General features: G+C 64.5%; 97 protein-coding genes, 2 tRNA genes and 1 pseudogene (1 of these 100 cut by a window edge). 50 read left to right on the top strand and 50 right to left on the bottom strand.

Annotated features, from left to right (window positions below; all coding sequences use genetic code 11):
- Positions 1–121 precede the first annotated feature (121 nt).
- Positions 122–505: pseudogene (locus tag Q0D44_RS11705) on the top strand (TetR/AcrR family transcriptional regulator); the annotation flags it as partial.
- Positions 506–515: 10 nt separating this feature from the next.
- Here Q0D44_RS11705 and Q0D44_RS11700 read toward each other — a convergent pair.
- Genes Q0D44_RS11700 through Q0D44_RS11690 form a run of 3 tightly spaced genes read right to left on the bottom strand, consistent with a single transcriptional unit; the run spans position 516 to position 2,944 of the window.
- On the bottom strand, positions 516–1,202 hold the full coding sequence (locus Q0D44_RS11700) for a pentapeptide repeat-containing protein (RefSeq protein WP_294136783.1): 687 nt from the start codon (positions 1,200–1,202) through the stop codon (positions 516–518).
- A 15-nt stretch (positions 1,203–1,217) separates the two neighbouring features.
- Positions 1,218–1,811: a methionine biosynthesis protein MetW gene (gene metW, locus Q0D44_RS11695; RefSeq protein ID WP_294136772.1), complete on the bottom strand. Its 594-nt coding sequence runs from the start codon at positions 1,809–1,811 to the stop codon at positions 1,218–1,220.
- Positions 1,808–2,944 carry a homoserine O-acetyltransferase gene (locus tag Q0D44_RS11690; protein WP_294136771.1) on the bottom strand — a complete coding sequence of 379 codons (1,137 nt, stop codon included), beginning with the start codon at positions 2,942–2,944 and terminating at the stop codon, positions 1,808–1,810. Before Q0D44_RS11690 ends, metW begins: the two co-directional genes overlap by 4 nt.
- 88 nt (positions 2,945–3,032) lie before the next feature.
- On the opposite strand from Q0D44_RS11690, the gene hisC reads away from it, so the two are divergent.
- Together hisC and Q0D44_RS11680 are read left to right on the top strand one after the other, a co-directional pair.
- Complete coding sequence (gene hisC, locus Q0D44_RS11685) at positions 3,033–4,142, top strand: histidinol-phosphate transaminase (RefSeq protein ID WP_294136770.1); 1,110 nt, start codon at positions 3,033–3,035, stop codon at positions 4,140–4,142.
- 4 nt (positions 4,143–4,146) lie between these two features.
- Positions 4,147–5,052 (top strand): prephenate/arogenate dehydrogenase family protein, encoded by a 906-nt coding sequence (locus tag Q0D44_RS11680; RefSeq protein ID WP_294136769.1) that lies wholly within the window; start codon positions 4,147–4,149, stop codon positions 5,050–5,052.
- 46 nt (positions 5,053–5,098) lie between these two features.
- Here the strand turns inward: Q0D44_RS11680 and Q0D44_RS11675 are convergent, their stop codons facing one another.
- The 4 genes from Q0D44_RS11675 to ftsE are packed head-to-tail and all read right to left on the bottom strand — an operon-like array spanning position 5,099 to position 7,952.
- Complete coding sequence (locus tag Q0D44_RS11675; protein WP_294136768.1) at positions 5,099–5,794, bottom strand: lysophospholipid acyltransferase family protein; 696 nt, start codon at positions 5,792–5,794, stop codon at positions 5,099–5,101.
- 15 nt (positions 5,795–5,809) lie between these two features.
- The gene (locus Q0D44_RS11670; RefSeq protein ID WP_294136767.1) at positions 5,810–6,340 is read right to left on the bottom strand and encodes a YdcF family protein; all 531 of its coding nucleotides are present in this window, start codon (positions 6,338–6,340) and stop codon (positions 5,810–5,812) included.
- Positions 6,337–7,242: a cell division protein gene (locus Q0D44_RS11665; RefSeq protein ID WP_294136782.1), complete on the bottom strand. Its 906-nt coding sequence runs from the start codon at positions 7,240–7,242 to the stop codon at positions 6,337–6,339. Before Q0D44_RS11665 ends, Q0D44_RS11670 begins: the two co-directional genes overlap by 4 nt.
- Complete coding sequence (gene ftsE / locus Q0D44_RS11660) at positions 7,242–7,952, bottom strand: cell division ATP-binding protein FtsE (protein ID WP_217674179.1); 711 nt, start codon at positions 7,950–7,952, stop codon at positions 7,242–7,244. The genes Q0D44_RS11665 and ftsE overlap by 1 nt, the downstream gene beginning before the upstream one ends.
- 169 nt (positions 7,953–8,121) lie before the next feature.
- On the opposite strand from ftsE, the gene Q0D44_RS11655 reads away from it, so the two are divergent.
- Positions 8,122–8,931, top strand: coding sequence for a zinc-ribbon domain-containing protein (locus tag Q0D44_RS11655; protein ID WP_294136766.1), 810 nt, complete (start codon positions 8,122–8,124; stop codon positions 8,929–8,931).
- Positions 8,932–9,065: 134 nt separating this feature from the next.
- Here Q0D44_RS11655 and Q0D44_RS11650 read toward each other — a convergent pair whose 3' ends face one another.
- Complete coding sequence (locus Q0D44_RS11650) at positions 9,066–9,971, bottom strand: pirin family protein (protein ID WP_294136765.1); 906 nt, start codon at positions 9,969–9,971, stop codon at positions 9,066–9,068.
- On the bottom strand, positions 9,971–10,258 hold the full coding sequence (locus tag Q0D44_RS11645) for a BolA family protein (protein WP_294136764.1): 288 nt from the start codon (positions 10,256–10,258) through the stop codon (positions 9,971–9,973). The genes Q0D44_RS11650 and Q0D44_RS11645 overlap by 1 nt, the downstream gene beginning before the upstream one ends.
- Positions 10,259–10,302: 44 nt before the next feature.
- On the opposite strand from Q0D44_RS11645, the gene Q0D44_RS11640 reads away from it, so the two are divergent.
- The 5 genes from Q0D44_RS11640 (at position 10,303) to Q0D44_RS11620 (ending at position 16,057) form a co-directional block, all read left to right on the top strand.
- Positions 10,303–10,923 carry a J domain-containing protein gene (locus tag Q0D44_RS11640; RefSeq protein ID WP_294136763.1) on the top strand — a complete coding sequence of 207 codons (621 nt, stop codon included), beginning with the start codon at positions 10,303–10,305 and terminating at the stop codon, positions 10,921–10,923.
- A 188-nt stretch (positions 10,924–11,111) separates the two neighbouring features.
- Positions 11,112–12,404 carry an Hsp70 family protein gene (locus Q0D44_RS11635; protein ID WP_294136762.1) on the top strand — a complete coding sequence of 431 codons (1,293 nt, stop codon included), beginning with the start codon at positions 11,112–11,114 and terminating at the stop codon, positions 12,402–12,404.
- Positions 12,405–12,581: 177 nt separating this feature from the next.
- Entirely contained in the window at positions 12,582–13,589 is a 1,008-nt protein-coding gene (gene cobS / locus Q0D44_RS11630) for a cobaltochelatase subunit CobS (RefSeq protein ID WP_217674173.1), read from the top strand.
- Between the two features lie 41 nt (positions 13,590–13,630).
- Entirely contained in the window at positions 13,631–15,457 is a 1,827-nt protein-coding gene (gene cobT / locus Q0D44_RS11625; protein ID WP_294136761.1) for a cobaltochelatase subunit CobT, read from the top strand.
- A gap of 129 nt (positions 15,458–15,586) precedes the next feature.
- On the top strand, positions 15,587–16,057 hold the full coding sequence (locus Q0D44_RS11620; RefSeq protein ID WP_294136760.1) for a GreA/GreB family elongation factor: 471 nt from the start codon (positions 15,587–15,589) through the stop codon (positions 16,055–16,057).
- Positions 16,058–16,143: 86 nt separating this feature from the next.
- Here Q0D44_RS11620 and Q0D44_RS11615 read toward each other — a convergent pair whose 3' ends face one another.
- From Q0D44_RS11615 to Q0D44_RS11605, 3 genes are all read right to left on the bottom strand, one after another.
- A complete protein-coding gene (locus Q0D44_RS11615) occupies positions 16,144–16,635 on the bottom strand; it encodes a DNA starvation/stationary phase protection protein (RefSeq protein ID WP_217674170.1) in 492 nt (163 codons plus the stop codon).
- Positions 16,636–16,737: 102 nt separating this feature from the next.
- Positions 16,738–17,304, bottom strand: coding sequence for a TMEM165/GDT1 family protein (locus Q0D44_RS11610; RefSeq protein WP_294136759.1), 567 nt, complete (start codon positions 17,302–17,304; stop codon positions 16,738–16,740).
- 13 nt (positions 17,305–17,317) lie between these two features.
- Entirely contained in the window at positions 17,318–17,647 is a 330-nt protein-coding gene (locus Q0D44_RS11605; RefSeq protein WP_294136758.1) for a hypothetical protein, read from the bottom strand.
- Positions 17,648–17,845: 198 nt separating this feature from the next.
- On the opposite strand from Q0D44_RS11605, the gene rpmG reads away from it, so the two are divergent.
- Positions 17,846–18,013 (top strand): 50S ribosomal protein L33, encoded by a 168-nt coding sequence (gene rpmG / locus Q0D44_RS11600; RefSeq protein WP_006959016.1) that lies wholly within the window; start codon positions 17,846–17,848, stop codon positions 18,011–18,013.
- A 193-nt stretch (positions 18,014–18,206) separates the two neighbouring features.
- On the opposite strand, the gene maiA is transcribed toward rpmG, so the two are convergent.
- Genes maiA through phhA form a run of 5 tightly spaced genes read right to left on the bottom strand, consistent with a single transcriptional unit; the run spans position 18,207 to position 23,349 of the window.
- Positions 18,207–18,833 carry a maleylacetoacetate isomerase gene (gene maiA, locus Q0D44_RS11595; RefSeq protein WP_294136757.1) on the bottom strand — a complete coding sequence of 209 codons (627 nt, stop codon included), beginning with the start codon at positions 18,831–18,833 and terminating at the stop codon, positions 18,207–18,209.
- Between the two features lie 9 nt (positions 18,834–18,842).
- On the bottom strand, positions 18,843–20,144 hold the full coding sequence (gene fahA / locus Q0D44_RS11590) for a fumarylacetoacetase (RefSeq protein ID WP_294136752.1): 1,302 nt from the start codon (positions 20,142–20,144) through the stop codon (positions 18,843–18,845).
- Complete coding sequence (gene hmgA, locus Q0D44_RS11585) at positions 20,141–21,412, bottom strand: homogentisate 1,2-dioxygenase (RefSeq protein WP_294136750.1); 1,272 nt, start codon at positions 21,410–21,412, stop codon at positions 20,141–20,143. The genes fahA and hmgA overlap by 4 nt, the downstream gene beginning before the upstream one ends.
- A 27-nt stretch (positions 21,413–21,439) precedes the next feature.
- A complete protein-coding gene (gene hppD / locus Q0D44_RS11580; protein WP_294136748.1) occupies positions 21,440–22,480 on the bottom strand; it encodes a 4-hydroxyphenylpyruvate dioxygenase in 1,041 nt (346 codons plus the stop codon).
- Positions 22,477–23,349, bottom strand: coding sequence for a phenylalanine 4-monooxygenase (gene phhA, locus Q0D44_RS11575; protein ID WP_294136746.1), 873 nt, complete (start codon positions 23,347–23,349; stop codon positions 22,477–22,479). Before phhA ends, hppD begins: the two co-directional genes overlap by 4 nt.
- 94 nt (positions 23,350–23,443) lie before the next feature.
- Between phhA and Q0D44_RS11570 the strand changes: the two genes are divergently transcribed.
- The 12 genes from Q0D44_RS11570 (at position 23,444) to Q0D44_RS11515 (ending at position 33,541) form a co-directional block, all read left to right on the top strand.
- Entirely contained in the window at positions 23,444–23,920 is a 477-nt protein-coding gene (locus Q0D44_RS11570; RefSeq protein ID WP_294136743.1) for an Lrp/AsnC family transcriptional regulator, read from the top strand.
- A 134-nt stretch (positions 23,921–24,054) separates the two neighbouring features.
- Positions 24,055–24,843 (top strand): LPS export ABC transporter ATP-binding protein, encoded by a 789-nt coding sequence (lptB, locus tag Q0D44_RS11565; protein WP_119746411.1) that lies wholly within the window; start codon positions 24,055–24,057, stop codon positions 24,841–24,843.
- Between the two features lie 45 nt (positions 24,844–24,888).
- The gene (rpoN, locus tag Q0D44_RS11560) at positions 24,889–26,415 is read left to right on the top strand and encodes an RNA polymerase factor sigma-54 (protein ID WP_294136736.1); all 1,527 of its coding nucleotides are present in this window, start codon (positions 24,889–24,891) and stop codon (positions 26,413–26,415) included.
- A gap of 279 nt (positions 26,416–26,694) precedes the next feature.
- Entirely contained in the window at positions 26,695–27,546 is an 852-nt protein-coding gene (locus Q0D44_RS11555; RefSeq protein ID WP_294136734.1) for a D-amino-acid transaminase, read from the top strand.
- Positions 27,547–27,778: 232 nt separating this feature from the next.
- On the top strand, positions 27,779–28,780 hold the full coding sequence (locus tag Q0D44_RS11550) for a MarR family transcriptional regulator (protein WP_294136732.1): 1,002 nt from the start codon (positions 27,779–27,781) through the stop codon (positions 28,778–28,780).
- 55 nt (positions 28,781–28,835) lie between these two features.
- Positions 28,836–28,911 (top strand) — tRNA-Val (locus tag Q0D44_RS11545).
- Between the two features lie 139 nt (positions 28,912–29,050).
- Complete coding sequence (locus Q0D44_RS11540) at positions 29,051–29,218, top strand: hypothetical protein (RefSeq protein ID WP_294136730.1); 168 nt, start codon at positions 29,051–29,053, stop codon at positions 29,216–29,218.
- A 50-nt stretch (positions 29,219–29,268) separates the two neighbouring features.
- A complete protein-coding gene (locus tag Q0D44_RS11535) occupies positions 29,269–29,496 on the top strand; it encodes a zinc-finger domain-containing protein (RefSeq protein ID WP_217674156.1) in 228 nt (75 codons plus the stop codon).
- Positions 29,497–29,539: 43 nt separating this feature from the next.
- Positions 29,540–30,982, top strand: coding sequence for a metalloprotease TldD (gene tldD / locus Q0D44_RS11530; protein ID WP_294136728.1), 1,443 nt, complete (start codon positions 29,540–29,542; stop codon positions 30,980–30,982).
- Between the two features lie 55 nt (positions 30,983–31,037).
- The gene (locus Q0D44_RS11525) at positions 31,038–31,613 is read left to right on the top strand and encodes a DUF924 family protein (protein ID WP_294136726.1); all 576 of its coding nucleotides are present in this window, start codon (positions 31,038–31,040) and stop codon (positions 31,611–31,613) included.
- A gap of 157 nt (positions 31,614–31,770) precedes the next feature.
- Entirely contained in the window at positions 31,771–32,109 is a 339-nt protein-coding gene (locus Q0D44_RS11520) for a P-II family nitrogen regulator (RefSeq protein ID WP_004209785.1), read from the top strand.
- Positions 32,110–32,122: 13 nt separating this feature from the next.
- Complete coding sequence (locus tag Q0D44_RS11515; protein WP_119749502.1) at positions 32,123–33,541, top strand: ammonium transporter; 1,419 nt, start codon at positions 32,123–32,125, stop codon at positions 33,539–33,541.
- A 120-nt stretch (positions 33,542–33,661) separates the two neighbouring features.
- On the opposite strand, the gene Q0D44_RS11510 is transcribed toward Q0D44_RS11515, so the two are convergent.
- From Q0D44_RS11510 to crtY, 4 genes are read right to left on the bottom strand one after another with little or no spacing between them, the layout of a single operon-like run.
- Complete coding sequence (locus Q0D44_RS11510) at positions 33,662–34,651, bottom strand: phytoene/squalene synthase family protein (RefSeq protein ID WP_294136781.1); 990 nt, start codon at positions 34,649–34,651, stop codon at positions 33,662–33,664.
- A gap of 55 nt (positions 34,652–34,706) precedes the next feature.
- Positions 34,707–35,288, bottom strand: coding sequence for a TIGR00730 family Rossman fold protein (locus Q0D44_RS11505; RefSeq protein ID WP_294136722.1), 582 nt, complete (start codon positions 35,286–35,288; stop codon positions 34,707–34,709).
- A gap of 55 nt (positions 35,289–35,343) precedes the next feature.
- Positions 35,344–36,834 carry a phytoene desaturase gene (locus Q0D44_RS11500; RefSeq protein WP_294136721.1) on the bottom strand — a complete coding sequence of 497 codons (1,491 nt, stop codon included), beginning with the start codon at positions 36,832–36,834 and terminating at the stop codon, positions 35,344–35,346.
- Positions 36,834–37,982, bottom strand: coding sequence for a lycopene beta-cyclase CrtY (gene crtY, locus Q0D44_RS11495; RefSeq protein ID WP_294136718.1), 1,149 nt, complete (start codon positions 37,980–37,982; stop codon positions 36,834–36,836). Before crtY ends, Q0D44_RS11500 begins: the two co-directional genes overlap by 1 nt.
- A 282-nt stretch (positions 37,983–38,264) precedes the next feature.
- Between crtY and Q0D44_RS11490 the strand changes: the two genes are divergently transcribed.
- Genes Q0D44_RS11490 through Q0D44_RS11475 form a run of 4 tightly spaced genes read left to right on the top strand, consistent with a single transcriptional unit; the run spans position 38,265 to position 40,994 of the window.
- Positions 38,265–38,537, top strand: coding sequence for a metal/formaldehyde-sensitive transcriptional repressor (locus tag Q0D44_RS11490; RefSeq protein WP_294136716.1), 273 nt, complete (start codon positions 38,265–38,267; stop codon positions 38,535–38,537).
- The gene (dmeF, locus tag Q0D44_RS11485; protein WP_294136714.1) at positions 38,534–39,529 is read left to right on the top strand and encodes a CDF family Co(II)/Ni(II) efflux transporter DmeF; all 996 of its coding nucleotides are present in this window, start codon (positions 38,534–38,536) and stop codon (positions 39,527–39,529) included. The genes Q0D44_RS11490 and dmeF overlap by 4 nt, the downstream gene beginning before the upstream one ends.
- Positions 39,530–39,585: 56 nt before the next feature.
- Positions 39,586–40,257, top strand: coding sequence for a hypothetical protein (locus Q0D44_RS11480; RefSeq protein WP_294136711.1), 672 nt, complete (start codon positions 39,586–39,588; stop codon positions 40,255–40,257).
- A 35-nt stretch (positions 40,258–40,292) separates the two neighbouring features.
- Positions 40,293–40,994 (top strand): hypothetical protein, encoded by a 702-nt coding sequence (locus tag Q0D44_RS11475; RefSeq protein WP_294136709.1) that lies wholly within the window; start codon positions 40,293–40,295, stop codon positions 40,992–40,994.
- On the opposite strand, the gene Q0D44_RS11470 is transcribed toward Q0D44_RS11475, so the two are convergent.
- The 3 genes from Q0D44_RS11470 to Q0D44_RS11460 all read right to left on the bottom strand — a co-directional run bounded on the left by Q0D44_RS11470 (position 40,995) and on the right by Q0D44_RS11460 (position 43,859).
- Entirely contained in the window at positions 40,995–41,423 is a 429-nt protein-coding gene (locus Q0D44_RS11470) for a TIGR01244 family sulfur transferase (RefSeq protein WP_294136707.1), read from the bottom strand.
- A 60-nt stretch (positions 41,424–41,483) separates the two neighbouring features.
- Positions 41,484–43,256 carry a DNA helicase RecQ gene (gene recQ / locus Q0D44_RS11465; RefSeq protein ID WP_294136705.1) on the bottom strand — a complete coding sequence of 591 codons (1,773 nt, stop codon included), beginning with the start codon at positions 43,254–43,256 and terminating at the stop codon, positions 41,484–41,486.
- Positions 43,257–43,538: 282 nt separating this feature from the next.
- On the bottom strand, positions 43,539–43,859 hold the full coding sequence (locus Q0D44_RS11460) for a hypothetical protein (protein ID WP_294136703.1): 321 nt from the start codon (positions 43,857–43,859) through the stop codon (positions 43,539–43,541).
- A 38-nt stretch (positions 43,860–43,897) separates the two neighbouring features.
- Between Q0D44_RS11460 and Q0D44_RS11455 the strand changes: the two genes are divergently transcribed.
- The gene (locus Q0D44_RS11455; RefSeq protein ID WP_294136701.1) at positions 43,898–45,022 is read left to right on the top strand and encodes a serine hydrolase; all 1,125 of its coding nucleotides are present in this window, start codon (positions 43,898–43,900) and stop codon (positions 45,020–45,022) included.
- On the opposite strand, the gene Q0D44_RS11450 is transcribed toward Q0D44_RS11455, so the two are convergent.
- The 7 genes from Q0D44_RS11450 to Q0D44_RS11420 all read right to left on the bottom strand — a co-directional run bounded on the left by Q0D44_RS11450 (position 45,019) and on the right by Q0D44_RS11420 (position 52,181).
- Positions 45,019–45,807: a PhzF family phenazine biosynthesis protein gene (locus Q0D44_RS11450; protein ID WP_294136699.1), complete on the bottom strand. Its 789-nt coding sequence runs from the start codon at positions 45,805–45,807 to the stop codon at positions 45,019–45,021. The genes Q0D44_RS11455 and Q0D44_RS11450 overlap by 4 nt on opposite strands.
- Positions 45,808–45,888: 81 nt before the next feature.
- Positions 45,889–47,670: an SLC13 family permease gene (locus Q0D44_RS11445; protein WP_294136697.1), complete on the bottom strand. Its 1,782-nt coding sequence runs from the start codon at positions 47,668–47,670 to the stop codon at positions 45,889–45,891.
- Positions 47,671–47,923: 253 nt separating this feature from the next.
- The gene (gene aroC / locus Q0D44_RS11440) at positions 47,924–49,009 is read right to left on the bottom strand and encodes a chorismate synthase (protein ID WP_294136695.1); all 1,086 of its coding nucleotides are present in this window, start codon (positions 49,007–49,009) and stop codon (positions 47,924–47,926) included.
- A complete protein-coding gene (locus tag Q0D44_RS11435; protein WP_294136780.1) occupies positions 49,006–49,380 on the bottom strand; it encodes an endonuclease domain-containing protein in 375 nt (124 codons plus the stop codon). The genes aroC and Q0D44_RS11435 overlap by 4 nt, the downstream gene beginning before the upstream one ends.
- 117 nt (positions 49,381–49,497) lie before the next feature.
- Positions 49,498–50,304 carry an enoyl-ACP reductase FabI gene (gene fabI / locus Q0D44_RS11430; protein ID WP_294136693.1) on the bottom strand — a complete coding sequence of 269 codons (807 nt, stop codon included), beginning with the start codon at positions 50,302–50,304 and terminating at the stop codon, positions 49,498–49,500.
- The gene (locus tag Q0D44_RS11425; protein WP_294136691.1) at positions 50,301–51,257 is read right to left on the bottom strand and encodes a YihY/virulence factor BrkB family protein; all 957 of its coding nucleotides are present in this window, start codon (positions 51,255–51,257) and stop codon (positions 50,301–50,303) included. The genes fabI and Q0D44_RS11425 overlap by 4 nt, the downstream gene beginning before the upstream one ends.
- Positions 51,258–51,272: 15 nt before the next feature.
- Positions 51,273–52,181 carry a J domain-containing protein gene (locus Q0D44_RS11420; protein ID WP_294136779.1) on the bottom strand — a complete coding sequence of 303 codons (909 nt, stop codon included), beginning with the start codon at positions 52,179–52,181 and terminating at the stop codon, positions 51,273–51,275.
- 180 nt (positions 52,182–52,361) lie between these two features.
- Between Q0D44_RS11420 and Q0D44_RS11415 the strand changes: the two genes are divergently transcribed.
- The 3 genes from Q0D44_RS11415 to Q0D44_RS11405 all read left to right on the top strand — a co-directional run bounded on the left by Q0D44_RS11415 (position 52,362) and on the right by Q0D44_RS11405 (position 55,877).
- Positions 52,362–53,705 (top strand): hypothetical protein, encoded by a 1,344-nt coding sequence (locus Q0D44_RS11415; protein ID WP_294136688.1) that lies wholly within the window; start codon positions 52,362–52,364, stop codon positions 53,703–53,705.
- An 86-nt stretch (positions 53,706–53,791) separates the two neighbouring features.
- On the top strand, positions 53,792–54,367 hold the full coding sequence (gene pdxH, locus Q0D44_RS11410; RefSeq protein WP_294136686.1) for a pyridoxamine 5'-phosphate oxidase: 576 nt from the start codon (positions 53,792–53,794) through the stop codon (positions 54,365–54,367).
- A 178-nt stretch (positions 54,368–54,545) separates the two neighbouring features.
- A complete protein-coding gene (locus tag Q0D44_RS11405) occupies positions 54,546–55,877 on the top strand; it encodes a dicarboxylate/amino acid:cation symporter (protein WP_217674133.1) in 1,332 nt (443 codons plus the stop codon).
- Between the two features lie 194 nt (positions 55,878–56,071).
- On the opposite strand, the gene Q0D44_RS11400 is transcribed toward Q0D44_RS11405, so the two are convergent.
- Positions 56,072–56,956, bottom strand: a complete 885-nt coding sequence (locus Q0D44_RS11400) for a bestrophin family ion channel (protein ID WP_294136682.1) — start codon at positions 56,954–56,956, stop codon at positions 56,072–56,074.
- A 214-nt stretch (positions 56,957–57,170) separates the two neighbouring features.
- On the opposite strand from Q0D44_RS11400, the gene Q0D44_RS11395 reads away from it, so the two are divergent.
- Positions 57,171–58,409 (top strand): dicarboxylate/amino acid:cation symporter, encoded by a 1,239-nt coding sequence (locus tag Q0D44_RS11395; protein WP_294136778.1) that lies wholly within the window; start codon positions 57,171–57,173, stop codon positions 58,407–58,409.
- Positions 58,406–59,002, top strand: coding sequence for a Pr6Pr family membrane protein (locus tag Q0D44_RS11390; RefSeq protein ID WP_294136677.1), 597 nt, complete (start codon positions 58,406–58,408; stop codon positions 59,000–59,002). The genes Q0D44_RS11395 and Q0D44_RS11390 overlap by 4 nt, the downstream gene beginning before the upstream one ends.
- Here Q0D44_RS11390 and Q0D44_RS11385 read toward each other — a convergent pair.
- Together Q0D44_RS11385 and Q0D44_RS11380 are read right to left on the bottom strand one after the other, a co-directional pair.
- Positions 58,999–59,178, bottom strand: a complete 180-nt coding sequence (locus Q0D44_RS11385) for a hypothetical protein (RefSeq protein WP_017181657.1) — start codon at positions 59,176–59,178, stop codon at positions 58,999–59,001. The two genes, Q0D44_RS11390 and Q0D44_RS11385, sit on opposite strands and share 4 nt — an antisense overlap.
- A gap of 5 nt (positions 59,179–59,183) precedes the next feature.
- Positions 59,184–60,473, bottom strand: coding sequence for an adenylosuccinate synthase (locus Q0D44_RS11380; protein ID WP_294136671.1), 1,290 nt, complete (start codon positions 60,471–60,473; stop codon positions 59,184–59,186).
- A gap of 236 nt (positions 60,474–60,709) precedes the next feature.
- Between Q0D44_RS11380 and Q0D44_RS11375 the strand changes: the two genes are divergently transcribed.
- Complete coding sequence (locus tag Q0D44_RS11375) at positions 60,710–61,576, top strand: alpha/beta hydrolase (protein ID WP_294136668.1); 867 nt, start codon at positions 60,710–60,712, stop codon at positions 61,574–61,576.
- Here the strand turns inward: Q0D44_RS11375 and Q0D44_RS11370 are convergent.
- From Q0D44_RS11370 to Q0D44_RS11355, 4 genes are all read right to left on the bottom strand, one after another.
- A complete protein-coding gene (locus tag Q0D44_RS11370) occupies positions 61,573–62,703 on the bottom strand; it encodes an ATP phosphoribosyltransferase regulatory subunit (RefSeq protein WP_294136666.1) in 1,131 nt (376 codons plus the stop codon). The two genes, Q0D44_RS11375 and Q0D44_RS11370, sit on opposite strands and share 4 nt — an antisense overlap.
- A gap of 3 nt (positions 62,704–62,706) precedes the next feature.
- A complete protein-coding gene (locus Q0D44_RS11365) occupies positions 62,707–63,051 on the bottom strand; it encodes an endonuclease domain-containing protein (RefSeq protein WP_294136665.1) in 345 nt (114 codons plus the stop codon).
- A 93-nt stretch (positions 63,052–63,144) separates the two neighbouring features.
- Positions 63,145–64,725: a phosphoglycerate dehydrogenase gene (gene serA / locus Q0D44_RS11360; protein ID WP_119750308.1), complete on the bottom strand. Its 1,581-nt coding sequence runs from the start codon at positions 64,723–64,725 to the stop codon at positions 63,145–63,147.
- A gap of 127 nt (positions 64,726–64,852) precedes the next feature.
- The gene (locus Q0D44_RS11355) at positions 64,853–66,013 is read right to left on the bottom strand and encodes a phosphoserine transaminase (protein ID WP_294136663.1); all 1,161 of its coding nucleotides are present in this window, start codon (positions 66,011–66,013) and stop codon (positions 64,853–64,855) included.
- A gap of 174 nt (positions 66,014–66,187) precedes the next feature.
- Between Q0D44_RS11355 and Q0D44_RS11350 the strand changes: the two genes are divergently transcribed.
- The 4 genes from Q0D44_RS11350 (at position 66,188) to dapD (ending at position 69,486) form a co-directional block, all read left to right on the top strand.
- Positions 66,188–66,853, top strand: coding sequence for an extensin family protein (locus Q0D44_RS11350; RefSeq protein ID WP_294136661.1), 666 nt, complete (start codon positions 66,188–66,190; stop codon positions 66,851–66,853).
- A 41-nt stretch (positions 66,854–66,894) separates the two neighbouring features.
- Entirely contained in the window at positions 66,895–67,773 is an 879-nt protein-coding gene (locus tag Q0D44_RS11345; protein WP_294136777.1) for a TIGR00730 family Rossman fold protein, read from the top strand.
- A 208-nt stretch (positions 67,774–67,981) separates the two neighbouring features.
- Positions 67,982–68,653 carry a pyrimidine 5'-nucleotidase gene (locus Q0D44_RS11340; RefSeq protein ID WP_294136659.1) on the top strand — a complete coding sequence of 224 codons (672 nt, stop codon included), beginning with the start codon at positions 67,982–67,984 and terminating at the stop codon, positions 68,651–68,653.
- A complete protein-coding gene (dapD, locus tag Q0D44_RS11335) occupies positions 68,650–69,486 on the top strand; it encodes a 2,3,4,5-tetrahydropyridine-2,6-dicarboxylate N-succinyltransferase (protein WP_294136657.1) in 837 nt (278 codons plus the stop codon). The genes Q0D44_RS11340 and dapD overlap by 4 nt, the downstream gene beginning before the upstream one ends.
- A gap of 75 nt (positions 69,487–69,561) precedes the next feature.
- Here the strand turns inward: dapD and Q0D44_RS11330 are convergent, their stop codons facing one another.
- Genes Q0D44_RS11330 through Q0D44_RS11315 form a run of 4 tightly spaced genes read right to left on the bottom strand, consistent with a single transcriptional unit; the run spans position 69,562 to position 72,748 of the window.
- A complete protein-coding gene (locus Q0D44_RS11330; protein ID WP_294136656.1) occupies positions 69,562–70,551 on the bottom strand; it encodes a DUF2891 domain-containing protein in 990 nt (329 codons plus the stop codon).
- Entirely contained in the window at positions 70,548–71,483 is a 936-nt protein-coding gene (locus tag Q0D44_RS11325; protein WP_294136655.1) for a DUF979 domain-containing protein, read from the bottom strand. Before Q0D44_RS11325 ends, Q0D44_RS11330 begins: the two co-directional genes overlap by 4 nt.
- Positions 71,480–72,148, bottom strand: coding sequence for a DUF969 domain-containing protein (locus Q0D44_RS11320; RefSeq protein ID WP_294136653.1), 669 nt, complete (start codon positions 72,146–72,148; stop codon positions 71,480–71,482). The genes Q0D44_RS11325 and Q0D44_RS11320 overlap by 4 nt, the downstream gene beginning before the upstream one ends.
- A gap of 12 nt (positions 72,149–72,160) precedes the next feature.
- Positions 72,161–72,748 (bottom strand): PAS domain-containing protein, encoded by a 588-nt coding sequence (locus Q0D44_RS11315; RefSeq protein WP_294136649.1) that lies wholly within the window; start codon positions 72,746–72,748, stop codon positions 72,161–72,163.
- Between the two features lie 121 nt (positions 72,749–72,869).
- Between Q0D44_RS11315 and folE the strand changes: the two genes are divergently transcribed.
- Both folE and Q0D44_RS11305 read left to right on the top strand, forming a co-directional pair.
- Positions 72,870–73,487: a GTP cyclohydrolase I FolE gene (folE, locus tag Q0D44_RS11310; RefSeq protein ID WP_119750327.1), complete on the top strand. Its 618-nt coding sequence runs from the start codon at positions 72,870–72,872 to the stop codon at positions 73,485–73,487.
- 16 nt (positions 73,488–73,503) lie between these two features.
- The gene (locus Q0D44_RS11305; RefSeq protein ID WP_294136645.1) at positions 73,504–74,469 is read left to right on the top strand and encodes an NAD(P)-binding protein; all 966 of its coding nucleotides are present in this window, start codon (positions 73,504–73,506) and stop codon (positions 74,467–74,469) included.
- A gap of 4 nt (positions 74,470–74,473) precedes the next feature.
- Here the strand turns inward: Q0D44_RS11305 and Q0D44_RS11300 are convergent, their stop codons facing one another.
- Both Q0D44_RS11300 and Q0D44_RS11295 read right to left on the bottom strand, forming a co-directional pair.
- The gene (locus tag Q0D44_RS11300; protein WP_294136643.1) at positions 74,474–75,067 is read right to left on the bottom strand and encodes a nitroreductase family protein; all 594 of its coding nucleotides are present in this window, start codon (positions 75,065–75,067) and stop codon (positions 74,474–74,476) included.
- A 66-nt stretch (positions 75,068–75,133) separates the two neighbouring features.
- Positions 75,134–75,304 (bottom strand): hypothetical protein, encoded by a 171-nt coding sequence (locus Q0D44_RS11295; RefSeq protein ID WP_294136641.1) that lies wholly within the window; start codon positions 75,302–75,304, stop codon positions 75,134–75,136.
- 270 nt (positions 75,305–75,574) lie between these two features.
- Between Q0D44_RS11295 and Q0D44_RS11290 the strand changes: the two genes are divergently transcribed.
- Positions 75,575–76,276 (top strand): response regulator transcription factor, encoded by a 702-nt coding sequence (locus Q0D44_RS11290; protein WP_294136639.1) that lies wholly within the window; start codon positions 75,575–75,577, stop codon positions 76,274–76,276.
- 114 nt (positions 76,277–76,390) lie between these two features.
- Here the strand turns inward: Q0D44_RS11290 and Q0D44_RS11285 are convergent, their stop codons facing one another.
- The 3 genes from Q0D44_RS11285 to Q0D44_RS11275 all read right to left on the bottom strand — a co-directional run bounded on the left by Q0D44_RS11285 (position 76,391) and on the right by Q0D44_RS11275 (position 77,644).
- The gene (locus Q0D44_RS11285; protein WP_294136638.1) at positions 76,391–76,651 is read right to left on the bottom strand and encodes a hypothetical protein; all 261 of its coding nucleotides are present in this window, start codon (positions 76,649–76,651) and stop codon (positions 76,391–76,393) included.
- Between the two features lie 191 nt (positions 76,652–76,842).
- On the bottom strand, positions 76,843–77,496 hold the full coding sequence (locus Q0D44_RS11280; RefSeq protein WP_294136636.1) for a glutathione S-transferase: 654 nt from the start codon (positions 77,494–77,496) through the stop codon (positions 76,843–76,845).
- A gap of 58 nt (positions 77,497–77,554) precedes the next feature.
- Positions 77,555–77,644 (bottom strand) — tRNA-Ser (locus Q0D44_RS11275).
- A 148-nt stretch (positions 77,645–77,792) separates the two neighbouring features.
- On the opposite strand from Q0D44_RS11275, the gene hspQ reads away from it, so the two are divergent.
- From hspQ to Q0D44_RS11255, 4 genes are all read left to right on the top strand, one after another.
- A complete protein-coding gene (gene hspQ, locus Q0D44_RS11270) occupies positions 77,793–78,164 on the top strand; it encodes a heat shock protein HspQ (RefSeq protein WP_217674111.1) in 372 nt (123 codons plus the stop codon).
- A gap of 96 nt (positions 78,165–78,260) precedes the next feature.
- Positions 78,261–79,031: a GDSL-type esterase/lipase family protein gene (locus Q0D44_RS11265; protein ID WP_294136631.1), complete on the top strand. Its 771-nt coding sequence runs from the start codon at positions 78,261–78,263 to the stop codon at positions 79,029–79,031.
- 88 nt (positions 79,032–79,119) lie between these two features.
- A complete protein-coding gene (locus Q0D44_RS11260; RefSeq protein ID WP_294136629.1) occupies positions 79,120–81,087 on the top strand; it encodes an oligopeptide transporter, OPT family in 1,968 nt (655 codons plus the stop codon).
- 90 nt (positions 81,088–81,177) lie between these two features.
- Positions 81,178–81,360, top strand: coding sequence for a DUF3606 domain-containing protein (locus Q0D44_RS11255; RefSeq protein ID WP_294136627.1), 183 nt, complete (start codon positions 81,178–81,180; stop codon positions 81,358–81,360).
- A gap of 63 nt (positions 81,361–81,423) precedes the next feature.
- Here the strand turns inward: Q0D44_RS11255 and Q0D44_RS11250 are convergent, their stop codons facing one another.
- Entirely contained in the window at positions 81,424–83,754 is a 2,331-nt protein-coding gene (locus Q0D44_RS11250; protein WP_294136626.1) for a TonB-dependent receptor, read from the bottom strand.
- A 119-nt stretch (positions 83,755–83,873) separates the two neighbouring features.
- On the opposite strand from Q0D44_RS11250, the gene Q0D44_RS11245 reads away from it, so the two are divergent.
- Together Q0D44_RS11245 and Q0D44_RS11240 are read left to right on the top strand one after the other, a co-directional pair.
- Entirely contained in the window at positions 83,874–84,932 is a 1,059-nt protein-coding gene (locus Q0D44_RS11245) for a phytase (RefSeq protein WP_294136776.1), read from the top strand.
- 83 nt (positions 84,933–85,015) lie between these two features.
- A complete protein-coding gene (locus tag Q0D44_RS11240; protein WP_294136624.1) occupies positions 85,016–86,332 on the top strand; it encodes an acetyl-CoA hydrolase/transferase C-terminal domain-containing protein in 1,317 nt (438 codons plus the stop codon).
- Between the two features lie 39 nt (positions 86,333–86,371).
- Here the strand turns inward: Q0D44_RS11240 and Q0D44_RS11235 are convergent, their stop codons facing one another.
- Both Q0D44_RS11235 and queF read right to left on the bottom strand, forming a co-directional pair.
- The gene (locus Q0D44_RS11235; RefSeq protein ID WP_294136622.1) at positions 86,372–89,023 is read right to left on the bottom strand and encodes a M1 family metallopeptidase; all 2,652 of its coding nucleotides are present in this window, start codon (positions 89,021–89,023) and stop codon (positions 86,372–86,374) included.
- Between the two features lie 188 nt (positions 89,024–89,211).
- Entirely contained in the window at positions 89,212–89,673 is a 462-nt protein-coding gene (gene queF, locus Q0D44_RS11230; RefSeq protein WP_294136620.1) for a preQ(1) synthase, read from the bottom strand.
- Between the two features lie 89 nt (positions 89,674–89,762).
- Here queF and Q0D44_RS11225 point away from each other — a divergent pair, with 89 nt between their 5' ends.
- From Q0D44_RS11225 to Q0D44_RS11210, 4 genes are all read left to right on the top strand, one after another.
- Entirely contained in the window at positions 89,763–90,971 is a 1,209-nt protein-coding gene (locus tag Q0D44_RS11225; protein ID WP_294136619.1) for a hypothetical protein, read from the top strand.
- A gap of 62 nt (positions 90,972–91,033) precedes the next feature.
- Positions 91,034–91,879, top strand: coding sequence for a sulfurtransferase (locus Q0D44_RS11220; protein ID WP_294136617.1), 846 nt, complete (start codon positions 91,034–91,036; stop codon positions 91,877–91,879).
- Positions 91,876–93,108, top strand: coding sequence for a cystathionine beta-lyase (gene metC, locus Q0D44_RS11215; RefSeq protein ID WP_294136615.1), 1,233 nt, complete (start codon positions 91,876–91,878; stop codon positions 93,106–93,108). Before Q0D44_RS11220 ends, metC begins: the two co-directional genes overlap by 4 nt.
- A gap of 2 nt (positions 93,109–93,110) precedes the next feature.
- A protein-coding gene (locus tag Q0D44_RS11210) for a mechanosensitive ion channel domain-containing protein (protein WP_294136613.1) crosses the window boundary here: on the top strand, positions 93,111–93,305 show its 5' portion. The gene runs 1,080 nt beyond the window's last position; the window shows 195 of its 1,275 coding nt (coding positions 1–195); the start codon lies at positions 93,111–93,113; the stop codon falls past the right edge of the window.

Here is a 93,305-nt window from a genome sequence, read left to right as displayed (position 1 = left end):
GGCTCCGCTGCGCGGCCCCCAGTCGCGCAAGGAATAGTCCGTGAGGGTGATCTCCTGTAGGGAGCATTTACGTGAGGCAATGGCTATGCCGCTCGGGAACATCGCTTAATGAGGCAACACGCAGGTGCGCGACTATGTGTCACCCCGCATCGCAACGGCGCGCGACGGCATCGACGCCGAAAGAATCGGCCTGCTGAGCTTTCTGGAGTTCGCCCGGTCACACAAGGAAATCTACCGCATCATCGACGAATCGGAATTTGTCGATGCCGCCGCCTACCGTGCCCATTATGAAAATACCGCCGCCCGCATGACGACCCGCCTGGCCAAAGCCGCAGAGCGCGGCGACGTGCGCGCCGATGTGGAGGAGGTCCACGCCTGGGCGATTATGGGCATGAACGTGTTTCTGGGGCTGCGCTATGGCGTCTGGGACGACAGCCGCCCGGCCGACGAAATCGCCGCCATCGCCAACGCCCTGATCGAAAAGGGGATCGGAGCGCGGGGATGAGGCGCCCGTCCTAGCGGACGTTCAGCCCCAGTTCGCCCAGCAGTTGCCCTGCCTGGCTGCGCGAAATGGTCGCGCCCCGGAACAGCCCTGCATCGACCAGCCGCAGCCCGCCAAGATCGGCCGACCGCAAGTCCGCGCCGTCAAAGCGCGATCCGGCCATATTGGCGTCGCGCAGGCTGCAATCCTCGAAAACCGTGTGGCGAAAATCGCATTTGCGTAGATCCGCCTGCGAGAAATCGACCCTCGTCATCACCTGCTTGCGAAACGAGAAACCCGGCAGTTTCGCGTTGATCAGCAGCGTTTCAACAAAGGACAGGTCGATACCCCTGGCGTCGGTGAAATCCGCGCCCGTCAGCTTGGCGTTGTTGAACGTCGCCGACATCAGCACCGCCCGCCGAAAGCTGCTATTGTTGAAATCGCAGGCAGTCACCTGCGCCTCACTCACGTCCGCGCCGGTAAAATTGGCAAAGGGCGCGCGGCACGATGTCCATATGGTCCGGTCCAGCCTTGCGCCGGTCAGATCCGCCTTGCGCAGCGCGCATCGCTCGAACGTCCATCCCGACAGGGTCAGGCCGGACAGGTCGGCTTCCTCCAACTGACAGTCGACCAGCCGGCGCGGTCCTGCCCGCAACGCTTCGACATTCTCCCGTGACAGCGTCCGCCCTGCAATCGCCGTTTCGGAAAACAGATCATCCATCACCCGGTCACCCGCCTATTTCCGCAGCAAAAACACCGCATGTTCGGCGAACAGATTGGCGTTGGCGTGGGTGGTTTCCTTGTCGCCTTTCAGGAACCATTGCCCGTCGATGGTCCAGCCGCGATCCTTCACCAGCGCGCGGAAATCGTCCACCGTCACATGATGGATGTTGAGCGTGTCATACCAGGTGTCGGGCAACAGCCGCGTCACTGGCATCCGCCCACCCCACAGCAGCGAAATCCGCCCGCGCCAATGGGCGAAATTGGGGAAGGACACGAAGGCCTGCCTGCCGATCCGTAGCAATTCCTCCACCACCAGGTCGGGCCGCCGCGTCGTCTGGAGCGTCTGGCTCAATATCGCATAGTCGAAGCTGGCGTCGGGATAATAGCGCAGGTCCGTGTCCGCGTCCCCCTGCACCACCGACAGGCCACGCCCCACCGCGCCCGCAACGTTCGATCCGTCAATCTCCAGCCCGCGCGCATCGACGCCGGCATTGTCGCGCAGCGCCGCCATCAGCGCGCCGTCGCCACAGCCTACGTCCAGCACCCGCGCACCCTGCCGCACCGTGCGCGCGATCAGCGCCAGATCGGGCCGCAACTGCTCGCTCACGCCCGCCCGCCCTTCAGGAAGCCGTCAACGACGCGGTTCAATTCAGGACATTCCAGCAAAAAGGCGTCATGGCCGAACGGGCTGGAGAGTTCGACGAAACTCGCCTGCGCACCCCCGGCGTTGAGCGCATGGACGATGATCCGCGATTCCGCCGTCGGATAGAGCCAGTCGGTATCGAAACTGACGAGGCAGAAGCGCGCCTGGCTGGCGGTAAAAGCCCTGGCCAGCGACCCGCCATGATCCTCGGCAATGTCATAATAGTCCATGGCGCGGGTGATGTAGAGGTAGCTGTTCGCATCGAACCGCTCGACAAAGCTAAGCCCCTGATGACGCAAATAGCTTTCCACCTGGAAATCCGCGTCGAAGCCGAACGTCTTGGCGTCGCGTCCCTGCAAGCGCCGTCCGAATTTCTCGGTCAGCCCCGCTTCGGACAGATAGGTGATGTGCGCCGCCATCCGCGCGACCGCCAGGCCCGCGCTCGGCACTTGCCCGTCGGCATAATAATCCCCCCCGCGCCAGTGCGGATCGGCCATGATCGCCTGCCGACCAACCTCATGAAAGGCGATATTCTGAGCGCTGTGCCGCGCGGTGGACGCAATGACGACACAGCTTTCCACCCGGTCGGGAAACAAAGTCGGCCAAGTGAGCGCCTGCATCCCGCCCATCGACCCGCCGATCACCGCCGACAGCCGATTGACCCCCAGATGGTCGAGCAGCATCGCCTGCGCCCGCACCATGTCGGCAATGGTCAGCACCGGAAAGCGCATGGCAAAGGGCGCACCGGTCGCCGCGTCCAGGCTGGCCGGGCCACTCGATCCCATGCAGCTGCCGATAACATTGGCGCAGACGATGAAATGGCGCGCCGGATCGACCGGCTTCCCCTCGCCCACCAGCCGCCACCACCAGCCGGGCTTGCCCGTCACCGGATGGTCCGACGCGACATATTGATCGCCGGTCAGCGCATGGCAGATCAGGATCGCGTTGGACCGGTCAGCGTTCAGCGTGCCATAGGTTTCATAGGCGATATCGACCGGCCCCAGCGCCGCGCCGCTATCCAGCGGCAAAGGCCCGGCAAGCCGAACCTGTCGGCGCAGGCCGAAACGGCTGTCATCTGTCATAGAGAGGCTGGCCATGGTCGCGCCGGGCTAGGACCACGGTGGAGCGCTGTCAATCTGGACTGCCGCTTTGCCTTTGGCGCGGAAGCCGCTAAAGCGCGTCGCCATGACAGAGACACTTGCAAAACCCGCTCCCAAGGACTGGATTCTCGGCATTTCGCCCTATGTGCCGGGCAAGTCCGCGACCGATGATGGCCGCCCGCTGATCAAGCTGTCGGCCAATGAAAATCCGCTGGGCACCGGTGCCGCCGCGCGCGCCGCGCTGGTCGCCGCCACCGCCGACCTCGCCACCTATCCCGATCCGGGCGCGACCAGGCTGCGCGAGGCGATCGGCGCGGTGCATGGGCTGGACCCGGCGCAGATCATCTACGGCACCGGATCGGACGAACTGCTGCATATCGCGGCCAGCGCCTATGCCGGGCCGGGCGATGAAGTGCTGTATGTGCGCTATGGCTTTGCCGTTTACGACATCGCCGCACGCCGCGTCGGCGCGACCCCGGTGATCGCGCCGGACAAGGACTATGCGACCGACGTGGACGCGCTGCTGGCCGCCGTGACCGAGAAAACCAAGGTCGTGTTCCTCGCCAACCCCAACAACCCGACCGGCACGATGACCAGCCGGGAGGAGATTGCCCGGCTGCACGCGGGCCTGCGCCCCGACATATTGTTCGTGCTGGATCAGGCCTATGCCGAATATCTGGACGCTGACGAGGATGATGGTGGCCTCGAACTGGCCAGGACCGCCAACAATGTTTTCGTCACCCGCACATTCTCCAAAATTTACGGGCTGGCGGCGGAGCGGATCGGCTGGGGCTATGCCAGCGCGGAGGTGATCGACATTCTCCACCGCATCCGCGCGCCGTTCAACGTCACGACCGCAGGCCAGGCCGCCGCGATCGCCGCGATCAATGACAGCGCCTGGGTCGAATCGAGCCGCACCCATAATGCGCGCTGGCGCGAATGGCTGGCGGGCGAAATCGGTGCGCTGTCCAACCACGGCCTGCGCGTGGTGCCGAGCAAGACCAATTTCCTGCTGATCCTGTTCGAGGGCAAGCTGACCGCCGAAGCCGCGATGAAGGGATTGTGGGAAGAAGGCTATGCCACCCGCTGGCTGCCAGGCCAAGGCCTGCCCAACGGCCTGCGCATCACCATCGGCACCAAGGCGCAGACCCGCGCCGTCGCCAACACATTGCGCGCTATGGCGGAATCGGCCTGACGCGATGCTGCCTTTCGCCCGCATCACCATCATCGGCCTTGGCCTGATCGGCTCCTCTCTCGCCCGCGCCATCCGGGCGGAGATGCCGACCGTGCGGGTCACCGGCCATGATGCCGATCCGGCGGTGCGGGACACCGCGCGGCGGATCGACCTGTGCGACGACATTGCCGACACGGCGGGGGCTTCGGTCACCGACGCCGATCTGGTGGTGCTGTGCGTGCCGGTGCGGGCGATGGGCGCCGCGGCGGCGGAACTGGCCGACGATCTGCCCGCCGACGCGATCATCAGCGATGTCGGATCATGCAAGGTGGATGTGCTGGCGCAACTGGTCGCAGCGCTCCCCGGACGCACGATCATCCCGGCGCATCCGGTGGCAGGCACGGAGAATAGCGGGCCGGAAGCGGGCTTTGCCACATTGTTCAAGGGCCGCTGGTGCATCGTGACGCCTCCCGCCGATGCCGATCCGGTGGCGGTCGAGCGCGTCACAGAACTGTGGCGCCGGGTCGGCGCGGACGTGGAGACGATGGACCCGGCGCATCATGATCTGGTGCTGGCGGTGACCAGCCATTTGCCGCATCTGATCGCCTACACCATCGTCGGAACGGCCAGCGATCTGGAAAATGTGACACAATCGGAAGTCATCAAATATTCCGCCGGCGGCTTTCGCGATTTCACCCGCATCGCGGCGTCGGACCCGACCATGTGGCGCGACGTGTTCCTGGCCAACAAGGATGCGGTGCTGGAAATGCTCCAGCGTTTTTCGGAGGATCTGTCAGCGCTCCAGCGGGCGATCCGCTGGAATGATGGCGACGCGCTGTTCAACCTGTTCACCCACACCCGCGCCATCCGCCGATCGATCATAGAACAGGGTCAGGACGACGCCAAGCCGGATTTTGGCCGGGCGCATTAGGGTGCGATGATTTTATCTTGGGATTTCAACCTAAAGTCATCAGAGTCTATGCCTTTGGGTTCAGCGCGTTGATCGCGGCATGGACCCGCACTTCCGCCTCGCGCCGGTCCAGCCCGGCGGGGACGATCTCGCCAACCTTGTACGTGATGACGCCCGCTTTTTTGAGGAAACTGCCCTTGGGCGATACCAGCCCGCTGTTGAGCGCAATCGGCACCACGGGCAGCCCAAGCAGCGCATAGAGGCCGGCAAAGCCCGACCGTAACGGCGGCGCTTCGCCATGGGGAACGCGGGTGCCTTCGGGAAAAATGCAGACCGCCCTTCCGGCTTCATTGGCTTCCTTGGCGCGGGTCCGCAACGTCCGCATCGCACTCGCCCCGGCCGTGCGTTCGATCGGGATCAAGCCGTAACGGTCGGCAATGGTCCCCCATAGCGGAATATCGAACAGCTCCCGCTTGGCGGCGATGACCGGTCGGTCGAACACGCACAGCATGTCGATCGTTTCGAACATCGATTCATGCTTGACGATATAGAGATAGGGACCAAGCGGCAGATCGCCCTCTATCACCACCTTCTGCCCCAGCAGCCAGCGGGCGCAATAGCGGTGGAACCAGCCCCAGACCGTCGACACACGTTGCACGGTGGGCGGCGAAAAACTGCTGGATATCAACGCGGCCAGCACCAGCAGCAGGCTGCCGGGATAGAAGATGAGCGAAAAGACGACGGAGCGCAGCAAGGTGATCATCGGAGCGCTATGCCATCAAATGCCAAGAAGTGCAGCGGCCCGGCGCAGCAGATATTTATTATATTCGCGCGCCAGCATCGTCAGGCTAGGCCGACTGGGCACCGCATCATAGACGATCGCCACCCGGCCGGGCAGCGCCTGTCGCAATTCCAGCGCGGCGCGGCGCATGTGCCAGTCGGTGGTGATCAGCCGCACGGTCTTGTAATCGCGCCGTTCCAGCCAGCGCGCGGTTTCAATCGCGTTGGACCGTGTGTCGATCGCTTCGCGGCCCAATGTGATGCAGCAGGTGAACAAGGCTTCGGGCGTCTGATATTGCGCCGCCAGTTCGCCCGGACGGACCGACCGGTCGACGCCGGAAATCAGCATCCGCTTGGCCGCGCCGCCCTGCAACAGGGCAATGCCCCGGTCGATCCGCCCCGCGCCGCCGGTCAGCACGACGATCGCGTCGGTCTGCCGCCCGTCTAGCGGCTGGGGCAGGAAGATCGCAAACCAGACAAAGCCCAGCATCCAGCCCAACAGCGAGACGGCGAGCAGCCGGACGATCACAGCGCCCGCCCCAGCGCCCGCAACACCGTCCAGCGCGCCGCCAGCGTCGCCAACATGACGCCTGCCACCGGCAGCAACGCCAGCACCGCCCAACTGATCGAGGGCAGGCGCACCGCGCCGAGCAGTTCCGATCCGGTTGCCGAGAGGCGCAGGCCGATCAGCAGGATGACGAAGGCAGCAAAGGCAAAACCCAGCGCGCTGCCCAGCATCGCGTCGAGGCCAATGCGGCGCTGGAACAGCCGGGCAATCTGGACATCGGTGGACCCCATCAGGTGCAGCACCTCGATAGTGCCGCGATGACTATCATGCGCGCCGCGCGCCGCCAGCACCACGACCGCGCCGGTCGCCAGCGTCATGAGCAGCACGACCCCGGCGGCCAGCCAGCCGAGCGCCGACAGCAAACCGGCCAGCGGCAGCAGGAAGGCGGCATGGGGTTCGATCCGCAAGGCGGGCGACAGCCCGCCGAGCAGGCGGCGCAACCGCGCGACCTTTGCATCGACATCGCCGGGCGTCAGCGTCACGTCGATCAAAGCGGGCAACGGCAGGTCGCCGCTGGTCGCTTCCTCGCCCAGCCAAGGGCGAATCTGGTCGGCCAGCAGTGCGGGATCGACTGCGGCGGCGGCCTGCACCCCGTCCGCACCACGCAAGGCGGTCAGCGCCCGCGCCGCCAGCTGGTCGCGCTGTTGCGGGTTGGCTTCGACCACCTGCACGCTCGCCCGTCCGGCAAGGTCCGCGCTCATCGACTGGACGGCAGCCCCTAACCCCAACCCGGCGGCGGCGGCCAGCACGGTCAGGAACATCATGATCGCGATGATCCACAGCATCGGCCCCGCCACGCGGCCACCGGGCAGCAGGCGATGGCGCGCGGCGGCGGCGGCACGGCGATCCGCGCGCGACACCATCACTCGCTGCCCTGCTGGCGCGGCGGATAGCGCAGCGATCCGGTCGGGTCGGCCAACCGTCCCTTGTCCAGCCGCATCATCTGCGCGCCCGACACCTGCGCGATCAGCGGCAGATCGTGGGTGGCAACGACGATGGTGGTGCCAAGGCGATTGAGCGCCTCGAACAGGGTCATCAGGCGACGGGCCATATCCGCGTCGACGTTGCCGGTCGGTTCGTCCGCCACCAAAATTTCGGGCCGCCCGATCACCGCGCGGGCGATGGCGACGCGCTGCTGCTCCCCGCCCGACAAGGTCGCGGGCCGCGCCTGCCCGCGGTCGCCCAGCCCGACCCAGTTGAGCATCTCGGTAACGGGGGCGTCAATCTCCCCCTCCTCCATGCCAGCCACGCGAAGCGGCAGGGCGATATTATCATAGGCGGACAGATGCGGGACCAGCCGGAAATCCTGAAACACCACGCCGATGCGGCGGCGAAAGCCGGGCAGGCGTTTGCGCGGCAGGGTCACGACATCTTCGCCGAACAGGCGGATGACGCCCCGGCTGGGGCGCTGGGCAAGGTAGAGCAATTTGAGCAACGATGTCTTGCCCGCCCCTGATGCGCCGGTCAGGAAATAGAAGCCGCCGCCTGCCAGCGTGAAACTGACGTCGGACAGCGTTTCACTGTCTAGACCATAGCGCAGGCCGACATTCTCGAACTGGACGATGGCCGACATGTCTTGAAATATGGCGCTCGCGCGCTCCCTGTTCCCCGGAACCACAGCCATGGCACAGCGGGCAGGCAGCCGTAAAGCCCGGCCCGCATCTGACCGCGAGTCGCGACGGAATGACGTCAACACAAGTTGACCGCTTGCGCGCGAGTCCCTGCCATGCCTATGAAGCAACATGATCCTGGTGTGCCCCAATTGCGCGACGCGCTATGTCGTGCCGGACAGCGCCGTCGGTCCGGCCGGCCGCCAGGTCCGCTGTGCCGCGTGCAAGCATAGCTGGTTCCAGCAACCAGCCGCCCTGCCGCCGCGCGAGCGCGCGCCGGTCGAGGCGCCAGTGGTGGTGCCGCCGGTTGCGGCACCGGTCGAACCAGTCGCGCCGCCTGCGCCTGTCGCTGCACCGGAAGCCGCCGAAGCCGTGGCCTCTGTGCCGGAGGAAGTAGCGCCGGCCGTGGCACCACCGATCGCCGCGCCTGCGGACAATCGGATCGACGATATTTACGCCGGTGCGCCGGTCGATGCCGGGGAGGACAGCCAGTTCGCGCCCGCGCCGCCGTTCAGGCCGCGGCGCAATCCGGTCAAGCTGTGGACCTATGCCGCCATCGCCTTTGCCTTGGTCGTCGCGGCGGCGGGTGGAGCCTTCTATTATTTCGGTCCTCCCGGATGGGCGGTCAGCCTGGGGCTGGTGGCCGAAGAGGGCGATCCTGATCTGCTCTTCTATCTGTCCAAGCCGGCCGAACGGCGCAAGCTGCCGACGGGCGAGGAATATTTCGCGTTCGGCGCGCGGATCGTCAACAGCGGAACGCAGGCGCTGCCGGTGCCGCCGGTGCTGGTGCAGTTGCGCGACCAGCAGAACCGGCTGGTGTTCAGCTGGACCACCAAAGCGGACAAGAACCGCCTGAAGCCGGGCGAGGAAGCCTCGATTAATGAGAGCCGGATCGACATTCCCAAGAACGCCGAGAATCTGTCGCTGACCTTTGTGCAGTAGCTTCTGATTTTAGAGCCTGATGACTTCAGGTTGAAACTCCAGCCTCCGTTCGTTTCGAGCGAAGTCGAGAAACGGTCGCGCGCGGTTTCTCGACTTCGCTCGAAACGAACGGGTCAAGGTAAAGTCATCGTGCTCTAAGGATAGCTGACCGTCTTGGGCCTTCCCTGCGGGATCGGGATAAACTCCTGATCGTCGCCGGGGATCAGCGGGAAGCGCAGCGCGTCCCAATCTTCGCGCGCCTGCATCAGCCGGTCCTGGCGGGACGAGACGAAATTCCACCAGACATGGCGCGGCGTCTTGAAGGCTTCGCCGCCGCACAGGACGACGCGGCCCCCATCGACGCTCATCAATGTGGCGCTGGTGCCGGGGCGCAGGACGTAGAGCGTCTGCGGGGCCAGCATCATCCCGTCGAGCGCAGCGTCGCCGCCCGACACGTAAATCGCGCGTTCGTCGGTGGACGGGTCGATCGGCACGCGGCCACCGGGCGACAGCTGGATGTCGGCATAGATGGTGTCGGCATAGGTGGTGACGGGCGATCGTTCGCCCCAGAGCGATCCCATGATGACGCGGGCGCGCACCCCATGCGCCTCGATCACCGGCAGGCCGCCTTCGCCGACATGCTCGAACGCCGGGTCCATTTCCTCTTGGCGGTCGGGCAGCGCCAGCCAGGTCTGGATGGCGGACAGCTTGGAGAGCTTGGCGCGCTCCTCATCGGGCGATCGTTCGCTATGGACGATGCCCTTGCCCGCCGTCATCAGATTGACCGCGCCCGCCTCGACAATTTGCTCTGTCCCCAGCGAATCGCGGTGGAAGAAGGCGCCTTCATACATATAGGTGACGGTGGCGAGATTGATGTGCGGATGGGGGCGGACATCGATGCCCTGCCCCGCGCCGATCTTGGCTGGCCCCGCCTGATCGAAGAAGATGAACGGGCCGACCATCGTGCGTCCCTTGGCGGGCAGCGACCGGTGAACCTTGAAATCGCCCAGATCATGGGTGGTGGGCGTGATCGTCTGGATGATGAGATCGTCCATCGTCATCAGGCTTCTCCGGGTGCGCGCGCCTTGATGGCCAACGCATGGACCTTGTCGCGCAGCAGGTCGGCCAGCGCGGCATTGACCATGCGCTGGCGGGCGACGCGATTCTGGCCGGTGAAGCGATCCGACACGATGTCCACGGTGAAATGGCTTTCGCCAGAGCCATCATGCCCGGCATGGCCGCGATGCTTTTCGCTGTCGTCGATTACGGCGAGTTGTTGCGGGGTCAGGGCATTTTGCAGCCGCGTTTCGATTTCGGTGGCCACTGGGCCTTTCAGAATCTGGGTCATGCCGCCTATATAGTCGCTTTACCGCGACTTGCATCAGGACAGTTTTGTCGACCGACCCTTTCTCGACCCGCCGCTTCAACCGCTTTCATGGCCGGGTGGAGGGCGACCGCCCCTGCTGGGTGACCGGCTGCCCGGAAGCGGGCGAGTTCCGTGCGCCGCCGCTGGAGGGCAGCGCCCGCCCCGGTGATGAGGGGCCGCGCTGGCGCTGGTTGTGCCTGGACCATGTGCGCGAGTTCAATCAGGGCTATAATTTCTTCACCGGCATGTCGCCGGAGGAAATCGCCGCCGCCCAGCGCCCCTTTGCCGGGTGGGAGCGGGAGACGCGCGCTTTCTCCTCCAACGCGCACAGCCCGCCGCCCAAATGGTCGGATTTCTCCGACCCGCTCGACGCCATCGGGGCGAAGTTCAAGGAGCGGGTGGCCAAGGCACGGGCCGATGCGCAGATGCGGCAGGACGGGAAATTCCTGTCGGCCGAGGACCGCAAGGCGCTGCGCGTCATGGAGCTGGAGATCGACGCCGACCGCAAGGCGCTGCGCACTCGCTATACCCAGTTGCTGCGCCGCTATCACCCCGACCATAATGGCGGCGACCGCAGCCATGAAAGCGCGTTGCAGGCCGTGATCGAGGCCTATAGCCATTTGAAAAAGGCCGCGATTTTCGCTTAACTTCGCATATTTCCCGGCAAATGCGACATTTTCATGCGCAATTACGTAATTTCATTACGTTTCGTGTGTCGCGATCGACGATGGGAAAGAGCAGGTTCGAGCATGGCAGCATAGGACCGTGTAGGACAGCCTTGTCCTGATGCGGCGGCGATGCCATAGGGCGCGGCCCCCTTCCCCGGAGACAGATCATGCAGGACGTGCCGCGCGCGCTGGGCCTAGATTTCGGCACGACCAACAGCGTCGTCGCCATCGCCACAGGCCTGCAGTCCGATCTGGTCGAATTTGCCGGCAAGGAAGCGACCGGCGCGGTGTTCCGGTCGGCGCTCTGTTTCTGGCATGAGGAAGGCGTCAAGGGCGGGCTGGCGCATGAGGCGGGGCCGTGGGCGATCGCGGAATATATGGAATATCCAGAGGATAGCCGCTTCCTCCAGTCGTTCAAATCGGTCGCGGCCAGCCCGATCTTCGAGAGCGCCAATATACTCGAGAAGCGCTATCGCTTCGAGGAACTGGGGGCGATGTTCTTGAACTGCATGGTCGGCCATGCTGGCGGCGCACTGGACCAGAGGCCGGAGCGGATCATCGTCGGGCGGCCGGTAACCTATGCCGGGTCGCGGCCTGACGAGGCGCTGGCGCGCAAACGCTATGACGCGATGTTTGCCGGATTCGGCACCGACATCCATTATGTCTATGAACCGTTGGGCGCCGCGTTCAGCTATGCCAGCCGTTTGACCCAGGCCGCGACGATTTTGGTCGCAGATTTCGGCGGCGGCACCAGCGATTTTTCCATCGTGCGGGTGGAGGCACCGGGCGCAGCGCGGCGGGCGACGCCCTTGGGGTCGGCGGGTATCGGTATTGCGGGCGACCGGTTCGACTATCGGATCTTGGACCATCTGGTGCTGCCGATGTTGGGCAAGGGCGGCAGTTACCAGTCGTTCGGCAAGACGCTGGAGATACCGCGCAGCTATTTTGCCGACTTTGCCGACTGGTCGCGCCTCGCGCTGATGCGCAACCGGCGGACGATGGACGAGCTGGCGCGGTTGCAGAAGTCCGCCGATGAACCCGCCGCGATCGGGCGGATGATGACGGTGATCGAGAAGGAACTGGGCTATCCGCTCTATGATGCGGTGGGGAGCCTCAAGCGGGCGTTGTCGGCGCAGGAGAGCGCAGCGTTCCGCTTTGCCGGCGGCGGGCTGGAGATCGAAACGCAGGTGAGCCGTACAGATTTCGAGCGCTGGATCGCGCCCGATATCGCCCGGATCGAGGCAACAGTGGACAAGGCGCTGGCGACCGCGGGGGTGACGCCGGACGCCATCGACCGGGTGTTCCTGACCGGCGGATCGTCGCTGATCCCGGCGATACGGGGGATATTCGATGCACGTTTCGGGGCGGATCGGATTGCGACCGGGGGCGAACTCACATCGATCGCGCATGGGCTGGCACTGATCGGGCAGGAGGCCAATCTGGCCGAATGGGCCGCTTGATCCGGCGCATCCTTGCCCCCACTCTATCGACACGGCCGCGATGGATCGGCTAGAGCATTTTCGAGTTGGCCGGTAACGGACAACGGCTCGGAAAATGCGAAATCAAAAGCAAAGAGCATTTCCGCTCTTGTGGAAAGGCTCTACGGCTGGCGTGACTCGCAGGAAGATGATGACCCGATGACTGATATTTCCAACGTTCAGCCCGACACGCGCGCCGAAACGCTGATGGATGCCCCCGACCGGTTCGTGGACGCCCGCGATGTGTTCGGCATCGACGTCGACATGCAAATTCCCGCCTTCAGCGAAGCCGACGAGCGGGTGCCGGACCTGGACCCCGCTTATGTGTTCGACCCCGACACCACGCTGGCGATTCTGGCGGGCTTCGCGTTCAACCGCCGCGTCATGGTGCAGGGCTATCATGGCACCGGCAAGTCGAGCCATATCGAGCAGGTCGCCGCGCGCCTGAAGTGGCCATGCATCCGCATCAATCTGGACGCGCATATCAGCCGCATCGATCTGGTCGGACGCGACGCCATCGTCCTGAAAGACGGGCAGCAGGTTACCGAATTCAAGGAAGGCCTGCTCCCCTGGTCGTTGCAGCGGCCGGTCGCTCTGGTGTTCGACGAATATGATGCGGGCCGCCCCGACGTGATGTTCGTGATCCAGCGCGTGCTGGAAACGGACGGCAAGATGACGTTGCTCGACCAGAATCGCGTGATCCGCCCCAACCCCTATTTCCGCCTGTTCGCGACCGCCAATACGGTGGGTCTGGGCGATACGACCGGCCTGTATCATGGGACGCAGCAGATCAACCAGGGCCAGATGGACCGGTGGAATCTGGTCGTGGCGCTCAATTATCTGCCCGCCGCGACCGAGGCGCAGGTGGTGCTGGCCAAGTCCGGCGAATATGATCATGAGGGCGGCCGCAAGGAAGTCGAAAATATGATCAAGGTCGCCGAACTGACGCGGCAGGGCTTCATCAACGGCGATATTTCGACCGTCATGTCGCCCCGCACCGTGATCAGCTGGGCGCAAAATGCGCTGATCTTCAAAAATGTCGGCTTCGCGTTCCGCCTGTCCTTCCTCAACAAGTGCGATGAGGCGGAACGGGCGCTGGTTGCCGAATATTATCAGCGCGTGTTCGGCAAGGATCTGCCGGAGAGCGTGGTGGGGAAGGCGGGGTAAGTGGCGATCGCTGCTGATCCTGTCCGCATACAGGACGCCCGATGACCGAACGCTCCCCCCTCGATGCCTTCAAAGACGTGCTGTCGGGCGCGGCGCGGTCTATGGCGCGCGATGCTGAGGTGGAGGTGGGCTTTACCGCCGATGCGCCGCATCTGGCGGGCAAGGCGATCAAGGTGCCGACACCGGCGCGCACCCTGCCCGCCGATCAGGTGGCGCTGGCGCGGGGCTTTGCCGACGCCAATGCGCTGAAATTGCGGCATCATAGCGCGAAGATCCATGCAGCCTCCGCGCCGGGCGAGGCGGTGGCGCGGGCGGTGTTCGATGCGGTCGAACAGGCGCGGGTCGAGGCGATTGGCTCTAGGCAGATGGAGGGGGTGCGCGCCAACCTCAACCATGCGCTCGACCTGCGGCTGAAATCCGATGCGATCCGCCGGGCGCGGTCGGCGGACGAGGTGCCGCTGTCCACCGCGCTGGCGCTGAAAGTGCGCGAGCGGCTGACCGGACAGGCGATCCCGAAGGACGTCGCGGCGGGCGTCGCGATGGTGGAGCAGTGGATCGAGGACAAGGCCGGGCATGATCTGGACGCGCTCGCGCTGGCGATCGACGACCAGCGCGCCTTCCAGAAGCTGACCACCGCGATGCTGGAACATCTCCAGCTGATCGACGCCGATGTGCCGCCCGATACCGACGAACCCGAAGCCCAGGATGAGGGCGACGAGGATGAGGAGCAGTCGGAGGACGGCGATTCGGGGCAGGACGAGTCCGGCGGCAGCGACGTCAATGCCGAGGCCCGCGCCGAGGATCAGGGCGGCGACACCGAGGACGGCGAGACCGAATATAGCGACGAGTTCGACGCCGACAGCGATGCGGGCGCGGACGATATGGGCGAGGAAGGCATGATGCCGGTCCGCCCCAACCGGCCGATATCCGACCTGCCGCCGGGCTTTGACTATAAGGCCTATACGCTCAAGCATGACGAGATCGTCACCGCCGACGAGCTGTGCGATGAGGAGGAGCTGGTGCGGTTGCGCGGCTTCCTCGACCAGCAACTCGTCAGCCTGCAGGGGGCGGTGACGAAACTTGCCAACCGGCTGCAACGGCGGTTGATGGCGCAGCAATCACGCTCCTGGGATTTCGACCAGGATGAGGGGATGCTGGACGCGGCGCGGCTGGCGCGGGTCATCATCGACCCGACCCGGTCGCTGACCTACAAGATCGAACGCGATACCGAATTTCGCGACACGGTGGTGACGCTGCTGATCGACAATTCAGGGTCGATGCGCGGGCGACCGATCAGCATCGCGGCGATCAGCGCCGACATCATGGCGCGCACGCTGGAACGGTGCGGGGTCAAGACCGAGATTTTAGGCTTTACCACGCGGGCCTGGAAGGGCGGACAGGCGCGCGAGGAGTGGTTGGCCGCGGGGCGACCGCCGATGCCGGGGCGGCTCAACGACCTGCGCCATATCGTGTATAAGAAGGCCGACGAGCCGTGGCGGCGGGCGCGCAAGAATCTGGGCCTGATGATGCGCGAAGGGCTGCTGAAGGAAAATATCGACGGTGAGGCGCTGCTCTGGGCGCATAGCCGTTTGATCGCCCGCAATGAGGAGCGCCGCATATTGATGGTGATTTCCGACGGCGCGCCGGTGGATGACAGCACCCTGTCGGTGAACAGTGGTACCTATCTGGAGCGCCATTTGCGGCAGGTGATCGACTGGATCGAGAACCGGTCACCCGTGCAACTGGTCGCAATCGGCATCGGCCATGACGTGACCCGCTATTATAAGCGCGCGGTGACGATCATGGACGCCGAGCAATTGGGCGGGACGATGGTGGAGCAGCTCGCTGGCCTATTCGATGAAGATTGAGCTTCAAAAGCCGTTCGGGCTGAGCGAAGTCGAAGCCTGCCGCTGAGCGTAGCGAAGTGCCTTCACTTCGTTCTGGCTGCCCTTCGACTTCGCTCAGGGCGAACGGATATTTGTTTTTGGGAGAGCGCGATGAGTGTCGCCTTTCGTCGCGAGGGCGATGATGAGCATATGGAACCCAAGTTCGAGCTGCCGATCCCGGCGGGGCCGAACTGGGTGACGGCGCGGGGGTTGCGGCTGACGCGGGAGAAGGTCGGGGCGCTGGAGGCGGTCGATCTGAGCGGCATGACCGAAGAGGATCTCAAAAAACATAGCCGTGTGCTGCGCTACTGGCGGACGCGACTGGCGACGGCAGAATTGCGGCCGGTTGCGGCGGGGGATGTCGTGGCGTTCGGGTGCCGGGTTACCTATCGGCTGAATGGGCGGGACAAGACGGTCGGACTCGTCGGCGATGACGAGGCTGATCCGGCGGACGGGCGGATCAGTTTTTCCGCGCCGCTAGCGCGCGCGATGATGGATGCAGCGGTTGGCGAGACGGTCGATTTTGCCGGGAAGCCGGATGCGGTGGAGATCGTCGCAATCACTTTAATCGACGAAGAGTGAAGTAAAGTTCACGCGGAGACGCGGAGACGCGGAGGATTTGGTGAAACCTCTCTGCGTCTCCGCGTGAATCCATTTGCCTGCGGCGGCTATGCCCCCCGGCCAGCCTCGAACAGGAACCAGGCGCGCTGTTCGGCCTGGTCGGTCCAGTCGTCGACAATGCCTTCGGTGGCGTTGTCGCCTGCCTCGGTCGCCGCGGCCTTGACCGCGCGGAAGGATTCGACCAGCGCCAGATTGTCGTTGCGCAATTCCATCAGCATGTCGGCGGGGCTGACGAATTCGGCGTCATTGTCCTTGAGGCTCTGATGGCGGGAAATGTCGCCGATCGAGCGCAGGGTAACGTTGCCGGTCTTGCGCACGCGCTCGGCAATCAGGTCGGTGGTGGCAAGGATTTCGGCAGCCTGTTCATCGAACATCAGATGATAGTCGCGGAAATGCGGGCCGGACACATGCCAGTGGAAATTCTTGGTCTTGAGGTACAGCGCATAGCTGTCCGCCAGCACGCCGTTGAGCGCCTGCGCCACGGACTTGGTGGCGTTGCTTTTAAGGTCAGTAGGGGTCTTGAGATCGGCGGCGGTCATACATGTCCTCCTGGGCAGTGCAATATTGGTTTCGGACATATAATGATCGACAGCGCATAAGGTGCCACCGAAAAACGCGATCAGCCTGATGAAAGAAAGCGATCAGAAAAGCGCCAGCGCGGACAAGGCCATGACACTCCCCGCGATCAGCAGCAGCACGCCGCCACCCAGCCGGATCGCGCGGGTGGGCAGGACGGCGAAGAGCCGGTCATGCAGCAGCACGACCGGCACCGACGCCGCGATCACGCCGATCGCGCCGCCGACCGCCGCCAGCACCGGATTGCCGCTATGGGTGGTGATGCCCAGGATCAGGAATTGCGGGCCGTCCCCAAAGTCCAGGATGAAGAGGCCGAGCATCGTGGTGAGGAACGCGCCGGTCGGCCAGCCCGCCAGCGGATCGGGCGCAGTGACGGGCCAGAACATACCGATCCCCAGAAACAGGACGGAGAGCGAGAGGAACAGGAGGCGCGCGTCTGCGCCCAGCATCGGGCCGATCCATGCGCCCGCCGTGGCGGAAATGGCGGCGTTGGCGATGGCGGCGACGATGATGCCAGCGATCACCGCGCCGTTGCGCCGATAACGGGCGGCAAGCGCGAGGACGAGCAACTGGCTCTTGTCACCGATTTCGCCGAGCAGGCAGCCGAGCAGGGCAAGCAGCAGGGCGTCCATCGGCGGCGCTGGTTCAGGCGTGCAGGGTGGGACGTGCGGCGGCGGGCGGGCGGTGCGCGATGATCGGCACGATGTCGGCCACGGGCATGTCACTGGTGATCGCGTCGCGCATCAGGTCGAGATAGGACAGGACCACCGGGCCAAGGCCGTGGAGCGAGAGCGCCGATTCGAGCGTCCCGGCCAGTCCTTCGACCTCATCGAGGTGAAAGGCGCGGGCGATATGGCGAATCTGGTCGACTTCATCATGCAGCCTGGCGACCGACAGATGGCCGCGCTGCCCCGCCAGCCCGTCGACCCGTCGCATCAGGTCGGCCAATATCGCCAGCTTTGGATCATGTCGCATGGGAAAGCCCCTTCGCTGTCCTGTCGTCCCATTGGCATGATGCGCCTGTCTGGTTAAGACCGGGTAAACCGGCCAAAGTCGGCGCGCCAAACTTGACAGCGACGCGAATCTGCCCCATGGGCCACCGCTGAAACGGGGCGGTCCTGACATTTGGCGGGCCGCTCTTACTTTTTTATACTCACGTCCGGGGATAAGGCCATGGCCAAGCCAGCAACTGTCAAGATTCGCCTCGTCAGCACCGCTGACACCGGCTTCTTCTACGTCACCAAGAAGAACCCGCGCACCAAGACCGAGAAGCTGAGCTTCAGCAAATATGATCCGGTCGTGCGCAAGCATGTCGAGTTCAAGGAAGCCAAGATCAAGTAAGCCGCTACGGGGTTTGCGCCCCGCGCGCCTGATCGGTTTTCAGATAGCCAAAAGGCCCGTTCCAGTGGTGGAACGGGCCTTTTGCTGTTGGTTGGATTATCCAAGCCGGGATGATTATGACCTGCAAATCTCCTCGCAAATCCCCTGACCAGTTGAACGATGCATTGATCATCCATCCCACAATAGTCGTCCCCTATTCCGCGTCGGGCTGGCTTTCCGGCGCGGCGCGGGTGAAGGCGGGAAGTGCGAGGCAGGCCGCTTCGATCGCGGGGATGCGGCCATAGTCGAAGCGCGCGCCAAAGCGGCGGGCGTTGACCAGTTGGGGCACGAGGCAGATGTCGGCCAGCGTCACCTGATTGCCGAAACAATAGGGGCCGCTCTGTCCCGCGATCAGCGCCGCGCAAGCGGCCAGCCCATCCTCGATCGTCTCACGCGCCCAGCCCGTCACCTGCGCCTCGTCCAGCCCCAGCGCACGCAATCGCCGCAATATCTTCAGATTCTGCACCGGGTGAATGTCGCACGCGATCGCCAGCGCAAAGGCGCGCACCTGCGCCCGTGTGACCGGGTCGGCGGGCAGCAGTGGCGGTTCGGGATAGGCTTCATCGAGATAGTCGCAGATAGCGATGCTCTGGGTCAGCACGGCACCGTCCACCTCCAGCGCGGGGACCAGCCCCTGCGGATTGAGCGCGAGATAGGCGGGCGCGCGCTGTTCCCCCAGCCGCAGATGGTGGAAGGCGTCGGCATAAGCGAGGCCTTTGAGATTGAGCGCGATCCGCACGCGGTAGGAAGCGGTGGAGCGATAATAGCCGTGCAGGATCATGCCGTCCTCCTATCCCCGCGCCGGTAATATCTGCGCCCGGCACTCGCCAAAGCCTATGGACATAAACCCATCCGCCCGCGCCACTGCGCGCAACATGACCTCATCGCCATCGGCCAGAAAGGCGCGCGTTTCGCCGGTCGGCAGGGTCAGCGGTTCCTTGCCCCCCGCCGACAATTCCATCAGGCTACCGAAGCCCTCGCGCAGCGGCGCGGAAATGGTGCCGGTGCCAAGCAGATCGCCCGGCATCAGGTTGCAGCCATTGGACGCATGGTGGGTCACGATCTGCTGCACCGTCCAATACATGTTGCTGGCCGGACCATGGCTGAGCCGCATCGGCGCCATCCCCTCCGCGCGCATCGTCGCGCTGGTCAGATAGACCGCCAGCGTCAGCCCCAGCGCGCCATGCGCCTGATCGACGGGGTCGGCCAGATAGGGCAAGGGCGCGGGATCGCCGTCGGGCCGCGCGGGCTGGGCGATGCGGAACGGGGCCATGGCTTCGGCGGTGACGACCCAGGGCGAGATGGTGGAATGGAAATTCTTGGCCAGGAACGGCCCAAGCGGCTGATATTCCCATGCCTGGAAATCGCGCGCCGACCAGTCGTTGAGCAGGCAGAAGCCGGCAATATGCTCCGCCGCGTCGTGAATCCCTATCGGGCTGCCCAGATCATTGCCCGGCCCGACCCACACGCCCAGCTCCAGCTCATAATCGAGCCGCGCGGTGGGACCATAGACGGGCGCGTCGGCATCGGGTGCCTTGCGCTGGCCACAGGGTCGCACCAGCGCTTCACCCGACGGCCGGATCGAGGAGGCGCGGCCATGATAGCCGATCGGCACATATTTATAATTGGGCAGCAGCGGATTGTCCGGGCGGAACTGGCGACCGATATTATTGGCGTGATGGATGCCGACATAGAAGTCGCTATAATCGCCAATCTGCGCGGGCAGATGCAGCGTGCAATCGCCCGCGACATGGAGATGTGGAGTGACCGTCGCCCGCATCGCCGGGTCGGACAGCAAGGCGCTGATCGCACGGCGCAGGCTGCGGCGCATCACGCCCGGCAACGCCATCAGCGCGTTGAGCGTCGGGTGAAGCAGCGCCGCGTCCCGCGCGATCAGCCCTGCCTCCACGCAGGCCGCGAGATCGAGGATCATGTCGCCGATCGCGACCCCGATCCGCGCCTCAGCGCCGTTTGGCGAAAAGACGCCATAGGGCAGGTTCTGGATCGGAAAATCACCATGACCCTGCGCACTCTCGACCCAACTGGTCCGCGCCGGATCATGCGTCTCATCCGTCGTCCACCAGCGCGTCATGGCAGGCGGGCCTTGGGGAAGCCCTGCCAGCAGGCGTCATAATCAGCCTGTAGCAAAGCTGTTTCCATCGCCCAACGGGTCGGCCGGAACGGCATACGGCTCTCGATCATGAACGCCATCGTGTCTTTTATCCTGTGGGGCGACAGGGCAGCTTCCACCGCCTTGCGCCAGCTATCGACGTCCGGGCCATGGCCCGACATGCTGTTGTGCAGACTGCCGCCGCCCGGTGCGAAACCGCCCGCCTTGGCATCATATTGGCCGTGGATCAGGCCCATATATTCGCTCATCACATTGCGATGGAACCAGGGCGGGCGGAACGTATCCTCCGCCACCATCCAGCGCGGCGGGAAGATGACGAAATCGACATTGGCGGTGCCCGGCGTGTCGCTGGGGCTGGTCAGCACGGTGAAGATGGACGGATCGGGATGGTCATAACTGACCGTGCCGATCGTGTTGAAGCGGGTCAGGTCATAGCGGCAGGGCGTCAGATTGCCGTGCCAGGCGACGACATCGAACGGGCTGTGATCCTGCTGCGTCACCCAGAGCGTGCCGCCATATTTCTGCACGATCTGCGTCGGGCGCTCGACATCTTCATAGGCGGCAACCGGTGCCTCGAAATCGCGGGCATTGGCCAGGCCATTGGAGCCGATCGGTCCCAATTCAGGCAGGCGAAACAGCGCGCCATGATTTTCGCAGACATAGCCGCGCGCCGCGCCGTCCGGCAGCTCCACCCGAAACCGCACCCCGCGCGGGATCAGCGCAACCTGCAACGGCGCAACCTCCAGCACCCCCATTTCGGTAACGATGCGCAGGCGTCCCTGTTGCGGCAGGATCAGCATCTCGCCATCGGCGCTGAAAAAGGCGCGGTCCACCATCGACGCGCTGGCGGCATAGAGATGCACCGCGCAGCCCGTCCCTGCGCTTATGTCGCCATTGGACGCGACCGTGATCAGGCCATCGACGAAATCCACCCCTGCCCCGGCGGCTGGCAGCGGATTCCAGCGCAGTCGGTTGGGCGTATCGACCTGCCCCGATGCGATCAGCGTTTCGCACGCATAGGGCCGGAACGGCGGATGCCCGGCACTCGGCCGCATCCGGTATAGCCAGCTGCGCCGGTTGTCGTGACGCGGCGCGGTGAAGGCGGTGCCGGACAATTGCTCGGCATAGAGGCCGAACGGCACGCGCTGCGGCGAATTGCGCCCGACCGGCAACGCCCCGGCTACCGCCTCGCTTGCATGATGATTGCCCCAGCCGGGGAGGTAATGCATGTCGATCCTCTCCTCGCGTCTCTTATGTCAGGCGTCGACGCTCACCACCCCGCGCCGTATCTGGTCCAGTTCGATACTCTCGAACAAGGCCTGGAAATTGCCGTTGCCAAAGCCTTCATTGCCCTTGCGCTGGATGATCTCGAAAAAGATCGGCCCGAACATCGGCTCGGTAAAGATTTGCAGCAACAGCCCTTCGCTTTCCACATCGCCGTCGATCAGGATGCGGTTTGCGCGCAGCCGTTCCAGATCCTCGCCATGGCCCGGCACGCGCTTGTCGACCAGTTCATAATAGGTCTCAATCGTGTCCTGCAACCGCACGCCGCGCGCGCGCAGCTTTTCCACCGTCGCGTAAATATCGTCGGTGGTCAGCGCCAGATGCTGGATACCCTCGCCATGATAGTCGCGGATAAATTCCTCGATCTGGCTGTTCTCATCCTTGCTTTCGTTGAGCGGGATGCGGATCGCCTTGTCCGGGGCGATCATCGCCTGGCTGGTCAGGCCGGTCGCCTTGCCCTCAATATCAAAGAATTTCTGTTCCTCGAACCCAAACAGGGTGCGGTAAAATTCGCTCCACACCCGCATCTGCCCGCGCCGGACATTGTGCGTCAGATGGTCGAGCAGGTCGAGGCCGACATTGTTGCGCGCCTCCGCCTCACGCCAACCGGGAAATTCGGCCCAGTTGGCATAGGGGTCGCCCCCGTCCGGCATGAAATAGAGGTACGCGCCGCCAATCCCGATGATGACGGTATCATCCTCCTCCGTCGGCTGCGCGCCATTGGCCAGCGCCCATTGCAGCGCGTCCTGCGGATTGGCGACGCGGAACGCCATGGCGCTGGCCGAGGGGCCATGCACGCCGCGAAACGCCGCGACCCGGCCCGCATCGTCGCGGTTGAGCATCAGATTGATCCGCCCCTGCTTGTAGCGGGTGATATTCTTGGTCGGGTGCCGGTGGGTCGCGGTAAAGCCCAGCGCCTCGAACTGCGCAGCCATCGCCTGCGGCTCTGGCGAGGTGAACTCGACGAACTCGAAACCGTTAAGGCCCAGGGGATTGTCGGCACTGGCAGTCATATCGGCTCCTCTTGCATTTTCTTATGGGCATAGGCCTGCGTCCCGCGGGTAAAGACGCGGTCGCCGGGCAGGATAGTGTCGGTGTCGAGATCGCTCTGCTGGTCCAGCGCGGCGTAGAGCGGCGCGAAATCGGTCTCGACCGTCTGGCGCAACAGCTGGTCGAAACTGTCGATGACGAAATAGCTCTGCTGGAAATCGTCAATCTTGTAGCGGGTCCGCATCAGCCGCTGGAGGTTAAAGCCCAGCCGGTTGGGCGAGGGATCTTCCAGCGCGAAATGCGATTCGGCGTTGGACGACACGATCCCCGCGCCATAGAGGCGCAGGCCTTGATCCGTGTCGATCAGCCCGAATTCGACGGTGTACCAGTAGAGCCGCGCCAGCTTCTCGATCGCGCCAAGTCCGTCGGCGCGCAGCCCGCCCTGACCGTAGGCCTGCATATAATCGGCGAACACCGGATTGGCGAGCAGCGGAACATGACCGAATATGTCGTGAAACACGTCCGGCTCCTCCAGATAATCTTCTTGGTTTGGCGTGCGGATGAAGCGACCGGCGGGGAAGCGGCGATTGGCGAGATGATCGAAAAACGCGCGATCCGGCACCAGCCCCGGCACGGCGACCACCTGCCACCCCGTCGCCGCCATCAGCCGATCCGACAGCGCGTCGAAGCGCGGGATGCCCGGCTGGTCCATCCGCAATATGTCCAGCCCGGCGATAAATTCCGGCACCACCCGCCCCGGCAGCATATGCGCCTGCCGGTCGAACAATCGGTCCCACATCGCATGATCGGCCGCGCTGTAGCGGTCCCAGTCCTGCGGGACGGTCCAGTCCTCTGCGGCGTGCGCGGGACGATTGGTCGGGGTGTCAGCCATCGACACAGCATCGCAAATCGGGCGCGAAATTGCTTTTCAAAATGGCCGGCTATTCGACTATAGCTGTAACTAGATTTCATAGAATCGCGATTACATGACGAAATTTGTCGAACTCGACGCCCTCGATCGCCGCATCGTTACAGAGTTGCAGCGCGACGCCGCGCTCAGCAATGCGGACCTCGCCGAACGGGTGGGCAGCACCGGCCCCTCCTGCTGGCGCAGGGTCAGGGCGCTGGAGGAGGCAGGCGTGCTGCGCGGCGCGGTGCGGCTGGCCGATCCGCAATTGCTGGGGCAGGATGTCACCATTTTCTGCCATGTGCGGATGAAGGATTTTTCAGGCGACTCGATTGCCGCGTTTGAGATGTTCGTGCGCGATCATGATCAGGTGATGGAATGTTATTCGATGTCCGGTGAGTGGGATTATCTGATGCGCGTTGTCGCCTCAAACGTCGCCGATTATGAGCATTTCCTGATGCGCACCCTGCTCAAACATCCTTCGGTCGCGGGCGCATCGTCGCAATTTGCGCTGTCGGTGACCAAATATCAGACGGCGCTTCCCGTGCGCGGCTAGGCGCGTCGAAGCCCCCGCCCGGCATTTTCCCCCTTGCCCCGGCGGCATTCCCATGCACAAAGAATGCCAACTGCCCCATGGGCGGGTCAATTTTTACCGGCGGTCAACCCCTTGGCTGCAAATATGGACGAGCCATGCACGACGTCACCACCCAGGACCGGCCCGCCGCCGACCACCGCCCGCTGGCCCCGCAGGAGCTGGGCGACGGCCTGTCGGTCATCTCGATCGCCAAAAGCTATGACAAGCGCGTCGTCCTGTCCGACGTATCGCTGACCGTGGGCAAGGGCGAAGTGGTCGGCCTGCTCGGCCCGAACGGCGCGGGCAAGACGACCTGCTTCTATTCGGTCATGGGGCTGGTCCGCCCCGATCGCGGCCGCATCATATTGGACGGGCAGGATATTACCGGCCTACCCATGTATCGCCGCGCCATATTGGGCCTTGGCTATCTGCCGCAGGAAACGTCGATCTTTCGCGGCCTGACCGTGGCGCAGAATATCAGCGCCGTGCTGGAACTGGCCGAGCCGGATCGCGCCGCGCGCGACGCGCGGCTGGAACAGTTGCTCGACGAATTCGGCCTCACCCGCCTGCGCGATTCGGCCGCGATGGCACTGTCGGGCGGCGAACGGCGCCGCTGCGAAATCGCCCGCGCGCTGGCGGCCAACCCTTCGATCGTGCTGCTGGACGAACCCTTTGCGGGCATCGACCCGCTATCCATCGCCGACATTCGCGATCTGGTCAAAGACCTTAAAAATCGCGGCATCGGCGTCCTCATCACCGACCATAATGTGCGCGAAACGCTCGAAATCGTCGATCGCGCCTGCATCATCTATGGCGGCCAGATGCTGTTTGCCGGCAGCCCGACCGAACTGGTCGCCAATGCCGATGTGCGCCGCCTCTATCTGGGCGAGAATTTCTCGCTCTGACATGATGGTGGCGCGCGCTCACTGTCCTGAATGGACCCTGTTCTAATGGCGCTCGGTCCACGCCTCGACATACGGCAGAGCCAGTCGCTGGTGATGACGCCGCAGCTCCAGCAGGCGATCAAGCTGCTGGCGCTGTCCAATCTGGAGATAGAGGCGTTCGTCGCGGGCGAGCTTGAGAAGAACCCGCTGCTCGACAGCGGCAGCGCGCCTGACGATATGCCCGCGCCCGACGGCATCGACCGCGATGTCGATCGCCCGACGCTTTCGGCAGAAACCGGGTCAAGCGACGATCTGATCGGTCAGGGGCTGGGTGTCAGCGATTCCCCGCTCGACGTGGATTATGGCGCGGAAACCTTCATCGACGATGGCCCCGGCGATCGCATGGCCAGCGCCCATGGCACGGGTAGCGGTTCTGGCAGCGGCATGGACGCGCTGACGGGCGGCAGCGGCGAGGCGCTCGATTTCGACAGTTTCGCCAATCCCGAACCCAGCCTTCAGGAACATCTGATGGATCAGGCCCGCGCCGCCCTGTCCGGCATGGACCTGATCGTTGCTGGCCAGCTGATCGGCCAGATCGACCCGGCGGGCTATCTGGAGGCCAATCTGCTCGAAACCGCCCATGCGCTCGGCCTGCCGCTTTGCGATGTCGAACGGGTGCTGGGCGTCATCCACACATTCGACCCCACCGGGGTCGGCGCGCGTTCGCTGTCCGAATGTCTTGCCCTGCAAGCCAAGGAGGCCGACCGCCACGATCCCTGCATGGCCCGATTGCTCGCCAATCTCGATCTGCTGGCGCGCGGCGCGCTGCCGCAGCTGCGCCGCATCTGCGGCGTGGATGAGGAGGATATGGCCGACATGATCCGCGAGCTGCGCGGCTATGATCCCAAACCGGGCCTGCGCTTTTCCAGCGATCGCGCCGCCCCGGTCACCCCCGACCTGTTCGTGCGGCCGACCGCCGATGGCTGGGCGATCGAGATCAACAGCGCCACCCTGCCCCGCGTCCTCATCAACCGCAGCTACTATGTCGAACTGGCGTCGGGCAAGCAGGACAAGAGCGCCAAGGCCTGGCTCGCCGATTGCCTCGCCAGCGCCAACTGGCTGGTGAAGGCGCTCGACCAGCGGCAGAAAACGATCATCAAGGTCGCCAGCGAAGTCGTCCGCCAACAGGAGGATTTCTTCCGCAAGGGCGTCGCGCATCTGAAACCGCTGACCCTGCGCACCGTCGCCGACGCCATCGCCATGCATGAATCGACCGTCAGCCGGGTGACGTCGAACAAATATCTCTCCTGCCCGCGCGGCCAGTTTGAACTCAAATATTTCTTCACCAGCGGCGTGTCCAACGCAGAAGGCGACGGCGCGGTGTCCGCCGAAGCGGTCAAGAGCCACATCAAGACGCTCATCATGGCCGAAGAACCCCATGCCATCCTGTCGGACGATACCCTCGTCGACCTGCTCCGCGCCAAGGGCATGGACATAGCCCGGCGTACGGTCGCGAAATATCGCGAGGCGATGGGGATCGGGTCATCGGTGCAAAGGCGGCGGCAGAAGGCGTTGCAGGGGAAGGCGGCTTAGACGGGAAGGCAAAGGCGGAGCATCGACCCTGTCCTACAGACCCTCACCCCTGCTATACCTGCTTCCCGGCGCCTTCCCATCGTCCACCCCTCCCCAACCCGCACCAGCGGACGACCGACTTTGCGCCCATTCTTCATGCGCGATATGGGCGAAGTTAGCGAAGTTCCGCGCCCATCACCGGCCCCGCGCCAAGGCAATATGTGCCGCCAAGCCGCTTGACCCTGCCCGCCCGACCGGCAAAAGCAGGGGCTATCCACCGCTCAGGAACCGTCCCGCTTCATGTCGATCGCCTTTCTCAATGGTGCCTTTCTGCCGCTCGATCAGGCGCGGATCTCGCCGCTGGATCGCGGTTTCCTGTTTGCCGACGGCATTTATGAGGTCGCCGCGGTGATCGATGGCGGGCTGGTCGACAGCGCCAGCCATCTCGCCCGGCTGCAACGCTCTGCCGATGCGCTTGGCATCCGCCTGCCGCTCAGCCTTGCCGAGATTGAGGCGGTGCAGAAGCAGCTCGTCGCCCGCAATGCGCTCCATGAAGGGCTGGTCTATCTCCAGCTCACCCGTGGCGCGGACGCGACCCGCGACTTTCTGCCATCGCCCGATACCGCGCCGACCCTCTTCCTGTTCGTGCAGGACAAGCCATTCCTGAACTTGCCCGCCGTCACCACCGGCATCGCGGTTGCCACGATGCCCGACCTGCGCTGGAAACGGCGCGACATCAAAAGCACTGGCCTGCTGGCCCAGGCAATGGCCAAGCAGGCCGCGCGCGACGCGGGCGCGCAGGAGGCCTGGCTGGTCGAGGACGGCTTCGTCACCGAAGGCGCTTCCTCCACCGCCTTCATCGTCACCGACGAAGGCATCATCACCCGCCCCTATAGTCAGGCGGTGCTGGCAGGCTGCACTGGCGACGCGCTGACCGCTTTGGCCGCCGAAAGCGGACTGGCCGTGATCCGCCGTCCCTTTACCGTCGCGGAAGCGCTGTCCGCGAAAGAGGCGTTCATCACCAGCGCATCGACCCTGTGCCAGTCGGTCGTCACCATCGACGGCCAGATCATCGGCAGCGGCACGCCCGGCCCGGTCGCGATGCGGCTGCGCGCGCTCTACATCGCCTTCGCCCGCGCCACGGCGGTGTGACAATTGAGTCCATTTCGGAGCGAATGTCAGCTTTTCCTAAAGTGATAGGAAATTTCCTTCATCCTCCCGCCAGATCGGCTGCAAACTGGACGGAAAGGGCCGCCTGTCGCCCCTTTTCCATGGCCGAATAAGGCCATTGCTCCAGAGCCTGTCCGAAATGGCGAATATGCGGGGCTGAATCGATCCGTTCTTGCTTTATTCTTTAGAACGAAGCTAGAACGGGATTCGGACCATGATGGAAGATTTTTCCTACGCCTCGCCGCTGACGAGCCATAGCGCACCGCTGACGCCGCGCGATGATCGCGCCAGCCTGCTGGTGATCGCCGACCAGATGGACGCCTCCGCTCTGGAGCCGGTCGCTGCGGCGGCAGGCTTCCGCCTGCTGGGGCTGACCGCGCTGGCCGATGCCCCGGTGCGGCTCGATCTTCAGGCCCAGTGTGACACGGTACTGGTCTTTTGTCCCGTCATGACCCCTCTGCTGGAACGCTTGCTGGTGCAACTGGAAACCCAGGCGATCCAGGCTGGCATGGCGGTCATCCTGGTCGCCGGATGGGATACGGTGGAACTCGCCTTCGCCTGCCTGCGCAGCCCGCATACGCAATTACTGTGCGATCCCGACCGGGTCGAACTGGCCGCCGCACTGGTCGCCGCCGGGGAGCGTCGGCCAGCTTCGGGCCAGGTGCATGAAATCGACCGCGAAAGCGCCCGCCTCCAGCAATTGAGCGAGGAAGTCGGTCGCCTTGCCCGCACCCTCGACGCGCTGACCGAGCGGACGCGGGTGGCCACCCCCAGCTTTGATCTGGGCCAGCGTATTTCCGATCGGCCGAGCGACTATATCGGGATGCCCGCGCTCGCCCCGATCGGCGGCGAAGCGACACGCACCGACACGCCCGTCATCACCGCCACACAGGTCCGCGACCTGCTGCGCGCCCGCCGCATCCGCGCCGATTTCCTGCCCGGCGACCTGTTTGCCGATCCCGCCTGGGACATGCTGCTCGACCTGCTGGCGGCCAAGCTGGAACATGAGCGCGTGTCCGTTTCCAGCCTGTGCATCGCCGCCGCCGTGCCGCCCACCACTGCGCTGCGCTGGATCCGCACCCTGACCGACAAGGGGCTGGTCGAGCGGCAGGCCGATCCGCATGACGGCCGCCGCATCTTCATCGCACTGGCCAACGAGGCTGCCGAAGCGCTGACCCGCTGGTTCGGGGCCAGCCGCCGCCTGCTCACCACCTGACTCCCGGCTTGACGCCCCGGCATTTTTCCCTAGATAGACGCTTCTCCGCAGGAGCGGGCGATTAGCTCAGTTGGTAGAGCGTCTCGTTTACACCGAGAATGTCGGCGGTTCGAGCCCGTCATCGCCCACCAGTTTTTCGGCCTTTAGAGCCCGTCCGGGGGACGGGCGGCCGAAAAGCTCCGAGCAGCTATGCTGCGAGGTTGGAGCCGAAATCAAACCGCCTGCGTATCGTTCATCCTGTGGCAAGCATCGCTGCGGCACCATTAGCCCATGCCCTTTGCAGCCCTTATTGGCGGCACCATCGCGCCTGCCCTGCTGATGCTGTCGCCCTTTGCGGTGATGGCGGCGAGCGATTGTGCCGACTGGAAGCCTGCAGCCAAGGCGGTGAAGGGTGGCAGGGATATGCCCTGCAAAAGGCCGCGCCTGCCGCTGATGTAGGCACCTGTCCCATATTGCAGCGCAGCGCCGCCGCTGCTAGGTCCGCGATCATGATCCAGCCGCCTGAAATCATCCGAGTCTCCAAATCCCGCGTCTCCTGCGACGGTTCGGGCGATATTCCTGCCGCGCTCGGCCATCCGCGCGTGTTTCTGGAAATTGACGAGCATGGCTATGTCGATTGCGGCTATTGCGACCGCCGCTTCGTGCTGGCGGGTGGCGCTGCGGATACTGGCGACGTCGGCAACCTGCCCGACATCGCTTCGGGCGCCAGCCTCTAACTTTTCCTTTGGGCCTGGATGATGTCGTCCCTATATCGGGGGCATGACCGATCTGACCGCCCAATTTACCGACGCCCGTGGCCTTCTCTATCGCCCTGGCTTGCTTGATCCCGATGGCGCGCGCCGCCTGACCGCCGATGCGCTCAAAAGCTGCGACGACGGCGAACTCTATCTGCAATATCGCGCCAGCGAGAGTTTCGGTTTCGACGACGGACGGCTGAAAACCGCCGATTATTCGACAGATGCCGGGTTCGGCCTGCGCGGCGTGTCGGGCGAGATGACCGGCTTTGCCCATGCCAACGACATTAGCGAAGCGGCGATCCGCAAGGCGGCGCAGACGCTGACCCTGCTTGATCCGGCCACCGCCCCGCCCGCGCCGCCGCCCCAGCGCACCAACCGCCACCTTTATACCGACGCCAATCCGCTGGAGATCGTCCCCTTTGCCGAGAAGGTGACGCTGTGCGCCGCGATCGATGCCGCCGCCCGCGCCCGCGACCCGCGCGTCGCGCAGGTGTCGGTCAGCCTGGCCGGCAGCTGGTCGGTGGTCGAGATCGTCCGCGCCGACGGCTTTACCGCCACCGACATCCGCCCGCTGGTGCGCCTCAACGTCTCGTTGATTCTGGAAGAAGATGGACGCCGCGAAACCGGCAGCTTCGGCATTGGCGGGCGCTATCTTTACGATCAGGTGATGGAGCCGGCGGTCTGGAACCGCGCGATCGACGAAGCGCTGGCGCAGGCGCAGGTCAATCTCCGCTCGGTCGCGGCGCCGGCTGGTGAAATGACCGTGCTGCTTGGCCCCGGCTGGCCCGGCGTGCTGGTGCATGAAGCCATCGGCCACGGGCTGGAGGGCGATTTCAACCGCAAGGGGACCAGCGCCTTTTCCGGCCGCATCGGCCAGCGCGTCGCTGCGCCGGGCGTGACCGTGGTCGATGACGGCGCGATCGCCAGCCGGCGCGGATCACTTTCGATCGATGATGAAGGCACGCCGACGCGCGAGAATATCCTGATCGAGGATGGCATCCTCAAAGGCTATATGCAGGACCGGCTGAACGCCCGGCTGATGGGGGTCGAGCCGACCGGCAATGGTCGCCGCGAAAGCTATGCCCACGGCCCGATGCCGCGCATGACCAACACCTTCATCAAGGGCGGGAATGACGACCCGGAAGAATTGCTGTCACGCATGAAGTCGGGCATTTTCGCCAAAAGCTTTGGCGGCGGGCAGGTCGACATTGTGTCGGGCAAGTTTGTCTTTTCCTGCACGGAGGCTTACCGGGTCGAGAATGGCAAGCTGGGCGATCCGATCAAGGGCGCGACCCTGATCGGCGACGGTCCGACCGCGCTGACTAAGGTGGTCGGCATCGGCAACGACTGGGCGCTGGACGAAGGCATTGGCATGTGCGGCAAGGGCGGGCAGAGCGTGCCCGCTGGCGTCGGCCAACCGACCCTGCTGATGGAAGGACTGACGGTCGGCGGCACGGCGACCTGACGCTTTGCCGCTACGGATCGCGGAACCCGGCGGGAAGGTCGTGGGTATAGCCTCCATGAACATGCTGACCGACAGCCATGACGCCGTCACCGCCGACTGGGCGGCGGCGCTGCTCGACTTCTGGTTCAATCAGGTCGGCGAGGCAGGCTGGTACAGTCATGATCCGGCGCTGGACCACCAATGTCAGGCACGATTCCAGCCTTTGTGGAGCGAAAAGAAAGCGCTCCCTGCCGACACTTTCCTCAACCGCGCTGACGAGGCGCTGGCCGCTGTGATCCTGTTCGACCAGTTGCCGCGCAACATGTTCCGGGGCACGGCGCAGGCCTTCGCCACTGACGCGCTGGCGCGGGACGTGGCGCGCGGTGCGATCGCCCATGGCTATGACATTCAGATCGGCGGCGCAGGGCGGCTCTTCTTCTACATGCCGTTCCAGCATAGCGAGGCGCTTGAGGATCAGGAGCTGTCGCTGACCTTGTTTGAAGGGGCCGGCGACCCCCGTTCGCTCGACTTTGCCCGGCAGCATCATGCAACCATCGCCCGCTTTGGCCGTTTCCCGCATCGCAATGCCGCGCTGGGGCGGGAGACGCTGCCCGAAGAAGCCGGTGCCGTTGCGGAAGGCGCGCAATGGTAGGCTGACGCTGCCTATTTTTTGAGCATCGAAACGACGCTGCCCATTTTTTTGGCGCTGCCCTTCATGTCATCGCGCCGCAAGCCCGCGTTAACCCGCGTTTAACAAATTGGCACGCCTCTTGCTGAGTAGTCCCCGCACACCAGTAACAGGGGGCGACATGAAACTTGTCATGGCTATCATCAAGCCGTTCAAGCTTGACGATGTCCGCGAGGCACTCTCCTCGCTCGGCATCGCAGGTATGACGGTCAGCGAAGTTAAGGGCTTTGGCCGCCAGAAGGGGCAGACCGAAATCTATCGCGGCGCCGAATATTCCACCAACATGGTCCCGAAGATCAAGATCGAGGTGGTCTGCGACGACGACCTTGCGCCGCGCGTCGTGGAAGCGACCCAGGCGGCCGCCAATTCGGGCGCCATCGGCGATGGCAAGATCTTCGTCCTCGATGTCGGTCAGGCCGTGCGTATCCGCACCGGCGAGACCGGCGAAACCGCGCTGTAAGAAGGGGGAAATAATGACCTTTTCCAAGAAACTTTGCGGGGTAGCGGGGGCGCTTGGCCTGACCCTGCTCGCCGCGTCGCCGGCATTTGCCGGCCCGATCAAGGCACCTGACGCCGCTGCCATGGCCGGCATGGTCAACAAGGGCGACGTCGCCTGGATGCTGATCTCCGCCGCTCTGGTGTTGATGATGTCGATCCCCGGCCTCGCCCTCTTCTACGGCGGTCTGGTCCGCAGCAAGAATATGCTGTCGGTCCTGATGCAGGTTTTCATGATCGTGTCGGTCGCGGGCCTGGTTTGGGTCTGCTGGGGCTACAGCCTCGCCTTCACCAGCAACAATCCGTTCATCGGCAACTTCTCCAAGGCGTTCCTGATGGGCGTCGACGCCACCACTTATGCAGCGACGTTCAGCAATAACGTCTATCTGCCTGAACTGGTGTTCGTCGTGTTCCAGATGACCTTCGCCATGATCACCCCGGCCCTCATCGTCGGCGCTTTTGCCGAACGCGTGAAGTTTTCGGCGCTGATCGTGTTCGTGGTCGCCTGGCTGACCGTGATCTATTTCCCGATCGCGCACATGGTCTGGTATTGGGCTGGCCCCGACTTCCTGGCTGATGCACCGACCGACACCGGCTTCCTATGGGGCATGGGCGCGCTTGATTTCGCGGGCGGCACCGTCGTCCACATCAATGCGGGCATCGCTGGCCTGGTTGGCTGCCTCATGATCGGCAAGCGCGTTGGCTTCCCCAAGGAACCCATGCCGCCGCACTCGCTCGTCATGACCATGATCGGCGCAAGCCTGCTGTGGGTCGGCTGGTTCGGTTTCAACGCCGGCTCCAACCTGGAAGCCAATGCCGTGACCGGCGTCGCCTTCATCAACACCATGGTCGCCACCTGCGCAGCCGCCGTCAGCTGGGCGCTGGTCGAACAGTTCCACCATGGCAAGCCTTCGTTGCTGGGTGCCGTCACCGGCGCTGTCGCCGGCCTCGTCGCCATCACCCCGGCGGCTGGTCTGGGCGCGCCTATGACCTCGGTCGTCCTGGGCTTCGTCGTCTCGCCGATCTGCTACATCTTCGTGGCCTTCGTGAAGGGGAAGCTCGGCTATGACGACAGCCTGGACGTGTTCGGCGTCCACTGCGTTGGCGGTATCGTTGGCGCCATTGCCACCGGCATCGTCGCCTCTCCGGCGCTCGGCGGTCAGGGTTATTTCGACTATACCGTCTTTCCGGCGGGTTTCGATGCCTCGGCCTACAGCATCTCCGGTCAGGTCATCACCCAGATCAAGGCGGTCCTGTTGACCCTCGTCTGGTCCGGCGTGGGTAGCGCGATCCTCTTCTTCGTCATCGACAAGACCATCGGTCTGCGTCCGAGCGCCGAAGATGAACAGCAGGGTCTGGATCTCTCCAGCCACGGTGAGCGCGCCTACAATATGTAAGACTTGGCAGGGCGGGCCGCCCGAAAGAGACAAGGCCCGCCCGCCCCACTATGTTCCTCCTGCGAACATGCCTTGGGCCGATGCGAAAGCATCGGCCTTTTTTTGTTCTTGGAGGAAATGTCAGGCTGTTGGGCGAGTCCACAAATCAGCAGGGCGCGGCGTAGTCGCGGGCCAGCGCTGGGCGCGGCCGATCACCTGCCAGCCGGACCGGGCAACCCATAGCAGCTTGTCGGACTTGGGCGTGACGACGCGATGGTCCCACGCCCGTCCGCCCCTTCTGGCGACTTCACGCGCAATGTCGCCATAGATACCTGCTGCGGCCAGGACCGCCCAGGCGGCGCGCGGCGGAAGTGCACCGGTGCCGTGGCGCGCGCTTTGTTCGTAGGCGGCGGCCATGTCGGCCATCCGCTTGCCCAACTGGGCAAGACGCGGGCGCGCCCATGGCTTCATATGTTCGCCGGGCGGGATATCCATTTCCGCCAGCCACTCCTGCGGCAGGTAGCAGCGGTCGGCGGCCTCATCCTCGCTGATGTCGCGGGCGATATTGGCCAGCTGAAACGCCAATCCCAGATCGCAGGCGCGGTCCAAAGTGGCCTCATCGGTCGGATCGACCCCCATCAGCACCGCCATCATGCAGCCGACAGCGCCCGCGACATGGTAGCAATAAAGCAGCATGTCGTCCTGACTGCGCGGTCGCCAGTCGCGTGCGTCGAGCGCGAAGCCCTCGATCAGGTCATGGGCATAGCGGGCGGGAATGGCACATTCGCGCATTACCACGCCGAAGCCGTCAAAGGCAGGATCGCCCGTTGCTTCTCCCCGGAGCGCCATGTCGGTCAGGACGCGAATGGTGGAGAGTCGCGCCTGCCCGTCAGTCACGCCGGTGAGCGTGCCGCCATGGTCCTGCCCGTCGGCGATGTCGTCGCATTTGCGGCACCAGGCATAGAGCAGCCAGGCGCGTTCGCGGGTCACCCGGTCGAACAGGGTGGAGGCCATGGCGAAGGATTTGGAACCACGCGCGATACTCGCCTGCGCATGGGCGACGAGGGCGGGTCGGTCGTAGTCTCCCCTCCCGCTTGCGGGAGGGGGCGGGGGAGGGGTTGTTAAATCCATCATGCGGACATGCCCTCCCCTAACCCCTCCCGCAAGCGGGACGGGGACTTTTCAGTCACAACCGATCCGCCTTCATCGCGAAGATCGTTTCGTGCGGTTGATAGGCGGCCATGGCGTCGAGCAGAGCGTCAATGCCGTCGGCATGGAGCAGAATGCCCGCATGTTGGGCGCGGATGAAGCCTGCCTGCACCATCTGGCGGTTGAAGCCGATCAGCTGGTCGTAGAAGCCGCCGACATTGAGCAGGCCGACCGGCTTTTGGTGGTAACCCAGTTGCGACCAGCTGATCGCTTCCCACAATTCGTCCATCGTGCCCACGCCGCCGGGCAGGGTGACGAAGCCGTCCGACAGGTCGGTGAACAGCTGTTTGCGCTGGTGCATGGTCTGGACGACGTGCAACTCCGTGCAGCCGCGATGGGCGACTTCGGCGCCGACCAAGGCTTCGGGGATCACGCCAATCACCTCCCCGCCCGCTTCCAGCACAGCATCCGCGACTGCGCCCATCAGGCCAAGGCGACCGCCGCCATAGACGACGCCGATACCGCGCGCGGCCAGGGTGTGGCCGACATGGCGGGCGGCTTCGATAAAGGTGGGATCGGCGGGGGTGGCCGATCCGCAATAGACTGCCAATCTTTTCATACTCTTCCCATATTCACATATGGCATATCAGACACTATCATTATATATCAGACACTTAACTTGTCGATGCCATATCGTCGATCATCAGTGCCGCAGTCGCCTTCGCGCTGCCGACGACGCCAGGAATGCCAGCCCCCGGATGCGTGCCTGCGCCCACCAGATAAAGGTTGGGGATCACATCGTCGCGATTATGCGCGCGGAACCAAGCGCTCTGGGTCAGTAGCGGCTCCAGGCTGAAGGCGCTGCCCAGATGGGCGTTCAGATCCCGCCCGAAATCGGACGGCGCATAATGGAATTGGGTGACGATGCGCGAACGGATGTCGGGGATCAGGCGATGCTGGATCTCGTCCAATATGCGTTCGGCATAGGCGGGCGCGAACTGGTCCCAGTCGATCGGCAGCTTGCCCATATGCGGCACCGGGGCGAGCGCGTAGAAGGTGGAATGACCTTCGGGCGCCATCGACGGATCGGTGACGGTCGGGTGGTGCAGATAGAGGGAGAAATCCTCCGGCAGCACGCCATGATCATAAATGTCGGTCAGCAGCCCCTTATAGCGCGGCCCGAACAGGATCATATGGTGCGGGATGCCGGGCCAGCTGCCTTTGATGCCGAAATGCAGCACGAACAGGCTGGGCGACCAGCGCTTGTGCGCCAGCTTCTCGCCCTGTTTTTGCCCGCGCGGATGGTGGGCCAGCAGATCGCGATAGCTGTGCATCAGGTCGGCGTTGCTGGCGACCGCATCGGCCTCCCCGCGCCAGCCCGACGCGGTATGGACGGCGGTGACCTTGTCGCCATGGGTTTCGATCCGGGTCACCTTGTCACCCAGACGCAATGTGCCGCCCAGCCGCTCGAAATGGGTGGCCATGCCCTGCACCAGACGGTTGGTGCCGCCTTTGGCGAACCAGACGCCGCCATCCTTTTCCAGCTTGTGGATCAGCGCATAGATGGCGCTGGTGTTCATCGGATTGCCGCCGACCAGAAGCGTGTGGAAGGACAGCGCCTCGCGCAGCTTGTCATTCTTCACATAGGAGGAGACGATCGAATAAACCGAGCGCCAGGCCTGATATTTGGCAAGGGCGGGCGCGGCCTTGATCATCGAGGCGAAGTCGAGGAAGGCGACGGAGCCGAGCTTGCGATACCCCTCCTCATAGACGCCGGCGGCATAATCGAGGAAGCGTTCATAGCCTGCGACATCGGCGGGATCGAGCTTGGCGATCTCCGTCCGCAGCGACGCTTCGTCATTGCTATAATCGAAATTGGTGCCGTCGCGCCAGTTGAGGCGGTAGAAGGGGCTGACCGGCATCAGCGTCACATCCTGCGCCATGTCATGCCCCGACAGACGCCACAGTTCCGACAGGCAGTCGGGGTCGGTGATGACGGTCGGCCCGGCGTCGAAGGTGAAGCCGTCCTTTTCCCACATGTAGGCGCGCCCGCCGGGACGGTCGCGCGCCTCCACCAAAGTGGTCTCTATACCGGCGGATTGCAGGCGGATGGCGAGCGCCAGCCCGCCAAAGCCTGCGCCGATGACGATCGCTCTTCTGGTCATCAGGCGGGCGGATTCAACAATGTTCGCATGGCATCCCTTATGGGCACGGGGGGGCGTCCGCACAAGATGCGGATGCGGTCGGTGAGGGTGGAGCGTCCGGCGTAGAAGCGCTGGATGAGCGGCGCGGACAGGCGATAGAAGCGGGCGAAGATGCGCCAGCGCTGGTCGGGTTGCGCCGCGCCGAACAGCATCTTGCTGAGCAGGCGATAATAGCCGCCATTGCGCCAGTGGGCAGCGGCGCGGGCGCGGGTGACGGCAGCCAGACGATCGAGCGGCTGGTCCACCAGCCAGGTGGCAAAGCGCACCGCGTCGGGCAGCGAATAGCCGGTCATTGGTTGAAAAAGCCCTGCCCGCACCCCGGCCCGCGCGACCGGATCGTCGCTGGGCCAATAGGCGTCGAAATCCCCGCCATGGACCACCGGCAGCACGCCCTGTTCGCGGTGGATGACAGTGCCGTGCCAGCCCATGCCTTGTGCATAGGCGGTGATGCGCGCGCCGATGGTGGCGACATCCAGCGCCGGGCTGTTGCTGTAATAGGTGTCCTCTATGAAGATCGTACGTGCGTCCCAGGGCAGCAGATAGACGAAACGATAGCCATCGATCTGATCCACGGTTGCGTCCATGATCACCGGCCGGTCGATCCCGTGCGGCGCGTCGAGCCGTAGCGTATGGCCGACAAATTTCTGCCAGCCACAGCGTAATGTCGACAGATCGCCCGCGCCGCGCGCGTCGATGACCGCACCTGCGGCAATCTCTCGCCCGTCCGCCAGCGTGATGCCCGACGGTGACACGGACATGGCATCCGCCCCGGTCAACACGGCGTCGCCCAGCACGGCGCGGACATGGGCGTCGAGCTTGGGCGAGGCGACGCTGTTATAGGGGGTGTCGAGCCGACGCTGATGGCCGGGAAAGCGGACGTCATGGCCCTGCGGCCAGCGATGGCTGACCAGCGGATCGACCAGCCAGCGGTCACCCGGCACGACATCGCCATCGAAAAAGGACCAGATATGATTGCCGCCAATCACCGCGTCACGCTCGATCAGCGCCAGCCGCACATCGGGCCGCCGCGCAGCGAAGGCGAGCGCAATCAGGCTGCCCGCCAGGCCGCCGCCAAGGATCGCCAGATCGCATTCCACCCGGTTGGTCATGCCATCCTGTTAGGGGAGGCGATAAGACAAGGCCATGCCTCAAATGGCGCGGCGGCATGGTTTTTGGGGAAGCGGCTGGAGACGGGTGCGCCGTCAAGCGCGGGTTGGTTTTCCTGTCCCCCGTTCGTTTCGAGCCCTTCGACTGCCCGCCTGCGGCAGGCGCTCAGGATAAACTGCGTCGAGAAACGTCGCGCGCAGGTTTCTCGACTTCGCTCGAAACGAACGGAGGCTGGTGTATCAAGCTCTGGTCAAAGTCCAGAAAATAGCATAGGGGGCTATCCTATGCATATTATCGCTGATCGGGACAAGTTGCTGGCGCGGGTGCGTCGTATCGCGGGACAGCTGGCTGCCGTCGAGCGCCAACTGGCGGGCGACGCGGGTTGCTCCGAAACGCTGCAACTGGTGGCGTCGGTGCGCGGCGCGGTGGGCAGTTTGATGGAGGAGCTGATCGAGCAGCATATGCGCGAGCATGTCGCCCGGCCCGGCCTGACCGATGCCGAGCGCACAGCTGCAAGTGAGGAAATGCTGGCGCTGATCCGCCGCTACGGGAAATGACGATGCATAACGACCATCATCATCATGGCGATCATCCCCATGATCGGGACCATGACCAGGGGCTGGAAAATGCCGCATCGCTGCAAGGCGGCGATGGCGAGGACAGCCATTATTTCGACCATATCTATCTGTCCGCCGGACATGACGAAAATGCCAAGCGCACCCTGTGGGTCGTCTGGCTGACTGCGGCGACCATGGTGGTGGAAATTGTTGCTGGCTGGACCACCGGATCGATGGCGCTGCTGGCCGATGGCTTTCATATGGCCACGCACGCGGGCGCGCTGGCGGTAGCGGCGGCGGCCTATGGCTATGCCCGGCGGCACGCGCGCAACCCGCGCTTTACCTTTGGCACCGGCAAGGTTGGCGATCTGTCGGGCTTCGCGTCCGCCCTGTTGCTGGGCGTCATGGCGCTGTTCATCGCGATCGAATCGGGGATGCGCTTCTTTCAGCCGGTCGAGGTTGCCTTTGGCGAAGCGACCTTGGTGGCGGTCGTCGGGCTGGTCATCAATATCATCAGCGCCTTCCTGCTGGGGCATGACCATAGCCATGATCATGACGGGCATGATCACGCCGATGGTGCCAAGCATGGCCATGCCGACAATAATCTGCGCGCTGCCTATGTGCATGTGCTGACCGATGCGCTGACGTCGGTGCTGGCGATCGCGGCGTTGCTGGCGGGGCGATATCTGGGCTGGTGGTGGATGGACCCGGCGGTCGGCCTGCTGGGCGCGGTGGTGATTGCGCGCTGGGCCTGGGGCCTGATGAAGGATACCGCCGCCATCCTGCTCGATACCGCCGAACCGGCGCTGATGGCGAGGGTGCGGACGCTGGTGGAGGCCGAGGGCGCGACCATCCGCGACCTGCACGTCTGGCGCATCGGACCCCATGCCCATGCATCTATCATCAGCCTGGCACCGGGCGCAGACGCCGCGCGGATACGCGCGCGGGTGCGCACCCTGCCCCGGATGGAGCATGTGACGGTGGAGAGCTGAGATTTCCATGCTCTAAGGGGATTGCCCTGCGCACCGGCTTTGTTCGATGATGCGCCATGGATTTCATGAAATGGATCAACTCGCTCGACGAGCTTCTCTACGAAGTCATGAGCTGGCTGCTCTTCTTCCCGCTGACGCTGTGGCGTTCGATCGTCCATCCCTTTGCGATGATGGACTATGCCGACGACCAGCTCGCTTTGCCCGATGACGAGCAATATGGCGCGGCGCTCAGTCCGCCGCTGTTCCTGGCGATTGCGCTGCTGATGGCCCATGCGGTGTCGCTGGCGCTGGGGCAAGTCGACGCGATCGTCGCCGACCGGCACGGGCTGGCCGGATTGGTCAATGACGATGCCAGCGCGCTGGTGCTGCGCCTTGTGGTTTTTGCGTCCTTTTCCCTGTTCACCGCGACAAGGATGGTGCGCCGGCGCGGCCTGCCGATCGACCGCAATGCGTTGCGCGCGCCCTTTTACGCGCAATGCTATCCCACCGGCGTGTTCGCGCTGGGGATTGGCATCGGCATCAGCCTGGCCCGCACGACAATGCCGACCACCTATATGGGCGGCATCGGGCTGGTCGTCGCAAGCATAGTCTATTATGTCATCGTAGAGACACGCTGGTTCGCCATAAAGCTGGAAACCGGCTATATTTCCGCGATTGGTGCGGTTGCCATCACCCTGTTTGAAGCATTTACCCTGTTCCTTATCGTCGGATTTCTGTTCACGCGCTAATGTTCATATCTGCGCCCTGTCTGGAGGATTGATCCATGCGTTGCCTGCCTGTGATAGCCGTCCTGCTGGCGGCATCCGCGACCCCCGCCATCGCCCAGACCCCGCCCGATGTCGCCGACCTGGTCGGTGCCAGGGCCGCCGGGGGCGAAACCCAGCTGGAGGCGCGGGGCTATCGCTTCGTCACCACCAATGTGGTGCGTGACACGAAATGGTCCTTCTGGTGGAGCGAGCGGCAGCGGCAGTGCATTTCGGTGGCGACGGCGGAGGGCCGATACAGTGCGATCGGCACGGTTCCGGCGGCCAATTGCAATGCTGGCGGCAGCGCGGCAATGCGGCCAACGCAGCCTCATGACCGGATTTCGCTGGTCTGTATCGGCGCGGGCAGCGGGCCGGCGGCGCAAAGCACGTCAGGCTATCGCTACAACCGCAAGTCGCGCAAATTCGAGCCGGAATTTGGCACGACCATGGGGCGCGAAGCCTTCTCGTCCGACCTGGAAATCGAGATTGCCGATGGCGTCGGCCGGGTGCATCCGTCCGGCAAGCTGGTGTCGCCGATCCATTCGGGCGGGAGCGACGGCTGGTGGCCGATCGCCGACCTGCTGGTGACGCCGGACCGGATTACGGGCAGCTATCGCATGAACGGGCTGAACAAGCCGCGCATCGACTATGATCGCCGCACGCGCATCGTCCATGTGCGCGCGGCGACCGAATTTACCGGGCGGTGCGAGGAGCAGTGATCAGTCGCTCTTGAGCGCGTCCATGATCTGGCGCACCGGGGCGATGTCATAGCCTGCGGCGGCGGCCTGTGCTGCCAGCACGTCGCCATTGTCGCCTGCCCGCGCGCGGGTGAGCGCCCAGAGCAAGGTGCTGCGGGTGCCTGACCGGCAATAAGCGAGCGTCTTACCCGTCCCGGCCTGTTCCAGCGCGGCGGCCATGCCATCGAGCTGCCAGGGGGCAAAGCCGCCATGGGCTACGGGGACGGCGACATAGGCGATGCCCGCCGCCTTAGCCGCGGCTTCGATTTCCGCGCCGTTGACCTGACCCGGCTCCTCGTCATCGGGGCGGTTGTTGACGATCATTGTCACACCCTGAGCCTTGGCCTCTGCCACCTGATTGATCGTGATCTGGGGCGAAACGAGGATATGGTCGGTCAGTTTGCGGAACATCGGTGGGTCTCCTTTGCTCATCCCATGCGCCCGGACAGCGCCGGTTTCAAGGATGTCGCGTTACAGAAAGGGCCGGATCGCCGCCAGGAAGGCATCGCCCCAGGCGTCGAGCTTTTTCTGGCCGACGCCACTGATCGTGCCCAGATCGCGCAGGCTGGTGGGGCGCTGTTCGGCCATTTCGCGCAGGGTCGAATCGTGGAAGATGACATAGGGCGGCACGCCCGCCTCCTGCGCCAGTTCGCGGCGGCAGGTGCGCAGCGCGTCGAACAGCGGGTCGCCGACCGGATTGGCCTCCGCCCCGTTGCGGGCGTTGCGCTTGCGGCGTTCGCGCTTGGGCGGCACGAGGATGCGGACTTCCTCCTCGCCACGCAGGATCGGCCGGGCGTTGGGGCCGAGCATCAGCCCGCCATGTTCGGTCGTTTCCAGCGCGTCGCGCACCAGCAGCGCGCGCGATACCGGGCGCAGCAGCGCGGTTTCGTCGCCCGACACGATGCCATAGACCGAAATCTTGTCATGGCCGCGCTCGCGCAACTTGTCGGTGACGCCGCCGGTCAGCACCGCCTCGATATGGCCGGAGCCGAAGCTTTGCCCGGTGCGATAGACGGCTGAGAGATATTTGCGCGCGGTTTCGGTGGCGTCGACGCTGGCGGGCGGCGAGAGGCAATTGTCGCAATTGCCGCAAGTCGCTGGCGGGGATTCGCCGAAATGGCGCAACAGGATCGCGCGACGGCAGGTGGCGGTCTCCACCAGCGCGCCGAGCGCGGCGATGCGGGTGCGCTCCCCCTGCTGGCGGGACGGGTCCAGTTCCATGATCCGCTGACGGGCGCGGGCGAAATCCTCCGCGCCCCAAAAGAGATGCGCGACCGCCGGTTCGCCATCGCGGCCCGCGCGGCCCGATTCCTGATAATAGCCCTCGATCGACTTGGGCAGGCCCGCATGGGCGACGAAGCGCACATCGGGCTTGTCGATGCCCATGCCGAAGGCGACGGTGGCGACCATCACCATATCTTCGCTGGCGATGAAGGCGGCCTGGTTGCGGGCGCGGACGGCGGGGTCGAGGCCCGCATGATAGGCGCGCACGGGGCGGCCGCCGCGACCCAGCGTTTCGGCCATTTTCTCGGTCGCGGCGCGGGTCTGGGCATAGACGATGCCGGGGCCGGGATGGGTGGCGACCAGATCGGCGAGCTGACTGGACAGGCCGTCGCGCGGATGGACGGCGTAACGGATATTGGGCCGGTCGAAGCCGGAGATGATGAGACCATCGCGCGGGATGCCCAACTGGACGAGGATATCCTCGCGCGTATGGGCGTCCGCGGTTGCGGTGAGGGCGAGGCGCGGGACATCGGGAAATTCGTCGAGCAGCGGGCGCAGCAGGCGATAGTCGGGGCGGAAATCATGGCCCCATTCGGACACGCAATGGGCTTCGTCGATCGCGAACAGGGCGACCTTTGCCGATCGGAGCAGGCTGCGAAACCCCTCCTGACTGGCGCGTTCGGGGGCGACATAGAGCAGGTCGAGATCGCCATTGCGGAGGCGATCCTGCGTCTCGCGCCAGTCGGCGTCCACGCTGGTCAGGCTGGCGGCGCGCAGGCCCACGGCGTTGGCCGCGCGCAACTGGTCGTGCATCAACGCAATCAGCGGCGATACGACGACGCAGCAGCCGTCCAGCGCGGCGGACGGCAGCTGGTAGCAGAGCGACTTGCCCGCCCCGGTTGGCATGATCGCCAGCGTGGGCAGCCCCGCCATAACGCGCCCCACCACCTGTTCCTGCACCCCGCGAAAGGCGGGAAAGCCGAATATGTCGTGAAGGAGGGTGGGAATGTCGGGCCGCATCGCATGGCCTCTAGCGGCTGAGGCGCAGGGGGGCCAGTGGGTGTTACGTTATGATGAGGGTGCGGGGGGTAGCGGACGTCCCTTATCCCTCTCCTTTGAGGGAGAGGGCTGCGCAGACTTGGCTGCTTGCAGCCTTAGTCGTAGCTGGGTGAGGGTGTAGCGACCGCACCGCTGCGCGCACGATCAGCGCCGATCCCCCTCATCCAACTTCGCCTAGGCGCCTTCGTCGCCAAGGCTGCGTATCCTTCTCCCCGCCGGGTAGAAGGTCGCTTCTGGCCCGCTTCACTCCACCGGATCGAGCAAGCAGCCCCAGCCGGGGCGGAAGCGGGCGGTGCGGGTGGCCATGAGCGGGACGCTGGCGTCGACAGCCTTGTCCTGTGGCCGGTCGGTCAGCCGGACCAGGGCCATGCCCGGTTCCTTGTCATCGTCGCAACTGCCCATGGCGCGGCCTTCGACATAGCGGCAGGAACAGGTCAGCCGCGCGCCATAGGCGGCGCCCAGCCGGGCCTGCTCACGCAAGGCATTCCAATGCCAGCCAAGCGCGACAAGAAGCGACAGGCAGAGCGCAAGGGCAAGATAAATGATCGTCCGGCGACCCGGCATATTCCCGACTCGGTTGAGGATGGCTAAGGCCGCGGCTTATGAAGACGGAATGGAACAGCGTAAAGCGGCTTGGTCTGGGCGTGGCCCTGGCTGCGCTGGTCGGCGCGGGCGGGCTTTGGAGCGTGCGTGCAGCCGATCCGCAGCCGCTCTATCGCGTGTCGCGCGACGCGGTGGTGGGCGAGGCCGCGCTGCGCGCCGCGATCGACCCACTGTTCGATGATTCGGACATGGGCGACACGCGCGCCTTGCTGGTGATGCGCGACGGGCAGATCATTGCGGAACGCTATGCGACCGGTTTTGGCCCGGACACGAAATTGCTGTCCTGGTCGATCGCCAAGAGCGTGACGGCGGTGCTGGTCGGGCTGATGGTGTCGGACGGGCGGCTGGCGCTCGACGCGCCGGTGCCGGTCGATGCGTGGCGCCAGCCGGGCGATCCGCGCGGGCGGATCACGCTGCGCCAGTTGCTGACGATGGCGTCGGGGCTGGACCATGTCGAGGATGGCGATCCGCAGCCCGCTGGCGATACGGTGCGGATGCTGTTTGCCGACGGCGCGCAGGATATGAGCGGCTTTGCGCAGGCCAAGCCGCTGGCCCATGCGCCCGGATCGACCTTTTCCTACTCGACCGGCAGCACGATGATCCTGACCGACCTGATGACGCGGATGCTGACCAACAGCGACGATCCCGATGCGCGGCGGCGGGCGATGCAGATGTTCATCGACGGCAGGCTGAAGGCACCGGGCCAGTTGCCCAGCCTGACCCCGGAATATGACGCGGCAGGCACGATGATCGGTGGCAGCATCCTGCACATGACTGCGCGCGACTATGGCCGCTTTGGCGAATTGCTGCGCCGCCATGGCCGCAGCCCGACCGGCCACCAGATATTGCCGGAAAAATGGATCGACATCATGACCACGCCATCGGCGCGCAACCCGGCCTATGGCGCGCATCTGTGGCTCAACCGGGAAAGCAGCGAGAGCGCGCTGATGCCGGGGCAGGCGCCCACAAGCCTGTTCGGCTGCGTGGGCCATAATGGGCAATATATACTGGTTTCCCCGTCGCAGCGGCTGACCGTCGTGCGGATCGGCATGTCGCCGCACAAGGAACAGCGGGTCGCGGTCAAGACGGCGCTCGCCCGGCTGATCGGGCTGTTTCCGGGTTAAAGCAGGAAGCGCCCCTCGATCACCGTCCGGCACCCGCCGGTCAGGATCACCCGGTCGCCCGCCAGCGTACAGCCCAAGCGCCCGCCGCGGGCCGAGGCCTGCACCGCGCTGATCGCCGTCTTGCCCAGCCGCGCCGCCCAATAGGGGGTGAGCAGGCAATGGGCCGATCCGGTCACCGGATCTTCATCCACCCCGCCGCCGGGCACGAAAACCCGACTGATGATGTCGCTATCGTCCCCCGGCGCGGTGGCCATCAGCAGCAGGTCGCCCGCCGGGCGGAGTGCGGCGAAATCGGGCGTCAGGGCGCGGATCGCGGCGGCATCGCGATAGACGAACATGGCATAGCCACCGTCGCGCCAGCGCGTTTCCAGCACATCGCCGCCCATCCCCGCCGCCAGATCGGGCAACGGCTTGGCCTGCATCTCCCATGCGGGCAGCGACAGTTCATAGCCCGCCCCGGCCCGCACGACCGCCAATATACCGGCATGGCGGGTGCGGAAACGGATCGCATCCCGATCGCCGATCAGCACATGGGCGCTGGCCAGCGTGGCGTGGCCGCATAATTTGACCTCCACCGTCGGGGTGAACCAGCGCAGCGCATAATCTGCGTCCGGGTCATCCGGCGTCGGAATCGTGAACGCGGTTTCGGAGAGGTTGTTTTCCGCCGCTATGCCCTGAAGCGTCGCATCGTCGAGCCATTGATCGAGCGGCATGACGGCAGCGGGATTGCCGGTGAATGGCGCGTCGGCAAAGGCATCGACCTGGGTGAAGGGCAGGCTGGGCATGGCGGGTTCCTCGATGGATAGAGCGCCGTGATGCCGGGCGCGCGGGCAGGCGAACAGGGCCGCCCGTGCGCGATTGGCCGCCTAGCCCAACAATACCAGCGCGCTGCACACCGCCAGCCCGACGATGATGTTGATCGGCACGCCGATCCGCACGAAATCGGCAAAGCGATAGTCGCCCGCAGCATAGACCAGCGCATTGGTCTGATAACCGATCGGGGTGGCGAAGCAGGCCGACGCACCGATCATCAGGGCGATGACCAGCGGGCGCGGATCGACCCCCAATTGCTGCGCCAGCGCGATGGTGATCGGCGTGAGCAGAGCCGCCACCGCATTGTTGCTGAGCAGTTCGGACAGCAATAGCGCGAAGAAATAGATGATGAACACCAGCGACCAGACCGGCGCGACGGTCAGCAGCGGAGTGATCCAGCCGACCATCAGCGCCACGCTGCCCGCCCGTTCCAGCCCAAGACCGACCGCCAGCATCGCGAAGATCAGGATCAATACGTCGCCGTCGATCGCCGCCCAGGCTTCTTCGGGGTCGATGCAGCGGGTCACGAGGATGATGCCGACAGCGATGAAGGCCGCCATGCCGATGCCGATCATGTCGAGTGCCGACAGCAGCACGACCGCCGCCATCGCCGCCATGGCAATCCACGCCTTGTTGCGGCGAAAAGCGCGGGTGCGGCTGATGTCGACGCCGATCAGGTGGGGATTGTCCCGCAGCGAACGGATAGCGTCGTCGCTCCCCGCGATCAGCAGCCGGTCCGCGCCGCGCACTCGCGCCTCGGCCAGTGCAGGGCCGGGCAGATGGCGCGACCGGTGGATGCCGATGATGCGGACGCGCAGGGCATGGAGGAAGGGAATGTCCAGCAACCGCTCCCCGATGGAAGGATGGCTGGGGGCGACCATCGCTTCGATCACCGTGCCGTCGCGCGCCGATGTGCTGGAATCGGCGGCCACGCCCAGATCGAACCCGCCCGATTCGCGCAGCGTCATGATGGCGGTGCCGTCGGCGCGAACGATCAGCCGGTCGCCGGAGCGCAATTCTTCGGTCAATATCTCGCGCCGTCGTATCTCGCCGCCGCGCTTGAGGCCGAGCAGCACGATCGAGGGGCTGAACAGGCCAAGCGCGCCAATCTCCCGCCCGATCAACTCGCTGTCCTGTGGCACCACCAGTTCGGTGAGATAATCCTGCACGGTGCCGCCAGTCTCTCCACTGATGGCCGGGGGATCGCTGGGCAGCAGAAAGGACAGGCAGAGCAGGGCAACGATCCCGGCGGCCGCACCGGCCAGGCCATAGGGGGTGATGTCGAAAATGCCGAACGGCTCCATCCCCTGATCGGCAGCGATGCCCGCGACGATCAGGTTGGTCGATGTGCCGATCAAAGTGAGGCAGCCGCCCAGAACCGCGATCGTGTTCATTGGGATCAGCAATTTCTTGACCGGATAGCCGGTTGCCTGCGCCAGTTTGAACATGATCGGGATCAGCAGCACGACAACGGGCGTGTTGTTGAGAAAGGCCGATAGCAATGCCGCGCCCAGCGCCACTTCGGCCAGTGCCAGCCGGGGATGTTTTTTGGCGCGCGCCATGATGAGGTCAGCGACCCGGTTGATCACCCCGGTGCGGATCAGCGCGCCCGACAGCACGAACATCGCCCCGACGGTCAGCGGCGCACTGTTGGAAAAGACGGAGAAGAGCGATTTTTCGTCGAGCAGGCCGAGCAGGGCAAAGGCGCAGGCTCCGACCACCGCGATGACCGTGGGCGAATAGCGTTCGCGCACGAAGGCGATGAACATCAATGCCAGGATCAACAGGCCGATTTCCGCGCGATACACGCCCAGCAGCGCGGTGATGAAGTGCATCTGTGTCTGTCCCCCGGATCGCGGCGTCGCATGTCCTGCCGTGGCAGAAACGAAAGGGGCCAGCCATGGTTGCATGGCTGGCCCGTATCGCGGCGGTATGGGGACGTTTTGTCGTCATGTCCGCGCTGTGCGTGGTGACGTTCCCCAGGCTTACGCTCTGCCGCTGGCCCTGTGGCGGGCCTGAAACGGAGCCTATCCTAAATTTGCCGAGTCGTCTCGCCTTTTCGGCGCAGGATCGCTTCGCTTTGGCGCGTCAGTCGGTTTCGGGGCGTTCGCCGCATTGGGCGCGGTGGAGCAATTTCTGGTCGGCCAGTACCAGCGCCATCATCGCTTCGACCACCGGCACGCCGCGTATGCCGACGCAGGGGTCATGGCGGCCCTTGGTGATGATGTCGGACGCCGCGCCTTCGCGCGTGACGGTTTCGACCGGGATCAGGATCGAGCTGGTCGGCTTGAACGCAACACGGACCTTGACCGGCTGACCGGTGGAAATGCCGCCGGCGATGCCACCGGCATGGTTGGCGAGGAAGATGGGGCCATCGTTACCCGGCCGCATCGGATCGGCATTCTGCTCGCCGCGCAGGCTGGCAGCGGCAAACCCGTCGCCAATCTCGACCCCCTTGACCGCGTTGATGCTCATCATCGCGCTGGCCAGTTCGCTGTCGAGCTTGGCATAGAGCGGCGCACCCCAGCCCGCCGGAACGCCCGACGCGACACATTCGACCACGGCGCCCAGAGAGGAGCCGTCGAGCCGCGCGGCATCGACCAGCTTTTCCCATCGCACCGCCGCCTGCGCATCCGGGCAGAAGAAGGGATTTTGCCCGATCAGCGCCGGATCGAAATTATCATAGTCGATGGCATCGCCGCCAATGGCGCTGACATAGGCGAAAATATCGACTTCGGGGATGACAGCGCGGGCGACCGCGCCCGCCGCGACCCGGCTCGCGGTCTCACGCGCCGACGACCGCCCGCCGCCGCGATAGTCGCGGAACCCATATTTGGCGTCATAGGCATAGTCGGCATGGCCGGGGCGATAGGCTTTGGCGACGTCCGAATAATCTTTCGATCGCTGGTCGGTATTTTCGATCATCAGGCTGATGGGCGTGCCGGTGGTCCGCCCTTCAAACACGCCCGACAGGATGCGCACTTCGTCCGCCTCGCGCCGCTGGGTGGTGAATTTGGACGTGCCGGGCTTGCGCAGGTCGAGCCAGGGCTGGATGTCGGCTTCGCTCAGGTCCAGCCCCGGAGGACAGCCATCGACGACCGCGCCGATCGCAGGACCATGGCTCTCGCCCCAGGTGGTGAAGCGGAACATACGACCGAAGGTGTTGAAACTCATATTCCCCTCTCCCCTTGGGGGAGAGGGAGGGGCCCGCCCGGCGCAGCCGGGTGGGAAGGTGAGGGGTTTTGGCGCGCCGTCATCAATATTGTCTCCAACACCCCTTCGATATTGCTCAACACATCCGCATTGGCGAAACGGACGATGCGGAAGCCTTCTCGTGCCAGTCTTTCCGACCGATGCCGGTCGGCTGCTTCCCTAACGGCATGGTCATCGCCGTCAACTTCGATGACCAGACGGAGATCGGCGCAATAGAAATCAGCGATGTAATCGACCAGCCAAACCTGTCGCCGGAATTTTAGTCCTGCAAGCTGGCGACTGCGCAATCTGGCCCAGAGCCGCCTTTCCGGCTCGGTCGGGTCGCGTCGCATGGCGCGAACCCGATTCAGCGAGTCTGGCGTTGCAGGATCAGGTCGCTTCATTCCCCTCACCCTCCCACCGCTTCGCGGCGGGCCCCTCCCTCTCCCCTAAAGGGAGAGGGTCAGTTGTCACTTGTCCAATGCGATGTCCGGGGCGTCCTCGGCCTTCATGCCGATGACGTTATAGCCGGCATCGACATGGTGGATTTCGCCAGTCACGCCGCTTGCCAGATCGGACAGCAAGTAAAGGCCCGCGCCGCCGACATCCTCGATCGTGACATTGCGGCGCAGGGGCGAGTTCAGTTCGTTCCATTTGAGAATGTAACGGAAATCGCCGATGCCACTGGCGGCCAGCGTCTTGATCGGCCCGGCGGAGATGGCGTTGACGCGGATATTTTCCGGTCCCAGATCCATCGCCAGATATTTGACGCTGGTTTCCAGCGCCGCCTTGGCCACGCCCATGACGTTATAATGGGGGATGACCTTTTCCGCGCCATAATAGCTCAGTGTCAGGATGCTGCCGCCATTGGGCATCAGCGCGCGGGCGCGACGGGTGACTGCCACGAAACTGTAAGCAGACACGTTCATGGTCAGCAGGAAATTTTTCAGGCTGGTGTCGACATAGAGGCCGCGCAGCTCATTCTTGTCGGAAAAGCCGATCGCATGAACCACGAAATCCAGCCCGCCCCAGCGCGCCTCAATCTCTGCAAAGGCTGCGTCCAGCTTGTCCATGTCGGTGACGTCGCAATCGATCAGAAAGTCTGATCCGACCTGCTCTGCCAATGGCCGGACCCGCTTGGCCAGCGCGTCGCCCTGATAGGAGAAAGCCAGTTCCGCGCCCTGTTCATGCAGCGCTTTCGCAATGCCCCAGGCCAGCGACTTGTCATTGGCCAGGCCCATGATGAGGCCACGCTTTCCTGCCATCAAGCCGTTCATATCGTCGTTCCATTCCCTTGGGTGTCCGGCGCTGCGGCCTCTTCCTCTTCGGGAAATTCCGCCAGCGCCGCATTCAGTTCCGCGCCAATTACCACGCCAAGCCCGACGAGAAAGAAAAAAATGAGCGTGATCATGACGCCCGCCAGACTGCCATAGGTGCGGTCATAGCCGCCCAGCAGCGACAGGGTGGGCGGCAACAGCAAGGTGGTTGCATACCACCAGAGCGATGTGGCGACCGCACCGGGCCATTTGGGAAAGCGGCGATCCTTGTACAGGGTCGGCGTCAGCGACACGAACAAGGACCAGAGCGCGACGCAGACGATGCCCATCGGCACCAGCTTGGCCGACGCCACCAGCGCGATCGCATCGTCGGCCCAGGGCAATATCTGTTGCAGAAACTGGTCGATGCCGGTGATGACGACCTGCAACGAGAAAGCGAACATCACCGCGACCACGCTGACGAGGGTGATGCCGACTGCGCCCAGCCGGTAGCGCCAGAAGGGCTTGGTGCTTTTGGTGCCATAGGCGCGGCGGAGAATGTCGCGGATCGTTTCAATCAGGCTGCCCACGGTCCACAGACCCACCAGCGCGCCCAGCCACAGCAGGGGGCCGGAGCGGGCGGCCAGCACATCGTTGATCGGCTGGCGCACGACCTCCGCCACCCCGCTCGGCACGGTGGTGAGGAAAGCGTTGACTGCCTGCACCCCGTCCTGCGTCCGGCCAAAGATACTGGCCACCGCCGCTGCGACGATGAAGAAGGGGAACAGCGTCATCAGCGAGAGATAGGCGAGGTTCCCGGCATGGATGAACCCGTCGCTATAGGTGCCGACCGCGACCCGCTTGAAAATCTCGAACGGGTGCGATCCGGGGCGGACGCGGTTGATGTGGCGGTGGATATGGCCCGCCATCCGCTGGCGACGGGATTCAGGCGACAGGGGCGAAGGCATGGGCATTCGCCCGATAACGCCCTAGACGCCCAGATGGGCGCGCACGGCCCGCCGGTCCTGCCAATTTTCCACCAGCGCCTGGATCGCCGGATCATCGGCGGGAACGTCGACCATCAAGGTGACGAGCTGGTCGCCGCGCGTGCCGTCCTTGCCGGTAAAGCCCTTGCCGCGCAGCCGCAGCGTCTTGCCCGACGCAGTGCCTGCGGGCACGCCCAGCATCACCGGGCCATCGACGGTCGGCACCTTGACCTTGCCGCCCCTGACCGCTTCGTCGAGCGTGATCGGCAGGTCGAGCCGCACATTGTCGCCGTCGCGGGTGAAGAAGGGGTGCGGGCGCAAGTCGATCGTGACGATCGCATCGCCCGCGCCGCCCGGTCCCTGCTGCCCCTTGCCCGACAGCCGCATCTGGGTGCCGTTTTCGACCCCGGCGGGCAGTTTCAAGTCGATGGTCTTGCCATCCTGCAAGGTGATCCGCTGCGGCGCCAATATGGCCGCGTCGGCAAATTGCACCGCCAGCCGGTAGGCGACGTTGGCGCCCCTGGGTAAAGGTGCCTGACGGCCAAAGCCACCGCCCGCGCGCCGCCCCGCGCCGCCGAACAATCCTTCGAAAATATCGCCGAAATCAGCGCCGCCCGTTTCAAAGCCGCCCGGCTGGCCGCGAAAACCGCCCCCGCCCCCGCCGCCGCCAAAACCGAAGGGCGCGGTCGGATTGCCATCAGCGTCAATTTCACCCCGGTCGAAACGGGCGCGCTTGTCCTTGTCGGACAGCAGGTCATAGGCGTTGGTCGCGGCAGAAAATTTCTCCGCAGCCTTGGGATTGTCCCGGTTTTTGTCGGGGTGCAATTCCTTGGCCAGCTTGCGATAGGCGGACTTGATCTCCGCGTCGGTCGCGCCGCGCGCGACGCCCAATGTGGAATAGGGATCGGCCATCATCTTACCTGTTGCGAAAAAGCATCACTTGGCGACTATGTGGCGGAGGATCGCGCGACATTCAAGCAATGGATGCGCGCCAAGCCCGCCATAACCCTGTTGGGGTATGCGCCCCGTCCCGCCAATTGCTAGCCGCCGCCTGTCTCGCGTGGGGAATGCGAGTATTTTGGGGGTTAAATCATGTTTCAGAAATTTGCATGGGGTGCCGTGGCCGCCCTGTCGATGCTCGGCCCGATCGCGACCAGCGCGCAGGCGCAGGTCGGCCCGCCGCCGCCAACGCCGCAGCAGCTCGACCAGCTGGAAAGCCTGTTCCGCATCGGCGTGACACTGGGTCTGCCAGGCGGCCTCACCCGAACTGACAGCTATGGCCTGGACATCGCCAATGACGGCCAGGATTTCATGAATCCGCAGCGTTTGCGCGAGCGTTATGGCGCGCAATATAATGATCTGCTGCCGGTCAGCGGCGTCATCGATTTTCGCGGCCTGCCAATCTATGGCTTTTATGACGCCAACAGCTCGGTATTCCGCATCTCTATCCCTGCGCTCGATGCGGAAGGCGAAACCTACCAGAACCGTTTTAACGGGGTGACGCGCCAGTCCTCCTACGACCTGTTCAACGAATATCTGGACGAGGTCGACAGCGCCGAAGCCGAACGGCTGGTGCGCCTGCTGCTCAAATCGCTGGCGCGCTATTCGCCGGTCGATCCGCTCGCGGGCAATCCCGGTTCGGTGCAGAGCGGCCTGATCCGCTCCAGCCTGGACCTGTCGTCGGGCGATTCGGCGATCGAACAGGCGGCCAATGGCGGCACCAACACGGCGGGCGACCCTTGGATCGTCGGCGCCAATTATAGCGGCGGTTCGTCGGATGGCGGCCGCTATGACTTCATGCGCGTGGACGGCCGGATTGCGCGCAGCTTCCGCCTGAGCGAAGGCGGCCGCGCCCTGCTGAAATTCGATCTGCCGGTCAGCTATTCCGAAGTGAACGGCGCGCGCGCCGCGACCGCCCAGTTCGGCGTCGGCGTCGAATTTCCACTGATCGCGCAGCGCTGGTCGCTCGAACCGCGGATCGGCTATGGCATTACCGGGTCGGACCAGCTCGGTTCGCTCGGCCATATGATCTCCACCACGGTGGCCAGCCGCTATGTGCTGGACGGACTGGGCCGGGGTCGGCTGATCATCGGCAACATGATCGGCTACACATCGACGATGAGCACCGGATTTACCGGCTATAACGTCAATCCGGGCCTGAAGAACTGGGCATTCCGCAACGGGCTGGCCTATGACCTGCCGCTCAAATTCCGCGGGTTCGGACGCAATACGTCGGTGCGGGCCAGCTATGCGCTGACCAACTATAGCGGCGACAAGCTCTATTATAACACCTTCCACGAAATGACCCTGTCGCTGGGCATCAGGGGCCGCGAAGAATCGGCGCGCAACGCCCGCGACCTCATCCGGCTGAACTTCAACCTGATCAAGGCGGGCGACTATACCAGCTGGTCGGCCGGTCTGGGCTTCCGCTTCTGAGGATGTAAGGGGGTGTCGCGCCGGCACCCCCTCCCCTTCGGTCAGCCCGTATCGACAGGGCCACGTCCGGCCCCTAAAGACCGGGCATGACCGATCCCTTTGCCCTGTTCGACGACTGGTACGCCCAGGCGCGCGAGAGTGAAATCAACGACAGCAACGCCATGGCGCTCGCCACCGCAGACGCGGACGGCCATCCGTCGGTGCGGATGGTGCTGCTGAAAGGGCATGGCCCGGACGGCTTTGTCTTTTACACCAATTTTGAGGGGCGCAAGGCGGGCGAGCTGCTGGCCAATCCCCATGCGGCCTTGCTGTTCCACTGGAAATCGGCGCGGCGGCAGATCCGGATCGAAGGCCCGGTCGGCCCGGTCGATGATGCGACTGCCGACGCCTATTTTGCGACCCGCAGCCGCGACAGCCAGCTGGGTGCCTGGGCATCCGACCAGTCCCGCCCCCTGCCCGACCGCCAGACCTTCATGGACCGCTATGAGGCTGAACGGGCGCGGTTCGAGGGCGGGCCGGTGCCGCGCCCGCCGCACTGGTCGGGCTTTTGCGTCACGCCGCAGCGGATCGAATTCTGGCAGGATCGCGAGCATCGTCTGCATGAGCGGCGGCTGTTCACCCGCGCTGGCGATGGCTGGAACGAGGGTTTTCTCTACCCCTAAGCGCTTCTGACGCCACCATTTCGGACGAAGCGAGGCGCGGAAAGCGTGCGCTTGTTCGTCTATGCTGATGCCCCCTGACGCGCGCCGATTGCCGGTGGCCCATGGGCCTGTTAGGTGTCGGCCTGACAGACGTAAAAGAAGCGCGGAGCTTTGGCTCCTGCGGCCTAGAGGGACACGGATGCGTAACAGACTGACGGCCTTCATTCTCACCGGCATGGTCCTGGGGGTGATTGTAGGCTTCGCAGCCAATCTGTGGGTTGGCAGCGACAAGACGCTGGCCAAGGATGTGGCTGGCTATTTCCACCTGCTGGCCGACATATTTCTCCACCTGATCAAGATGATCATCGCGCCGCTGGTGTTCTCCACCCTGGTCGCGGGCATCGCCCATATGGGAGACAGCGCCGCGCTGGGGCGGATCGGCGGGCGGGCGCTTGCCTGGTTCGTGATCGCCAGCCTGATTTCGCTGACTTTGGGCCTGATCTTCGTCAATTTCTTCGCGCCGGGGGAAGGGCTGAACCTGGTCCGGTCGGGCGCGGAATCGGGCGTGAATACCGAAGCGCTCAATTTCCGCGATTTCATCCTGCATGTCTTTCCGACCTCCATGGTCGGCGCGATGGCGGACAATTCGATCCTCCAGATCGTCGTATTCTCGCTGTTCGTCGGCGTCGCGCTGACCGCGATCGGCGAAAAGGGCAAGCCGGTCGTCACCGTCATCGAATCGATGGTCGAGCTGATGTTGCAGGTGACAGGCTATGTCATGCGCGTCGCCCCCTTCGCCGTGTTCGGGGCGCTGGCGTCGGTCGTGACGACCGAGGGGCTGGGCGTGCTGGTCACCTTTGGTGAGCTGATCGGTGAATTCTATATCGCGCTGGGCGCGCTTTGGCTGCTGCTGTTTGCGGCGGGATCGATATTCCTCGGCAAGCGGATGTTCACGCTGATCCGCTATGTCCGCGAACCGATATTGATCGCCTTTTCCACCGCTTCGTCCGAAGCCGCCTATCCCAAGATGCTGGAGCAGCTCGATCGCTTCGGCGTGCCGCGCCGTATCTACAGCTTCGTGCTGCCCTTGGGCTACAGCTTCAACCTCGACGGGTCGATGATGTATTCGACCTTCGCGACCATCTTCATCGCGCAGGCCTATGGCATCGACCTGCCGATCGCGACCCAGATAACGATCCTGCTGGTGCTGATGGTGACCAGCAAGGGCATCGCCGCCGTGCCGCGCGCGTCGCTGGTCGTGGTCGCGGCCACGCTGGGCCAGTTCGACCTCCCGGTCGAGGGCGTCGCCTTCATCCTGGCGGTCGATCATTTCATGGACATGGGCCGCACCGCCACCAACGTGCTGGGCAACGCCATCGCCACATCGGTCATCACCAAATGGGAGGGGATGCTGGAGGTCGAGGAGCCGATCGACGTGCCCCATCCCAAGGCACCGGCGCATACAGTCGCGCATGGCCGCGCCGGGCTGGAGCTGGCCCCCGACATGGTGGATGACGAGCGCAAGGGGTAGTCATCGCCTTCTCCCCGCCGGGGAGAAGGATAGGAAGCCTTGGCGACGCAGTCGCTTAGGCGGACTTGGAAGAGGGGGTTCGACGCAGAGGCGGCTGGCTTGCGTTGGCTTAGCACACCCTCTCCCTGCTACGACTAGGCAGCAAGCTGCCAAGTCTCCACACCCTCTCCCTCAAAGGGAGAGGGTTTAAGCCCTCACCACAACACCCCGCGCACCGGTTTGAGCGGCTCCGGTGCGGGGTCGCCGATGGACTGGAGCAGGTCGATCTCGATCGTGCGGCACATGGCGTTGAGCGATACGTCATGCACGCTGTTGGCGAAGGGATCGACCAGATCGTCGCCGATCCGCAGCACCGCCAAGAACATGAGGCCCGCCACCGTTGACCCCAAAGGCGTCGCCAGCCCCAGCGTTTCGACCAGCCCGATCGGCAGGAAGAGGCAGAAGAGATGGGTGAAGATGGTCGGCAGATAGCGATATTGCACCGGTAGCGGCGTGTTTTTGAGCCGCTCCATCCCGCCCTGCGCATTGGCGATATCGACCAGCACCGCCTCCATCTGGGTCTGCTGGATCGTGTCGATCCACCCTTCACGCCGGGCAATGTCGATGCGCCGCCCGGTGCTGTCGAGCAGGCCGTTGGCCGCGTTGGTGCGGGCCAGCGCCAGCCCCTTGTCCTTTTCCTCCAGAAAGCGGGTGACATCGTCGTCGATCGGCAGCCGCCGCAACTGGCAGCGCAGCGCGTTGACATAGGCGATCTGGCGCTTGACGATTTCCCGCTTCAAATCGCGCCCTTCGGGATCGGGCAGGAAATTGCGGGTCGCCCGCGCCAGGCTGCGCGACGCGTTGATCATCGCCCCCCACAGGGTGCGCCCTTCCCACCAGCGCTGATAGGCCGAATTGGACCGGAACCCCAGGAACAGCGCCAGCGCGGTGCCGAAGATGGTCAGCGGCAGTTCGGGCGCCTTGAACGGCAGCACATAATAAGCGATCGTGACGGCACAGTCCCACACGAACAGGATAGTCAGCGGCTTCCACACTTCTGTCGCCATGCGGCGCAGACTGGGGACGGGATCAACGATCATGCGGGTCTCCAAAGGACAGGACCGCGCTAACGCAAGAGGCGCGCAAAAGCTCCCTCGATGCTATAGCGAAATGACTGGCCTTTAGTGCAACTTGCAGCCGCGCCGGACCGTTGGACAGCTACTGTAACATGAGGACAGGCGATTGACCGGCACGAGCCTCGAACCAAGCGCCGAGACCGGAACAAGGACCGCGGCTGTGTCGCTCCAGTGGCAGATGCTGGCCGGGTTCGTCATCGGGCTGGTGGTTGGCCTTGCCGTCTATATGACCGCGCCTGACGCGCGCTGGGTCGATCACGTCACCACCTATGTTACAGGGCCGATCGGCCAGATTTTCCTGCGCCTGCTGTTCATGCTGGTCATCCCGTTGCTGGTGTCGGCGCTGATCGTCGGCATTGCCGAGATGGGCGAAATCCGTGCCCTGCGCCGCGTGGGGCTGCGCACATTGGTCTACACGCTGGTCGTGTCGGCCATTGCAGTGGCGGTCAGCCTGCTGGTGGTCGACCTGTTGCGGCCGGGCGCGGGCATTAACCCGGCCATGGCGCGGGCGATGCTGAGCGAGGCAGGACCGGGCGCGCAGGCGATACTGAGCCGGGGCAGTGACGCGCCGCATGGGATGGCCGCCTTCATCGCCATCGTCCCCGACAATATCGTCGCGGCCATGGCGGGTAACGACATATTGGCGGTGATGGTCTTTGCCCTGTTTTTCGGCATCGGGCTGATGCTGGTCCGTACGCCGCAGACCCAATTGCTGCTGAGTGCGATGGAAGGGCTGCTGGCGGTGACGATGCGGCTGATGGGGCTGGTGATCCGCCTGGCCCCGATCGCCATCGCCTGTTTCATGTTCAACCTGGCCGCACATTTCGGCTGGGACTTGCTCATTCGCCTGTCCGCCTATGTCGGCGTGGTGCTGCTGGCGCTGGCGATCCAGATGTTCGGCGTCTATTCGCTGCTGATCGCCTTCATCGCCAAACGATCGCCTTGGCGCTTCTTCGCCGACGTGCAGGAGGCGACGGTCATGGCGTTTGCCACCGCATCCTCCAACGCGACCCTGCCGACCGCCTTGCGCGTGGCCGAAGAGGAGTTGCGCCTGCCGCGCCGCATCGCCCGCTTCGTCCTGACCATCGGCGCAACCGCCAACCAGAATGGCACGGCGATGTTCGAGGGGATTACGGTGATCTTCCTCGCCCAGTTTTTCAGCATTGACCTCAGCATCGCCCAGCAGGTCATGGTGATGATGATGTGCATCTTGGGCGGCATTGGCACGGCGGGGGTGCCGGCCGGATCGCTGCCCGTGGTGGCGATGATATTGGGCATGGTCGGCATCCCGCCCGAAGGGATCGGGCTGGTGCTGGGGGTCGACCGGCTGCTCGACATGTGCCGCACTGCGCTCAACGTGACCGGCGATCTGGTCGCGGCGACAGTGATCGCCGCGGGTGAGGAGGATCGGGCATGACGGCAAGGATAGCGGCGGCGATCGTGGCCCTTGTCGCACTGGCCGGGCTGGTCGTGCAATTCGCAGCGACGCTCGATCAGACCGGGTCGGTTGCGGGCACGCTCTGGGTATTGCTGCGCTACTTCACGGTGCTGACCAATCTGCTCGTCGCGCTCGCCTTTGGCTGGGTTGCGATCGGTGGGCGGCCGCATCCGCGCCGATTGGCAGGCGTCATGCTGGCGATCCTGCTGGTCGGGATCATCTATGGCCTGCTGCTGCGCGGACTGTTGACGTTGAGCGGCGGCGCGCTGCTCGCCGATACGCTGCTGCACAAGGTGACGCCCGTGCTGGTCCCCTTGTGGTGGATCGCCTTTGCGGTGCGAGGCCAGTTGCGATGGCGCGATGCATGGGGATGGACGCTGTTTCCCGCGCTCTATTTGCCCTATGCTTTGCTGCGCGGCATGGCGGAGGGACGCTATGCCTATCCGTTCATCGACGTCGCGAAGCTCGGCATCGGCACGGTGCTGGTCAATGCCGTGCTGATCGCGATAGGCTTCGTCGCGGCAGGCCATGCGCTGGTCTGGATCGACCGGCGCATGGCGGAGCGCAGTTAACGCAGCTTGGCGATGTTCAACCCGTCTTCCTTGGCACGGGCCTTGGTCGATTCCTCGGTCCGGGTCAGCGCCTTGGCAATGGCCTTGAGGCCCATGCCTTTCTTCGCCAGCAGGTGCAGCTTCTGGATCTCATCCTGAGTCCAGGGCTGGCGATGCCGCTCGAATTTCTCGGCCATCGCCCTTAATCCGCGAACGGATCGCGCACCAGGATGGTATCCTCGCGCTCTGGGCTGGTGGATACGAGCGTGACCGGGCAGCCGATCAGTTCCTCGATCCGGCGGATATATTTGATCGCCTGCGCCGGAAGGTCCGCCCAGCTGCGTGCGCCGGCGGTGGTATCGTGCCAGCCTTCGATCGTTTCGTAGATCGGCTGCGCCTTCGCCTGATCCTGCGCATGGGCGGGCAGATAGTCGTAAGTCTGCTCGCCAATCTTGTAGCCAATGCAGATGTTGAGCGTGTCGAACCCGTCCAGCACGTCGAGCTTGGTCAGCGCGATGCCGGTGACGCCCGACACCGCGATCGACTGGCGCACCAGCACCGCGTCGAACCAGCCGCAGCGGCGCTTGCGCCCGGTGACAGTGCCAAATTCATGGCCGCGTTCGCCCAGCCGCTGGCCGGTGGCGTCCTCCAGTTCGGTCGGGAACGGGCCGGAGCCGACGCGGGTGGTATAGGCCTTTACGATGCCCAGCACGAAGCCTGCCGCATTGGGGCCAAGGCCGGTGCCGCTCGCCGCCGTGCCCGCGACCGTGTTGGACGAGGTGACGAAGGGATAGGTGCCATGGTCGATGTCGAGCAGCGTGCCCTGAGCGCCCTCGAACAAGATACGCTTGCCTGCCGCCTTGGCGCGGTTGAGCGTCAGCCAGACCGGCTTGACGAAGGGCAGGATGAAGTCGGCAATCTCGGTCAGTTCCGCCATCAGCGCGGCGCGGTCGATCGGCGGTTCGCCAAAACCGGCACGCAGCGCGTCATGATGGGCGGTCAGCCGGTCCAGCTGCGGGCCAAGGTCGTCGAGATGGGCCAAGTCGCACACGCGGATAGCGCGGCGGCCGACCTTATCCTCATAGGCGGGGCCAATGCCGCGCCGGGTGGTGCCGATCTTGCCAGCACCGCTCGCATCCTCGCGCAGGCCGTCCAGGTCGCGGTGGAAGGGCAGGATCAGCGGGCAGGTTTCGGCAATCTGGAGATTGTCGGGCGTGATCGACACGCCCTGCCCGGTCAGCTTGGCGACTTCATCGCGGAAATGCCACGGGTCCAGCACCACGCCATTGCCGATCACCGACAGCGTGCCCCGCACGATGCCCGATGGCAGCAGCGAGAGCTTATAGACTTTCTCGCCGACCACCAGCGTGTGGCCCGCATTATGGCCGCCCTGGAAACGGGCGACGACATCGGCGCGCTCCGACAGCCAGTCGACGATCTTGCCCTTGCCCTCGTCACCCCATTGGGCGCCGATCACGGTTACATTTGCCATGGATACAGATCTCCGCCCGCCGCGCGGACCGGCCATGCCCTTCGACGGGACTCGACATGCCAGTAGGATCGATTGGGCGCCCGACAGAAACATGGGGCACCCGGTGCGGGCGCGGGTTAGCGGCGCGGGGCGGGCGCGTCAAGGCGGGGAGCGATTACACTTTGATACAGGGCAGTGGCTTTACGAGATGATGCAGGCGCGCAATCCTGATTATCCGTCGTCTGTGGAGATGTGTCGTGCGGATAGCGTTGATCCTTGCCCTGTGCCTGTCGCTTGTGTCCCCCGCCAGCGGCGCGCCGCTGCGGGAGCAGGCTAGAGAGGAAATGATGGCCTATGGCAGCGATCCGGCGCAGACGCTCGATTTCTGGCCTGGCAAAGCCGACAGTGACCCGAACATAGTAAAGCCGTTGGTGATTTTCGTCCATGGCGGCGGGTGGAAGCGCGGTAGCAAGGACAATGCCACCGGTCGGCATAAATCCGTTCATTATCAACAGCTTGATTATGCTTTCGCGTCCATCGACTACCGCCTGGTTCCGGGGGCCACAGTGGAACAGCAGGCGCAGGATGTCGCCGATGCCGTCGCTTTCCTGCGCAAGCGCGCGGCGACATTGGGCGTCGATCCGAACCGAATCGTGCTGATGGGGCATAGCGCGGGCGCGCATCTGGTCGCGCTGGTGGGGACGGACATGCGCTATTTCGCCAAGGCTGGCCTGCCGCCCGATGCCGTGCGCGGGATCATCCCGCTGGACGGCGCGGCCTATGATGTGGCGGCGCAGATGGCGCAATCGGGCCGGTTCATGAAGGGCACCTATGAACAGGCGTTCGGCACCAATTCCGCGCGGCAGCAAGCGCTGTCGCCGACCCGCCATGCCGCGAAGCCCAATGCCCCTGCCTTCCTGATCCTGCATGTCGACCGGGACGATGGCGCGGCGCAATCAGAGGCGCTGGCCGCTGCCTTGAAACGCGCAGGCACGCCGGTGGAGATACAGGCATTGGAGGGCCGCGGGCTGCGCGGCCATATGCAGATCAACCGGCAGATGGGTGACCCCGACTATCCGGGGACGGCGATCGTGGATAACTGGCTGGCGCGGATATTCCGTTAGAAAGAGCGCAGTTCCGCGCCGTCGAGCCAGTGCGAGCAGCGCAGGGTCGCGCCATCCTCATCACCCACCAGCGCGGCGACGGTGTGCCAGCCCTCGGCCCGCAATTCGGCGGCGCGAATTGCGTCGGCACCCAGCGGCAGGAACAGGCGTTTGGGTGCCTCGTCACCAAAGCCCGCGTCGATGAGCGGGTCGGGATAGAGCGAGAAGCCGATGGCGGGTTCGTCCTGCCCGTCGGCGCGCAAAATGGCGTAGCTGCCGCCCCGGCCGATTTCGCCGATGAAGCCTTCGGCAAAGATCGAGAAGCCAAACCAGTTCTGATATTCAAAGCCGTGCCGTTCAGTCGGATCGAGCGTCAGGGTGATGTCCCAGCCGATCGGTTTGGCGATAGCGCGCAGGCCCGCGATGCGGCTGTCGATCGCGCCGCCCAACTGTGCATTGAAGGCTTCGAGCCGCTCCATCGCGGCGTGGAACGGGCCGGTCGACTCGATCAGCGGGAGATAGGCCGCCGCCTGCGGGCCGAGCGCGACAAGCGCGCCTGCATCCTTGGCGTCGAGTTCGGTGCGCACCGCTTCCAGCTCGTCCGCCGCCAGCGGCAGCGGCCCGGCAGCCAGCATGTCGATGAGGTCAGGCAGGGTGAAGTCGATGGTGAGGCCACTGACACCCGCCGCCTGCAACGCCTCGATCGCGACATTGACGATCTCGACCGCGGCGGCGACGCTATCCGACCCGATCAGTTCGGCCCCGACCTGCAATTTCTCCCGCTCCGGCCGCAACTGGTTGGCCTTGAGGCGGATCACCGGCCCGGCATAGGAAAGACGCAGCGGGCGCGGCGCGGTGGCCAGGCGGGTCGCGGCGATGCGGCCGACCTGCGCTGTCATGTCCGGGCGCAGCGCCAGGCTGCGCTGCGACACCGGATCGACCGCGCGGACCAGATCCTGCGCGCGCATGGATTTGAGCCGCTGGGTCAGCGTATCCTCAAACTCCGCAAGCGGCGGCATGACCCGCTCATAACCATGGGTCGCAACCGTATCCAGCACGCGGCGCGCGAGGCGGGCGGAGGCTTCGGCCTGCGGTGGCAGGCGGTCGGATAATCCTTCGGGAAGAAGGCCAGGCGGGATCATGGTCATACCTTAGCTCCCTCCCCCTAGGGGGGGAGGGCTGGGGAGAGGGGGCACGCGCAACGCATCGGCAATCACGCTCAATACACCCTCGATATTGCTGATGACATCGGGATTGGCAAAACGGATCACGCGATACCCCAGCGATTCCAGAAATTCGGTTCGCCGCGCGTCATAGCGATCTTTGGCGGAATGTGTATCCCCATCGACTTCGATGATGAGGCCCGCGGCCTTTGACGCGAAATCGACGATATAGGGCGCGATGATGGTCTGGCGCGTGAATTGTCGGTTTTCAAAACGGTTGGCGCGCAGGGCAAGCCAGAGTTTCTGTTCGGCGGGGGTGGGGTTGGCGCGCATATGTTTTGCGCGCTGCTTCAGTGTTGGGTCCAGCCGCACTGTTGCTCCCCCTCTCCCAACCCTCTCCCCGGAGGGAGAGGGCTTTAGAGCAGCTTATGCGAAGCGCAGCACCTTGACCTGTTTCACGCCCGTCAGGTTGCAGATTTCCCAGCGGAGCGGTTCGGTGACGGTGCCGTCGACCGACAGCAGCAGCACGGCTTCGCCGCCCTGGTTGCGACGGCCAAGATGGAAGGTGCCGATATTGACGTCGGCTGCACCCAGCGTCGACCCCAGGCGACCGATGAAACCGGGCGCGTCCTGGTTGACGATGTAGAGCATGGTGCCGTCCAGATCGGCCTCCACCTTGATGCCGAACAGTTCGACCAGACGCGGGCTTGCGTGACCGAACAAAGTGCCGGCAACCGAACGCTGGCCGCTTTCGGTGGTGACGGTGACGCGCACCAGCGTCTGATAGTCGCCTTCGCGGTCATGGCGCACTTCGCGCACGTCAAGGCCGCGTTCCTTGGCCAGGAAGGGCGCGTTGACCATGTTCACCGTGTCCGAATAGACGCGCATCAGGCCTGCGAGTACGGCGGCGGTGATCGGCTTCTGGTTCAGTTCGGCGGCATGACCCTCCACTTCGACCGCAACGCCGGTGATCTGGTCGCCTTCCAGCTGGCCGACCAGGCTGCCCAGCTTCTCGGCAATCGCCATATAGGGCTTGAGCTTGGGGGCTTCCTCCGCCGACAGGCTGGGCACGTTCAGCGCATTGGTGATGCCGCCGTCGAGCAGATAGTCGGACAGCTGATCGGCGACCTGCAACGCGACATTGACCTGCGCTTCGTCGGTCGACGCGCCCAGATGCGGGGTGCAGATGAAATTGGGGGTGCCGAACAAGGGCGATTCCTTGGCCGGTTCGGTCTGGAACACGTCGAGCGCGGCGCCCGCGACCTGGCCCGAATCGAGCGCATCCTTGAGCGCAGCTTCGTCGATCAGCCCGCCGCGCGCGCAGTTGACGATGCGCACGCCCTTCTTGGTCTTGGCGAGATTTTCACGGCTCAGGATATTGCGGGTCTGGTCGGTCAGCGGCGTGTGCAGGGTGATGAAGTCGGCCTTTGCCAGCAACGTGTCCAGATCCGCCTTTTCCACGCCCATTTCGACGGCGCGTTCGGGCGTCAGGAAGGGATCGAACGCGACGACCTTCATTTTCAGGCCCAGTGCGCGGCTGGCGACGATCGAGCCGATATTGCCCGCGCCAATGAGGCCCAGCACCTTGCCAGTGACTTCCACGCCCATGAAGCCGTTTTTGGGCCACAGGCCCTGCTGGGTCTGGGCGTTGGCTTCTGGAATCTGGCGCGCCAGTGCGAAGATGAGCGCGATGGCATGTTCGGCGGTGGTGATCGAGTTGCCGAACGGGGTGTTCATGACGATCACGCCCTTGGCCGAGGCATAGGGGATGTCGACATTGTCGACGCCGATCCCGGCGCGGCCAATGACCTTCAGGTTGGTGGCGGCGTCGAGGATGTCCTTGGTCACCTTGGTCGAGCTGCGAATGGCGAGGCCGTCATATTGGCCGATCATCGCCTTCAACTCTTCAGGGGTCTTGCCGGTGATGACATCGACATCGACGCCACGCTCCCGGAAGATCGCGGCGGCGCGGGGGTCCATCTGGTCGCTGATAAGTACTTTGGGCATCTGTATTTCCTTTGGAAAATAGTCCCGTCATCCCCGCGCAGGCGGGGATCTATCTCCCGCCATTGCACCTGTCGATAGGCTGGGAGATGGATTCCCGCCTTCGCGGGAATGACGACTTTGTTTTAAATTAAGCGGCCTTCACGGTCGCATAGGCCCAGTCGAGCCAGGGGCCGAGCGCTTCGATGTCGGCGGTGTCGACGGTCGCGCCGCACCAGATGCGAAGCCCGGCGGGGGCGTCGCGATAGCCGGCGATGTCGAGTGCCGCGCCTTCCTTTTCGAGCAGGGCAGCGAAGGCCTTGATAAAGGCTTCGTCGGCACCCGCGACGGTCAGGCAGACGCTGGTTTTCGAGCGCGAGGCTTCATCGACCGCGAGATGGCCGAGCCAGTCGCGCTCCGCCACAATCTTGTCCAGAGCGGCAGCATTGGCGTCGCTGCGGGCGATCAGGCCAGCGGCACCGCCGATCGACTTGCCCCATTCCAGCGCGAAGATCGCATCTTCGACCGCCAGCATGGAGGGGGTGTTGATCGTCTCGCCCTTGAACACGCCTTCGGTCAGCTTGCCCTTGGAAACGAGCCGGAAAACCTTGGGCAGCGGCCAGGCGGGGGTGTAGGTTTCGAGGCGCTCAACGGCGCGGGGACCAAGGATCAGCACGCCATGGCCGCCCTCGCCGCCCAGCACCTTCTGCCAGGAGAAGGTGGCAACGTCGATCTTGGCCCAGTCGATGTCATAGGCGAACACCGCGCTGGTCGCGTCGGCGAAGGTCAGGCCTTCGCGGTCGGCGGGGATGAAGTCCGCATTGGGAACGCGCACGCCCGACGTCGTGCCATTCCAGGTGAACAGCACGTCATGGCTGAAATCGACCGCCGACAGATCGGGCAGCTGGCCATAATCGGCGCGGATCACGGTGGGGTCGAGCTTCAACTGCTTGGCCGCGTCCGTCACCCAGCCTTCGCCGAAGCTTTCCCAGGCGATGGTCGTGACCGGGCGGGCGCCCAGCATCGTCCACATCGCCATTTCAAACGCGCCGGTGTCGGAGCCGGGGACGATGCCGATGCGGTGGGTGTCGGGCAGGTTCAGCAATTCGCGCATCAGGTCGATGCAGTAGGCTAAGCGGGTCTTGCCGATCTTGGACCGGTGCGAACGGCCCAGCGACTCAGTGGCGAGCGCAGCGGCGCTCCAGCCGGGCGGCTTGGCACAGGGACCGGACGAGAAAAAGGGACGGGCCGGAAGGGTTGCGGGCTTTACGGCAGGCGCAACGGTGGCGTCAACGGCAGTCAAATCAGTCATGTAGCTTCTCCTTACAGAGAGCAGCGCGGCGTTGGGACCGCGTGGCCCGTCGGCCGCCCTAAAGATTTCGGCTGAACTGTCAAGCTGGTTGCAAAAACGCGACGAGCCGTGCGCCCCGTTAACCATCGGCAAGATTTGTCCTGCTACCATGGCTGGCTCCTGATAGAGCGGGCGATGACGATGAGGATGTTTCGCGGCGCGGCGCTGGCCGTGACGATGGCGATGATGCTGAGCGCGTGCGGCGGCGATCTGGTGCCGCGCGGGCGGGTGGCGCGAGTCTCCAAGCCCGTCCGACCCGCAGCGCCGCCGCCGATGGAAGTGCGTCAGTGTCTGGCGAAACTCAATGCGCAGGCGATCGCCTACACCCCGCTGCCCGACCGGACATTTGGCGGCGGATGCAGCGCGGTGGGGAGCGTCAAGCTGATCGACTTTGGCGTGCCTGCGACCAATCTGGGGGCGATGACCTGCCAGCTGGCGGCCAATTTCGCGGCCTGGGCGCGCTATGGGGTGCAACCCGCCGCGCGCACCATATTGGGGACGGAGATTGTGCGGATCGAGACATTCGGCACCTATAATTGCCGCCCGATCGCGGGCAGCGGCAAATTGTCCGAACATGCGCACAGCAACGCGATCGACATTGCCGCCTTCGTGCTGGCGGACGGGCGCAGGATCAGCGTCGAGCAAGGCTGGAGCGGCGACCGGGAAACGCGCCAGTTCCTGAAAATCGTCCATGCCAGCGCCTGCAAGCGGTTCAACACCGTTCTCAGCCCCGATTATAACGCGGCCCATCACGACCATTTTCATTTCGACATGGGGGGCAAGGGCGGGTTTTGCAGGTAAGCCGTCTTGGCAATGTCATCCGCGCCCCTTACGTCGTGGGGATGACAAAGAAAGACATTGAAGAACCCAAATTCCGCCCCGCACGGCAGGAGGCGGCAGACGCCCGCAAGGCGATCGACACACCCCAGACCAGCAGCAGCGCCTATCGGCTGGCCTTTCAGGACACCGAATTTCTGTTGCGCGAAGATTTGCGCCCGGTCCGCTTCCAGCTGGAGCTGTTGAAGCCGCAATTGCTGATGGACGAGGCGCGAATCGAATCGACCTTCGTTTTCTATGGCTCCGCGCGGATTCCCGAACCCGATCAGGTGCAGGCGCGGATCGACGCGGCGACCACGCCAGAGCTGAAGCGGATTGCCGAAAATCTGGGCAAGAAAGCCCATTATTATGATGAAGCCCGCAAGCTGGCGAGCATCGCGGCGCAATATCCGGTGAATGAGGCGGGATGCCGTCACTTCGTCGTTTGTTCGGGCGGCGGCCCCTCGATCATGGAGGCGGCCAATCGCGGCGCGGCTGATGTCGGCCAGACCACGATCGGCATGAACATCGTCCTGCCCCACGAACAGGCACCCAATCGCTTCGTCACCCCGGAGCTGAGTTTCCAGTTCCACTATTTCGCGCTGCGCAAGATGCACTTCCTGCTGCGCGCGCGGGCGCTGGCGGTGTTTCCCGGCGGGTTCGGCACGTTCGACGAGATGTTCGAGCTGCTGACCCTGATCCAGACCGGCAAGATGAAGCCGATCCCGATCCTGCTGTTCGGCAAGGCCTTCTGGAACCGGGTGGTCGATTTCGAGGCGCTGGCCGATGAGGGCGTGATCGCGCCCGCCGACCTCAACCTCATCACCTGGGTCGAAAGTGCCGAGGAGGCGTGGCAGGCGGTGCAGGCCTTTTATCATGACAGCGAGCCGCTGGGGTGCGGCTGACCCCCTCTCCCCATGGAGAGGGAAGCGAGACTTGGCGGCTTTGCCGCCTAGTCGCAGCCGGAGAGGGGGTGCGCCGCACGCCATGCCCATCCCCCTCTTCCAACTTCGCCTAGGCCCTTCGGGCCAAGGCTGCGTATCCTTCTCCCCCACGGGGAGAAGGTTTGTTGTGGCTCTTGCCCTCGCCCGCGCACAGGACTAGGGCGCGGCCATGCTTGGCGATCTGGCCCATGTCGACACCTGGATCTTCGATCTGGACAACACGCTCTATCCGGCGAAGGCGGACCTGTTCGCGCTGATCGACGTGAAGATGGGCGAGTTTATCCAGGGGTTGCTGGGGTGCGACCCGGTGGCCGCGCGGCAGACGCAGAAGCGGTATTTCATGGAGCATGGCACCACCCTGTCGGGGCTGATGCACCATCATTGTATCGAGCCGCGCGAATTCCTCGACTATGTCCATGACATTTCGATGGACCGGCTGGCGGTCGATGCCGATCTGAACGCCCATATTGCCGCTTTGCCGGGCCGCCGCCTGATCTTCACCAATGGTGATGCAGCCTATGCGGGCCGCGTGCTGGAGAGACTGGGCCTTTCCGACCTGTTCGAGCAGATCCACGACATTCACGCCTGCCAATATGTGCCCAAGCCCGACCCGTCGGGCTATGCCGAATTGTGCCGGGTCCATGATGTCGATCCGACCCGCGCCGCCTTTTTCGAGGATATGGCCCGCAATTTGCGGCCCGCCAAGGCGATCGGCATGGCGACGATCTGGGTCAATAATGGCTCCGAAGCGGGCAATCATGACCATCATCCCGATTTTATCGATTTTGAGACCGACCATCTGAGGCCTTTTCTGGCCAGCATACTTGGGGACAATGCATGACCGACCTGCAAACCATAATCGACGCCGCCTGGGAGGACCGGGCCAATGTGAGCCTGACCACGCAAGGGCCGGTGCGCGACGCCGTGAATCAGGCTCTGGCACTGCTCGACAGCGGCAAGGCCCGTGTCGCCGAGCCGGTCGATGGCGGCTGGCAGGTCAACCAGTGGCTCAAAAAGGCGGTGCTGCTTTCCTTCCGCCTCAACGACAATGCGCTGATCGAAAACGGCCCCGGCGGCGGTTTCTGGTGGGACAAGGTGCCGAGCAAATTCGCCGGATGGGGCGAGGCGGAATTTCGCGCCGCCGGTTTCCGCGCGGTGCCGGGCGCCTTTGCCCGCGCTGGCGCGCATATCGCCAAGAATGCGATCCTGATGCCCAGCTTCGTCAATATCGGCGCATTCGTCGATGAAGGCACGATGGTCGACGCCTGGGTGACGGTCGGCAGCTGCGCCCAGATCGGCAAGAATGTCCATCTGTCGGGCGGCGTCGGCATTGGCGGCGTGCTGGAGCCGTTGCAGGCCGATCCCGTCATCATCGAGGATGACTGCTTCATCGGCGCGCGGTCCGAAGTGGTCGAAGGCGTCCGCATCGGCAAGGGATCGGTCCTGTCGATGGGCGTGTTCATCGGCCAGTCGACCAAGGTTATCGACCGCGCGACCGGCGAAATATTCATGGGCGAAGTGCCGCCTTACTCGGTGATCGTCCCCGGCAGCCTGCCCGGCAAGCCCCTGCCCGACGGCACGCCCGGCCCCAGCCTCTATTGCGCGGTCATCGTCAAGCGGGTGGACGCCCAGACGCGGTCCAAGACCGGGATCAACGATCTGCTGCGCGACTGATCGGTCCGGGGGGCGTCCCGTCGATAGCCCCCTCCGTCAGCCCTGCGGGCTGCCACCTCCCCGTGCCGGGGAGGTTCATTCCAGCGCCAGCAGCGCAAACGTCGCCAGCCAATGTTCCCCCATATAGTCGCCCGCGACATGGGGCAGGCTGGCGGCGATGTGGCGCTGCGCCGCGTCGATCGCAAGCGGCGAAACCGGGTCGTCCGGTCCCAGCGCCGCGGCAATCGCGCGCCAGCACCAGCCGCGGCTGAGGTTCAAGCCATCGAGATGGGCGATCTTGCCATCGCTGCGGTCGGACACGGTTGCCGGGGTGAAAAGCGTCGCCGGTTCGCCCTGCGCCAGATGCGGCAGGAAGGCGTGAAACCAGTCGGCGAAATCAGCGCGCGGCAGCAGGCGGCTCATCAGCAGCGCTTCGCACAGAGCGGGCGAGAGAAATTCATCGCCGCCCGGCTCCCACGCCTGACAGGCGCGATCCTTGCCGAACCAGTGCAGCGCCCGGTCGCGGATCAGCGCCACCAGCGCGGGATCGCGCGCCTCGGCCCATTCCAGCGCCAGCACCAGCGCGAAGGCGATGTTGAAATGGGTGCCGACCCGCAGCGGATAGGTGAGCTTGGGCAGGAAGCCATGGAAGCGCGCCGCGAAGGCCAGCGCCAGCGGCTCGACTGCCGCTGCCCAGGGCGCATCGTGCCGCGCCAGTTCGCCATGCAGTGCCAGCGCCCACGCCCAGCCATAGGGTCGTTCGAAACCGGTGGCGGTGGGCCGCGCGAGAAAGGCGAGTTCGCCCGCCACCTTGTCCGGCACCAGCATCGCGTCGGCCTGCGCCCGGATCGTAGCAGCCTGTGGCATGGCCGGGTAACGGCGCAACAGCCGCATCACCTGCCACCAGCCATGGACGCAGCTGTGCCAGTCGAAACTGCCATGGAAGATCGGGTGATGATCGGCCGGTTCGCGCGCATCCTGCGGCCCTGCCAGCACCAGATCCATCTTGTAGGGGTAACGCCGCCCCAGATGAGACAGGGTCAGCGCGGCAAAGCGATTGGCCATGTCGGGGGTCAGGTGCGTCATGGAAAAGCCAGCCAGTAAATGAGGGCGATATTGACGGCGAGCAGCGGCAGGGCGGTGCCGACCTGCTGCCTAATGACGCCATGCTTGTCCTTGAGTTCCAACAGGGCGGCGGGGACCAGGTTGAAATTGGCCGCCATCGGCGTCAGCAGCGTGCCGCAGAAACCCGCCAGCATCCCGATGGCGCAGACGATCGCGGGATCGCCATGATAGGTGCGGATCAGCAACGGCACGCCGATCGCGGCGGTCATCACCGGGAAGGCGGCAAAGGCATTGCCCATGACGATGGTGAACAGCGCCATGCCAAGGCCATAAGCGATCACTGCGCCGAGCAGACTGCCCTGCGGGATCGCCTGGCTGACCAGCCCGCCGACCGCATCGCCCACCCCGGCGAGCGCGAATACTGCGCCCAGGCTGGCGAGCATCTGCGGCAATATCGCCGCCCAACCGACCTGGTCCATCAGCCGCCGGCCCTGTTGCAACGGCACGACCGGCGACGCCCGCAGCCACAGACACCCCACGACCAGCGCGATCAGCACGCCCAGTGCCAGCGCAATGAGCGTCGCCTGCTTGCCATCGACCCAGCCGGGCATCTCCTTGAACAGCAGCGTGCCGACCAGCGCGGTCACCGGAATGACCAGCGCAACGGCGAACAGTCCATTGCCGAAACGCCCCGCCCGCTCCTGTCGCACAGCATCCGCCACCGCGCCGCTGCCCCGGCCCAGCCCGGATGCGGCCAGTCCCACCAGCCCCAGCACCAGCACGCCATTGCCAAGGTCGCCCAGCGCATCCCCGGCCCACATCGACAGGGCCAGCAGCGCCCAGAAGGCCGCTGTTCGCCGGGCGCGCGTATTGCTTTTGTCGGCCACGCCCAGCAGCGCAAAGGCGGCGAAGATCGCCCCGGCCAGCGCATAGACCCAGTGCAGCGTGATCATGGCCGATCCGCCCGGTTCAGACGACGATCGAGCCGCCACAGCCTGAACCCGTGGATCAGGAAAGCGGCGATCGCGGTCGGGATCGCCCAGACCGACAGCTGGAGCGGTTCAAGGTTGATGCCATATTGCTCCAGCAGCCCCTTGATCAGCAGGATCGATCCGATGGCAAGGAAGATATCCTCGCCAAAGAACAGCCCGACATTGTCGGTCGCCGCCGCCATCGCCTTGACCTTCTCGCGCTCCGTATCGTCCAGATCGCCCGCCTGCCGTTCAGCGGCGGCCTCCGCGATGGGCGCGACCAGCGGGCGCACGGTTTGCGCATGACCCGCCACCGATGTCAGCCCCACTGCGGCCAGACCCTGCCGCACCAGCAGATAGCCCGTCAGGAACCGGCCCACCGTCGCCCCGCGCATCCGTCCGATCAGCCCGCGCGCCCGCTCCTGCAACCCATGCGCCTCCAGCAGGGCGACGACCGGCAGCACGATCCAGATGATGCTGACATAGCGCGCCTCGTTGAACGCCTTGCCGAAGGCGGCGAGGATAGCGAGCGGATCAAGCCCTGCTGCGATCCCCGTCACGACCGCTGACGCCAGGATGACGAGCAGCGGGTTGAAGCGCAGCACGAAACCCGCAACGATCACCGCAATGCCCAGCAGCACCCACATTAGTTGAGCGCCTTAATAGCCAGCCTCGATCGCCAGCCTGATTCCCTCAGCCCCGGTCCTGACGCCCAACGCTTTCAGCATCGCGGCGCGGTGCATCTTCACGGTGCGTTCGGTCAGGCCCAGATCCCAGGCGATTTGCTTGTTGAGCTTGCCCGCCGCCATCGCGATCAGCACGTCGCGCTGGCGCGATGTCAGCGCGGCGATCCGTTCGCGCGCGCCCGACGATCGTTCCGCCCCGGCAACGTCCGGGGTTTCCACCGCCATTTGTGACCCCAGAAAATAATCCAGTTCACCATCCACGCCAAAGATCGGCGCGACCATCACGGCGTTGCGGAACGGCGTGCCGTCCTTGCGATAGTTTAATATTTCCACCAGCACCGGCCGCCGTTCGCGCACGCCAGTGCGGATCGTTTCTGTCAGCCAGGGTTCGGTATCCGGCCCGGACAGGAAGCGGCAGTTGCGCCCGACAATTTCATCCCGCGTATAGCCGGTCAGCGCGATGAACGCTTCATTACATTCGACAATGGGATTGTCGGGCAGGCGCGGGTTGCTGATCACGGCGGCGATCGCGCTGTTGGCGATCATTTCGGACAAGGACATGGTCACTCACAGACTGGCGGGCGATCGGCGGATGCGATGCCCCTTTGGGCATGTTGCCCCAAATGCCCTGCCTGCCGCAAGCAGGCTGCATCAGGCCCCTGATGAACGAAAGGGAAAGGCCATGAATTTCATCCCCGGCGATCTTGGCGATTATGCCTTCGACGATGAAGGACGCCCGCTCGTGCCGCAGGCCGTGCAGGACGCGGTGCGTACGCTTATTCGCTGGGCCGGGGACGACCCGGAACGCGAAGGCTTGCGCGATACGCCTGCACGGGTCGGTCGGGCATGGCGCGACTATTGCACCGGCTATGAGGAAGATCCCGGTCGCCATCTGTCCCGCACCTTTCAGGAAGTGGGCGGTTATGACGAGATCGTGCTGCTGAAGGACATTCCGTTCCAGTCGCATTGCGAACATCATATGGCGCCGATCACCGGCAAGGCGTCGATCGCCTATCTGCCGCGCGACCGGGTGGTGGGCATATCCAAACTCGCCCGCGTGCTGCACGGCTTTGCCCGACGGTTGCAGGTGCAGGAACGGCTGACCGCGGAAGTCGCGCAGAGCATTCAGGACCATCTTCAGCCCCATGGCGTTGCCGTGGTGATAGAGGCGCAGCATGGCTGCATGACCGGGCGCGGCGTCCGCACCCCCGGCGTCGCCATGGTCACCAGCCGCCTGCTCGGCTGTTTTCTCGACGATCGTGCCAGCCGCCGCGAACTGCTCGCGTTGATGGGTTATTGAAACGGGGCATGACAGGGTGACGCTGGCGATCATAGGCGCAGGCATGGCTGGGCTGGCCTGTGCCGACCGGCTGGCGGAGGACGGCGTTGCCGTGCGCCTGTTCGACAAGGGGCGCGGGCCGGGCGGGCGCATGTCGACCCGCCGGGTCGAAACCTCCGCTGGCACCGCCACTTTCGACCATGGCGCGCAATATTTTACCGTGCGCGATCCGCTGTTCCGCGATCAGGTCGATGCCTGGGCTGCGGCCGGGGTCGTCGTCCCCTGGCCCGAAGCCGGTGCCGACGCCTGGATCGGCAACCCGGCCATGAATGCGCCGATCCGCCATATGGCGGCAGCCCATCAGGTCGATTTCCAGCATCACGTCCATGGCCTGCAACGCGATGCCGCTGGGTGGTGGGTGCGGCTGGACACAGGCATGGAGGGGCCATTTGACGCCGCGATCGTCGCGCTGCCGTCCGAACAGGCTGCGTCCATATTGGGCCTGCATGATCTGGCGATGGCGCGGGTGGCGATGACGGCGCGCTCGCAACCCTGCTGGACCGCAATGATCGCCTTTGACGAGCCGGTCGACCTGCCGGTCGATCATGTCAGCGGCGGCGGCATCCTGTCATGGGCGGCGCGCAACAGCGCAAAGCCGGGCCGCGACGGGCCGGAAGCCTGGGTCGTGCAGGCCAATGGTGCCTGGTCGGCGGCGCATCTGGAGGAAAATCCACACGTCATCGGTCCGCTGCTGCTCGATGCGCTGGGGCAGATGACGGGCGGCGCAGGGCTGCCGCCAGTGGCACACCTGACCGCGCATCGCTGGCGCTTTGCCATGACGCGCGGCACCGACAATGGCGCGCTGTGGAACGATCATATCCGGCTGGGCGCGTGCGGCGACTGGCTGCTGGGGCCGCGCGTGGAACTGGCCTGGCTATCCGGCCGGATGCTCGGCGCGCGGGTGGCGCAGGATATGACGCTGCCGCTCGCCGAGTCCGGCTGAAGCCCTAATCCACGAAATTACCCGGCCGGGCGAACGCTGCGATATCCTTGCGATCGCTTGGCACTTCGCGCGCCTGCAAGGCTTCGGGTAACACCGACTTGTCGCCCATCCGCCCGATCGCCACTGCCGCTTCGATACGGAAACGATCCGGCACGGCCAGCTCGGTGCGGGCGGCCTCGAAATCCACGCCGCTCATTGCATGGGTGTGATAGCCCAGCCGGGTCGCCTGCAACGCCAGCAAGGCCCAGGCAGCGCCCGCATCGAAACTGTGGCTGTGCGACGGCTTGAAATCGTCCGATCCCGGCGCGGCAGTCAGCGTGTCGGACAGGATATAGACCAGCGCACCGGCATGTTGCACCCAGCTCTGGTTGAACGGCAGCAGGACGCCAAGAAACCGGGTCCAGTCCGCGCTGTCGCGATGGGCATAGAGAAAGCGCCAGGGCTGATAATTAAACGCCGACGGCGCCCAGCGGGCCGCATCGAACAGCGTGTCGAGGTCTGCCTGCGGGATTGGCGAGCTGTCAAAAGCGCGTGGCGACCAGCGTTCCAGAAACAGCGGATCGACCGCGCGGGTCACGGTGCGGGGGTTCGTGGCCATGAAGGCTCCTTGCATGAGCGTGAAAGACCGGCGCAATATAGGGTGGATATTGCGGTTGCGAAGGGGTCAGCGGATCGCTTCAAACGGCTGGCCGGTTCGGTCGCCCTGACCGCGCGCCAACATGAAGGCGTCAGCGTCCCGTTCCAGCAGGACCACCGTGGGTTCACGCAACAGCGCCTGCGCCAGTCGCGCCCGCAACCGGGCAAAGCGCCCATCCTGTCCCTGCCGTCCGATCATGCATCCTCCGCGCCGATTCATGCAACTTATCTATCGATCCTATAGACAAACGTCGCTCAAGCAATGCTGGGGAGGAGGACAGAAATGCTTTTGCGCGGCGTTGCGCCGCGGCCATGCCATCGTCGAGGCGTTCCCCCAAGCCATGGGCATGAGCGTTGCAGCACGCACAATGACAGATCCGGCCTTGACCGATCCGGTCGGTGCCTGCTTCACCCTGATACTGCCCCAGCCGCTCATCCTGTCCGATCCCCCCGTTGACGGAAACCATCCATGACCCTGCGCCACTGCCTGCTCATCATCGACGACGAACCGCAGATCCGCCGTCTGGTCCAGGCCGCGCTGACCCGCGCCGACTATGACACGGTGGAAGCCGCGACCGCGCGGGAGGGGATGGAGGCGTTGCGCCGGGTGCGTCCTGCGATAACCCTGCTGGATCTCGGCCTACCCGATCGCGACGGGCTGGAACTGGTGCCGCTGATCAAGAAGGAGACGGACACGACGCTGATCATCCTGTCGGCGCGCGACGGCACGGACGAGAAGGTCGCGGCGCTCGATCTGGGTGCGGACGATTATCTGACCAAGCCGTTCGATACCGACGAACTGCTGGCGCGGGTGCGGGTGGCGCTGCGTAACCGGCTGGCCCGCGCGGGCAGTGCCGCGCAGTTGCAGGCCGGCAATATCGTTATCGACCTGCTGGCCCATGTCGTGACGCGCGACGGACAGGAAGTGCATCTGACGCCCAAGGAATATGGGGTGCTGGCCCAGCTTGCCCGCTTTCCCGGCCGGGTGATCACCCACAAGCAGATCATGGATCAGGTCTGGCCCAACGAATATGCCCATCATGTCGAATATCTGCGCGTCCTGGTTCGCACCCTGCGCCAGAAGCTGGAGGCAGACCCGCAACGACCGCAGATCATCTGCAACGAACCGGGGATCGGCTATCGCCTGAAAATGACGGATATTGGGGCATGACCGGTATCTAAGGCGATGGTCGCCAGAATCGGGTCAGGCCGGTCTGGCAGGACCGGCCACCCGTCTCCATTACGGGCAGGGCCCGCTCCCCAGGAGCGGGTGCCTGCGATAGCATCAGCGCTGGGCCAGCTGGACGCTCGACTTGCGGCTGATGGTCAGGCCGTTGCGCGCCCATTCAGCCTTCGACTGGCACTGAGTCACGGGGACCAGCGAACCGGTCACGGTTTCGCGGAAGCAATAGCGGTCGGTCTTGGCGTCATAGGTCACCTTGGCCTTGCCAAAGCTGCCATGCGACTGGGCGAAAGCCGGGGTGCTGGCAGCCGAAACGGCGACGGTGGCGGCGACAACGGCGGCGGCGAAAGCGATGGTCTTCATGATATATGTCCTTCCCTGAACAATGGTTGGCGATCCGTTTTGGATCATGCCAACAGCTTTGCAGGAGGCGTGCCAGTTTGAAAAAATCCCGGAAGAACGAGGTTCTTTATGGCGCTTTGTTAAAGTATTCTGAATATTTTGCCAGCAGTTAGGATTTTGTCCGAATTATCTGCAAATATTTCGCGTAAAACTCAAAAATCGCCGGGCGCGTCCTTTGCGGGCGCAAAAACCACTGGCGCGTCGCCCTCGCGCCAGGGCGGGATGCGCACCATGGCGGCGGCGAACAGAGAGCCTTGCAAATGACCGTCGAGCCAGCGGCGCAGATGGGGCAGCGCCTGCGCCGCAAACCAGGCCGGGTCGATCGCCGCAAACTGGCGAACGAAGGGGATAATCGCCATGTCGGCGAGGCCCCGCGTCGCACCGCATAGCTGATCGCTTCCGCCCAACCGCCGGTCGAGCCTATGCAACCAGTCAAGCGCCGCGGCGCGGTGAACCGCCGGATCGCTGCCATGGCGGTCGGGATATTTGGTGCGGTCCAGATGCGCCTTGAACGGACCGTCATTGGCCGCGACCAGCCCGACATCGTCGCGCATCAGCCACCCCTCCGGGTCGGACCGGCCGAGCGCCCAGCGCATGATGTCCAGACTCTGGTCGATCACCTGCCCGTCGGGCAACACCAGCACCGGCACCGTCGCCTTTAGGGACGCCTGCCGCAGCGCGTCCGGCTTGTCGCGCAACACGACTTCGCGCAGCACCACCGCCTGCCCGCTCACCAGCAAAGCCAGCCGCGCGCGGATCGCATAGGGGCAGCGGCGGAAGCTGTAGAGGATGGGGAGCGACGACATGGGGACCATCATCCCTATCGTGCAAAATCCCTGTTCCAGCAATGGTTTCAAGGGAAACTGGCGGAGAGGCAGGGATTCGAACCCTGGGTACCGTCACCGGCACGCCGCATTTCGAGTGCGGTGCATTCGACCACTCTGCCACCTCTCCGCAGAAGGCCGGGACATGCGGCTTTTCGCACAGGAAAAGCCCGTCCCAACCGGGTCGAGCGCGGCCATTAGCGAATGATTCCCGCCTTGCCAAGCAGCCTTGTCGGTATTTTTCTTGTGTGACAGGCGAACAGTCCTAAATTGGACATATGAGAGACACGATTCAGATTTTCGGCACTGGCGTCACCGCCCCGCCGATTGTCCATGCCCGCTTCAGCATTGGCGACGTCGTCAAGCACCGCCTGTTCGGCTTTCGCGGCGTCGTGTTCGATATTGATCCGGTGTTCGCCAATAGCGAGGAATGGTATGATGCCATCCCCGAACATGCGCGGCCGGACAAGGAACAGCCCTTCTACCATCTGCTCGCCGAAAATGGCGAATCCAGCTATGTCGCCTATGTCAGCCAGCAAAATCTGGTCACCGACGACAGCGACGAGCCGGTCGATCATCCCGCCATTACCGGCATGTTCGGTGCCTATGCGGACGGCAAATATCGCCTGCGCCCGCTCCATCGCCACTAGTGACCCGAATCTGAAGTCCGCCACATTTTGAGTAAAGGTCTGAGCGGACTTCAGATTCAAAAGGGTCACTAGAAATATCTGATTCTAGTGGGGTTTATGGAATTGAAATTCGATCCGGCACCTGCCGCAAAAGCAGGCGAATTTCAATTCCACCCCACTAGGGCGATCGCAGCCTTGCTGCTGGCGCTCGCGCTGCCCGGCGCGGGCAGCGCGCAGGCGCAGGACCGACCACCCAATGCCGACCCGACCTTCCCCTTCGCGCGGGAGATTGAGGCCTTTGCCAAAGCCAATACCGCCAGCCCGCCGGTGGACGGCGCGACCCTGTTCCTGGGCAGTAGCAGCATCCGCCTGTGGGACATAGCGGCCAGCTTTACGGACATTCCCACCGTCAATCGCGGCTTTGGCGGGGCCAGCACGCCCGATGTGCTGCGCCATTACCGCCGCCTGCTGCCGCCGATCCAGCCGCGCACGATCATCGTCTATGTCGGCGAAAATGATCTGGCCGCAGGCGCGAGTCCCGACAAGGTCGCCGACGACATATTGACCCTGCTCAAGCAGCTGCGCACCGATTATCCGCGTGCGCCGATCGCTTTCCTCTCCTTGAAGCCCAGCCCGATCCGCTGGACGCTGTGGCCCAAAATGGCGGCGGTCAACCAGGCGATTGCCAAGCGCGCCGGGGCGGACCGCTTCACTTATCTCGATGTCGGCAGCGTGCTGCTGGCGCGCGACGGCCTGCCCGACGCCTCGCTGTTTCGCCCAGACGGGCTGCACATGAACCCACGGGGCTATCAGCGCTGGACGCAGCTCATCGACAATTGGCTCGATCGCGTCGCGCCTGGCGCGGGCGCGACAAGAAAGGCGTCATAAACCGCCCGATCGCACTTTCCGATTGATCCAAAACCAAGCAACATTATTACAAGTTCCAACGACAAGCGCCAAGCCAAGGGGATTCAGGGTGACAATGGAGAAGGCACAGGCCAGCGCGATGGCCGAACTGACGCTGCGCGGGGTCATCCTCGGCGCGCTCATCACCCTGATCTTCACCGCCGCCAACGTCTATCTGGGCCTCAAGATCGGCCTGACCTTCGCTACCTCGATTCCCGCCGCGGTCATCTCCATGGCGGTGCTGCGGCTGTTTGCCACCGGCACGATTCTGGAAAATAATATCGTCCAGACCATCGCATCGGCCGCAGGCACATTGTCGGCCATCATCTTCGTGCTGCCCGGCCTCGTCATCATCGGCTGGTGGCAGGGCTTCCCCTACTGGCTGTCCGCCTGCACCATCGCCTTGGGCGGCATATTGGGGGTCATGTACTCCGTCCCTCTGCGCCGCGCGCTCGTCACCGGATCGGACCTGCCCTATCCCGAAGGCGTCGCTGCCGCCGAAGTGCTGAAAGTCGGAGCCGGATCGCGCCTGGGCGAGGAAGAGAATAAGCGCGGCCTGTCCGCCATCCTGCTGAGCGCGCTCGCCGCCGCCGCCTTCTCCATCATCGCCAAGACGAAACTGCTGGCCGAGGAAGCCGCCACCTTCTTCACATTCGGCGCGGGCGCGACATCCATGTCGACCAGCTTCTCCATGGCGCTGATCGGCGTGGGTCATCTGGTCGGTCTGTCGGTCGGCGTTGCGATGTTCGTTGGCCTGCTGATCAGTTGGGTCGGCATCGTCCCCTATCTGACCACGCCCGTCCCCGCTGGCGCGGACCTGGCAGACCTGGTCGGCACCACCTTCCGCATGAAGGCACGCTTCATCGGCGCCGGCACGATCGGCGTCGCCGCGATCTGGACCCTGCTCAAGATTCTCGGCCCGATCGTCAGCGGCATCCGCTCAGCCCTCGTCGCCAACGCCACGCGCAAGGCGGGCAATGCCGCCAGTCTGGCATTGACCGAGCGCGACCTGCCGATCGGCATTGTCGGCGGCACCATCGTCGCGTCGATGCTGCCGATCGGCGTGCTGCTCTGGATTTTCGCACAGGGCGGCCCGATCGCGGCCAATCCCATTCCGGTGATCGCGCTGACGCTCGCCTATGTGCTGGTTGCGGGCATCGTCATCGCTTCGGTCTGCGGCTATATGGCGGGCCTGATCGGCGCGTCGAACAGCCCGATTTCGGGCGTCGGCATCCTCGCCGTGCTGGGCGCGTCGCTCATGCTGGCGGCGATTTACGGATCGGGCGGCGACCCGGATCGCAGTCAGGCGCTTGTCGCCTATGCGCTGTTCACCACCGCCATCGTGTTCGGCATAGCGACCATCTCCAACGACAATCTCCAGGACCTCAAGACCGGCCAGTTGGTCGGTGCGACCCCGTGGAAGCAGCAGATCGCGCTGATCCTGGGCGTGCTGTTCGGCGCGCTGGTGATCCCGCCGGTGCTGGACCTTTTGAACAGCGCCTTCGGTTTTGCCGGCGCGCCCGGTGCCGGGCCGAACGCCCTGCCCGCCCCGCAGGCCGCGCTCATCTCTGCGCTGGCCAAAGGTGTGCTGGGCGGTGATCTCGACTGGGGGCTGATCGGCATCGGCGCGGGGATCGGCGCGATCGTGGTGCTGGTCGACGAACTGCTGGGCAAGGCGGGCAAGCTGCGCCTGCCGCCGCTGGCAGTCGGCATGGGCATCTATCTGCCGATGGCGCTGACCCTGCTGATCCCGGTCGGCGCGGTGATCGGCCATCTCTATAATCGCTGGGCACTGCGCCAGTCGCACCCCGAATTTGCCGAGCGGATGGGCGTGCTGATGGCAACGGGCTTCATCGTGGGCGAAAGCCTGTTCGGCGTCGCCTTCGCCGGGATCGTCGCAGCGACGGACAGCGACGCACCGCTGGCGCTGGTCGGGGAAAGCCATTGGGCGGTGCCGCTCTCCATCCTGGTCTTTGCGCTGGTGATCGGCGGCCTCTACCTCAAACTGCGCCGCTGGGCCTCCGCCCCCCTGTCGTGAAGGCCAAAACCTGTCCTAAAGGGAAGCGGACATGGATCGCCATTTGTGCATTGCTGATGCTTCGAAAAGACTCAGCAGACGGGCGCAACGATGAACCAAGACCAAAGCCGGGCAGGGCCGCCGGAGGCCAGCCACGTCTGCCTGGATGATGCCGACGCCATCGATTATTGGACGCGCCGGTTCGACGTGTCGCGCGAGGAGCTCGAGGAAGCGGTCGATACTGTGGGCGACAGCGTCGATGCCGTCGCCGCCTATCTCAACACTGCCTCCTGACACAAAAAAGGGGGCTGCGTCCGCCGCAGCCCCCTTCCCTGTTTTCCAGAAGCAGACCGAAGATCAGAAGGCGTAGCGCGCCATGATCTGGAACACCGGTCCGGCCTTTTCGCTTTCCAGCTCATATTCGTCGAAATCGCGGTCGATCTGGTCTGCCAGATTGTCGAACTTGTTGAACGTCTCGCGCTTGGCCCCGTTCAGCAGGTTGGACCCGACCGCGCGAATCGTGAAGGTTTTGCCGATCCGCTTTTCCACGAAGATTTCCAGGTCCGCGCCATAGGTGGTGGTCACTTCCTCCGCGATCACCCGGCCAAAGGCGCTGCCCTGCTTGCGATAGGTCGCGCCGAATGCCGCGCCTGCCTGCGGGAAATCCTGGATGAAGCCGAAATTATAGACATATTTCGACTGGTCGTTGAACCGCCGTTCGCCGATCACGTCGGTAATCTTGCTGTCGAGCAGCGAGAGATTGCCGAAAATGCCGGTGTTGGGCAGGCCGACAAAGCCCAGATCGGTCGACAGGTCGAACTCCACGCCCCACACCTTGCCATTGCCGACATTCATCGGCTGATAGACGAATGTGCCTTCGCCTTCCGACCCTTCTTCGCCGGTATTGGTCAGCTCGATCAGATCCTTGACGTCGCGATAGAAGAAGTTAACGCCGAAAATGCCGCCCGACCCCATGCGATGTTCATAGCCGATATCGAAGCCCCAGGCTGTTTCCGGGCCGAGTTGCGGATTGCCCAGCAGATCGCTGTCGCCCACTTCCTCTTCCAGCACGGCTGGCGTCAGATAGTTGAATTCAGGGCGGCGCAGCGTGCGGGCAACCGACCCAATGATACGGTCATGGTCGGTCAGCGAATATTTGAACGACGCGGACGGCAGGAAGGCGTCATAGTCGCTTTCCTGATCAGCGATCGCGGCCGCGACCGTAAAGTCGCTGATGCGAACCTTGGTATGTTCATAGCGCAGGCCCGCTTCCCATTTCAGGCTGCCGCTATCCCCTTCGATCAGGGCGAAGCCGTCGCGGCGCTTTTCCTTGATGCGGTTGTCGCCGCCATCAATCGCCTCGACATCGTCAAAGGGGGTGGCAAGATCGGTAGGGTTCTGGGTGAACTGGTCCCATGCAAAGCTACCCGTGCCTTCCTGTTCGGCCTCAAAGATGCCCGTACGGCGATTCTTGTCCTGATAGAAGCCACCGAACACGAACTTCATCGTGTCGTTCAAGGGGATTTCGTGCTCCAGCTTGACCGAAAATTCCCGATCCTTGATCGCGGTGCTAGTCAGCGCGCCCTCAAATTCCGGGTCGTCGCCCTCATCGACATCGAAACCGATCTCATATTCGGTTTCCTGGCGGTCCTCGATAAATTGGGCATAGCCCACGCGCACCGATGTCTTGCCCGCCGCCCATTGGTGCGAGAGTTTGCCGTCGATCGAGAAATTCTCCTGATCGATCTTGGCGACATTGGCATTGTCGCTCAGCAGATTGCCGGTCGGCACCGGGCCGTTGATGGCGGTGGCGTCGTCATATTCGAAGCTGCGCTCGGTCTCGGTCCGGTCGGTCTTTACGTAAAAGCCGTTCAGCTTGAAATTGGTGTCGCCAGCGTCAATCTCATATGTGCCGTTGAAGCTGTAATCCTTGCCATCGCGGGTATCGCTCTGGTCCTCGCGATTGTCGAAATCGTCGGTGGCGTAATCGGCGTTGTTTTCCGGCGAATCGCCAAAGCGCAGGCTCTTCTTCTGCTTGGGGTTGTGCCGCCCCTGCAAATTCGCGCCCAGCAGCAGGCGACCGGGACCGACCGGGCCGCCCCAGACCAGACCCAGGCTCGGCTCGATTTCCTTGTCGTCATAATATAGCCCGCCCGCGCGGACATAACCGCCATTCAGTTCATAGCCGTCGCGCAGGTTGATGTTGAGCGTGCCCGCGACCGCATCACCCGTGCGGCGCGCGGAGGAGGAGCGGACGATCTCGACGCTGGAAATCAGCTCGGCAGGAATGCGATCCAGGAAGAAGCTGCGGTCGGCGGACGATCCGGGGACACGCTCGCCATTGATCAAAATCTGGGTATAGCCCGGCGGCAGACCGCGCAAACGCGGCGCGTCGCTTTCGATCACGTCCGACAGGAAGGTGACGGACGGGACGCGCTTGAGCGCATCACCGGCGGTCAGCGGCTCGAACCGCTGGAAATAATCGGTGCCATATTTCAGCACGGGTTCGGGCGTGTCGGTGCGGTCGCGATAGCCGATCCCGGCAATGACGACGATGTCGGCGGCCTGGGTGATCGGCCCGTCCGTCCGCGCAACATCATCAGCGGCGGCAGGTGCCTGCGCACCGGCGGGTGCCGACATCAGTGCAAGCGAAGCACAACCCAGCATCAGCCACTTATTCGCGACCATATAGTCCCCCTGTATTTAACAGATACATTGACGATCGGACTATCTCTTGTATCTAGCCCGTCTGAATGGGCCGCTAGGAGGCATTGGTGACTATATCGCGAAATAAATATTACAGTTCGATGATTTTCTGTTTCACTTTTATTACATTATCGGCCTGTACCACTGTCGAAACTGAAGTACCTGTCGCCGTTCGCATCGCCAATGCCGCGCCTGCCGTTTCCGTAACTGCGCGCGGCGAAACCACCCCGGTCGGCACCACCAATGCCGATGCGGCGGACGATCCGGCGATCTGGCGCAACGCGGCTGACCCGGCCGCCAGCCTGATCGTGGGGACCGACAAGAAAGCGGGCCTCTATGTCTATGGGCTGGACGGCAAGGTGCGCGACTTTCTGGACGCGGGCCGGGTCAATAATGTCGATCTGAAGGATGGGGTGAGCATCAACGGCCAGCGCGGCATCCTGGTCGCCGCCAGCGATCGCAACGCTGTCACCCGCGCGAAGATCGCGCTGTTCCAACTCGACCCCGCCACCGCGAAACTGACCGCGCTGGGCAAGGTCGATGGCGGCGCGGGCGAAGCCTATGGTATCTGCATAGGGTCGGACGCCGCGGGCCTTTACGCCTTCATCGTGCTGAAGGACGGCACGATCAATCAGGTCGCGCTCGATACGTCCGGGGCGACGCCCACCGGCCGCATCGTCCGCACCTTAAAGCTTGGCACCCAGTCGGAAGGCTGCGCCGTCGATGACCGCACGGCACGTCTCTATGTCGCAGAGGAAGATGTCGGCCTCTGGCGCTTCGACGCCCGCGCGACCGGCCCGACCACGCCGGTCCAGATCGCGGCGGCGGACGGCAAGAATCTGGTCATGGATGCCGAAGGCGTCGCCATCGCGCCGATAGGCGAAAAGGACGGCTATGTCCTCGTCTCCAGCCAGGGCGACAATGCCTATGTCGCCTATCGCCTGTCCGACGACGCCTATGTCGGTCGCTTCCGCGTGGTCGATGGCGCGATTGGCGGATCGGAAGAAACCGACGGCATCGACCTGATGCTGGGCGATTTCGGCCCGCAATTCCCCGGCGGCCTGTTCATCGCACAGGACGGCCACAACGCAGCAGCCGCGCAGAATTTCAAGCTGGTCGCGTGGGACGATATCGTGAAGGCGCTCGGCCTGCCGCAATGAAGGTGGCACCCGCATCCCGCTAATGATGGATTGCGCTCCCCGACTCATCAGCCGACAAGGCGCGAATGAGCCGGGGAGAAGCCATGACCATCGACAGTCTCTATACCGCAAAAAGAATGACGGCGGACCGGGCCGTCGCGCTGATCCCGCAGGGCGCGAAGATCGTCGCCGGCCTCGCCGTCAGCTTCCCGCCTGCGCTGGCGGCATCGCTGGCCGACCGGGTCAGCGCCGGCGCGCTGCGCGACGCCACCCTCTATGCCATGCTTGCGCCAGCCGCGTCCGCCGCCGCCATCCTCGCCCCGGACCTTGGCGACCGCATCCGCCGGGTCAGCCTGTTTCATGGCGGTGTGGAGCGCGCCAATGACGCGCTGATCGCGGGCGGCACCGCGCCCTTCACCGAACTGCTGCCGGTGCCTTTCCATCAGATACCCCGCGCCCTGACCGAGCATATCGGCGTCGATACGCTGATCACGACCGTCTCCCCAATGGACGCCAACGGCTATTTCAGCCTCGGCACCGACACCGACTATGCGCTGGCGGTCGCGCGCAGCGGCGCGCAGTTGATCGTGGAGGTCAACCCGGCCATGCCCTATGTCCATGGCGATTGCCTGGTCCATGTGTCGGACGTGACCGCCCTGGTCGAACATCATGCGCCGCTGCCGCAAATCCCCTCGCTCCCCCGCAATGCCACGGACGAAGCGATCGGCGCGATTATCGCCACGATGGTGGAGGATGGTGCCTGCCTGCAAATGGGGATTGGCGCAGTGCCCGATGCGGTGTGCGCCGCGCTGATGAGCCACCGCCGCCTCGGCATCCACACCGAACTGCTCTCACCCGGCCTCGTCAGCCTGATTCAGGCCGGGGTCGTCGATAACAGCGCCAAGACGCTGCATCCCGGCAAGTCGGTATTCACCTTCGCCATGGGCGACCAGCCGCTTTACGACTTTCTGCACAACAATCCCGCGCTCGAAGCGCATCCGGTCGAGCATGTAAACGCCCCCCACATCATCGCGCAGAATGACCGGATGTTGTCGGTCAACGCCACGCTTCAGGTCGACCTGAGCGGTGCATGTAATTCAGAGTATATGAACGGTCGCCAATATAGCGGCACCGGTGGCCAGCTCGATTTCGTGCGCGGTGCTTATGCCTCAAAGGGTGGCCGGTCGATCATCGCCTGCCATTCCACAGCCGCCAAAGGCAGCGTGTCGCGCATCGTGCCCTGGCTCGACGGCCCGGTGACGACGCCGCGCACCGACACCCATATCATCGTCACCGAATTTGGCGCTGCCGACATGAAGGGCAAAGGCCTGGCCGATCGCGCCCGCGCGCTCATCGCCATCGCCCACCCCGCCTTCCGCGAGGATCTTACGCGCGCCGCCCGCGAACGGCGCCTGTTCTGAAACAAAAAGGGCGGTGGATCGCGCCACCGCCCTTCCCGCTTATTTCTTTGCGGCAAACCAGGCCGCCAGCGGCGCCTTGAGCCGCGTCCGCGTCTCGATCCGCGTCTTGATCGCAGCGATCGAGCGATCGACTACCTTGCGCGATTCGGGCGTCAGATATTGGGTCGCATAGGCGTCCAGCTTGGTCGCCATCGCCGGGTCCGCCGACCCGCCGCCGAGCCGCGCCAGCGCTTGGCTCCGCGCCGACACGTCGATCAGCGCTTCATATTGCGCGCGGTGCGCCAGCACATAATCGACCGCCAGCATCGGATGCTCCGCCCCCACCTGCGCGATGATCGCCGCGCTGGTAGTCTTGCCCGGTTCGTCGGTCAGCGCCAGGTCGAGCGCCTTGGCGCCCAGCCCCTCATCCTTCGCCGCGCCCAGCAGCGCGAACAGGCTGCTCTTTTCCAGATCGCTCTTCGCGCCCTTGGCCATCACCCGCAACTTGTCCCAGGTCGCCTGATCGGCATTTTTCGCGATGATCGCCAGCCACACATTGCGCAGCGGCCCGTCGAGCGCGGCGGGGTTGCTTGCCAGCGCGGCAAAGCGCCGGTTGGCCTCCGCCACCACCGCCTTGTCGCCCATATCGCCCAGCGTCGATATCAGCGCGGAGCGCAGCACCGGCACCTGCGCGCCCTCGCCAGCCTTCGCGTCATAGCCGATCGCACTCAGCGCCGGGGTCAGCTTGGCCGACGTATAGGCCGCGACCCGGCCCTGCGCCGCCTTGTCGCTTTCCAGCATGGCATAGGCACTGTCGAGATAGCCCGGCACCTCCGCCAGCACGGCGGGGCTGGCCGAAACCGGCACCGCGTCGATCAGGTCCAGCGCCAGCCCGATCGGCTGATAGCCGCCCAGCCCCAGCTGAAAATTATCCGCCAGCAATCCGGTCTGATCGATCGACGCCAGCTTGGTAAAATCCTTCGCCAGCGCCTGCACATTGGCAGCGGGATAGAGCGAGCGATAATAGCCCGTCTGCCCGGCATTGACGACGTATGCGCCGCAACCCGGCAGCACCATCTGCCCCTTGCCCTGCAAGATCAGCCGCTGCGGCGCGCCACCAATGGTCTGCGCCATCACCGGCACATTCCATTTGAGCGGCGTCTTGCCCTTGGCGTCACGGCTATATTCACCTTGCGACAGGCTCAGCACCGTCTGCCCGCCCTGACATTGCGCGCTCTCGACCGTCACCAATGGGATGCCCGGCTGGCTGGTAAAATCATGGGCGATGCTCACCAGCCCCTTGGCCCCCGCGCCCTCGACCGCCTTCCACAGATCGTCGGTCACCGTGTTGCCATAGGCGTGCGCCTTCATATAGCTGCGGATGCCGTTCTTCCACACATCCTCGCCGGCAAAGCCCTCCAGCATGGTGATGACCGCTTCGCCCTTTTGATAGGTAATCGCGTCGAACGCCTGATTGACCTGATCGACCGTGGTGATCTTCTGCACCACCGCATGGGTAGTGGCGAGCGAATCAAGGCTCATCGCCGCCTCGCGCCCGTCCACGCGGGTCAGCAGCATTTCCCAGTCGGGTTGCAGCTTGTCGGTCACCTTGGTCGCCATCCAGCTGGCGAAGCCCTCGTTCAGCCACAGGTCGTCCCACCACGCCATGGTGACCAGATCGCCAAACCATTGATGCGCCATTTCATGCGCGACGGTTTCGTAGATGCGGCGCTTGGTCGCTTCGGAGGTGAAGCGCGGATCGACCAGCAGCGCGCGCTCGAAGGTGAAGATCGCGCCCCAATTTTCCATCGCGCTGAAAAACTGGCTCTGGCCCGGCCCTGCGACATTATCCAGCTTGGGCAGCGGATAGGGGGTGCCGAAATAATCGTTGAAATAGGGCAGGATGCTGGCCGACGCATCTAGCGCCAGCGCCGCCTTGCCGCTATTGCCCTTGCCAGTGATCACGCCCACTTCGGTCGCGCCCGACATCTTTGTCGCGCGCTCCAGTTCGCCCAGGCCAAAGAAGAGCAGGTAGGACGACATTTTTGGGGACGTGCCAAACGTCACCTGGGTCTTGCCACCGCCCAGATCCTTGATGGTTTTTACCGGCATGTTGCCGACCGCCAGTTCGCCGGTCGGGATGATAGCCGACAGGTCGAACGTCGCCTTGTAGCTTGGCTCATCCCAGCTCGGCACGAAACGGCGGGCATCGGGTGCCTCGAACTGGGTGAACAGGGCGCGCTTCGCCTGCCCCTCATTATTGGTGTAGTCGAGCGCAAACAGCCCGTTCGCCTGTGTGTTGATGACGCCTGCATAGGCGATAGCGAGCTTATACTGGCCCGGCGCCAGCGGCTTGCCGAAATCCAGCGTCACCGTCTGTGCATCGGCATCCACCTTGGCGCTGCCCTTGATCGCCTTGCCCTTGGCGGGGGTCAGCATGACATCGCCGAAGGTCAGGTCGGCGGCGTTCAGCACCAGAGCGGGCATTGCCGTGCTGACCATGACATCGATCGTCACCTTGCCGGTGAATTTGAGGTTCGCCGCATCGGGCGTCACTTGAATCGCATAATGACCCGGCACCGCGCCGCGCGGCAATTGGGTGGTGATCCCGGCGGCGGGGCCAGCCGAAGGACCGGACTGCGCCAGCGCAGGCGTGGCAAGGGCGATGGGCGCGGCTGCGATCAGCAGCGGCAGGATTTTGGCAAGCGACATAGGGTTTCAGACTCCGACAAGTCAGGCAGGCTTGGGTCCGATCGGACCGGCACCGTGATGAAACGCCAAATAGCCCGTTTCGCTGCATCGGTCACGCAATGATATGGTATCTCAATGTCGCTGGTCGAACCCTGTTGTGCGTTCGTCAAACAGGAAGGCTGGCGTTGCCACCTAACACGGAGGGGTTTTTACCCCCGCCCGCGATAGCCCGGCACATCCTGAGCGGGCAGCCACAAATCCTGCGGCGGCGCGCCCGATTGCCAGAACACATCGATGGGAATCCCCCCGCGCGGATACCAATAGCCGCCGATACGCAGCCACACCGGCTTCATCTCGGTAAACAGCCGTTCGCCGATCCCCACGGTGCAATCTTCATGAAAGGCGGCGTGGTTGCGGAACGAGCCCAGAAACAGTTTCAGCGACTTGGATTCGACGATCGTGTCGCCGGGCGCATAGTCGATCACCAGATGGGCAAAATCGGGCTGGCCGGTCACCGGGCAGAGCGAGGTAAATTCCGGTACGGCAAAGCGGACCAGATAGTTGCGACCGGGCCGGGGGTTGGGGACATAGTCCAGCTCCGCCTCTTCCGGGCGGGTGGGCAAGGCGCTGGTCTGGCCCAGATGGAGCGGGGTCAAGGCAGGGTCGGTCATGCCGCTCCCCTACGCGATTGCACGGCTGGTGTCATCGGCTTCTCATTGTTCACTTGCGGTTCAGCCGCTCTTGTGGCTTGGCTCGACCCATGGGGTATCATCGTTCGTTCCTGTTCGCCGCGCCGTTGCTGCTTGCGCTGCCCGTTCATGCCCAGCAGGCGGAGGAGGCCGCACCGGTATTCACTCTGCCGCCCGCCTCCGCGCCGCAGCCCGCCAACCCCCGCCAGCAAGGCCCGGAACTGGACGTGTTCCGTGCGCCTGCGACGACTACCGCGCCTCCGCCGGTCGTCACGCCGACGGTGACGCCAACACCGACACCCGCGCCTGCCCAGCCTGCGCCACAAGCCCCGGCGCAGCGCGCAGCGCCAGCGCCCACGCCACGCGCCGCCCCGGCACAGCCCACGCAACGCCCGGCAGCGGAAGCGGAACGCGCAGCCCCCGACAATCAAAGCAGCCCGGTCACCGCGCCAGCACCACAGCCCGCACCGGAGCCTGCCCCCACCCCTGCCGCTTCTGCGCCAGAGGAAGCGCAACTCTCGCCCGCGCCGACCGACGCCACCCCCTGGCCCTGGATCATCGGGGGTACGCTCGTGCTGCTGGCGATCGTCGCAGCCCTCCTGTTGCTCCGTCGTCAACAACCTGCCTATGACGAGGCCGAAGGTGAGATTGCGCCGCCCGCGCCGGTCCCCGTTCCAGCCGCGCCCAAACCCGCGCCAGCCCCACAGTCTGCGCCGACGCCTGAACCCGCACCCGAAACCGCTATCCCCGACGCAGCCGACCGCCCCTGGCTCGACATGGCGCTGGACCTCACCCAGGCACGCTATTCGCTGATGGGCATGACGGTCGGCTATACGCTGCTGCTCCACAATCGCGGCGAAACCCCGGCGCAGGATGTGCTGGTGCGCGGCATCATCGGCAATGCAGGGGCGCAGCAGCAGGCCTTGCTTCAGAGCTTTTTCGCCGAGCAAAGCGGCCTGCCGCTCCATGCCGCCGTATCGATCATGCCCGGCGAAACAAGGCGGCTGACAGGCGAGCTGCGCCTGATGCCCGACCAGATCGTGCCGGTGAAGATGGGCCAGCGCAGCCTGCTGATCCCGCTCGCGGCCTTCGACGCCAGCTATCACTGGGGACCGGAGGAGGCCGAACCGCTGGGCCATGGCCGCACCGCCCGTGCCTTCATATTGGGGCAGGACCAGGAGCCGCCCGCCGAACGACTCGCCCCCTTCCGCCTCGACCAGGGACCGCGCCAATATCGGCGCGCCGCCACCCGCGCCGCGGGTGAACTGGTCCCGTCCTGATCCCCCTTTCCTGCCTGTCCTGCGCGTTCTACAGATAGGAAAATCAGGCCAGAGGGCATCGCATGGACATTCTCGTTTCGACCGACTGGCTGGCCGCTGAACTGGGCAAGCCGGACCTGTGCATTCTGGACGCCAGCCTGTTCCTGCCCGGCACCCCGCGCGACCCGCGCGCCGAGTTTGAGGCCGCCCATATCCCCGGCGCGGCCTATATGGATTTGCCCAGCCTCAACGATCCAGACGATCCGACCCCCGGCATGATCCCGCCCGACGCGCTGATGACGCAGCGCGCGCAGGCGCTGGGGATCAACACCGACAGTCGCATCATCGTCTATGACAATAGCCCGATCCACAGCGCGGCGCGCGGCTGGTGGATGGTGCGGCTCTATGGCCTTGGGGTCTCCGCCGCGATCCTCGACGGCGGCCTGCCCAAATGGGTGGCGGAGGGCCGCGAGACGCAAAGCGGCTCCGTCACCCCCACGCCCGGCAACGCCGTCGCCCGCCGCGCGCCCGGTCAGGTCCGCACCAAGGCCGATTTGATCGCCAACCTCACCACCAACCGAGCCCAAGTCCTCGACGCGCGCGGCGCTGGCCGCTTCACCGGAGAGGAAGCCGAACCGCGCCCCGGCATGGCGTCGGGCCATATCCCCGGATCACGCAACCTGCCCTCCTCCGCTCTGTTCAACCCCGACAACAGCATGAAGAAGGGCGACGATCTGCGCCAGCTGGTCACGGATGCCGGGATCGATCTCGACCGCCCGGTCATCACCACCTGCGGCAGCGGCGTCACCGCCGCGATCCTGCTGGCGGGCCTGGAACTGCTGGGGCAGCGCGACGTCACCCTGTATGATGGCAGTTGGTCCGAATGGGGTTTCGATCCCGCCACGCCCAAGGCGACCGGCCCGGCATGAGCGACGCAGATCACAATAGGGATAAGCGCAAGCCGCTGACCAGATTGGCGCAGGCAGGGCGCAAGCCCGAATGGACCGGGATGCCCGGCCAGCCCGGCGCGATCGTCAGCCCGCCGGTCTGGCGCGCCTCGACCATCCTTTACGATGATGTCGCCCATCTGCGCCGCGCGGCGGGCAGCAGCACGCATGAACGGCTCTTCTACGGGCGCAAGGGGACGCCGACCGCCTGGAGCCTGGCCGACGCGCTCACCGAAATGGAGCCGGCCGCGGCGGGGACGATGCTATTCCCATCGGGCGTCGCGGCGATCGCCTGCGCGCTGATGGCGGTGCTGAAGCCCGGCGACAAATTGCTGATGGTCGACAGCGCCTATGACCCGACCCGCAATTTCTGCACGCAAATGCTGAATGGTTACGGTATCGAAACGATATTTTACGATCCCTGTGACATTGTCCAGCTCAGTGTCGGGTTAGCCGATGAACGGGTCCGCGCCCTCTTTCTCGAAAGCCCCGGCAGCCTGACCTTCGAGGTGCAGGACATTCCCGCCATCACCGCCCTCGCCCGCCAGCATGGCGTGGTCACCCTGGCGGACAACACTTGGGCGACCCCGCTCTATTTCCCGGCCCTGTCCCACGGCGTCGACATCTCCATCCTCGCCTGCACCAAATATATTGTCGGCCATAGCGACGTCATGATGGGCAGCGTCACCGCGACCGACCATTGGTTCGGCAAAATCCGCCAGACCGCCTATCTGCTGGGCCAGATGGTCAGCCCCGACGACGCCTGGCTAGCCTCACGCGGCCTGCGCACCCTGGGCGTGCGGCTGAAACAGCATCAGGACAGCGCGCTTGCCATCGCTCATTGGCTCAAGGACCAGCCAGAGGTCGCCCGCGTCCTCCACCCCGCTCTGCCCGATTGCCCCGGCCATACCCTTTGGCAGCGCGATTTCAGCGGATCGACCGGCCTGTTCAGCTTTGTCCTGAACGGCGGAGACGACGTCGCCCGCGCTGCCCTGATCGACGGCCTGGACCATTTCGGCATCGGCTATAGCTGGGGCGGTTTTGAGAGCCTGGCCCTGCCCGTCGATCCCGCCCGCTACCGCAGCGCCACCGTCTGGCAGGCGCAGGGTCCGGCCGTCCGCCTCCATATCGGGCTGGAAGATCCCGCCGACCTGATCGCCGATCTTGCCGCCGGTCTCGCCCGCTTCCGCGCCGTCCGCGACGGGGGCTAGGGATGATGCCCGGCATCGACTGGTTGTTGGCTCATGTGCCTGACGACAGCGGCATCATCCATCCGCTGATCGCTCTCGCCCTTGCGCTGCTGCTCCATCTGGCCGCTGCCGGTTTTGCCCGCTTCATCGCGCCGCGCCTGCATCCCCGCACCCATGTCATGGGACCGGCCTTCACCCAAAGGCTGCGGGCGATGCTG

It is taken from the genome of Sphingobium sp. (genome assembly GCA_023266575.1).
Lineage (GTDB): Bacteria > Pseudomonadota > Alphaproteobacteria > Sphingomonadales > Sphingomonadaceae > Sphingobium.
The sequence above is the reverse complement of the archived record's forward strand: the minus strand, read 5'-3'. Positions and strand labels throughout refer to the sequence as shown.

Excerpts from the sequence above, each read along its gene's own strand:
- Q0D44_RS11700 (WP_294136783.1), bottom strand. The coding sequence starts at position 1,202 with ATGGATGATCTGTTTTCCGAAACGGCGATTGCAGGGCGGACGCTGTCA.
- Q0D44_RS11690 (WP_294136771.1), bottom strand. The coding sequence starts at position 2,944 with ATGGCCAGCCTCTCTATGACAGATGACAGCCGTTTCGGCCTGCGCCGA.
- hisC (WP_294136770.1), top strand. The coding sequence starts at position 3,033 with ATGACAGAGACACTTGCAAAACCCGCTCCCAAGGACTGGATTCTCGGC.
- Q0D44_RS11680 (WP_294136769.1), top strand. The coding sequence starts at position 4,147 with ATGCTGCCTTTCGCCCGCATCACCATCATCGGCCTTGGCCTGATCGGC.
- Q0D44_RS11675 (WP_294136768.1), bottom strand. The coding sequence starts at position 5,794 with ATGATCACCTTGCTGCGCTCCGTCGTCTTTTCGCTCATCTTCTATCCC.
- Q0D44_RS11665 (WP_294136782.1), bottom strand. The coding sequence starts at position 7,242 with ATGGTGTCGCGCGCGGATCGCCGTGCCGCCGCCGCCGCGCGCCATCGC.
- ftsE (WP_217674179.1), bottom strand. The coding sequence starts at position 7,952 with ATGTCGGCCATCGTCCAGTTCGAGAATGTCGGCCTGCGCTATGGTCTA.
- Q0D44_RS11655 (WP_294136766.1), top strand. The coding sequence starts at position 8,122 with ATGATCCTGGTGTGCCCCAATTGCGCGACGCGCTATGTCGTGCCGGAC.
- Q0D44_RS11650 (WP_294136765.1), bottom strand. The coding sequence starts at position 9,971 with ATGACGATGGACGATCTCATCATCCAGACGATCACGCCCACCACCCAT.
- Q0D44_RS11645 (WP_294136764.1), bottom strand. The coding sequence starts at position 10,258 with ATGACCCAGATTCTGAAAGGCCCAGTGGCCACCGAAATCGAAACGCGG.
- Q0D44_RS11635 (WP_294136762.1), top strand. The coding sequence starts at position 11,112 with ATGCAGGACGTGCCGCGCGCGCTGGGCCTAGATTTCGGCACGACCAAC.
- cobS (WP_217674173.1), top strand. The coding sequence starts at position 12,582 with ATGACTGATATTTCCAACGTTCAGCCCGACACGCGCGCCGAAACGCTG.
- cobT (WP_294136761.1), top strand. The coding sequence starts at position 13,631 with ATGACCGAACGCTCCCCCCTCGATGCCTTCAAAGACGTGCTGTCGGGC.
- Q0D44_RS11620 (WP_294136760.1), top strand. The coding sequence starts at position 15,587 with ATGAGTGTCGCCTTTCGTCGCGAGGGCGATGATGAGCATATGGAACCC.
- Q0D44_RS11615 (WP_217674170.1), bottom strand. The coding sequence starts at position 16,635 with ATGACCGCCGCCGATCTCAAGACCCCTACTGACCTTAAAAGCAACGCC.
- Q0D44_RS11610 (WP_294136759.1), bottom strand. The coding sequence starts at position 17,304 with ATGGACGCCCTGCTGCTTGCCCTGCTCGGCTGCCTGCTCGGCGAAATC.
- Q0D44_RS11605 (WP_294136758.1), bottom strand. The coding sequence starts at position 17,647 with ATGCGACATGATCCAAAGCTGGCGATATTGGCCGACCTGATGCGACGG.
- rpmG (WP_006959016.1), top strand. The coding sequence starts at position 17,846 with ATGGCCAAGCCAGCAACTGTCAAGATTCGCCTCGTCAGCACCGCTGAC.
- maiA (WP_294136757.1), bottom strand. The coding sequence starts at position 18,833 with ATGATCCTGCACGGCTATTATCGCTCCACCGCTTCCTACCGCGTGCGG.
- fahA (WP_294136752.1), bottom strand. The coding sequence starts at position 20,144 with ATGACGCGCTGGTGGACGACGGATGAGACGCATGATCCGGCGCGGACC.
- hmgA (WP_294136750.1), bottom strand. The coding sequence starts at position 21,412 with ATGCATTACCTCCCCGGCTGGGGCAATCATCATGCAAGCGAGGCGGTA.
- hppD (WP_294136748.1), bottom strand. The coding sequence starts at position 22,480 with ATGACTGCCAGTGCCGACAATCCCCTGGGCCTTAACGGTTTCGAGTTC.
- phhA (WP_294136746.1), bottom strand. The coding sequence starts at position 23,349 with ATGGCTGACACCCCGACCAATCGTCCCGCGCACGCCGCAGAGGACTGG.
- Q0D44_RS11570 (WP_294136743.1), top strand. The coding sequence starts at position 23,444 with ATGACGAAATTTGTCGAACTCGACGCCCTCGATCGCCGCATCGTTACA.
- lptB (WP_119746411.1), top strand. The coding sequence starts at position 24,055 with ATGCACGACGTCACCACCCAGGACCGGCCCGCCGCCGACCACCGCCCG.
- rpoN (WP_294136736.1), top strand. The coding sequence starts at position 24,889 with ATGGCGCTCGGTCCACGCCTCGACATACGGCAGAGCCAGTCGCTGGTG.
- Q0D44_RS11555 (WP_294136734.1), top strand. The coding sequence starts at position 26,695 with ATGTCGATCGCCTTTCTCAATGGTGCCTTTCTGCCGCTCGATCAGGCG.
- Q0D44_RS11550 (WP_294136732.1), top strand. The coding sequence starts at position 27,779 with ATGATGGAAGATTTTTCCTACGCCTCGCCGCTGACGAGCCATAGCGCA.
- Q0D44_RS11540 (WP_294136730.1), top strand. The coding sequence starts at position 29,051 with ATGCCCTTTGCAGCCCTTATTGGCGGCACCATCGCGCCTGCCCTGCTG.
- Q0D44_RS11535 (WP_217674156.1), top strand. The coding sequence starts at position 29,269 with ATGATCCAGCCGCCTGAAATCATCCGAGTCTCCAAATCCCGCGTCTCC.
- tldD (WP_294136728.1), top strand. The coding sequence starts at position 29,540 with ATGACCGATCTGACCGCCCAATTTACCGACGCCCGTGGCCTTCTCTAT.
- Q0D44_RS11525 (WP_294136726.1), top strand. The coding sequence starts at position 31,038 with ATGAACATGCTGACCGACAGCCATGACGCCGTCACCGCCGACTGGGCG.
- Q0D44_RS11520 (WP_004209785.1), top strand. The coding sequence starts at position 31,771 with ATGAAACTTGTCATGGCTATCATCAAGCCGTTCAAGCTTGACGATGTC.
- Q0D44_RS11515 (WP_119749502.1), top strand. The coding sequence starts at position 32,123 with ATGACCTTTTCCAAGAAACTTTGCGGGGTAGCGGGGGCGCTTGGCCTG.
- Q0D44_RS11510 (WP_294136781.1), bottom strand. The coding sequence starts at position 34,651 with ATGGATTTAACAACCCCTCCCCCGCCCCCTCCCGCAAGCGGGAGGGGA.
- Q0D44_RS11505 (WP_294136722.1), bottom strand. The coding sequence starts at position 35,288 with ATGAAAAGATTGGCAGTCTATTGCGGATCGGCCACCCCCGCCGATCCC.
- Q0D44_RS11500 (WP_294136721.1), bottom strand. The coding sequence starts at position 36,834 with ATGACCAGAAGAGCGATCGTCATCGGCGCAGGCTTTGGCGGGCTGGCG.
- crtY (WP_294136718.1), bottom strand. The coding sequence starts at position 37,982 with ATGACCAACCGGGTGGAATGCGATCTGGCGATCCTTGGCGGCGGCCTG.
- Q0D44_RS11490 (WP_294136716.1), top strand. The coding sequence starts at position 38,265 with ATGCATATTATCGCTGATCGGGACAAGTTGCTGGCGCGGGTGCGTCGT.
- dmeF (WP_294136714.1), top strand. The coding sequence starts at position 38,534 with ATGACGATGCATAACGACCATCATCATCATGGCGATCATCCCCATGAT.
- Q0D44_RS11480 (WP_294136711.1), top strand. The coding sequence starts at position 39,586 with ATGGATTTCATGAAATGGATCAACTCGCTCGACGAGCTTCTCTACGAA.
- Q0D44_RS11475 (WP_294136709.1), top strand. The coding sequence starts at position 40,293 with ATGCGTTGCCTGCCTGTGATAGCCGTCCTGCTGGCGGCATCCGCGACC.
- Q0D44_RS11470 (WP_294136707.1), bottom strand. The coding sequence starts at position 41,423 with ATGTTCCGCAAACTGACCGACCATATCCTCGTTTCGCCCCAGATCACG.
- recQ (WP_294136705.1), bottom strand. The coding sequence starts at position 43,256 with ATGCGGCCCGACATTCCCACCCTCCTTCACGACATATTCGGCTTTCCC.
- Q0D44_RS11460 (WP_294136703.1), bottom strand. The coding sequence starts at position 43,859 with ATGCCGGGTCGCCGGACGATCATTTATCTTGCCCTTGCGCTCTGCCTG.
- Q0D44_RS11455 (WP_294136701.1), top strand. The coding sequence starts at position 43,898 with ATGAAGACGGAATGGAACAGCGTAAAGCGGCTTGGTCTGGGCGTGGCC.
- Q0D44_RS11450 (WP_294136699.1), bottom strand. The coding sequence starts at position 45,807 with ATGCCCAGCCTGCCCTTCACCCAGGTCGATGCCTTTGCCGACGCGCCA.
- Q0D44_RS11445 (WP_294136697.1), bottom strand. The coding sequence starts at position 47,670 with ATGCACTTCATCACCGCGCTGCTGGGCGTGTATCGCGCGGAAATCGGC.
- aroC (WP_294136695.1), bottom strand. The coding sequence starts at position 49,009 with ATGAGTTTCAACACCTTCGGTCGTATGTTCCGCTTCACCACCTGGGGC.
- Q0D44_RS11435 (WP_294136780.1), bottom strand. The coding sequence starts at position 49,380 with ATGCGACGCGACCCGACCGAGCCGGAAAGGCGGCTCTGGGCCAGATTG.
- fabI (WP_294136693.1), bottom strand. The coding sequence starts at position 50,304 with ATGAACGGCTTGATGGCAGGAAAGCGTGGCCTCATCATGGGCCTGGCC.
- Q0D44_RS11425 (WP_294136691.1), bottom strand. The coding sequence starts at position 51,257 with ATGCCCATGCCTTCGCCCCTGTCGCCTGAATCCCGTCGCCAGCGGATG.
- Q0D44_RS11420 (WP_294136779.1), bottom strand. The coding sequence starts at position 52,181 with ATGGCCGATCCCTATTCCACATTGGGCGTCGCGCGCGGCGCGACCGAC.
- Q0D44_RS11415 (WP_294136688.1), top strand. The coding sequence starts at position 52,362 with ATGTTTCAGAAATTTGCATGGGGTGCCGTGGCCGCCCTGTCGATGCTC.
- pdxH (WP_294136686.1), top strand. The coding sequence starts at position 53,792 with ATGACCGATCCCTTTGCCCTGTTCGACGACTGGTACGCCCAGGCGCGC.
- Q0D44_RS11405 (WP_217674133.1), top strand. The coding sequence starts at position 54,546 with ATGCGTAACAGACTGACGGCCTTCATTCTCACCGGCATGGTCCTGGGG.
- Q0D44_RS11400 (WP_294136682.1), bottom strand. The coding sequence starts at position 56,956 with ATGATCGTTGATCCCGTCCCCAGTCTGCGCCGCATGGCGACAGAAGTG.
- Q0D44_RS11395 (WP_294136778.1), top strand. The coding sequence starts at position 57,171 with ATGCTGGCCGGGTTCGTCATCGGGCTGGTGGTTGGCCTTGCCGTCTAT.
- Q0D44_RS11390 (WP_294136677.1), top strand. The coding sequence starts at position 58,406 with ATGACGGCAAGGATAGCGGCGGCGATCGTGGCCCTTGTCGCACTGGCC.
- Q0D44_RS11385 (WP_017181657.1), bottom strand. The coding sequence starts at position 59,178 with ATGGCCGAGAAATTCGAGCGGCATCGCCAGCCCTGGACTCAGGATGAG.
- Q0D44_RS11380 (WP_294136671.1), bottom strand. The coding sequence starts at position 60,473 with ATGGCAAATGTAACCGTGATCGGCGCCCAATGGGGTGACGAGGGCAAG.
- Q0D44_RS11370 (WP_294136666.1), bottom strand. The coding sequence starts at position 62,703 with ATGACCATGATCCCGCCTGGCCTTCTTCCCGAAGGATTATCCGACCGC.
- Q0D44_RS11365 (WP_294136665.1), bottom strand. The coding sequence starts at position 63,051 with ATGCGCGCCAACCCCACCCCCGCCGAACAGAAACTCTGGCTTGCCCTG.
- serA (WP_119750308.1), bottom strand. The coding sequence starts at position 64,725 with ATGCCCAAAGTACTTATCAGCGACCAGATGGACCCCCGCGCCGCCGCG.
- Q0D44_RS11355 (WP_294136663.1), bottom strand. The coding sequence starts at position 66,013 with ATGACTGATTTGACTGCCGTTGACGCCACCGTTGCGCCTGCCGTAAAG.
- Q0D44_RS11350 (WP_294136661.1), top strand. The coding sequence starts at position 66,188 with ATGACGATGAGGATGTTTCGCGGCGCGGCGCTGGCCGTGACGATGGCG.
- Q0D44_RS11345 (WP_294136777.1), top strand. The coding sequence starts at position 66,895 with ATGACAAAGAAAGACATTGAAGAACCCAAATTCCGCCCCGCACGGCAG.
- Q0D44_RS11340 (WP_294136659.1), top strand. The coding sequence starts at position 67,982 with ATGCTTGGCGATCTGGCCCATGTCGACACCTGGATCTTCGATCTGGAC.
- dapD (WP_294136657.1), top strand. The coding sequence starts at position 68,650 with ATGACCGACCTGCAAACCATAATCGACGCCGCCTGGGAGGACCGGGCC.
- Q0D44_RS11330 (WP_294136656.1), bottom strand. The coding sequence starts at position 70,551 with ATGACGCACCTGACCCCCGACATGGCCAATCGCTTTGCCGCGCTGACC.
- Q0D44_RS11325 (WP_294136655.1), bottom strand. The coding sequence starts at position 71,483 with ATGATCACGCTGCACTGGGTCTATGCGCTGGCCGGGGCGATCTTCGCC.
- Q0D44_RS11320 (WP_294136653.1), bottom strand. The coding sequence starts at position 72,148 with ATGTGGGTGCTGCTGGGCATTGCGGTGATCGTTGCGGGTTTCGTGCTG.
- Q0D44_RS11315 (WP_294136649.1), bottom strand. The coding sequence starts at position 72,748 with ATGTCCTTGTCCGAAATGATCGCCAACAGCGCGATCGCCGCCGTGATC.
- folE (WP_119750327.1), top strand. The coding sequence starts at position 72,870 with ATGAATTTCATCCCCGGCGATCTTGGCGATTATGCCTTCGACGATGAA.
- Q0D44_RS11300 (WP_294136643.1), bottom strand. The coding sequence starts at position 75,067 with ATGGCCACGAACCCCCGCACCGTGACCCGCGCGGTCGATCCGCTGTTT.
- Q0D44_RS11295 (WP_294136641.1), bottom strand. The coding sequence starts at position 75,304 with ATGATCGGACGGCAGGGACAGGATGGGCGCTTTGCCCGGTTGCGGGCG.
- Q0D44_RS11290 (WP_294136639.1), top strand. The coding sequence starts at position 75,575 with ATGACCCTGCGCCACTGCCTGCTCATCATCGACGACGAACCGCAGATC.
- Q0D44_RS11285 (WP_294136638.1), bottom strand. The coding sequence starts at position 76,651 with ATGAAGACCATCGCTTTCGCCGCCGCCGTTGTCGCCGCCACCGTCGCC.
- Q0D44_RS11280 (WP_294136636.1), bottom strand. The coding sequence starts at position 77,496 with ATGTCGTCGCTCCCCATCCTCTACAGCTTCCGCCGCTGCCCCTATGCG.
- hspQ (WP_217674111.1), top strand. The coding sequence starts at position 77,793 with ATGAGAGACACGATTCAGATTTTCGGCACTGGCGTCACCGCCCCGCCG.
- Q0D44_RS11265 (WP_294136631.1), top strand. The coding sequence starts at position 78,261 with ATGGAATTGAAATTCGATCCGGCACCTGCCGCAAAAGCAGGCGAATTT.
- Q0D44_RS11255 (WP_294136627.1), top strand. The coding sequence starts at position 81,178 with ATGAACCAAGACCAAAGCCGGGCAGGGCCGCCGGAGGCCAGCCACGTC.
- Q0D44_RS11250 (WP_294136626.1), bottom strand. The coding sequence starts at position 83,754 with ATGGTCGCGAATAAGTGGCTGATGCTGGGTTGTGCTTCGCTTGCACTG.
- Q0D44_RS11245 (WP_294136776.1), top strand. The coding sequence starts at position 83,874 with ATGATTTTCTGTTTCACTTTTATTACATTATCGGCCTGTACCACTGTC.
- Q0D44_RS11240 (WP_294136624.1), top strand. The coding sequence starts at position 85,016 with ATGACCATCGACAGTCTCTATACCGCAAAAAGAATGACGGCGGACCGG.
- Q0D44_RS11235 (WP_294136622.1), bottom strand. The coding sequence starts at position 89,023 with ATGTCGCTTGCCAAAATCCTGCCGCTGCTGATCGCAGCCGCGCCCATC.
- queF (WP_294136620.1), bottom strand. The coding sequence starts at position 89,673 with ATGACCGACCCTGCCTTGACCCCGCTCCATCTGGGCCAGACCAGCGCC.
- Q0D44_RS11225 (WP_294136619.1), top strand. The coding sequence starts at position 89,763 with ATGGGGTATCATCGTTCGTTCCTGTTCGCCGCGCCGTTGCTGCTTGCG.
- Q0D44_RS11220 (WP_294136617.1), top strand. The coding sequence starts at position 91,034 with ATGGACATTCTCGTTTCGACCGACTGGCTGGCCGCTGAACTGGGCAAG.
- metC (WP_294136615.1), top strand. The coding sequence starts at position 91,876 with ATGAGCGACGCAGATCACAATAGGGATAAGCGCAAGCCGCTGACCAGA.